The 114996-nt window shown below is 63.0% G+C and carries 100 protein-coding genes and 2 pseudogenes (1 of these 102 only partly in view); 44 read left to right on the top strand and 58 right to left on the bottom strand.

Annotation, left to right across the window (positions count from 1 at the left end; all coding sequences use genetic code 11):
* Positions 1-230: the start of an L-aspartate oxidase gene (gene nadB, locus AK81_RS06605; RefSeq protein WP_043197678.1), read on the bottom strand. The gene continues 1375 nt to the left of window position 1, outside the view; the window shows 230 of its 1605 coding nt (coding positions 1-230); the start codon lies at positions 228-230; its stop codon lies off the left edge, out of view.
* Between the two features lie 445 nt (positions 231-675).
* Between nadB and rpoE the strand changes: the two genes are divergently transcribed.
* The 10 genes from rpoE (at position 676) to pdxJ (ending at position 10649) form a co-directional block, all read left to right on the top strand.
* The gene (gene rpoE, locus AK81_RS06600; RefSeq protein WP_003252049.1) at positions 676-1257 is read left to right on the top strand and encodes an RNA polymerase sigma factor RpoE; all 582 of its coding nucleotides are present in this window, start codon (positions 676-678) and stop codon (positions 1255-1257) included.
* Positions 1258-1288: 31 nt separating this feature from the next.
* The gene (locus tag AK81_RS06595) at positions 1289-1885 is read left to right on the top strand and encodes a sigma-E factor negative regulatory protein (RefSeq protein WP_043197677.1); all 597 of its coding nucleotides are present in this window, start codon (positions 1289-1291) and stop codon (positions 1883-1885) included.
* A gap of 8 nt (positions 1886-1893) precedes the next feature.
* Positions 1894-2859, top strand: coding sequence for a MucB/RseB C-terminal domain-containing protein (locus AK81_RS06590; RefSeq protein WP_043197676.1), 966 nt, complete (start codon positions 1894-1896; stop codon positions 2857-2859).
* Positions 2860-3068: 209 nt separating this feature from the next.
* Positions 3069-4469, top strand: coding sequence for a DegQ family serine endoprotease (locus AK81_RS06585; protein ID WP_430297841.1), 1401 nt, complete (start codon positions 3069-3071; stop codon positions 4467-4469).
* A gap of 182 nt (positions 4470-4651) precedes the next feature.
* A complete protein-coding gene (gene lepA / locus AK81_RS06580; RefSeq protein WP_043197673.1) occupies positions 4652-6451 on the top strand; it encodes a translation elongation factor 4 in 1800 nt (599 codons plus the stop codon).
* 5 nt (positions 6452-6456) lie between these two features.
* Positions 6457-7311 carry a signal peptidase I gene (lepB, locus tag AK81_RS06575; protein WP_043197672.1) on the top strand — a complete coding sequence of 285 codons (855 nt, stop codon included), beginning with the start codon at positions 6457-6459 and terminating at the stop codon, positions 7309-7311.
* A gap of 161 nt (positions 7312-7472) precedes the next feature.
* On the top strand, positions 7473-8162 hold the full coding sequence (rnc, locus tag AK81_RS06570; protein ID WP_043197671.1) for a ribonuclease III: 690 nt from the start codon (positions 7473-7475) through the stop codon (positions 8160-8162).
* The gene (gene era / locus AK81_RS06565) at positions 8155-9057 is read left to right on the top strand and encodes a GTPase Era (protein WP_016498176.1); all 903 of its coding nucleotides are present in this window, start codon (positions 8155-8157) and stop codon (positions 9055-9057) included. Before rnc ends, era begins: the two co-directional genes overlap by 8 nt.
* Before the next feature lie 124 nt (positions 9058-9181).
* The gene (recO, locus tag AK81_RS06560) at positions 9182-9865 is read left to right on the top strand and encodes a DNA repair protein RecO (RefSeq protein ID WP_043197670.1); all 684 of its coding nucleotides are present in this window, start codon (positions 9182-9184) and stop codon (positions 9863-9865) included.
* Between the two features lie 61 nt (positions 9866-9926).
* The gene (gene pdxJ, locus AK81_RS06555; protein WP_430297839.1) at positions 9927-10649 is read left to right on the top strand and encodes a pyridoxine 5'-phosphate synthase; all 723 of its coding nucleotides are present in this window, start codon (positions 9927-9929) and stop codon (positions 10647-10649) included.
* 128 nt (positions 10650-10777) lie between these two features.
* Here pdxJ and AK81_RS06550 read toward each other — a convergent pair whose 3' ends face one another.
* Together AK81_RS06550 and AK81_RS06545 are read right to left on the bottom strand one after the other, a co-directional pair.
* Positions 10778-12160 (bottom strand): heavy metal sensor histidine kinase, encoded by a 1383-nt coding sequence (locus AK81_RS06550; RefSeq protein ID WP_043197667.1) that lies wholly within the window; start codon positions 12158-12160, stop codon positions 10778-10780.
* Complete coding sequence (locus tag AK81_RS06545; RefSeq protein WP_043197666.1) at positions 12157-12831, bottom strand: heavy metal response regulator transcription factor; 675 nt, start codon at positions 12829-12831, stop codon at positions 12157-12159. The genes AK81_RS06550 and AK81_RS06545 overlap by 4 nt, the downstream gene beginning before the upstream one ends.
* A 348-nt stretch (positions 12832-13179) precedes the next feature.
* On the opposite strand from AK81_RS06545, the gene AK81_RS06540 reads away from it, so the two are divergent.
* Positions 13180-13383 carry a hypothetical protein gene (locus AK81_RS06540; protein ID WP_003252072.1) on the top strand — a complete coding sequence of 68 codons (204 nt, stop codon included), beginning with the start codon at positions 13180-13182 and terminating at the stop codon, positions 13381-13383.
* A 69-nt stretch (positions 13384-13452) separates the two neighbouring features.
* Here the strand turns inward: AK81_RS06540 and cmoB are convergent, their stop codons facing one another.
* Together cmoB and cmoA are read right to left on the bottom strand one after the other, a co-directional pair.
* Positions 13453-14409 (bottom strand): tRNA 5-methoxyuridine(34)/uridine 5-oxyacetic acid(34) synthase CmoB, encoded by a 957-nt coding sequence (gene cmoB, locus AK81_RS06535; RefSeq protein WP_043197664.1) that lies wholly within the window; start codon positions 14407-14409, stop codon positions 13453-13455.
* Entirely contained in the window at positions 14406-15149 is a 744-nt protein-coding gene (gene cmoA / locus AK81_RS06530) for a carboxy-S-adenosyl-L-methionine synthase CmoA (protein ID WP_043197663.1), read from the bottom strand. Before cmoA ends, cmoB begins: the two co-directional genes overlap by 4 nt.
* 202 nt (positions 15150-15351) lie before the next feature.
* On the opposite strand from cmoA, the gene AK81_RS06525 reads away from it, so the two are divergent.
* Together AK81_RS06525 and AK81_RS06520 are read left to right on the top strand one after the other, a co-directional pair.
* Complete coding sequence (locus AK81_RS06525; RefSeq protein WP_043197662.1) at positions 15352-16542, top strand: alpha-xenorhabdolysin family binary toxin subunit A; 1191 nt, start codon at positions 15352-15354, stop codon at positions 16540-16542.
* A 1-nt stretch (position 16543) separates the two neighbouring features.
* Positions 16544-17479, top strand: a complete 936-nt coding sequence (locus AK81_RS06520) for an alpha-xenorhabdolysin family binary toxin subunit B (RefSeq protein ID WP_043197660.1) — start codon at positions 16544-16546, stop codon at positions 17477-17479.
* Between the two features lie 6 nt (positions 17480-17485).
* Here the strand turns inward: AK81_RS06520 and AK81_RS06515 are convergent, their stop codons facing one another.
* From AK81_RS06515 to AK81_RS06495, 5 genes are all read right to left on the bottom strand, one after another.
* The gene (locus AK81_RS06515) at positions 17486-17878 is read right to left on the bottom strand and encodes a protease inhibitor I42 family protein (RefSeq protein WP_043197658.1); all 393 of its coding nucleotides are present in this window, start codon (positions 17876-17878) and stop codon (positions 17486-17488) included.
* A 170-nt stretch (positions 17879-18048) separates the two neighbouring features.
* On the bottom strand, positions 18049-20466 hold the full coding sequence (gene lon, locus AK81_RS06510; protein WP_043197656.1) for an endopeptidase La: 2418 nt from the start codon (positions 20464-20466) through the stop codon (positions 18049-18051).
* A 241-nt stretch (positions 20467-20707) separates the two neighbouring features.
* Positions 20708-23119: a glucose/quinate/shikimate family membrane-bound PQQ-dependent dehydrogenase gene (locus AK81_RS06505; RefSeq protein ID WP_043197655.1), complete on the bottom strand. Its 2412-nt coding sequence runs from the start codon at positions 23117-23119 to the stop codon at positions 20708-20710.
* 30 nt (positions 23120-23149) lie between these two features.
* Positions 23150-24484, bottom strand: a complete 1335-nt coding sequence (locus AK81_RS06500) for a carbohydrate porin (RefSeq protein ID WP_043197653.1) — start codon at positions 24482-24484, stop codon at positions 23150-23152.
* 357 nt (positions 24485-24841) lie between these two features.
* Positions 24842-26890, bottom strand: coding sequence for a TonB-dependent receptor (locus AK81_RS06495; protein ID WP_043197651.1), 2049 nt, complete (start codon positions 26888-26890; stop codon positions 24842-24844).
* A gap of 164 nt (positions 26891-27054) precedes the next feature.
* Between AK81_RS06495 and AK81_RS06490 the strand changes: the two genes are divergently transcribed.
* Complete coding sequence (locus tag AK81_RS06490) at positions 27055-27276, top strand: VF530 family DNA-binding protein (protein WP_016498188.1); 222 nt, start codon at positions 27055-27057, stop codon at positions 27274-27276.
* Between the two features lies 1 nt (position 27277).
* On the top strand, positions 27278-27913 hold the full coding sequence (locus AK81_RS06485) for a Pr6Pr family membrane protein (RefSeq protein ID WP_043197649.1): 636 nt from the start codon (positions 27278-27280) through the stop codon (positions 27911-27913).
* Between the two features lie 120 nt (positions 27914-28033).
* Here AK81_RS06485 and AK81_RS06480 read toward each other — a convergent pair whose 3' ends face one another.
* The 3 genes from AK81_RS06480 to AK81_RS06470 form a co-directional block, all read right to left on the bottom strand.
* Positions 28034-28795 carry a siderophore-interacting protein gene (locus AK81_RS06480; RefSeq protein ID WP_043197648.1) on the bottom strand — a complete coding sequence of 254 codons (762 nt, stop codon included), beginning with the start codon at positions 28793-28795 and terminating at the stop codon, positions 28034-28036.
* Positions 28788-29333 carry a PadR family transcriptional regulator gene (locus AK81_RS06475; protein WP_043197646.1) on the bottom strand — a complete coding sequence of 182 codons (546 nt, stop codon included), beginning with the start codon at positions 29331-29333 and terminating at the stop codon, positions 28788-28790. Before AK81_RS06475 ends, AK81_RS06480 begins: the two co-directional genes overlap by 8 nt.
* Positions 29334-29422: 89 nt before the next feature.
* The gene (locus AK81_RS06470; protein ID WP_043197644.1) at positions 29423-32572 is read right to left on the bottom strand and encodes a transglycosylase domain-containing protein; all 3150 of its coding nucleotides are present in this window, start codon (positions 32570-32572) and stop codon (positions 29423-29425) included.
* Between the two features lie 421 nt (positions 32573-32993).
* Between AK81_RS06470 and AK81_RS06465 the strand changes: the two genes are divergently transcribed.
* A complete protein-coding gene (locus AK81_RS06465; RefSeq protein ID WP_043197642.1) occupies positions 32994-34412 on the top strand; it encodes an amino acid permease in 1419 nt (472 codons plus the stop codon).
* 124 nt (positions 34413-34536) lie between these two features.
* Here the strand turns inward: AK81_RS06465 and AK81_RS06460 are convergent, their stop codons facing one another.
* Together AK81_RS06460 and AK81_RS06455 are read right to left on the bottom strand one after the other, a co-directional pair.
* Complete coding sequence (locus tag AK81_RS06460; protein WP_043197640.1) at positions 34537-36156, bottom strand: FMN-binding glutamate synthase family protein; 1620 nt, start codon at positions 36154-36156, stop codon at positions 34537-34539.
* Between the two features lie 272 nt (positions 36157-36428).
* On the bottom strand, positions 36429-40709 hold the full coding sequence (locus AK81_RS06455; protein WP_043197638.1) for a DEAD/DEAH box helicase: 4281 nt from the start codon (positions 40707-40709) through the stop codon (positions 36429-36431).
* A 230-nt stretch (positions 40710-40939) separates the two neighbouring features.
* Here AK81_RS06455 and AK81_RS06450 point away from each other — a divergent pair, with 230 nt between their 5' ends.
* The gene (locus AK81_RS06450; protein ID WP_043197636.1) at positions 40940-41353 is read left to right on the top strand and encodes an NUDIX hydrolase; all 414 of its coding nucleotides are present in this window, start codon (positions 40940-40942) and stop codon (positions 41351-41353) included.
* On the opposite strand, the gene metR is transcribed toward AK81_RS06450, so the two are convergent.
* Positions 41337-42254 (bottom strand): transcriptional regulator MetR, encoded by a 918-nt coding sequence (gene metR / locus AK81_RS06445; protein WP_043197633.1) that lies wholly within the window; start codon positions 42252-42254, stop codon positions 41337-41339. The genes AK81_RS06450 and metR overlap by 17 nt on opposite strands.
* A 196-nt stretch (positions 42255-42450) precedes the next feature.
* Here metR and AK81_RS06440 point away from each other — a divergent pair, with 196 nt between their 5' ends.
* Positions 42451-43446 carry an alpha/beta fold hydrolase gene (locus AK81_RS06440; RefSeq protein WP_043197631.1) on the top strand — a complete coding sequence of 332 codons (996 nt, stop codon included), beginning with the start codon at positions 42451-42453 and terminating at the stop codon, positions 43444-43446.
* Positions 43447-43605: 159 nt separating this feature from the next.
* Here AK81_RS06440 and AK81_RS06435 read toward each other — a convergent pair whose 3' ends face one another.
* The 7 genes from AK81_RS06435 to AK81_RS06405 all read right to left on the bottom strand — a co-directional run bounded on the left by AK81_RS06435 (position 43606) and on the right by AK81_RS06405 (position 50475).
* Positions 43606-43941, bottom strand: a complete 336-nt coding sequence (locus AK81_RS06435; RefSeq protein WP_043197629.1) for a GlpM family protein — start codon at positions 43939-43941, stop codon at positions 43606-43608.
* 25 nt (positions 43942-43966) lie between these two features.
* Positions 43967-45295, bottom strand: coding sequence for a sigma-54-dependent transcriptional regulator (locus AK81_RS06430; RefSeq protein ID WP_043197626.1), 1329 nt, complete (start codon positions 45293-45295; stop codon positions 43967-43969).
* Entirely contained in the window at positions 45292-47196 is a 1905-nt protein-coding gene (locus tag AK81_RS06425) for a sensor histidine kinase (protein WP_043197624.1), read from the bottom strand. The genes AK81_RS06430 and AK81_RS06425 overlap by 4 nt, the downstream gene beginning before the upstream one ends.
* A gap of 69 nt (positions 47197-47265) precedes the next feature.
* Positions 47266-48000, bottom strand: a complete 735-nt coding sequence (locus AK81_RS06420; RefSeq protein WP_043197622.1) for an amino acid ABC transporter ATP-binding protein — start codon at positions 47998-48000, stop codon at positions 47266-47268.
* Positions 47997-48668, bottom strand: coding sequence for an amino acid ABC transporter permease (locus AK81_RS06415; protein ID WP_043197620.1), 672 nt, complete (start codon positions 48666-48668; stop codon positions 47997-47999). The genes AK81_RS06420 and AK81_RS06415 overlap by 4 nt, the downstream gene beginning before the upstream one ends.
* Positions 48669-49415, bottom strand: coding sequence for an amino acid ABC transporter permease (locus AK81_RS06410; protein WP_016488794.1), 747 nt, complete (start codon positions 49413-49415; stop codon positions 48669-48671).
* 142 nt (positions 49416-49557) lie between these two features.
* Positions 49558-50475 carry a glutamate/aspartate ABC transporter substrate-binding protein gene (locus AK81_RS06405; protein WP_043197617.1) on the bottom strand — a complete coding sequence of 306 codons (918 nt, stop codon included), beginning with the start codon at positions 50473-50475 and terminating at the stop codon, positions 49558-49560.
* Between the two features lie 340 nt (positions 50476-50815).
* On the opposite strand from AK81_RS06405, the gene AK81_RS06400 reads away from it, so the two are divergent.
* Positions 50816-54946 (top strand): NEL-type E3 ubiquitin ligase domain-containing protein, encoded by a 4131-nt coding sequence (locus tag AK81_RS06400; RefSeq protein ID WP_043197614.1) that lies wholly within the window; start codon positions 50816-50818, stop codon positions 54944-54946.
* Positions 54947-54979: 33 nt separating this feature from the next.
* Here the strand turns inward: AK81_RS06400 and glpD are convergent, their stop codons facing one another.
* The 4 genes from glpD to AK81_RS06380 all read right to left on the bottom strand — a co-directional run bounded on the left by glpD (position 54980) and on the right by AK81_RS06380 (position 60291).
* Entirely contained in the window at positions 54980-56509 is a 1530-nt protein-coding gene (glpD, locus tag AK81_RS06395; RefSeq protein WP_043197610.1) for a glycerol-3-phosphate dehydrogenase, read from the bottom strand.
* Between the two features lie 174 nt (positions 56510-56683).
* Positions 56684-57439: a DNA-binding transcriptional repressor GlpR gene (glpR, locus tag AK81_RS06390; RefSeq protein ID WP_043197608.1), complete on the bottom strand. Its 756-nt coding sequence runs from the start codon at positions 57437-57439 to the stop codon at positions 56684-56686.
* A 449-nt stretch (positions 57440-57888) separates the two neighbouring features.
* Positions 57889-59388, bottom strand: a complete 1500-nt coding sequence (glpK, locus tag AK81_RS06385) for a glycerol kinase GlpK (RefSeq protein WP_043197607.1) — start codon at positions 59386-59388, stop codon at positions 57889-57891.
* 51 nt (positions 59389-59439) lie between these two features.
* The gene (locus AK81_RS06380; protein WP_016498207.1) at positions 59440-60291 is read right to left on the bottom strand and encodes an MIP/aquaporin family protein; all 852 of its coding nucleotides are present in this window, start codon (positions 60289-60291) and stop codon (positions 59440-59442) included.
* Between the two features lie 303 nt (positions 60292-60594).
* On the opposite strand from AK81_RS06380, the gene ybaK reads away from it, so the two are divergent.
* Positions 60595-61065, top strand: coding sequence for a Cys-tRNA(Pro) deacylase (gene ybaK, locus AK81_RS06375; RefSeq protein WP_012273891.1), 471 nt, complete (start codon positions 60595-60597; stop codon positions 61063-61065).
* 38 nt (positions 61066-61103) lie between these two features.
* Here ybaK and AK81_RS06370 read toward each other — a convergent pair whose 3' ends face one another.
* Together AK81_RS06370 and argF are read right to left on the bottom strand one after the other, a co-directional pair.
* On the bottom strand, positions 61104-62213 hold the full coding sequence (locus AK81_RS06370; protein ID WP_043197605.1) for an ABC transporter ATP-binding protein: 1110 nt from the start codon (positions 62211-62213) through the stop codon (positions 61104-61106).
* On the bottom strand, positions 62210-63130 hold the full coding sequence (gene argF, locus AK81_RS06365; RefSeq protein ID WP_016498209.1) for an ornithine carbamoyltransferase: 921 nt from the start codon (positions 63128-63130) through the stop codon (positions 62210-62212). The genes AK81_RS06370 and argF overlap by 4 nt, the downstream gene beginning before the upstream one ends.
* Before the next feature lie 374 nt (positions 63131-63504).
* On the opposite strand from argF, the gene AK81_RS06360 reads away from it, so the two are divergent.
* Both AK81_RS06360 and grxD read left to right on the top strand, forming a co-directional pair.
* A complete protein-coding gene (locus tag AK81_RS06360) occupies positions 63505-65613 on the top strand; it encodes a molybdopterin-dependent oxidoreductase (protein WP_043197603.1) in 2109 nt (702 codons plus the stop codon).
* 91 nt (positions 65614-65704) lie between these two features.
* Positions 65705-66040 (top strand): Grx4 family monothiol glutaredoxin, encoded by a 336-nt coding sequence (gene grxD / locus AK81_RS06355; RefSeq protein ID WP_012313029.1) that lies wholly within the window; start codon positions 65705-65707, stop codon positions 66038-66040.
* A 57-nt stretch (positions 66041-66097) separates the two neighbouring features.
* On the opposite strand, the gene bfr is transcribed toward grxD, so the two are convergent.
* Both bfr and AK81_RS06345 read right to left on the bottom strand, forming a co-directional pair.
* Complete coding sequence (gene bfr, locus AK81_RS06350; protein ID WP_019096555.1) at positions 66098-66571, bottom strand: bacterioferritin; 474 nt, start codon at positions 66569-66571, stop codon at positions 66098-66100.
* Between the two features lie 200 nt (positions 66572-66771).
* The gene (locus AK81_RS06345; RefSeq protein WP_016488781.1) at positions 66772-66990 is read right to left on the bottom strand and encodes a bacterioferritin-associated ferredoxin; all 219 of its coding nucleotides are present in this window, start codon (positions 66988-66990) and stop codon (positions 66772-66774) included.
* Between the two features lie 223 nt (positions 66991-67213).
* On the opposite strand from AK81_RS06345, the gene AK81_RS06340 reads away from it, so the two are divergent.
* Positions 67214-67816 carry a peroxiredoxin gene (locus AK81_RS06340; protein WP_043197598.1) on the top strand — a complete coding sequence of 201 codons (603 nt, stop codon included), beginning with the start codon at positions 67214-67216 and terminating at the stop codon, positions 67814-67816.
* A 159-nt stretch (positions 67817-67975) separates the two neighbouring features.
* On the opposite strand, the gene rnt is transcribed toward AK81_RS06340, so the two are convergent.
* Entirely contained in the window at positions 67976-68623 is a 648-nt protein-coding gene (rnt, locus tag AK81_RS06335) for a ribonuclease T (protein ID WP_217435874.1), read from the bottom strand.
* Between the two features lie 23 nt (positions 68624-68646).
* Positions 68647-69693: a dihydroorotase gene (gene pyrC / locus AK81_RS06330; RefSeq protein WP_043197596.1), complete on the bottom strand. Its 1047-nt coding sequence runs from the start codon at positions 69691-69693 to the stop codon at positions 68647-68649.
* 130 nt (positions 69694-69823) lie between these two features.
* Here pyrC and AK81_RS06325 point away from each other — a divergent pair, with 130 nt between their 5' ends.
* Positions 69824-70783, top strand: coding sequence for a flagellar protein MotY (locus tag AK81_RS06325; protein ID WP_043197595.1), 960 nt, complete (start codon positions 69824-69826; stop codon positions 70781-70783).
* Between the two features lie 160 nt (positions 70784-70943).
* Entirely contained in the window at positions 70944-72161 is a 1218-nt protein-coding gene (locus AK81_RS06320; RefSeq protein WP_043197593.1) for an argininosuccinate synthase, read from the top strand.
* A gap of 71 nt (positions 72162-72232) precedes the next feature.
* Here AK81_RS06320 and AK81_RS06315 read toward each other — a convergent pair whose 3' ends face one another.
* Positions 72233-72715, bottom strand: coding sequence for a hypothetical protein (locus AK81_RS06315; RefSeq protein ID WP_043197591.1), 483 nt, complete (start codon positions 72713-72715; stop codon positions 72233-72235).
* A gap of 370 nt (positions 72716-73085) precedes the next feature.
* Between AK81_RS06315 and AK81_RS06310 the strand changes: the two genes are divergently transcribed.
* Entirely contained in the window at positions 73086-73709 is a 624-nt protein-coding gene (locus AK81_RS06310) for a response regulator transcription factor (protein ID WP_016488774.1), read from the top strand.
* 55 nt (positions 73710-73764) lie between these two features.
* Here the strand turns inward: AK81_RS06310 and AK81_RS30205 are convergent, their stop codons facing one another.
* The 7 genes from AK81_RS30205 to metG all read right to left on the bottom strand — a co-directional run bounded on the left by AK81_RS30205 (position 73765) and on the right by metG (position 79452).
* Entirely contained in the window at positions 73765-73941 is a 177-nt protein-coding gene (locus AK81_RS30205) for a PA3496 family putative envelope integrity protein (RefSeq protein ID WP_043197588.1), read from the bottom strand.
* A 104-nt stretch (positions 73942-74045) separates the two neighbouring features.
* Entirely contained in the window at positions 74046-74684 is a 639-nt protein-coding gene (gene nth / locus AK81_RS06305) for an endonuclease III (RefSeq protein WP_043197587.1), read from the bottom strand.
* A gap of 4 nt (positions 74685-74688) precedes the next feature.
* A complete protein-coding gene (locus AK81_RS06300; protein WP_043197585.1) occupies positions 74689-75213 on the bottom strand; it encodes a hypothetical protein in 525 nt (174 codons plus the stop codon).
* Positions 75206-75808, bottom strand: a complete 603-nt coding sequence (locus tag AK81_RS06295) for an RnfABCDGE type electron transport complex subunit G (RefSeq protein WP_043197584.1) — start codon at positions 75806-75808, stop codon at positions 75206-75208. Before AK81_RS06295 ends, AK81_RS06300 begins: the two co-directional genes overlap by 8 nt.
* A complete protein-coding gene (locus AK81_RS06290) occupies positions 75805-76779 on the bottom strand; it encodes an RnfABCDGE type electron transport complex subunit D (RefSeq protein WP_043197583.1) in 975 nt (324 codons plus the stop codon). The genes AK81_RS06295 and AK81_RS06290 overlap by 4 nt, the downstream gene beginning before the upstream one ends.
* A complete protein-coding gene (locus tag AK81_RS06285; protein WP_043197581.1) occupies positions 76776-77324 on the bottom strand; it encodes an Rnf-Nqr domain containing protein in 549 nt (182 codons plus the stop codon). The genes AK81_RS06290 and AK81_RS06285 overlap by 4 nt, the downstream gene beginning before the upstream one ends.
* An 88-nt stretch (positions 77325-77412) precedes the next feature.
* On the bottom strand, positions 77413-79452 hold the full coding sequence (gene metG / locus AK81_RS06280) for a methionine--tRNA ligase (protein ID WP_043197579.1): 2040 nt from the start codon (positions 79450-79452) through the stop codon (positions 77413-77415).
* Positions 79453-79610: 158 nt separating this feature from the next.
* Here metG and apbC point away from each other — a divergent pair, with 158 nt between their 5' ends.
* Positions 79611-80705, top strand: a complete 1095-nt coding sequence (gene apbC / locus AK81_RS06275; protein ID WP_043197578.1) for an iron-sulfur cluster carrier protein ApbC — start codon at positions 79611-79613, stop codon at positions 80703-80705.
* A 184-nt stretch (positions 80706-80889) separates the two neighbouring features.
* On the opposite strand, the gene AK81_RS06270 is transcribed toward apbC, so the two are convergent.
* The gene (locus AK81_RS06270; RefSeq protein ID WP_043197576.1) at positions 80890-81099 is read right to left on the bottom strand and encodes a cold-shock protein; all 210 of its coding nucleotides are present in this window, start codon (positions 81097-81099) and stop codon (positions 80890-80892) included.
* 329 nt (positions 81100-81428) lie between these two features.
* Here AK81_RS06270 and dcd point away from each other — a divergent pair, with 329 nt between their 5' ends.
* On the top strand, positions 81429-81995 hold the full coding sequence (gene dcd, locus AK81_RS06265; RefSeq protein WP_003258001.1) for a dCTP deaminase: 567 nt from the start codon (positions 81429-81431) through the stop codon (positions 81993-81995).
* A gap of 94 nt (positions 81996-82089) precedes the next feature.
* On the top strand, positions 82090-82317 hold the full coding sequence (locus tag AK81_RS06260) for a hypothetical protein (RefSeq protein WP_016498226.1): 228 nt from the start codon (positions 82090-82092) through the stop codon (positions 82315-82317).
* Positions 82318-82323: 6 nt separating this feature from the next.
* On the opposite strand, the gene pdeM is transcribed toward AK81_RS06260, so the two are convergent.
* From pdeM to AK81_RS06225, 7 genes are all read right to left on the bottom strand, one after another.
* Positions 82324-82974, bottom strand: a complete 651-nt coding sequence (pdeM, locus tag AK81_RS06255; RefSeq protein ID WP_043197574.1) for a ligase-associated DNA damage response endonuclease PdeM — start codon at positions 82972-82974, stop codon at positions 82324-82326.
* Positions 82971-85424, bottom strand: coding sequence for a ligase-associated DNA damage response DEXH box helicase (locus tag AK81_RS06250; RefSeq protein WP_043197572.1), 2454 nt, complete (start codon positions 85422-85424; stop codon positions 82971-82973). Before AK81_RS06250 ends, pdeM begins: the two co-directional genes overlap by 4 nt.
* 66 nt (positions 85425-85490) lie before the next feature.
* Positions 85491-86606: a succinylglutamate desuccinylase/aspartoacylase family protein gene (locus AK81_RS06245; RefSeq protein WP_043197571.1), complete on the bottom strand. Its 1116-nt coding sequence runs from the start codon at positions 86604-86606 to the stop codon at positions 85491-85493.
* 223 nt (positions 86607-86829) lie between these two features.
* Positions 86830-88488, bottom strand: a complete 1659-nt coding sequence (locus tag AK81_RS06240) for an ATP-dependent DNA ligase (RefSeq protein ID WP_043197569.1) — start codon at positions 88486-88488, stop codon at positions 86830-86832.
* Positions 88485-89501 carry a ligase-associated DNA damage response exonuclease gene (locus AK81_RS06235; protein WP_043197567.1) on the bottom strand — a complete coding sequence of 339 codons (1017 nt, stop codon included), beginning with the start codon at positions 89499-89501 and terminating at the stop codon, positions 88485-88487. Before AK81_RS06235 ends, AK81_RS06240 begins: the two co-directional genes overlap by 4 nt.
* A 215-nt stretch (positions 89502-89716) precedes the next feature.
* Positions 89717-92158, bottom strand: a complete 2442-nt coding sequence (locus AK81_RS06230) for a penicillin acylase family protein (protein WP_043197566.1) — start codon at positions 92156-92158, stop codon at positions 89717-89719.
* Between the two features lie 103 nt (positions 92159-92261).
* Positions 92262-93602 (bottom strand): PLP-dependent aminotransferase family protein, encoded by a 1341-nt coding sequence (locus tag AK81_RS06225; protein ID WP_043197564.1) that lies wholly within the window; start codon positions 93600-93602, stop codon positions 92262-92264.
* A gap of 172 nt (positions 93603-93774) precedes the next feature.
* Here AK81_RS06225 and AK81_RS06220 point away from each other — a divergent pair, with 172 nt between their 5' ends.
* From AK81_RS06220 to AK81_RS06205, 4 genes are read left to right on the top strand one after another with little or no spacing between them, the layout of a single operon-like run.
* On the top strand, positions 93775-94488 hold the full coding sequence (locus AK81_RS06220; RefSeq protein WP_043197562.1) for a serine O-acetyltransferase: 714 nt from the start codon (positions 93775-93777) through the stop codon (positions 94486-94488).
* Positions 94485-95273 carry an alanyl-tRNA editing protein gene (locus tag AK81_RS06215; protein ID WP_043197560.1) on the top strand — a complete coding sequence of 263 codons (789 nt, stop codon included), beginning with the start codon at positions 94485-94487 and terminating at the stop codon, positions 95271-95273. The genes AK81_RS06220 and AK81_RS06215 overlap by 4 nt, the downstream gene beginning before the upstream one ends.
* Positions 95270-96478 carry an MFS transporter gene (locus AK81_RS06210; protein WP_043197558.1) on the top strand — a complete coding sequence of 403 codons (1209 nt, stop codon included), beginning with the start codon at positions 95270-95272 and terminating at the stop codon, positions 96476-96478. The genes AK81_RS06215 and AK81_RS06210 overlap by 4 nt, the downstream gene beginning before the upstream one ends.
* Entirely contained in the window at positions 96475-97377 is a 903-nt protein-coding gene (locus tag AK81_RS06205; protein WP_043197555.1) for a pyridoxal-phosphate dependent enzyme, read from the top strand. The genes AK81_RS06210 and AK81_RS06205 overlap by 4 nt, the downstream gene beginning before the upstream one ends.
* Before the next feature lie 30 nt (positions 97378-97407).
* On the opposite strand, the gene AK81_RS27940 is transcribed toward AK81_RS06205, so the two are convergent.
* From AK81_RS27940 to AK81_RS06190, 4 genes are read right to left on the bottom strand one after another with little or no spacing between them, the layout of a single operon-like run.
* Positions 97408-97611, bottom strand: coding sequence for an SEC-C metal-binding domain-containing protein (locus tag AK81_RS27940; protein ID WP_019471879.1), 204 nt, complete (start codon positions 97609-97611; stop codon positions 97408-97410).
* Positions 97612-97618: 7 nt separating this feature from the next.
* Positions 97619-98095, bottom strand: a complete 477-nt coding sequence (locus tag AK81_RS06200; RefSeq protein ID WP_043197553.1) for an LEA type 2 family protein — start codon at positions 98093-98095, stop codon at positions 97619-97621.
* A 1-nt stretch (position 98096) separates the two neighbouring features.
* Entirely contained in the window at positions 98097-98573 is a 477-nt protein-coding gene (locus AK81_RS06195) for a YchJ family protein (protein ID WP_043197552.1), read from the bottom strand.
* Positions 98574-98575: 2 nt separating this feature from the next.
* On the bottom strand, positions 98576-99070 hold the full coding sequence (locus AK81_RS06190; RefSeq protein WP_012273855.1) for a DUF6231 family protein: 495 nt from the start codon (positions 99068-99070) through the stop codon (positions 98576-98578).
* Between the two features lie 159 nt (positions 99071-99229).
* On the opposite strand from AK81_RS06190, the gene AK81_RS06185 reads away from it, so the two are divergent.
* The 4 genes from AK81_RS06185 (at position 99230) to AK81_RS06170 (ending at position 101855) form a co-directional block, all read left to right on the top strand.
* Positions 99230-99922, top strand: coding sequence for an OmpA family protein (locus AK81_RS06185; RefSeq protein WP_043197549.1), 693 nt, complete (start codon positions 99230-99232; stop codon positions 99920-99922).
* A gap of 88 nt (positions 99923-100010) precedes the next feature.
* Positions 100011-100730: an OmpA family protein gene (locus tag AK81_RS06180; RefSeq protein WP_043197547.1), complete on the top strand. Its 720-nt coding sequence runs from the start codon at positions 100011-100013 to the stop codon at positions 100728-100730.
* A gap of 98 nt (positions 100731-100828) precedes the next feature.
* The gene (locus AK81_RS06175) at positions 100829-101104 is read left to right on the top strand and encodes a DUF1145 domain-containing protein (protein ID WP_043197545.1); all 276 of its coding nucleotides are present in this window, start codon (positions 100829-100831) and stop codon (positions 101102-101104) included.
* On the top strand, positions 101097-101855 hold the full coding sequence (locus tag AK81_RS06170; protein WP_043197543.1) for a hypothetical protein: 759 nt from the start codon (positions 101097-101099) through the stop codon (positions 101853-101855). The genes AK81_RS06175 and AK81_RS06170 overlap by 8 nt, the downstream gene beginning before the upstream one ends.
* A 162-nt stretch (positions 101856-102017) precedes the next feature.
* Here the strand turns inward: AK81_RS06170 and AK81_RS06165 are convergent, their stop codons facing one another.
* Entirely contained in the window at positions 102018-102482 is a 465-nt protein-coding gene (locus AK81_RS06165; RefSeq protein ID WP_043197542.1) for a CopD family protein, read from the bottom strand.
* 97 nt (positions 102483-102579) lie between these two features.
* Between AK81_RS06165 and dinG the strand changes: the two genes are divergently transcribed.
* The 6 genes and pseudogenes from dinG (at position 102580) to AK81_RS30730 (ending at position 110182) form a co-directional block, all read left to right on the top strand.
* On the top strand, positions 102580-104724 hold the full coding sequence (dinG, locus tag AK81_RS06160; RefSeq protein ID WP_043197540.1) for an ATP-dependent DNA helicase DinG: 2145 nt from the start codon (positions 102580-102582) through the stop codon (positions 104722-104724).
* Positions 104725-104804: 80 nt separating this feature from the next.
* Positions 104805-107039: a beta-galactosidase gene (locus AK81_RS06155; protein ID WP_043197538.1), complete on the top strand. Its 2235-nt coding sequence runs from the start codon at positions 104805-104807 to the stop codon at positions 107037-107039.
* Between the two features lie 243 nt (positions 107040-107282).
* Entirely contained in the window at positions 107283-108428 is a 1146-nt protein-coding gene (locus AK81_RS06150) for an EstA family serine hydrolase (RefSeq protein ID WP_043197536.1), read from the top strand.
* Between the two features lie 99 nt (positions 108429-108527).
* Entirely contained in the window at positions 108528-109520 is a 993-nt protein-coding gene (locus tag AK81_RS06145) for an OmpA family protein (RefSeq protein WP_043197535.1), read from the top strand.
* Between the two features lie 18 nt (positions 109521-109538).
* Positions 109539-110057 (top strand): annotated as a pseudogene (gene pdxH / locus AK81_RS06140) (pyridoxamine 5'-phosphate oxidase); the annotation flags it as partial.
* 21 nt (positions 110058-110078) lie between these two features.
* Positions 110079-110182 (top strand): annotated as a pseudogene (locus tag AK81_RS30730) (pyridoxine 5'-phosphate oxidase C-terminal domain-containing protein).
* A gap of 39 nt (positions 110183-110221) precedes the next feature.
* Here the strand turns inward: AK81_RS30730 and AK81_RS06135 are convergent.
* Positions 110222-110455, bottom strand: coding sequence for a hypothetical protein (locus AK81_RS06135; RefSeq protein WP_043197533.1), 234 nt, complete (start codon positions 110453-110455; stop codon positions 110222-110224).
* 147 nt (positions 110456-110602) lie between these two features.
* On the opposite strand from AK81_RS06135, the gene AK81_RS06130 reads away from it, so the two are divergent.
* Positions 110603-111067, top strand: a complete 465-nt coding sequence (locus AK81_RS06130; protein WP_009684613.1) for a glycine zipper 2TM domain-containing protein — start codon at positions 110603-110605, stop codon at positions 111065-111067.
* Positions 111068-111136: 69 nt separating this feature from the next.
* Here the strand turns inward: AK81_RS06130 and nhaA are convergent, their stop codons facing one another.
* From nhaA to AK81_RS06115, 3 genes are all read right to left on the bottom strand, one after another.
* Positions 111137-112312 (bottom strand): Na+/H+ antiporter NhaA, encoded by a 1176-nt coding sequence (nhaA, locus tag AK81_RS06125; protein WP_043197531.1) that lies wholly within the window; start codon positions 112310-112312, stop codon positions 111137-111139.
* A 296-nt stretch (positions 112313-112608) separates the two neighbouring features.
* Complete coding sequence (locus tag AK81_RS06120; protein WP_043197529.1) at positions 112609-114216, bottom strand: NAD(P)/FAD-dependent oxidoreductase; 1608 nt, start codon at positions 114214-114216, stop codon at positions 112609-112611.
* Between the two features lie 103 nt (positions 114217-114319).
* Positions 114320-114994, bottom strand: coding sequence for a COG3650 family protein (locus AK81_RS06115; protein ID WP_043197527.1), 675 nt, complete (start codon positions 114992-114994; stop codon positions 114320-114322).
* Between the last annotated feature and the right edge of the window lie 2 nt (positions 114995-114996).

Raw genomic sequence — 114996 nt, 5'->3', positions numbered from 1 at the left:
TGGCACAGGCCGCCGCCGGCATTGAGGGTGTCCTCGACATGCGACTGCACGGTATCGGTATTGTCCAGCACCGCCGCGACCCCACCCTGGGCCCAGAAGGTCGAGCCGTTGGCCAGGTCGCCCTTGCTGAGCACGGCAACGCGCAGGTGGCTGGGAAGGTTCAGTGCCAGGCTGAGACCGGCGGCACCGCTGCCGATCACCAGGACATCATGTTGGAATTGTTGGCTCATGTCGGGACACTAGTAATCTTTAGAGGGGGCGCGGCACAATAGTCACGCGCAGATGGCATTGTGAAACTATCGTTAAACTTGGCCAGGTTGCCTTTATAGCAGCCCGAGGTGGCCAATTTCCATGCCACTTGGCCACTTACCGAGGCGCGCGACAACCTTTGTGGGAACTTTCCGACATGGCCGGAAATCCTATGAAGGTTGCCCGCACGTCACAATTTGCCGCGGCGACGCAGGGGCGGCACGCCTGACCGGGTTGTCCTTGCGTATTCGAAACCTGATTATCGACGTAGCCGGCCGTGACCGCGCCGCGTCTTCCGTGCAAGCCGACCAAGGGCTGCAGGAAACTTGCTTGGAGGGGAGAACTTTTGCGTAAAGCCCGAGTCTATGGTTGCAAGCCTGATCGATGGGTGTTGCACCGCTCCTTCGAGTTCACTGAGGAGTGTTCATGCTAACCCAGGAAGAGGATCAGCAGCTTGTCGAGCGCGTGCAGCGCGGTGACAGGCGAGCGTTCGATCTGTTGGTGCTGAAGTATCAGCACAAGATTCTCGGGTTGATCGTGCGGTTCGTTCACGATACCCACGAGGCCCAGGACGTAGCACAGGAAGCCTTTATCAAGGCCTACCGTGCGCTTGGCAATTTCCGCGGTGACAGTGCGTTTTATACCTGGCTGTACCGCATCGCCATCAACACGGCGAAGAACTACCTGGTGTCCCGTGGAAGACGGCCGCCAGACAGCGATGTGAGCTCCGAGGATGCGGAGTTTTATGACGGCGATCATGGCCTCAAGGATCTCGAGTCCCCAGAGCGCTCGTTGTTGCGGGATGAAATCGAAGGCACTGTCCATCGCACCATCCAGCAACTGCCCGAAGACCTGCGTACGGCATTGACCCTGCGCGAGTTTGACGGCCTGAGTTACGAAGACATTGCGAGCGTCATGCAATGTCCGGTGGGTACCGTGCGCTCTCGAATCTTCCGCGCTCGGGAGGCCATAGACAAAGCCCTGCAGCCGTTGTTGCAGGAAACCTGAGACAGCGGCGACAGCCAAGAGAGGAACCGCCATGAGTCGTGAAGCTTTGCAGGAATCGCTGTCCGCGGTGATGGATAACGAAGCGGACGAACTGGAACTGCGTCGGGTGCTGAGCGCCGTGGACGACGCCGAAACCCGTGCCACCTGGTCGCGTTACCAGGTAGCCCGTGCAGCCATGCACAAGGAGCTGCTGCTGCCCAACCTGGATATCGCCTCGGCGGTGTCTGCGGCGCTGGCTGACGAAGCCGTGCCAGCCAAGGCCAACAAGGGCCCGTGGCGCAGCGTCGCTCGCCTGGCGGTTGCCGCCTCGGTCACCGTTGCGGTGCTGGCAGGCGTGCGGATGTACAACCAGGACGAAATCACCGGCGCCGAGCTGGCTTCGCAGCAGCCTGCACAACAGGGCCTGAGCATGCCACAAACTCAGGGTCCGGCCGTTTTGGCAGGCTATAGTGAAAGCAGTGAGCAACCGACCGGGCCGATGGCCAACGGCGTGCTGCAAAACCAGGCTGGCTGGGATCAGCGTTTGCCGGGCTACCTGCGTCAGCATGCCCAGGAGTCCGCACTCCAAGGCACTGAGACTGCCCTGCCGTACGCCCGTGCCGCCAGCATGGGAAACCCCGCTAAGTAAGGAGGATCATGCGCGCGCTACCTCTTCTGTCGCTGCTGATTGGCAGCTGCATGACTGTGCCGGCATTGGCAGCAAACTCCTCGCCCCAGGCGAGCGAGTGGCTTAACAAGCTGGCACAAGCCGAGCAAAAGCAGAGTTATCAGGGCTCGTTCGTCTACGAACGCAACGGTAGCTTTTCTTCCCACGATATCTGGCACAGGGTCGAGGACGGCAAGGTCAGCGAGCGGCTGCTGCAGCTCGATGGCGCCGCCCAGGAAATCCTGCGCGTGGATGGCAAGGTGGAGTGCGTCAGTGGGGCTTTGGTCAGCGGTGTGACTACCCCTGCGGATGCTGCTCAGCGTGTGCTTGATCCACTGAAACTGATGGGCTGGTACGATTTGAGCGTGGCGGGCAAGTCACGGGTCGCCGGGCGCGATGCCGTGATCGTGACGCTCACGCCCCGCGACCAGCACCGCTATGCCTTCGAACTGCACCTGGACCGCAACACTGGCCTGCCGCTTCGCTCGTTGATGCTCAACGACAAAGGGCAGTTGCTGGAGCGCTTCCAGATGACTCGCCTCGATACCACCAAGCCGCCCAGTGACGATGACCTGCGCCCCAGTGCTTCCTGCAAGCCGGTGCAGCATGTCGCCCCTGCCAGCAATGACAGTGTCGCCGGCTGGCGCTCGGACTGGCTCCCGCCAGGGTTCGAGCTGGTCAACAGCTCGGTAAGGCGTGACCCCAAGCGTGACAGCACGGTCAGTAGCCTGATGTACGACGATGGCCTGGCGCGCTTCTCGGTGTTTCTTGAGCCCGTGAAGGACGATGCCGGGACCGATGTGCGTACCCAGCTTGGCCCGACCTCGGCGGTTTCGCGGCGCCTGAACACGCCCAAGGGCAAGGTGATCGTCACCGTGGTCGGCGAAATTCCGCTGGGTACGGCAGAACGCGTCGCATTGTCGATGCGCCCACAGGATGCCCAGGCGCGCCAGTAATGGTGCGCTTTTGCGGGCAATGCCGAGGCGAACGGATATACGCCTGAAATGAAATTAAAGCATTGTCATTTGCAATCTACTGGCAAATTTTCTATAGGTCAGGCTTCTTGGAGCCTGGCCTTTCCTGCTTTGTGCAGGGGCCTTTCTAAACTACCGCTCGTTGTGACGGGAGTCGTATGTCAACACCACGCTTGAAATCCTACCTATCGATGTTCGCCGCCGTGCTGATGCTTGGCCAGGTGCTCACCGCCCAGGCCGAGGAAGCCCTGCCCGACTTCACCACGCTGGTAGAGCAGGCCTCGCCGGCAGTGGTCAACATCAGTACCAAGCAGAAGCTGCCGGACCGTCGCGTTGCCGCTGGGCAGATGCCGGACCTGGAAGGCCTGCCGCCGATGTTCCGCGAATTCTTCGAGCGCAACATGCCGCAGCAGCCGCGCTCGCCGCGTGGCGACCGCCAGCGTGAGGCGCAATCGCTGGGTTCGGGCTTCATCATTTCCAGCGATGGTTACGTGCTGACCAACAACCACGTAGTGGCCGATGCCGACGAAATCATCGTCCGCCTGTCGGACCGCAGCGAGCTGCAGGCCAAACTGGTCGGCACCGACCCGCGTACCGACGTGGCCCTCCTCAAGGTCGAAGGCAAGAACCTGCCGATCGTGAAACTGGGTGATTCCGAGAAGCTCAAGGTGGGCGAGTGGGTGCTGGCCATCGGTTCGCCGTTCGGCTTCGACCATTCGGTGACCAAAGGTATCGTCAGCGCCAAGGGCCGCACGCTGCCTAACGAAACCTATGTGCCGTTCATCCAGACCGACGTGGCCATCAACCCGGGTAACTCGGGCGGTCCGCTGTTCAACATGAAGGGCGAAGTGGTGGGTATCAACTCGCAGATCTTCACCCGTTCTGGTGGCTTCATGGGCCTGTCGTTCGCCATCCCGATCGATGTGGCGATCGATGTGTCCAACCAGTTGAAGAAAGACGGCAAGGTCAGCCGCGGCTGGCTGGGCGTGGTGATTCAGGAGGTCAACAAGGACCTGGCCGAATCCTTCGGCCTGGACAAACCGGCAGGTGCGCTGGTGGCCCAGGTACTGGAAAACGGCCCGGCAGCCAAAGGTGGCCTGCAGGTGGGTGACGTGATCCTGAGCATGAACGGCCAGCCGATCGTCATGTCGGCCGACCTGCCGCACCTGGTCGGGAGCCTCAAGGACGGCGAAAAAGCCAAGCTGGAGATCATCCGCAACGGCAAGCGCCAGACCCTGGATGTGGGGGTCGGCGCGATGCCGGATGACGATGCCGACATCGGTGCCGGTGCCGAAGGCAGCGCCGAGCGTAGCAGCAACCGCCTGGGCGTTTCGGTGGCCGACCTGACCGCCGAGCAGAAAAAGTCCCTTGAACTCAAGGGTGGCGTGGTTATCAAGGAAGTGCAGGATGGCCCGGCAGCGATGATCGGCCTGCGCCCGGGTGACGTCATCAGCCACCTGAACAACCAGGCCATCGGTTCGGCCAAGGAATTCACCGAAATCGCCAAGGAACTGCCGAAGAATCGCTCGGTGTCCATGCGCGTGCTGCGTCAGGGGCGTGCCAGCTTCATCACCTTCAAGCTCGCTGAATAAGCGGTTTTGCAGGCAGGGAAGGGCAGCTACGGCTGCCCTTTTTCATGAAAATTCACAATTGCGGGCGCCAAAGCGCGGTACAGCCCGATAGAGGAATCTCCCATATCCCTGCTGCTTGAGGTACAATTCCCGGCTATTTTTCGGCGGGCGTCCCGGCTCGCAGCCTTTTCGAGTGTTGACCCGTGAGTGATTTGAGTCATATCCGCAATTTCTCCATCATCGCCCACATCGACCATGGCAAGTCGACGCTGGCCGACCGTTTCATCCAGATGTGCGGTGGCCTGTCGGCGCGCGAAATGGAAGCCCAGGTGCTTGATTCGATGGACCTGGAGCGCGAACGCGGGATTACCATCAAAGCCCACAGCGTCACGCTTCACTACAAGGCGCAAGACGGCAAGACCTACCAGCTGAACTTCATCGACACCCCCGGCCACGTCGACTTCACCTACGAAGTCTCGCGCTCGCTGGCGGCCTGTGAAGGGGCACTGCTGGTGGTGGACGCCGGTCAGGGCGTTGAAGCCCAGTCCGTGGCCAACTGCTATACCGCCATCGAGCAGGGCCTGGAAGTCATGCCGGTCCTGAACAAGATGGACCTGCCCCAGGCCGACCCGGACCGCGTCAAGGATGAGATCGAGAAGATCATCGGCATCGACGCCACTGACGCCGTGGCCTGTAGCGCCAAGAGCGGCATGGGCGTGGACGAGGTGCTCGAGCGCCTGGTGCAAACCATCCCGGCGCCTGTAGGCGAAATCGACGCGCCCCTGCAGGCGCTGATCATCGACTCCTGGTTCGACAACTACCTGGGCGTGGTCTCGCTGGTGCGTGTGCGCCAGGGCCGCGTCAAGAAGGGCGACAAGATTCTGGTCAAGTCCACCGGCAAGGTGCACCTGGTCGACAGCGTGGGCGTGTTCACCCCGAAACACACCCAGACCGCTGATCTGAAAGCCGGCGAAGTAGGCTTCATCATCGCCAGCATCAAAGACATTCACGGTGCGCCGGTGGGTGACACCCTGACCTTGAACACGACCCCCGAGGTCGAAGTGCTGGCGGGCTTCAAGAAAATCCAGCCACAGGTTTACGCCGGCCTGTTCCCGGTCAGCTCCGACGACTTCGAAGACTTCCGCGACGCCTTGCAGAAGCTCACCCTGAACGACTCGTCGCTGCAGTACATGCCGGAAAGCTCCGACGCCCTGGGCTTTGGCTTCCGTTGCGGTTTCCTCGGCATGCTGCACATGGAGATCATCCAGGAGCGCCTGGAGCGCGAATACGACCTGGACCTGATCACCACCGCACCTAGCGTGATCTACGAGCTCGAGCTCAAGACCGGCGAAACCATCATCGTCGATAACCCGTCAAGACTGCCGGATGTCTCGGCTGTGACCGACTTCCGCGAGCCGATCGTCACCGCGACCATCCTGGTACCGCAGGAACACCTGGGTAACGTCATTACCCTGTGCATCGAGAAGCGTGGCGTGCAGCGTGACATGCAGTTCCTCGGCAGCCAGGTGCAGGTGCGTTACGACATGCCGATGAACGAAGTGGTCCTGGACTTCTTCGACCGTCTCAAGTCCACCAGCCGCGGCTATGCTTCGCTGGATTATCATTTCGATCGCTACCAGTCGGCCAACCTGGTCAAACTGGACGTACTGATCAACGGCGACAAGGTCGATGCCCTGGCATTGATCGTGCACCGCGACAACGCGGCCTACAAAGGCCGTGCGTTGACCGAGAAGATGAAGGAACTGATCCCTCGGCAGATGTTCGACGTGGCGATCCAGGCAGCCATTGGCGGCCAGATCATTGCGCGGACAACCGTCAAGGCGCTCAGAAAGAACGTACTGGCCAAGTGCTACGGTGGTGACGTCAGCCGTAAGAAGAAACTGCTGGAGAAGCAGAAGGCCGGTAAGAAACGCATGAAACAGGTAGGCAACGTGGAAATTCCACAAGAAGCCTTCCTCGCCGTGCTCAGGTTGGATAGCTAGGTCCTATGTCGCTAAATTTCCCGCTGTTGCTAGTCATCGCCGTCTTCGTCTGCGGTCTGCTGGGCTTGATCGACCTGCTGTTCCTGGCCCCGCGCCGGCGTTCGGCTATCGCCAACTATCAGGGCAGCGTCAGCCAGCCCGAGATGGCCGTTGTCGAGCGCCTGAACAAGGAACCGTTGCTGGTCGAGTACGGCAAATCGTTCTTTCCGGTGCTGTTCATCGTGCTGGTGCTGCGTTCATTCCTGGTCGAGCCGTTCCAGATCCCTTCGGGGTCGATGAAACCGACCCTGGAAGTGGGCGATTTCATCCTGGTGAACAAGTTCTCGTACGGTATTCGCCTGCCGGTGATCGACAAGAAGGTCATCGAGGTGGGTGACCCGCAACGCGGTGATGTAATGGTGTTCCGCTATCCGAGCGACCCGAACGTCAATTACATCAAGCGAGTGGTCGGCCTGCCGGGCGATCAGATCCGCTATACCAACGACAAGCGGTTGTTCGTCAACGGCCAGCCGATTGCCGAACAACTGGTGGGCACCGAGCCGGGCACCTTGGGCAGCGCCGAGCTGTACAAGGAAAAGCTCGGCGAGGCCGAACACCTGATCCGCAAGGAAATGAGCCGTTATCGCATGCCGCCGGACCAGCAGTGGACCGTGCCGGCAGGCCATTACTTCATGATGGGCGACAACCGCGACAACTCCAATGACAGCCGTTACTGGGATGATCCGAACATCCCCAAGGAACTGCACGGCATGGTTCCGGACCGGAACATCGTCGGCAAGGCCTTTGCGGTGTGGATGAGCTGGCCAGAGCCCAAGCTCAGCCACCTGCCCAACCTGTCGCGGGTCGGCCTGATCCATTGATACCCATCGGCGCTGTCCAGCAGACAGCGCCGAATGCATTTCTGACATAGGCTGTGTTCTCAGGGATCGGGAGATTCGTCGCATACGGCGGCGGGCCACAGCCAAACAGTCTTTCAGGATGTTGATTTGAACAACGCGTTGAACATCAAGCGGGTGGTTGCATGAGTGCCTCCCTTGCCCATCTGGAGCGAAAGCTCGGTTATACCTTCAAGAATCAGGATCAGATGGTCCTGGCGCTGACCCATCGCAGCTACGCCGGGCGCAATAACGAGCGCCTGGAGTTTCTCGGTGACGCCATTCTCAACTTCGTGGCCGGCGAAGCGCTGTTCGAGCGCTTCCCGCAGGCCCGCGAAGGCCAGCTGTCGCGCCTGCGCGCGCGCTTGGTCAAGGGCGAGACCCTGGCCCGCCTGGCCCGTGGTTTTGACCTGGGCGAATACCTGCGCCTGGGTTCGGGTGAGCTCAAAAGTGGCGGTTTCCGTCGCGAGTCGATCCTGGCCGACGCCCTGGAGGCACTGATTGGTGCCATCTACCTGGACGCCGACATGGACACGGCCCGGGAGCGCGTCCTGGCCTGGCTGGCCGACGAGTTCGAAGGCCTGACCCTGGTCGACACCAACAAGGACCCGAAAACCCGCCTGCAAGAATTCCTGCAATCGCGCAGCTGTGAGCTGCCGCGTTACGAAGTAGTGGATATCCAGGGTGAACCGCACTGCCGTACGTTCTTCGTCGAATGCGAAGTCGTGCTGCTGAACAACAAGAGTCGTGGTCAGGGCGTTAGCCGGCGTATTGCCGAGCAAGTCGCTGCCGCGTCTGCACTGATCGCCCTGGGCGTGGAGAATGGCAATGACTGATAACAACCCGACTCGCTGCGGCTACGTGGCCATCGTCGGCCGCCCCAACGTGGGCAAGTCGACCTTGCTCAACCACATCCTGGGCCAGAAGCTGGCGATCACGTCGCGCAAGCCGCAGACCACCCGCCACAACATGCTCGGTATCAAGACCGAAGGTGATGTGCAGGCGATCTACGTCGACACCCCCGGTATGCACAAGGCCAACGACAAAGCCTTGAACCGCTACATGAACCGCAACGCCTCGGCAGCCCTGAAGGACGTCGACGTGGTGATCTTCGTGGTCGACCGCACCAAGTGGACCGACGAGGACCAACTGGTGCTGGAGCGCGTGCAGTACGTGACCGGCCCGCTGATCATCGCGGTCAACAAAACCGACCGCATGGAAGAGAAGGCCGAGCTGATCCCGCACCTGCAGTGGCTGCAGGAGCAACTGCCAAACGCCGAAGTCATGCCGATTTCTGCGCAGCAGGGGCACAACCTCGAAGCGCTGGAAGCACAGATCGCCAAGCACCTGCCCGAGAACGATCACTTCTTCCCGGAAGACCAGATCACCGACCGCAGCAGCCGCTTCCTGGCCGCCGAACTGGTGCGCGAGAAGATCATGCGCCAACTGGGTGCTGAGCTTCCGTACCAGATCACCGTGGAAATTGAAGAATTCAAGCAGCAGGGCCATGTGCTGCATATTCACGCGCTGATCCTGGTCGAGCGCGACGGCCAGAAAAAAATCATCATTGGCGACAAGGGCGAGCGCATCAAGCGCATCGGTTCCGAGGCGCGCAAGGACATGGAAGTGCTGTTCGACTCCAAGGTCATGCTCAACCTGTGGGTCAAGGTGAAAGGCGGCTGGTCCGACGACGAGCGCGCCCTGCGCTCGCTGGGCTACGGCGACCTGTAAAACTACCTGGCGGCTCAGGTTACTCTGTGGGAGCGGGTTTACCCGCGAATGCGTCAGTGGGGCCACCACCGCATTCGCGGGTAAACCCGCTCCCACAGTTGTTTGGGGCTTCTCGAGATTGTTTATGGAACAACCAGTCGGCCAACCCGCCTACGTGCTGCACAGCCGTGCCTACAAGGAAACCAGCGCGCTGGTGGACTTCTTCACGCCGCAGGGCCGCATGCGCGCCGTACTGCGGCGTGCGCGTGGCAAGGGCGGCAGCCTGGTACGGCCGTTCGTGCCGCTTGAGGTGGAGCTGCGCGGGCGTGGCGAGCTGAAGAATGTCGGGCGGATGGACAGCGCCGGCATCGCCGCCTGGCTGCACGGCGATGCCCTGTTCAGCGGGTTGTACCTCAATGAACTGCTCATGCGCCTGCTGCCCGCCGAAGCGCCGTTCCCGGCCCTGTTCGAGCACTACGCCCTTACCCTGCAGGCCTTGGCCGCCGGGCGCCCACTGGAGCCGCTGCTGCGCTCGTTCGAATGGCGGCTGCTGGACGAACTCGGTTATGCGTTCTCCTTGAACCATGACGTCAACGACCAACCCATCGCGGCCGACGGCCTATATCGCTTGCGTGTGGATGCCGGCCTGGAGCGGGTCGAACTGGTGCAACCCGGCCTGTTCCGCGGCATCGAACTGTTGGCCCTGGCCGACGCCGACTGGGACACCCCAGGCGCTTTGCTCGCGGCCAAGCGTCTGATGCGCCAGGCACTGGCGGTTCACTTGGGCGCAAAACCGTTGGTCAGCCGGGAACTGTTTCGCAAGCGCTGATCACGACGTATGCTGTGGGGCTCAACCTTCAGGAGAGCCTTTCGTGACTCACAGCAACCGCATGCTTCTCGGCGTAAACATCGACCACGTGGCGACCCTGCGCCAAGCCCGGGGCACGCGTTACCCTGACCCTGTCAAGGCTGCCCTGGACGCCGAGGAAGCGGGCGCCGATGGCATCACCGTGCACCTGCGCGAAGACCGTCGGCACATCCAGGAACGCGACGTGGTGCTGCTCAAGGATGTGCTGCAGACGCGCATGAACTTCGAAATGGGCGTCACCGAAGAGATGATGGCTTTTGCCGAAAAGATCCGCCCGGCGCACATCTGCCTGGTGCCTGAAACCCGTCAGGAACTGACCACCGAGGGTGGCCTGGACGTGGCGGGGCAGGAGGCTCGGATCAAGGCAGCAGTGGAGCGGCTGGCCCGCACCGGTGCCGAAGTGTCGTTGTTCATCGATGCTGACGAGCGTCAGATCGAGGCTTCGCGCCGGGTGGGTGCGCCAGCCATCGAGCTGCACACCGGGCGTTACGCCGATGCCGAAACCCCGACCGAAGTGGCCGAGGAGTTGCAGCGTATTGTTGATGGCGTGGTGTTTGGCGTGGGGCAGGGGCTGATCGTCAATGCTGGCCACGGGCTGCATTATCACAACGTCGAAGCGGTGGCGGCGATCAAGGGCATCAATGAACTGAACATTGGCCATGCGCTGGTGGCACATGCCTTGTTCGTTGGCTTCAAGGCTGCTGTGGCTGAGATGAAAGCACTGATCGTGGCGGCTTCGCGCTGATTGATTGCTCGCCTGTCCCGGCCTCTTCGCGGGCTTGCCCGCTCCCACAGGTACCCCACAGGCCTTGAGGTTTGTGTAATCCCTGTGGGAGCGGGCAAGCCCGCGAAAGGGTCGGGTCAGGCAGCCAACTACTCGGCAGGAAACACCAGGGTGAAGCGGGTAGGCCCCAAAGGGCTGCTGTTCACTTCGACCCGCCCGCCATGCAGTTGCATGATCGACCTCACGATCGCCAACCCCAACCCGGTGCCGCCCTCCAGCCGCGAGCGCCCCGAGCCCACCCGGTAAAACCGTTCGAACAAGCGCGACTGGTGTTCTGTTGCAATGCCAGGCCCCTGGTTATCCACCGAAAGCCATACTTCGCTGCCAGAACGTTCAATCCTCAGATCGACGCGCTCACCCTCAGGGCTGTGCCGGATGGCATTGCTCAACAGGTTCGACAATGCCCGCTGAAACATCAGCCGATCACCCAATGCCGTCCCCCAGCCCTGCACACGCAGCTCCACCGCTTTCAGCTCGGCACTGAAGGCAAACAGCTCGACAACCCGCGCTGCTTCGTCAGCCAGCGCCAAGGGTTTCAATGCAACCTGCGTTTGCGGCTGGCTGACCTGGGCGAGGAACAGCATGTCATTGATGATGCGGTTGAGCCGGGTCAGCTCCTCAATACTGTCTTCCAGCACTTCCCGGTAGTTGGCATTGTCCCGCTCACGGGCCAGGGTCACCTGCGCCTTGCCCATCAGGTTGCTCAACGGGGTGCGCAGTTCATGGGCCAGGTCGTCGGAGAACTGCGACAACTGGCTCACGCCCTGATCGAGACGGTCGAGCATCACGTTGATGCTGCTGGCCAGTTCCGCCAGTTCTTGCGGCAGGCCGGTAGCTGGCAGGCGATGCTGCAGGTCCTGGGCCGACACTTGCCCGGCAATGCGCCGGAAGCGCCGCAGCGGTTTCAGGCCGCGCTGCATCAGCCACCAGGCGCCTGCCCCAATCAGTACCAGCAGCAGTGGCAAGGCGAGCATGGTCGAATGCAGGTAGGCCTGCAGCAGGGCGTTGTCGTCGGCGCGGTTGAGCGACATCATCACCTTCACCGGCGTGTTGTCGCGCAGGCGCATCAGCCGGGTCACCGTGAGGATCTGGTTGCCGCTGCTGTCGCGCCATGCGTGAAAGGCCAGGCGGGCATCGGTGTGCAACTCGCTCACCCGCGACTCCAGGGCCGGGCCCAGGCTGAGCAGGTGCGGGTGGCGGCCGTCCAGGGCCAGTACGCTGAGGCTGAGGTTGTCATGCCCCATCACCAGGTCGAGCAGTGGATGGGCGCGGCTGCCCAGGTCCTCGCTGCGCAGATCGACGCGCAGATTGTGCTCGACCTGCAGCATCTTGCGCGCCAGATCCTTGCGTGCGCGGCTGTCCAGCTCGTGATCCAGGGCGAACACGGCCAGGCAGGCCAGCAGCAGCACCAGTGCGGCGCCCATCAGTGTCACACTCAGGCCCAGGCGCAGCGACAGGCTGGCGTTTTTCAAACGCGGGCCTCCATTACATAGCCTACGCCGCGCAGGGTATGGATCAGCTTGTTGTCGAAAGGGTCGTCGATCTTCGCCCGCAGGCGACGGATCGACACCTCGACCACGTTGGTGTCGCAGTCGAAATTCATGTCCCATACCAACGAGATGATCTGGGTGCGCGAAAGCACTTCACCGGTCTGGCGCATCAGCAGGTGCAGCAGGGCGAACTCCTTGGCGGTCAGGTCGATACGCTGCCCGGCGCGGTAGGCGCGGTGGCGGCCTGGGTCCAGCTCCAGGTCGGCGACGCGCAGGGTGCTGGGCTGCAGTTGCTGGTCGTTGCGGCGCAGCAGGCTGCGGATGCGGGCCAGCAGTTCAGGGAACTCGAAGGGCTTGAGCAGGTAGTCGTCGGCACCCAGGTCCAGGCCTTTGACCCGGTCGGCCAGGCGGCCGTGGGCGGTCAGCATCATGATGCGCGTGGCCGACTCGGCGCGCAGCCGCTGCAGCACGGTCCAGCCATCGAGTTCTGGCAGGTTGACGTCGAGGATGACCAGGTCATAAGGCTGCTGGCGGGCCAGGTGCAGGCCGTCGGTGCCGGTGTGGGCGCAGTCGACCAGGTAGCCGTTTTCGCGCAGGCCCTGTTGCAGGTAATCGGCGGTACGCAGTTCGTCCTCGATGATCAGTAGGCGCATGGGGAGCTCGGTGTGATGAAAGGGGGCGATTCTCGACCCTGTAGTGACATCAGGGTCAAGGAGCCGAATGTTACGGCATGCTTATGGGGCTGCGGCGCAGATAACGGATTTGTAATCCTGGTGTTATCTGGCTGTCTGTTCTGGCGCTTTCGCGGGTAAACCCGCTCCCACAGATACGACAAAGCGTTGAGATTTGTGCGCATCCTGTAGGAGCAGCCTTGTGCTGCGAAGAGGCCCTGACAGGCAACACAAGGCCACATTGCAGGACTGTAATCCCCGCCTCACCTTGCTGTTAGCTGCGCCTCGCTAGGATGGCCCTGTCTGATCGGTTATCACGAGGCAACCACGATGAACCTGACCAAATACCTGCTGTTGGCCACACTTGCCCTGGGCAGTGCCAGTGTTTATGCCGAGGGCGGCGCGGAGCGCTCGAAGCAGTTCTGGCAAGCATTCCGCGAAGACCAGCAGCGCCTGCACGGCGACAAGCAACAGGCCGTTGCAGAACGTGAGCGCAAAGCGCAGGAGAAGGCCCGCGAGGTGGCCAAGGACTGAAGTAACAGCACCTGCGACGCGACAGCTCCTCGCCGCAGGTGTATTCAGGCGCCCAGCCGGGCGCCTTTTTTATTTGCGCGCCAGCAGGGTGGCGCGGCGTGGGGCCGGGAGGCCTTCGATGGTCTTGCTGTGGTCGTTCGGGTCGAGGAAGTCGCCCAGCGACTGGTAGCGCATCCACTCGGTGCTGCGCTGCTCCTCGATGCTGGTCACGCTCACATCGACGCAACGCACATCGCTGAAGCCTGCACGGCGCAACCAGCGCGCCAGGGCCGGTACCGACGGCAGGTACCAGACGTTGCGCATCTGTGCGTAGCGGTCCTCAGGTACCAGCACCTGGTTTTCGTCGCCCTCGATCACCAGGGTTTCCAGAACCAGCTCGCCCCCTTTGACCAGGCAGTCCTTGAGCGCCAGCAGATGCTCGATGGGGGAACGGCGGTGATAGAACACGCCCATGGAAAACACCGTGTCGAAGCCTTCCAGGTTGGCAGGCAGCTCTTCAAGGGCGAAGGGCAGGTGCCAGGCCGGCAGCTCCGGCAGGTACTGCTGCACGGCCTGGAACTGGCAGAAGAACAGCCAGTTGGGGTCGACACCGATCACCATGTCGGCGCCGGCGCCGAGCATGCGCCACTGGTAGTAGCCGTTGCCACAGCCGACGTCGAGCACGCGTTTGCCCTTGAGGTCCAGGTGCGGGCCTACCCGCGACCATTTCCAGTCCGAATGCCATTCGGTGTCTACGTGTACGCCAAACAGATCGAAAGGCCCTTTTCGCCAGGGCGACAGGCCCATCAGTGCCTGGCGCATCTGCGCGCGGGTTGCGTCGTCGCAATCGCAGTCCAGGCGCAGCCCGTTGACCAGGTCGATTTCACTGGGTTGCAGTGCAGGCAGGGCATCGAGCGCACCGCGCCAGCGGTCGAGGTCACCGTGGCCTTTCTCCAGCTTGGCTTCCAGTTGCGCTTGCAGGCCTTGCGACCAGGAAGCCAGGGGCGTGCCCGCCAGGCGGCGGACGAGGGGGGACAGATCGATCATGGCAGGGCTATCAACGAGGCGAAGTTAAGGCATTGGAACCAGGGCACCACTTTGGAGAAGCCGGCGGCGCGCAGGCGTTCCTGATGGGCTTCTAGCGTATCGGGGCGCATCACGTTTTCGATGGCGCTGCGCTTCTGGGCGATTTCCAGTTCGCTGTAGCCATTGGCCCGCTTGAAATCCAGGTGCAGTTCATTGAGCAGGTCCTGCGCTTGCTCATCGGCGAAGCGCAGCTTCTCCGAAAGGATCAGCGCACCCCCCGGCAGCAGTGCCTGGCGGATGCGCGCCAGCAATTCCAGACGTTGGTCGGGAGCGATGAATTGCAGGGTGAAGTTCATCGCCACCACCGAGGCGGGCTCGAAGGGCAGGGCAAGGATATCGCCTTCCAACACTTGCACCGGCAGTAGCTCCTGGAACATCGAGTCCTGGGCGGTGAGGTACTGGCGGCAGCGCTCGACCATCGCCGCAGAGTTGTCCACCGCGATCACCCGGCAACCGTCACTGCGCACGTGGCGGCGCAGCGACTGGGTGACTGCACCCAGCGACGCGCCCAGGTCGTACAGCGCGGTGTGCGGCTGGGCGAAGCGGGCGGCCAGCACGCCGAGGTTTTCGACGATGGTTGGGTAACCGGGTACCGAGCGCTTGATCATGTCCGGGAACACGCGCACCACGTCTTCGTTGAAGACGAAGTCGGGCACCTGCTCCAGGGGTTGGGAGAAAAGGCGGTCGGGTTGTTTGCTCACGGCAGGCTCGATACAGGGTGAAACGGGGGCGCATTTTATCCAAAGGCCACGCATCTTGCCATGGCAATGCTTCAGGGTCGGAGCGTTCATGCCGGAAGCAGTGAACTTTCCCACAAGTTTAAGTTATCCCGGCGAATGTATTCAGTGTAGGACGGGTGGGCACTTCAACTGCCTTTACTTTATTGGATTCATGGGTTGAAAGATGAATAGCGCAACTGCGAAGGAAGAACTATCCGTAGACGAGCTGGACCCGGTGTCCAGGGTGAAAATGTTGCCAGAGCGCTACTTTTCATTCATAGAAAGCCGGCTGGGCGGCGCTCAGCAAATTGGCAGTTTGCTGACGGCTGATAATTTGAAAGTCATCAAGCAGTACGTCAATACCGTAAACCATTTACCCCGCTCGCTGGTAGAAATCGAGCGGGAGGTCGATTATGCCGCCCTGGGTATTGAGGCGTCGATGGTCTACGACCTTTATGTGGCGCTGCACCGGCATGCCTATGAATGGGACATACTGGAACGCAGCATCAAGCAGTTGGGGCCTGAAATTGAATTGTTCGCCGACAGCCTGGTACAGCGTGGCAGTAGCCTGTTGGAAAACCTTGAGAACAGCGACGTTTTCATGGCGATCAAGAAACGCAAGGCCGAGCAGGGCGACGATGTTTATACCGCAGAGCTGAGTGAAGAAGAGCAAGCGCAGATCGCCAGTGTGCTGACACTCGGCATTTCCGAGCTGGTCAGGGGGATCGAAGCCACCCGGCGGCGTATCGATGAGGTCGACGCCCGCGCCAACTGGTTCAACAATGAAATCAAGCGTGAGCTCAAACCGCGCATGGGACGCTTGTTAAAGCACTTCGAAGAGAAGGTTTCCCATGAGGAAACCTTGGAAAAACGCAGGCAGCTCGACCAGTGGGACGAGCAGATCGACCAGTTGAAGTCCGAGTACGATGCCAATGTGGGTTATGCGTTCACCGGTATCTTGCTGGGGCCGATTGGCCTGGTGATAACCGGCGGTGTGTTCGGTCACAAGGCAGAAAACATCAGGGCCACGAAGAATGTGCTGATTGAAAGGCGCGACGAGCTGGCGCGTGCGCTGGGCAAGTTGGCGCCTGCCTTGAACGACTTCGAGCGCGTTTCGACGTTGGTCAGAGACTTGCAGTTCAGGTGCAAGGACCTCTCGGCGGCGACCAAGCGGTTGGCCGATGTGTGGTTGTTCCTCGCCTCATATGCCAATAACTCTGTCAATGAAGCCAAAGAGCTGAGCACGATCTCCCAGCTTGAATCCTTTGTTCATGATTTTTCAGAGGTTATCAAACCGTGGACAAAGATAGGCAGTATCTGCCACCTGCTGTCCGAGTTATTCAATGAGCTGATTGAAGAGTATGAGGAAGCCTGACATGGATGTTGCCAATATTCAAAACGTCACACCCGATTTTGTACAGATGCAAAATATACAGGAGCACATATTCCAGCTTATGGAAAGCTGGGAGATGAAAGTGCTTCCAGCGGCGCGCGAGCAACTGGATGAACTGCGCACACTGTTGCTGGCTGTCGAGCGAGCGTTCAAGGAGAGCCTGATAGGCGGTATTGCGTTGCTGGACGAGCGGGACTTCATGCCGGGCAAGGAAGGGGCCGATACGCATCACCGGCTTGCCAGTGTACTGGAACGCTTGAGCCAGCATCATGCGCGCCTGGCCAGGAAAAACCTGCGGCTGGAGCTGTTTTCGCTATCGGCCCTTGTCGACTCAGTGGCGGCGTTGGCAGCACGAACAGCCGGCCTTCAAGAACAGGCGGTCGCGTTCGATCAACGATTGGTGCAGCTGCAAGCGCAGCGGGCAGATATTGCCCAGGCTATCGAGTTGTTCGAAAGGCCTTCGGTTGCCAGCGCACTGAAGGGCCTTATCCCGAGCGATGACGAAATCGATCACATGATGGGATTGATCACCGACCCGAAACTCGACGCCGGTCTGCTCAAGGCCATGACGCAAAAACTCGCCAGCCACGCTGATGCGCTGGATGGGGCCAGGACATTCAGCGACCTGGGCAAAGCCCGTGCCCGGCTTGATGCAAAGATAGAGGAGTCATTGGGCGACCAGCGGCAGGTGCAGCGAACCTTGCAAGCGGCGCGGGATGAGCTGGCGGCGGTGGAGGCTTTGTCGGGCCTTGTGCCACTCAAGAATGAGTGGCTACACGAGCTTCGCAAGGTGGAGTTGGAGTGGCTGGCCCAGGCCGAGAAACTCGATGCGACGATGGACCTGGACGCCGCCACGGTCGCGCTGAAGGGCCTCTGCGAATACCTGGAGGTGGTACAGCTGATGTATGACCGCAGTTGATCGCCCTCAGCGGACGATAACCTTGCAGTCGAAGGTTTGCACTGGGGCGACGTCTGCGGCCCATGGCTGCTGGTAGACCAGTACCAGTTTGGCATCCCCGGTGCTGCTGGCCTGGAAGCGCCAGGTGGAGACACCGGCGCTGCCGACGACGTCTTCCTCTTCGGGGGCGCTGTATACCTCCTGGCCGAGGCTACGCAACACGCTTGAGGCGGGGTTTTCGACACGCCAGCGATAGCCGGTGGACGGGTTGCTGGGCAAGCTCAGGGTCAGTGCCTGGCCTACCTGCAGCCGCGTTGGGCATTCACTTTCGGCGTCCAGTTCGACGGGCTCTGTGGGTTGTTGCGCGCAGGCAGAAAGCAGGGCGAAGCTCAGGGGAACGAGCAGACGAGGGGCGGTCATGTTGGCTCCGGAGGCTGGCAATGGCCTGAGGATAACCGATGCTGGTGGGATTTTGTGTTGTCAGTACCGGCCTCTTCGCGGCTAAAGCCGCTCCCACAGGGATACCACTGGCTTCAAGGGCAGTGATATTCCTGTGGGAGCGGCTTTAGCCGCGAGGAGGCCGGTGCAGGTTAGAACAGCACCTTGGCCACGTCGGCAAAGCGCTTGGCGAAATGCACTGTCAGGCCTTCGCGCAGGTAGTCCGGCAGTTCTTCGAAGTCGCCGCGGTTGGGCTCCGGCAGGATCAGTTCAAAGATCTTCTGCCGGCGCGCCGCAATCACCTTCTCGCGCACACCGCCAATTGGCAGCACCTGGCCGGTGAGGGTCAGCTCGCCAGTCATGGCCACGCCTTTCTTCGGTGCCTGGTCGCGGGCGAGCGACAACAGGGCACTGGCCATGGTGACGCCGGCGCTCGGGCCGTCCTTGGGCGTGGCGCCTTCGGGAACGTGCAAGTGGATGAACGCGTCGTTGAAGAAGCCAGGGTCACCGCCAAACTGCTTGAGGTTGGAACTGACGTAGCTGTAGGCAATTTCGGCCGACTCCTTCATCACGTCACCCAGCTTGCCGGTCAGCTTGAAGCCGCGGTTGAGGGTGTGGATGCGGGTTGCCTCGATCGGCAGCGTGGCGCCGCCCATGCTGGTCCAGGCCAGGCCGGTGATCACGCCTTTGCCAGCCAGTACCTGCTCACTGCGGAACACCGGCATGCCAAGTGCGGCTTCCAGGTCCTTGGTGCCGATCTTCAGCTTGGCCGCGGGGTTTTCCAGCAGCTTGACCACGGCCTTGCGCACCAGCTTGCCCAGTTGTTTCTCCAACTGGCGTACGCCGGCCTCGCGGGCATAGCCTTCGATCACCAGGCGTAGGGCGCTGTCGCTGATGCTCAGGCTGGTTTTGGAAACGCCAGCCTTTTCCAGCTGCTTGGGCCACAGGTGGCGCTTGGCGATGGCCAGTTTTTCTTCGGTGATGTAGCCGGACAGGCGGATCACTTCCATGCGGTCGAGCAACGGCCCGGGGATCGAGTCGAGGGTGTTGGCGGTGCACACGAACAGCACCTTGGACAGATCCAGGCGCAGGTCGAGGTAGTGGTCGAGGAAGTCGACGTTCTGCTCCGGGTCGAGGGTTTCCAGCAATGCGGAAGCCGGGTCACCCTGGTAGCTCTGGCCCATCTTGTCGATCTCGTCGAGCATGATCACCGGGTTCATCACTTCGACGTCTTTCAGGGCCTGTACCAGCTTGCCGGGCTGGGCGCCGATGTAGGTGCGGCGGTGGCCCTTGATTTCGGCCTCGTCACGCATGCCGCCAACGCTGAAACGATAGAACGGCCGGCCAAGCGACTCGGCGATGGACTTGCCGATACTGGTCTTGCCCACCCCGGGCGGGCCCACCAGCAGCACGATCGAGCCGCTGATTTCGCCTTTCCAGGCACCCACGGCGAGGAATTCGAGGATGCGTTCCTTGATGTCGTCGAGGCCGGCATGGTGCTGGTCGAGGACTTTGCGTGCATGCTTGAGGTCGAGCTTGTCCTTGCCGTAGACGCCCCACGGCAAGGCGGTGGCCCAGTCGAGGTAGTTGCGGGTGACGGCGTACTCGGGCGAGCCGGTTTCGAGAATGGCCAGTTTGCCCATCTCTTCATCAAGGCGCTTGCGCGCCTGGGGCGGCAAGGTCTTGCCTTCCAGGCGCTGCTCGAACTGTTCGAGGTCGGCGCTGCGGTCGTCCTTGGTAAGGCCCAGCTCCTGCTGGATGACCTTGAGTTGCTCCTTGAGGAAGAACTCGCGCTGGTGTTCGCCGATCTGCCGGTTCACCTCGGCCGAGATCTCGTTCTGCAGGCGTGCGACTTCCACCTCTTTGCGCAGCATCGGCAGGACCTTTTCCATGCGCTTGAGCATGGGCACGCAGTCGAGCACTTCCTGCAACTGGTTACCGGTGGCCGAGGTCAGCGCGGCGGCGAAGTCGGTGAGCGGTGACGGGTCGTTGGGGCTGAAGCGGTTGAGGTAGTTCTTCAGCTCTTCGCTGTACAGCGGGTTGAGCGGCAGCAGCTCCTTGATCGCGTTGATCAGCGCCATGCCGTAGGCCTTGACCTCGTCGGTCGGCTCGGCGGACTGGCGCGGGTATTCGACTTCGACCAGGTAGGGCGGGCGGTGGTGCTTGAGCCAGTTGCGGATGCGTACCCGGGTCAGGCCCTGGGCAACGAACTGCAGTTTGCCGTTTTCACGGCTGGCATGGTGCACCTTGACCAGCGTGCCGTACTGCGGCAGGGCCGAGGTGTCGAAATGGCGGTGGTCTTCTGGCGGGGTGTCCATGAAGAACAGCGCCAGGCAGTGGTCCGGTGACTTGGCCACCAGGTCGAGGGTTTCTGCCCAAGGTTCTTCATTGACGATGACCGGCAGTACCTGGGCCGGGAAGAACGGGCGATTGTGGATCGGGATCACGTAGACCTTGTCCGGCAGCTGCTGGCCGGGCAGGGCGAGGGCGTGGCCGGTTTCGGCCTGGGTGGTGTGCTCGACTTCGCTGTGTTCGTCGGGGTGTTCCGGGAAATCCTGCTGGTCGCTCATGGGGCACCTGCGTGAATGGCTATGGTGCTTAGATGGGGCGCAGGGGAATGGGTTTCAATGGTAGATGAAAGCAGCAGGCAGGGCTTTCATCTTTGCTTGCCTGTACCGGCCTCATCGCCGGCAAGCCAGCTCCCACAGGTACACCACAGCTTTCAAGGCCTGTGGTGTACCTGTGGGAGCTGGCTTGCCGGCGATGAGGCCGGTACAGGTGGATGAGCCCCTGAGGAGGGGCTCGGTAGCTTTATTCCGCGAGTTTGTAAGCGATGATGTAATCGCCCATCTTGGTACCCAGCGAGCCATGGCCGCCAGCAGTCACCAGCACATACTGTTTGCCATCCTTGCCGGTGTAGCTCATCGGCGTGGCCTGGCCACCCGCTGGCAGGCGGGCACTCCACAGTTCCTTGCCGTTGTTCACGTCATAGGCGCGCAGGTACTGGTCGAGGGTGCCGCTGAGGAAGCCGACGCCGCCTGCGGTAACGATCGAACCGCCCATGCTTGGCACGCCAACCGGCAGGCCGATCGGTACCGGGGTGCTGTCGCGGGTGGTGCCGTTCTTGTGCTTCCACACCACCTTGTTGGTGAACAGGTCGATGGCGGCGACATAGCCCCAGGCCGGGGCCTGGCACGGTACGCCCAGCGGCGACATGAACGGGTGCATGGTCACCGCGTACGGCGCGCCGGTATTGGGCTGCACGCCGCTGGTCTCGCTTTCGCGCTTGCTGCCTTCGGCCACCTGCTCGCGCGGCACCATCTTCGACACGAAGGCCATGTAGTTGGGCGAGGTGAACAGCAGCTGGCGCACCGGGTCGACCGACACGCTGCCCCAGTTGAATACACCCACGTTGCCCGGGTAGATCAGCGAACCCTGCTCGGATGGCGGGGTGTACTGGCCTTCGTAGCGCAGTTCGCGGAACTGGATGCGGCACAGCATCTGGTCGAACGGCGTGGCGCCCCACATGGCCTGTTCGGTCAGCTCAGGGCCGAGCAGGTTGAGGTCGGAGCGGGCCTGGGTCGGCGAGGTGTGGTCGCCCTTCACAGCGCCTTGCGGGGTGGGGATTTCGCGGATCGGCACGATCGGCGTACCGTCGCGGCGGTCGAGCACGTACAGGCTGCCTTGCTTGGTCGGCACGATGATCGCAGGTTTCACGCCATCGTCGGTCTTCAGGTGGACCAGGGTCGGCTGGCTGCCGACGTCCATGTCCCACAGGTCGTGGTGGGTGAACTGGTAGTTCCAGCGGGCCTTGCCGGTGGCCAGGTCAAGGGCGACCACGCCGGCGCTGTACTTCTCGGCGCCCGGGGTGCGGTCAGCGCCCCACTGGTCCGGGGTCTGGTTGCCCAGCGGCAGGTAGATCATGCCAAGGTCTTCGTCGACGCTGGCGATCGACCACATGTTGGCCGAGTTGCGGCTGTACATCTTGCCGGCAGCCAATGGTTTGGTGTCTTCCGGGTTGTTGCTGTCCCAGTTCCACACCAGGTGGCCGTCGTGCACGTCGTAGGCGCGGATCACGCCCGACGGCTCGTTGGTCGACTCGTTGTCGGTGACGTGGCCACCGATGATCACCAGGTCACGGGTGACAGCGGCAGGCGAGGTGGAATAGTAGCCGCCGGCGGTGAATGGGCCGATGCCGGTGGTGAGGTCGATCACGCCCTGGTTGGCGAAGCCTTCGCACACCTTGCCATTGTCGGCGTTGATGGCAATCAGGCGGGCATCTGCGGTAGGCAGGTACAGGCGGCGCGGGCAGGCCTGGGCCACGGCCTGGCCGGCGTCGGTAATTTTCGGCGCCGGGCTGCCGTCGCGGCTGACATAGCGGTTTTCGTCATAGTACGAAACGCCACGGCAGGTCATGTGGGCAAAGCCTTTGAAGGTGCCGACCGGGCTCTTGACCTGCGGGTCGTAGCGCCAGATTTCCGCGCCGGTGTCCGGGTCCAGGGCCAGCACGCGGCTGTGCGCGGTGCAGGCGTAGAGCATGCCATTGACCTTCAGCGGGGTGTTCTGGTTGGTCAGCTCCACCGGGTCGTTTTCGGTCGGCAGGTCACCGGTGCGGATACGCCAGGCTTCTTCCAGGCGGTAGGCATTCTGCGGGGTGATCTGGCGCAGCGGCGAATAGCGGTCGCCATGCTCGGTGCGGCCATAGGCCTGCCATTCGCCGTCAGGCATGGCCGGGGCGGCGCTGGCCATTTCGCTGCTTTCGCGGCCCAGTTCGCCGAACACTTCGCCCGGGTGGGTGAACTGGCTGCCCAGGGCGCAGGCGCCCGAAGCCACCACTGCAACGCCGAGCAGTGCCGTGTTGGCTTTGCTGGCCGGGCCGATCAACGGGCGACGTGCCCACGGCAGCAGCAACACCACACCGATGGCAAACCAGATGGCCAGGCGTGGGACCAGTTGCCACCAGTCCAGGCCCACTTCAAGCAGGGCCCATACGGTGCTGCCCAGCAGCACCAGGCCGTACAGGCCCAGGGCAATGCGGCGCTGGGCCAGCAGCAGGATGCCCGACAGGGCAAAGCCGATACCGGCGATCAGGTAGTACAGCGATCCGCCCAGCTGGCTCAGCTTGATACCGCCTGCCAGCAGGGCCAGGCCCATCAGCAATAGCAGCGCGCCGATCAGGCGAGGTAGCCAGCGGCTTCCTTGGTTGGCACCTTCAGTGCTCATCGTAGGTTCTCCGTCAGGTCAAAAAGGGGGTTAGAAACTGCTCTGGATCTTCAGGCCACCGACCAGGGCGCCATCCACCTGCGATACCCCGCCCGGGTGGCGGATGTACTGCAGGTTGGGGCGTACCGTGAGCCAGTCGGCCAAATGAATGCCGTAGTACAGCTCGGCGCTGTACTCGGTGTCCTGCACAGGCAGGAAGCCGGGGTTGTCGTAGTCGTAGAGGCCAGCGGCCTGGTTGGCCAGGCGGGCGTTCTTGCGGTAGGCAGGGTTGACGTGCACGCGAGCCAGGGCGAAACCGATGTCGTCCTTGGCGCGGGCGTCGAAAGGCCCTTTGTATACCAGCCCTGCCTGTACATAGTTATCGATGGCATTGGTCTTCTTGTCATGCACCGTGGCGTTGGCGAACAGGCTCAGGCCACGCGACTGGTCGGAGGCCAGCGAAGTCACCTGCTGCTGGGCGCCGAGCCACATGCCGTGCTTGCTCGAACTGCTGCGGTAGGCGGCGCCGCTGAGGGCGGCCGGCTGGCCGTTGCTGTCCTTGAGAACATCCTGTGCCTTGGCATTACTGTAGTAGTAGCCGGCGCGATATTCCCCTTTCAGGCCTTGGATGCGTGGGGTCCATACCAGTTCGATCGGCATTACCGCGCCCTGGGTGCCGCTGCCGCTGAGCTTGAAGCCGTTGCCCGATTCCAGATTGGAGGGGTTCTGCTCGAACACGCCGACCTGGGTGTAAAGCGCGTCGCTGAGGTTGTAGCGTACGCGCAGCGCCCACTGGCTGACCGGCCAGTTGTACCAGATGCCACCTACCCAGTTGCCCACCTGCGAGCCGCAGAAGGCCAGGTTCTGGAAGTCGCAAGGGAAGCTGTTGAAGTCTTCGCCTTCACCGAAGCGGCCGAATTTCACGTCCAGCGCACCATCGAAGTACTTCTGCTTGATCCACATCTGCGTCAGCCGCCAGGTTTCGCCACGGCCCCAGACTTCCTGGGCCGAGGTGAAGCCGCCAACGCGGGGGTCGTTGATGCGGTCGTTGCTGATGTTGTCGCCGTGGCGCTCGGTGATGGTCAGCTGGAATTCGGTGTCGTGCCAGCCGAGGATCTTGTCCAGGTCCAGGTGGCTGCCAAAGGTGAACTGGTCGCTGTAGCGGGCGGCATGGTCGTGGTCGTAGCCGCCGTGCAGGTTGCTGCCCATCTCGCCGGTGTAGCCAAGGGTGAAGTCGTAGCCTTTTTCCAGCAATTCGCTGCGGGTACCGCCCCAGTCGCCGAGCATCCATGGGGAGTCGCTGGCAAACATTTCGCTGGCGCCGGCGGGTGTCGCCAAGGCGCTGAGGGCAAGGCCGATGTAACAGGTTTTGGGCAGTTGGAGCATGAGATAGCGCTATCTTTTGATTATTGAAAAAAACGGCAAGCGCATCGAAGGGCGGGCCTTCAATGGATATGGCGACAAGATGGTTTCAGTGAAGCGATTCAGCTTCAGGCGGGGAGGATATAGCGGAAGTTGTAAGAAAAAAAGACAAATTGTCGCAGTTGATTGTTGCTGATCTGGCAATAGTCCATGCGGGCGCAGGGGAGCGCACAGGAGTAGAAGGCACTATCTTGGGCAAATCTTAAAGTTTGCCAAATCCTTGTGGGAGCGGGCGTGCCCGCGAACACCGGCAGAGCCGGTGCCATGCACCGCGCTGGATTCTTCGCGGGCACGCCCGCTCCCACAGAGGCTCATTTGCAATCAGAAGGTGGTACGCAGGCCCACTTCCACGCTACGCCCCGGCGCCGGCGCGATGTCGCGCAGGATCGAGCTGGCATAGCGCACGGTCTGGTCGGTCAGGTTTTCGCCGCGCACAAACGCCAACCACTGGCTCTGGCCAACCTCGAAGCGGTAGCCAACGCTTGCACCCAGTGTGGTGTAGCCATCGGTGCTGGTTTCGTTGGCCGGTTTGCGGTGCTGCGACGCGGCATGCTGCACATCGACCCGCGCCTGCCAGCGGTCCAGTTCCCAGACCAGGCCGCTGTTCAGGCGTAGCGGGGCGATACGTGGCAGCGGTTCGCCACTGTCGAGGTTCTTGGCCCGGGTGTAGTCACCGGACAGTTCCAGCGCGAAGCTGCCGTAACGGTTCTCGACCAGCTGCCAGCGGTCCTGGGCCTCGATGCCGTAGAAGCGCGCCCGCACGCCTTGGTACTGGTATTCCGGGAAACCTTCGTGGTCATGATCGTGGTCGTGGTCATCCTCGCCATGGTCGTGGTCATGCCCGCCCTCGCGCAGGTTGCCGGTGCCGATCAGCCCGATGTAGTTGCGAAAGTGGCTGTAGAACACCCCGACACTGCCTTTGTGGGTGCCATTGTCGAAGCGCAGTGCCAGGTCGGCGGAAATGGCCTTTTCCTTGTTCAGGCTGGCGTCACCCACTTCAAAGGCCCCGGTGGCCACGTGCGCGCCATTGGCATACAGCTCGTAGAAGGTCGGGGCGCGCTCGGTGTAGCCGAGGTTGGCGGCCAGCGACCAGACCGGGTCGAGCTGGTACACCGCACCGGAGGACAGGCTGAAGGCGTTGAAGCTGCTGGCGCTGTCGGCATCGACGAAGTTTTCGTCGCCTTTGGCGTCCGGGTCTACCCGGGTGTGCTCCAGGCGTGCGCCCAGGCTCAGGTTCAGCCGTTCCGTGGCCTGCCATTGCTCCAGCATGAACAGCGCCAGGCTGTCGGTATTGGTGTGTGGGACAAAGGCTTCCTCGCCCAGGGCGGAGAATTCATTGCGACTGACCTGCGCACCGATCACCCCCTCCACCGGCCCGAGCGGTTGGTGGCGGGCTTCGATACGTGCTTCGTAGCCCTTGTTCTTGAAGGTGGTGTGCACCTCGCCTTCTTCGATTTCGCTGTGTTCGTAGTCGGTATAGCCAGCATCGACCTTGACGGAGCTGAACGGGCCGTCCAGGTCGCGCAGCTCGGAGGCGAAGGCGTAGTGGTCCTGCTTCATGTCCAGGCGCACACCAGATTCGGCCACCGAGCCGTAATTGCTGTCGTAGCGGCTGTACGACAGGCCGGCGTAACCGTGATCCCAGTGATAGGCACCACCGACTGCACCGCCGTCCTGGCGGCCGTCGCTGTTTTCCAGGCGGTGTTTGCTGCCGGGCTCGTCGGCGTCACGCACCTTGGAACTGCGGGCGTAGCCGGGGATGCGCAGGTCGTTGAACTGGCGGCTGTTGGCATCCAGGTGCAGGGCGAAGGCACCGTTACCCGCCTCCAGCTTGCCGGCGCTGCTGCGGGTGGTGTCGGCGCCGCCGTAGCGCAACTCACCGGCACCGTGGATGCCTTCGATCGGTGCATCCGGGATGCGGTTGTCGAACGTGTTGACCACGCCACCGATGGCGTTGCCGCCGTAGAGCAGGGCGGCCGGGCCACGGACGATCTCGACGCGGTCGACGGTGACCGGGTCCAGCGGCACGGCATGGTCATAGGACAGTGACGAGGCATCCAGGGCGCCGACGCCATTGCGCAGGATGCGAATGCGGTCGCCGTCCAGGCCGCGGATCACCGGGCGGCTGGCGCCAGGGCCGAACCAGGTAGAGGCAACACCGGGCTGCTTGTTCAGGGTTTCACCGAGGCTGCCGTGCTGTTGTTGCAGCAGGTCGTCGCCTTCGAGCACGGTGCTGGGGGCGGCCAGCTGGCGGTTGCCCAGCGGGTTGGCGGTGATGACCTGGGGTTCGAGTTCCACGGCCTGGCTGGGCGACGCAGCCAGCCAGAGCGCGACGGCAAGAGGGGAGAGGCGAAGCGGTGCGTACAACATGGGGATGGGGCGTTCCTTGGCAGATGCTTTTATAGTGTTACAACATAACATAACTATTTCAGCACAGAGGTTTTGCCCCTGGCCAGCATTTTTTCTGTCGACCTGACTCACCCCACCCGCCACTACACTCGTGTAAGGTGCGCATCTTTCCTACGGAGCACAGCATGAGCACGGCCCAACACAACGCGCTGCACGGCAAAACCCTTGAACAGATCCTCACCGAGCTGGTGGCGCATTACCAATGGCAGGGCCTGGCCGAGCGCATCGATGTGCGTTGCTTCAAGAGCAACCCCAGCATCAAGTCGAGCCTGGCTTTTTTGCGCAAGACGCCGTGGGCGCGGGAAAAGGTCGAGCAGCTGTACGTGAAGCTGCAGCGCAAGGCCTGACATGCCGCGCCACCCCTGGCTGACCGGCATCGCCTTGCTGGGCTGGTTCGGCCTGACCGTGCAGGTGTACCTGGTGCTGCTGGCGCGCTGGCAGGAACAGGCCAGCCTGATTGGCGGCCTGATCAATGTGTTCGGCTATTTCACCGTGCTGACCAACACCTTGGTGGCGACGGTGCTCAGTTATGCGGCGTTCGGTCGTGAAGGCCGAGCCAAGCGTTTTTTCCTGTCGCCTTCGGTGAGTGCTGCTGTGGCAGCCAGCATCGTGCTGGTGGCGCTGGCCTACAGCGTGTTGCTGCGTCACTTGTGGCAACCGCAGGGCTGGCAGTGGCTGGCGGACGAGTTGCTGCACGACGTGATGCCGGTGCTGTATGCCTTGTATTGGTGGTGCCAGGTGCCCAAAGGCAGCCTGCGGCTATGGCACCTGGCGGTGTGGGCGATGTACCCGGCGGTGTACTTCGCCTATGCGCTGTGGCGGGGGAGCGAGATTGGCGTGTATGCCTACCCGTTCATCGATGTGGCGAGCCTGGGGTATGGGCAGGTGATGCTCAATGCCATGGGGGTGCTGGCGGGGTTCTGGGGGATTGGGCTGGTATTGCTGGGGCTGGATCGGTGGCGCGGGGTGCGGAAATTTGTTTAGCCCGTGCAGGCCTCTTCGCGGGTAAACCCGCTCCCACAAGTACTGCACCAACCCTTGAGGGCAGTGGAGTACTTGTGGGAGCGGGCTTGCCCGCGAAAGGGCCGGAACAGGCGATAACAATCACTCGTCGTCCGCAGTCCCGTCGGCACGCCAGTAGGCCGCAGCCTTCAGCGCATCTTCAGGCACGCCTTTCTCCAGCAGCAATGCCTTGGCCTGGCGGGTCAGGGCTTTTTCCAGCGCCACCCAGCCATACACCCGGCCTTGCGGCAAGGTCAGGTTCTTCACCAATTCCAGTAAATCTTCCTGTTGGCGGCGCACCCAGATGACTTCGACTTGTGCCTTGCTCGGCAGCGGCTGGCGCTCCTGCTCGTCTTCGATCTGGATCACCGCCAGTACCTGGCGGCCAGCCGGCAGTTCGTCCAGGCGCCGACCAATCGCCGGAATGGCAGTTTCGTCACCGATCAGCAGGTAGCTGTCGAACATATCCGGCACCACCAGCGAGGCCCGTGGCCCGGCGATGTCCAGGGTTTGCCCCGGGGTGGCCTGGGCGGCCCAGGTGGAGGCAGGGCCGTCACCGTGCAGCACGAAGTCGATGTCCAGTTCATTGGCCACCAGGTCGATGCGCCGTGGCGTGTATTCGCGCATGGTTGGGCGGGCGCCACCGTCCCGGCCCGTATTACGGGCCTCGATGGCCTGCTGTTGCTGCGGCGTTTCGGCGAACAGCAGCTTGATATGGTCGTCGCTGCCGACGCTGGTGAAACCTTGCAGTTCGGCACCGCCGAGGGTGATGCGGCGCATGCGTGGGGTCAGCTCGGTGACCCGCAGTACCTGCAGGCGGCGTTGGCGGATCTCGTGGTTGACGCGGTGGATGGTGTCACTCATGGGAAGTCTCCCTGACAGTTTCGGCCGGCCCGGAGGCGATGGCCTTGGCGGTGTGGTTGAGCAAGTCGCGGACCCGTTGGATTTCTTCCGGTGTCCAGCGGCCGCTGTGCATGTGCAGTGCGTGGCGCAGGTTGCCGACCGCTTCATGGATCTCTGGCGGTCGGTCGTGGCCGCGCAGGGCGCGTTTGCTGACTTCGATGCGCATGCGCACGCCGTCCAGGGCGACAGCCTGCTCGGCCAGGGCGCTGCGGCCGGCATCGGTGATGGCATAGAGGCGTTTGCTGCCCTGCACCTGGCCGCTGATCAGCTCGGCCTCTTCGAGAAAATTCAGCGTGGGGTAGATCACCCCGGGGCTTGGGCTGTAGCTGCCGTCGAACAGGTTTTCGATCTGGCGGATCAGGTCGTAACCGTGGCCGGGTTGCTCGGCCAACAGGTCCAGCATCAGCAGCTTGAGGTCACCGGGGGCGAAGACGCGTGGGCCGCGCTCGCCGCGGCCGGGGCGCCGCTCGAAGGGATCATGGGGGGGGTGTTCGCGCATGGGGACAGGGCTCCGTCGTTTGCGATATATCGTAAGATATTACTCAAGATATATCTAAAGACAAGCCCTTTAATGCAGATGATTATCATCTAGTTGTTCGATACGTCCCCTGCTGTTGATGGTGTGTGCACGGCAAGCTGCGGTGCTTTGCATTCATTCGGGTTGCCCGGTTGCAGGTACGGCATGAGGATCGGGGCCATGCCCTTGAGCACCTGCACCGGCAGCGCCGAGGTGAATTTGAACGCTTCTGCCGAGCGTCCCGGGACGAAGGCGGTGAGGGTGCCGAAGTGGTTGTCGCCCAGGAAGAACACGAAAGTGGCGGTACGGTTCAGCGAGCGTGAGCCTATCAGCCGACCACCGGCACCAAAGCTTTCGATGCGGTTGTCACCGGTACCGGTCTTGCCGCCCATCACCAGTGGTGTGCCGTCCTGCAGCTTGAAACTGCCGGAAATACGCCGCGCGGTACCTGCATCGACCACTTGCGACATGGCGCCTTTGAGCGCGCGCGCCACTTCAACCGGCAGAATCCGCACGCCCCGGTCCGGGTCGGTGATCAACTTGGTTTCATAAGGTGTGTTGGCTGCAAAGTGCAGGGTGTCGATGCGCAGGGTGGGTAGGCGAATGCCGTCGTTCTGGATGATGCCAACCAGTTCGGAGAGGGCGGCAGGGCGGTCGCCCGAGCTGCCGATGGCCGTGGCCAGCGAGGGTACCAGGTGGTCGAACGGATAGCCCACGCGTTTCCAGCGCTGGTGGATGTCGAGGAAGGCTTCGATCTCGACCATGGTGCGGATGCGGCTGTCGCGGGCGCCCTGGTGGCGGCTCTTGAACAGCCAGCTGTATACCTCCTGGCGCTCGAAGTGGCTGGCGTTGACCATTTCGGTCAAGGTCGAGTTCGGTTTCTTCAGCAGGTAGCCAAGCAGCCACAGGTCCAGCGGGTGGACCTTGGCGATGTAGCCTTGGTCGGGCAGGTCGTACTTGCCCGGGCCATAGGCATCGTACATCTCTGACAGGCGGCCGTCGGTCAGCTTGCCCAAGGTGATCTTGTCGCCCTTGAGGTGGGCACGTACGAAGGCATTGAAGGTTTCCTGCCCTGCTTCGGGGAACAGGTAGCGATGCACAGCCGCCAGCCGCTGCGGGGTTACGCGCATGCTGTCCAGGAAGGTATCCAGGCGCTGTTGCGAGGTCTTGCGCTGGTATTTCTTCCAGAAGCGCATCAGGTAGTTGGTGCCTTCCTTGTCGGCGAAGCGGGCCAGGTATTCCTGGCGGCGAGGGTCGGCGTCGTCCTTGAGCAGCGGCACGCGGTTGTACGGCTGCTGGTAGGTCACGTAGCGCACCAGGTCGCGCATCAGGCGGATGAACGGCAGGTTGATCGATTCGCGCAGCGCATCCTTGAGCGTCGGGTTGCGGCTGTTGTCTTCCTTGCGGAAGTTGTTGAACACGTGCATGCCGCCGCCTGTGAAGAACGCTTCACCGGTATTGGCGGAGTATTTGCGCTCCAGCGCGGCGTCGAGCATGGCGTCCAGGCTCTGGTTCTTGCTGTTCTGCGCCAGCCATTCCAGCGACCATTGAGTGATGCGGTCGAGTTCGGCGACGTCGACCTTCTTCAGCTCGGCAGCGGGCTTGCCGGCGTACTTGTCGTGCAGTTCGGCGATGATCTCCAGGTACGTGGTGAGCACCCGCAACTTGGCGGTGGAGCCCAGTTCCAGCTTGCTGCCTTCGTTGATGTCGAAGGGCTGGTTGGTGCTGTCGGTCTGCACCCGTACCCGCGAGCCGTCCGCGGTACGCTCGAACAGGGTGAAGCTGTAGCTCACCTGGTCGGTGGTCTTGGTGGTGAGCAGGCGCTCGCCGATCAGCCCCATCTGCGCGGCAAACTCCGGGTCGGCCAGGTTTTTCAAGTACTGGCTGACCTGCAGCTGCAGGTCGGCCTGCAGGGTACTGGTGGCCGATACATCGAGGCGGTCGAGGTCGTACAGCGGGCGGTTGAGCATGGCAGCCAGGCGGTTGCGCGCCAGGCTGATGCCCTTGTTGGTGACGATCGGCACGATGGTCGGCTGCGCTACCCAGTCGCGGTAGACCGCCTTGCTGGCCAGTGCTGCATCGGCCAGCGGCTGCTCGATCACACTGTTGGCGGCGAGCACACGGATGTGTGAATCGGTGAGTTCGGCCAACTCGACCCGGCCCTTGGACAGGTAGTGCGACGGGCGGCGCTGGGCAATCATCAGCGACATCACCTGGCGCAGGGCAAGGCCGCGTGTGGCCATGCTTTCGGCGTCAGTGGCGGTGGAATTCAGCGCCTGGTTGACCTGGTCGAAGTCGGCGCCGTACCACACCCGCAAGCCTTCGGCCATGCCGTGCACTTCGCCGTGCCCCGGCACAGCCGACAGCGGCACACTGTTGAGGTAGTCGCGCACGATGCGCTGACGTGCCTCGGTGGTATCCGGGCCGCCTTGGTAGGCGCGCACGCTGGCAGAGATCATCTGGCGGATTTTCTCGGCACCCGACACGGTCAGGCCGTCCGGTGAGTGGCGGTACTTTTCCAGCTGTGTGGCCAAGGTGCTGCCGCCCGCGGACTGGCCGGGCAAGGCCAGGTACTTGGCCACCTGGCTGTAGGCGGCCTTGGCGAAGCGCGGCCAGTCCACCGCCGGGTTGTTGCGCGGGTCCTGGGTATCGAGCAGGTCGCGGTTCTCGATGAACAGCAGGCTGTTGACCATCACCGGCGGGATCGCGGCAAAGTCCGGGTACAGGTGCTGTGGGTAGTTGTACTGGTACAGCGTGTCACCGCGGCAGTCGGTGATCGACAGGCCGGCCTGGATCTTCTCGATATAGGGTGCGAACAGCCCATGATCGACGTAGTTCATCAGCGCGGGTGAGAACTTCACCTGCTCTGTGATCAGGTAGTCGCGCTTGAGCAGGCGTGGCAGGAATTCGCCCAGGGCACTGTAGCCCAGGCGCCTGTCGAACGGCCCTTCACCGGGGTAGATGATTGCATCGCTAGGCCCGGGCTCCAGCGAGTAGGTCAGGGTACCGGCCAGTTTGCTGAACTCGCGCGATTGCAGTTCGGAGGTGCGGAATTCGTCATACGCAGCGAAGCCGATGGCCACCAGCGCCACCAGCAGGATGAGGATGATCAGCCGCCACCATAGCCGACGCTGACGGGGGGACTTGGGTTGTGGCGTCTCGGCCGGAGGTATCTCGGGTGCTTCCGTTCTGCTTGGTTCCGATTGCCACAGTGCGCCCATAGTCTTCAATCCGGCCAGGTGTTTTCGTCTTGCTTGTCTGAAGCTTAGACGTTGAGAGGATGAGGTGAAAAATTTGTAGGAGGTGGAGAAATCCGGCGTAGGGCTATGCGGCTTTGGTGTGGGTTTCTTCATAAGGCGATGTTGCTATGGTGCCTCGGCGATTTTCCGAGCCGCTGCGCGCCGCATCGCAGGCAAGCCAGCGCCCACAGGCCCGAGAAAACTCGCTGATTATTCCTGTATATACAGCGAAAATCCCTGCAACGGTATTCCTATACTGCTCGGCCCCTTCGCCCTGCCGGGCGCTCTACTCCGGCACACGGGCCGGCCCACGAGGCCAGCCTGGCAAGCCAACGTCACGCCTATCGGCATGACCGGTGCTGCACGAAGGTCAAATCCAATAACAAAATGAGGTTGTATTGCTATGCCAGTCGGCAACCACTCTGCCCATGGCCAGGCCAATGAAGGCGGCCCGCTCAAGCGTGAACTGGGCGAACGGCACATCCGCCTGATGGCGCTGGGCGCCTGTATCGGTGTCGGTCTTTTCCTCGGTTCGGCCAAAGCCATCGAAATGGCCGGCCCTGCCATCATGCTGTCCTACATCATCGGTGGCCTGGCCATTTTGGTGATCATGCGCGCGCTGGGCGAAATGGCCGTGCATAACCCGGTCGCCGGGTCGTTCAGCCGCTATGCCCAGGACTACCTCGGCCCGCTGGCGGGCTTCCTCACCGGCTGGAACTACTGGTTTCTGTGGCTGGTGACCTGCGTTGCCGAAATTACCGCGGTGGCCATCTACATGGGTATCTGGTTCCCCGACGTCCCCCGCTGGATCTGGGCCCTGGCGGCCTTGGGCAGCATGGGCGCGGTCAACCTGGTGGCGGTGAAGGCCTTTGGCGAATTCGAGTTCTGGTTCGCCCTGATCAAGATCGTCACCATCATCGCCATGGTCCTTGGCGGCATCGGCGTCATTGCCTTCGGCTTCGGCAATGACGGTGTGGCGCTGGGTATCTCCAATCTGTGGAGCAACGGCGGTTTCATGCCCAATGGCGTGACCGGCGTGCTGATGTCGCTGCAGATGGTGATGTTCGCCTACCTGGGTGTGGAAATGATCGGTTTGACCGCCGGCGAAGCACGCAACCCGCAAAAGACCATCCCGCAGGCCATCGGCTCGGTGTTCTGGCGCATCCTGCTGTTCTACGTCGGTGCGTTGTTCGTGATCCTGTCGATCTACCCGTGGAACGAAATCGGCAGCCAGGGCAGCCCGTTCGTCATGACCTTCGAGCGCCTCGGCATCAAGACTGCCGCCGGCATCATCAACTTCGTGGTCATCACCGCGGCGCTGTCTTCGTGCAACGGCGGCATCTTCAGCACCGGGCGCATGCTCTACAGCCTGGCGCAGAATGGCCAGGCCCCTGCGGCCTTCGCCCGTACCTCGAAAAACGGCGTACCGCGCAATGCGCTGCTGCTGTCGATCGGCGCGCTGCTGCTGGGCGTGCTGGCCAACTACCTGGTGCCGGAAAAGGTCTTTGTCTGGGTCACGTCGATCGCTACCTTCGGTGCGATCTGGACCTGGGTGATGATCCTGCTGGCGCAGCTCAAGTTCCGCGCAGGCCTGACTACCGCCGAGCGCAAGGCGCTGAAGTACCGCATGTGGCTGTGGCCGCTCAGCTCCTACCTGGCGTTGGGCTTCCTGGTGCTGGTGGTTGGCTTGATGGCGTACTTCGAGGATACCCGTGTGGCCCTGTACATCGGCCCGGCGTTCCTGGTGCTGCTGACCGTGCTGTACTACGCGTTCCGCCTGGCGCCGAAAGAAGTACAAGGTGTAGCCAGTACCGCTTCCTGATCTGAAATAGCCGGGGCCGCTTTGCGGCCCTTTCGCGACGCAAGGCCGCTCCTACAGGAAATTGCGTATCCCTGTAGGAGCGGCCTTGCGTCGCGATGGGCTGCGCAGCAGCCCCATGGCCCTATCAGGCCGCCACTTCGCTGTGCGGTTCAAAGCTGTCGGCCCGGGCCAGTTGCCACATGCGCGAATAGAACTGCCCGTTCACCTCGCCGGTCAGCAACTCCCCCGGTTTCAAGAACACATGCATCTGCGAGAACAGCTTGATCTCGGTGGCCGAGACGCGCCGCACCAGGTGCTTGGCCTCCAGCTGCGCCGGGTGCTCCAAACCTGCCGCTGCGAGCATTTCGGCCAGGGCACGCAAGGTGTTGTGGTGGAAGTTCAGCACCCGTTGGGCCTTGTCTGGCACCACCAGTGCGCGTTGGCGCAGCGGGTCTTGCGTGGCCACGCCGGTCGGGCACTTGTTGGTGTGGCAGCTTTGCGACTGAATGCAGCCGATGGCGAACATGAAGCCGCGCGCCGAGTTTGCCCAGTCAGCACCAATGGCCAGCACGCTGGCAATGTCGAAGGCGCTGACGATCTTGCCGCTGGCCCCGAGCTTGATCTTGTCGCGCAGGTTCAGGCCAACCAGGGTGTTGTGCACGAACAGCAGGCCTTCGCGTAGCGGTACACCGATATGGTCGGTGAACTCCACAGGTGCCGCGCCGGTACCGCCTTCCTTGCCATCGACGACGATGAAGTCGGGGAGGATGCCGGTTTCCAGCATGGCCTTGGCGATGCCCATGAACTCCCACGGGTGGCCCAGGCAAAATTTGAAGCCGACCGGTTTGCCGCCGGACAACTCACGCAGCTGGGCAATGAACTGCATCATCTCGATTGGTGTGGAGAACGCGCTGTGGCGCGACGGCGAGATGCAGTCTTCGCCCATCAGCACGCCACGGGTCTCGGCGATTTCCTGGGTCACCTTGTGTTTGGGCAGGATGCCGCCGTGGCCCGGCTTGGCGCCCTGGCTCATCTTGATTTCGATCATCCGCACCTGCGGGCTGCGCGCCTGGGTGGCGAAGCGCTCGGGGTCGAAGCGCCCGTCCGGCGTGCGGCAACCGAAGTAGCCGCTGCCCAGTTCCCACACCAGGTCGCCACCATGCTCGCGGTGGTAAGGGCTGATGCTGCCCTCGCCGGTGTCATGGTGGAAGTTGCCCAGCTTGGCGCCCTGGTTGAGGGCGCGGATGGCATTGGCGCTGAGCGAGCCGAAGCTCATCGCCGAAATGTTGAAGATCGAGGCCGAGTACGGCTGGCTGCACTGCGGTCCTCCGACAATGACACGGAAGCTCGACGGGTCGGCCAGCGGCGCCGGTCGCATGGAATGGCCGATGAACTCGAAGCCGGACTCGTACACGTCGATCAGGGTGCCGAACGGTTTGTCCGAGGCTTCGTTCTTCGCCCGCGCATACACCAGCGAGCGCTGGGCGCGGGAGAATGGCAGGGCGTCGCTGTCGGACTCCAGCAGGTACTGGCGGATTTCCGGGCGAATGGCCTCGACCAGATAGCGGATGTTGCCCAGAATCGGGTAGTTGCGGCGCACGGCATGGCGTTGCTGCAGCAGGTCGAACAGGCCGATCAGGCTGAGGATGCCCGTGGTCAGGGTGAACGGCCACAACCATTCGTGGTGGATGAAGGGCAAGCTCGCCAAGGTGAACAGCACACAGGCTGCGAAGAAGGCGTAGCGACTGAGAAGTGACAGGCTCATACAGGGTCCTTGCGATGGCGCGGTCAGGCTCAGGGCCTGGGGGCAAACCCCGACCATAGCCAAGTTGCAGGGCCCTGCAAATTAAAATCGGGGTAGCGAAAATCATTCTCGAATCGGGCATGGCCTGCGCCGTGGCACTTATCCTGTAGGAGCAGCCTTGTGCTGCGAAGAGGCCATTGCAGCCAAAGATAATCCTTAGCCTTACCGGCCTCTTCGCAGCACAAGGCTGCTCCTACAGGTTTATGCGGTAGCCTGAGTGAGGGTGCTGCCTTTCAAAGCGTGTTGCGCACCAGCTTCTGCCGCCAGGCCTCCTGCACCTGTGCCGGCGCCTCGACCAGATACAAGTAACGCCCGGCCACCCTTACCGCCACGGGTACCCCGTCGCGATACAACAAGCGGTTACCACTCACCGCCGGCACTTTCGCCCCGGGCAGCAACGAGCCGATCAGGTTCAGCGGGTCACTGGCACTTACGACCAGCAACGCCCCGTCCGGCTCGCGACGGCGCACCTGCCGCAGCAACCCCACCGCCTCCGGCAAGGCGAACTGTTCACCCGCCAGCCCGGCAATGAAGCGCCCGCCTCGGATTTCGCCACGCGCCTCCAGCCGGTGATAGCAGCGCAGCAGTTCACGCCAGGGCGGCAGCACATCACTCTCGCGCTCCAGCAGCCGCCAGCAGATCACCCCATAACGGCGCAGCAGGGTACGGGCAATGTCCTGAAGGCGCTGGTCGTGATCCGGCGGCGTATCGCTGCGGCGTAGCAGTGCCCAGCGCCCGGCATGCGCCATGCTGCTGGAAAGCGGCGGGTGACCTCGGCGGCTGTTACGTGAATTGCGCTTGGTCGCAGGCGTGATCAGGCTACGCAAACCGGTGAAACTGTCAGCGCCGACCAGGCCCGAACCCACCAGCTCCTGCAGCGCCGTTTCCAATTCGCTGGGCAGCAGGTGCGCCTCCTGCGCCAGTTCATCGAAGAACAGCGCGCCCTGGGTTTTCAGCGCTTCGTGTACACGTTGCGCACGTAGGCCAAGGGCCTCGACAGCAGGTGCGGGCGCCAGGCTGCGCCAGGTGTTCAACTGGTCCCGCGGCAGCAGCACCAGTGGCGTGCTGGACAGGGTACTGCTCGCCACCGTTGCCGCCAGGCGGCTCCAGGCAAACTGCCCGCTGCGGCAGCTATCGTCGAGCCAATGCGGGCTGTAGTCCTTGATGCGCGCGGGCAGCAGTTCTGCCTCCCAGGCCCCGGCGGCGCTGGGGAACCCCTGCAACTGGCCCAGCACTTCGGCCACCGCCTGCGGGCCACGCAGGCGCTCGTCGGGCGCCAGGCGCTGCCAGTCGAACAGAAAACGCATGAAGTCCTGCAGGCTGACCGGTTCGATCTCGCGGCGCAGGCGCTTGACCGTGTAGCGGTGGATGCGCGCCAGCAAATGGCGTTCGCACCATTGCAGGTCGGTGGCACCAGGGCTGAAGTGCCCGCGTAGCACATAGCCTTCGGCTTCCAGGTGGGCCAGCGCCTGCTCGATGGCTTGCAACGGCTTGCCAAGCGGTGCCGCAATCTGCGGCGCGGTCCTCGGGCCATGGCCACTCAGGCGGGCACGTAACAGTTCGCTCAGGGCAAGGTCCGGGTCGATCGCCTGTTCAAAGCCTGGTAGCACCTGCAAGGCAGGCTCAAGCGCTGCGTCTGGATACAGCACCTGCAGCAAGCCCAGTCGCTCACGTGCCAACCACAGCTTTTCGTCCGCCAGGCGCAAGGCCCGCCCATTCTTGGCCAGTTGCCTGAGCAGCAGGTCCCAACTGGTATTGCCTTGCACTTCAGCTTGGCTGATGACGCCCAGGCCCATCAGCGCCTCGTGCATTTCGTCGGCATTGCCCGGCTGCGGCCAGGCCTCGGCCGCGACGGCGGCAATGGCTTCAGCGTCCAGCGCGGCCAGGTCGTCGCCACTGTGCACGTCGCTCCAGCGTCGGTTGAGTACGGCCTGGGTGCGCCGTTCTTCCAGCGGCGCATCGTCGAGGAAGGCGTACGGCCTGGCGTTGAGAATGGCCGATGCCAGTGGCGAAGGGGCGGGCAGGTCGCGGCACAGCAGGCGTACCGCCCCGCTTTCCATGCGCCGCAGCAGGGCCAGCCAGCCTTCGCTGTCCATCGCCTCGTGCAGGCAGTCGTCGAGGGTTTGTTCGACCAATGGGTGATCGGGAATCTGCCGTTCGCCGGCAATGTTCTCCAGGCAGGCGATCTGGTCAGGGAACACGGCGGCAACCAGGTCTTCGCTCTTCATGCGCTGTATCTGCGGTGCCACCTTGCGCCCGCCGACGAAGCGCGGCAGCGCCATGGCCACCCCAGCGTTCCAGCGCCAGCGCACGCCAAACAGCGGCGCGTCCAGCAGGGCCTGGACCAGGATCGGCTCGGCGCTGCGGCTGTTCAGGTAACGCCACACCTCGTCCAGCTCGAAGCTGTGGCTGGTCGACAGTGAAAGTACGATGGCATCTTCGCTGGCGGCAGCCTGCAGCTCGAAGTTGAAGGTGCGACAGAAGCGCTTGCGCAGGGCCAGGCCCCACGCGCGGTTGATGCGGCTGCCGTAGGGCGAATGGATGATCAGCTGGGTCCCGCCCGACTCATCGAAAAAGCGCTCCATCACCAGCGTGTCCTGCGAGGGCAGGGCGCCAAGCACCTCGCGGGTGCGGGCCAGGTAGTCGAGCAACTGGCTGGCGCTGTCTTCGCCCAGTTCGAAGGTCGCCAGTAACCAGGCCAGCACCTCGGCCATGTCGCCGCCAGCCTGCGCCAGTTGCTGGTCGATTCGCGCCTGCAGGCGGGCCACGGCGGCAGACAGCTCGTCACTGCGCCCCGGCGCTTCACCCAGCCAGAACGGAATGGTCGGCGGCAGGCCATGGGCATCTTCCACCCGTACACGGCCTGGCTCGACGCGCAGGATGCGATAGGAGGCGTTGCCCAGCTGGAAGATATCGCCGGCAATGCTTTCTACGGCAAAGTCTTCGTTGACGCTGCCGATGTTCAGCGCCTGCGGCTCCAGCAGCACGGCGTAGTCGGCGTTGTCAGGGATGGTGCCGCCGCTGGTCAGCGCCGTCAGCTGGCTGCCACGCCGGCCGCGCAGGGTGCCGCTGACTGCATCGCGGTGCAGGTAGGCGCTGCGAATGCCCTGGCGGCCGTTATAGCCCTCGGCGAGCATGCTGAGCAGCGCCTGGTAGTGACGCTGGTCGAGCTCTGCGTAGGGCGTGGCCTGGCGCAGGCAGTCGAACAGGGCTTGTTCGTGCCAGTCCTGGTTGCTGGCCTCGGCCACAATCTGCTGGGCCAGCACGTCCAGCGGTGCCCGGGGGATGTGCAGTTCGTCCAGTTCGCCTTGGCGCACGCAGTCCAGCAGGGCGACGCATTCGATCAGATCGTCGCGGGAGGTGGGGAACAGGCGCCCCTTGGGCACGCCGTCGACCTGGTGGCCGGCGCGGCCAACCCGTTGCAGGAAGGCGGCAATCGAACCCGGCGAAGCAATCTGGCACACCAGGTCGATATCGCCGATATCGATGCCTAGCTCCAGTGACGCGGTGGCCACCAGCACTTGCAGCTGGCCGTTTTTCAAGCGTTGTTCAGCACCCAGGCGCAGCTCCTTGGACAGGCTGCCATGGTGCGCGGCGACCGCCTCCTTGCCCAGCCGGTCGCTGAGGTGACGGGTGATGCGCTCGGCAAGGCGCCGGGTGTTGACGAATACCAGCGTGGTGCGGTGTTCCCGGGCCAGGGTGGCCAAGCGGTCGTAGACCAGGCCCCAGACATCGTTGGCCATCACTGCGCCAAGTGGCACTGGCGGCACTTCGATGGCCAGATCGCGTTGGCGCGCATGGCCGACATCGACAATGGCACACGGGCGCCCGCTACCGGCCAGAAACCGTGCCACCCGCTCGACCGGGCGTTGCGTGGCGGACAGGCCGATACGCCGCAGTGGCCGTTTGCACAAGGCCTGCAGGCGTTCCAGGGTCAGCGCCAGGTGGGCGCCACGCTTGTTGCCGGCCAGGGCGTGGATTTCGTCGACGATTACCGTATGCACGTTGCCCAGGCCTTCACGGCCTGAAGCAGAGCCCATCAACACGTACAGCGATTCGGGGGTTGTCACCAGAATATGCGGGGCCAGCTTGCGCATGGCGGCACGTTCCTTTTGCGGCGTGTCGCCGGTGCGCACGGCCGTGGTGATGCGTGGGGCGTTCAGGCCCTGGTCTGCGAGGGCCTGGCTGATGCCTTCGAGCGGGGCTTGCAGGTTCAGGCGTATGTCGTTGGACAAGGCCTTCAGCGGTGAAACGTAGATCACCTGGGTTTGTGCGGGCAGTTCGCCCTGGTGCTCCAGCCCTTGGCGGAACAGGTCGTCGAGTACGGCCAGAAAAGCGCTTAGCGTCTTGCCCGAGCCGGTCGGGGCGGCCAGCAGCATCGACTGGCCCGCATGGATCAGCGGCCAGGCCTGTGCCTGGGCTTCGGTGACCGTGGCGAAATGGCGACGGAACCAGGTGCGCACGGCAGGGTGGAACAGCTCGAGCACCGGGTGGTGTTTGGCGGGCAGGTTCATGTGTTGGTTATGGCGGGTGTGGGGCGGGTTGGCAAGGGGCCATTCGTCTGGCAGGCCAGCTGTAACCTGTGCCGGCCTCTGCGCAGCGCAAGGCTGCTCCTACAGGAGAATGCATAACCCTTGTAGGAGCAGCCTTGCGCTGCGAAGAGGCCGGTATAGAACTGACCGGCCTTGTCAGGCTACTGACCCCCATGGGATTCTCCCCGACCATTTTCCCTGCGAGCCCACCCATGCCCAATATCATCCGCATCGCCGCCGCCCTGCTGATCGACCCCCAGGGCCGCACCCTGCTGGTGCGCAAACGCGGCACCGAGGCTTTCATGCAGCCAGGCGGCAAGATCGATGCCGGTGAAACGCCGGTGCAGGCACTGGTGCGCGAGTTGCAAGAAGAGCTGGGCTTGCACATCGACCCGGCCCAGGCCGTGCACCTGGGCCAGTTCAGTGCCCCGGCCGCCAACGAGCCGGGCTTCGAAGTGCAGGCCGAACTGTTCCGTGTCGACAGCGCCGCAGCCGTGGTACCGGCTGCGGAGATCGAAGAGGTGGTCTGGCTGGCCGCTGACCAGGCGCCCGTCATGCAACTGGCGCCGCTGACCCGCGACCTGATCCTACCGCTGTACCGCCAGGTGCTCAACGCACCGCGCTGACACCATCGAGGGTGGCGAACGAGGTGTCTTTGGCGGTCAGCAAAAAGTCGCGCATGTAGGGCGCATCGAGCATGTCGGTGCGCACGGCGGCATAAAGGGTGGCGAACAGGCCTTTCTCACCCAGGCGCTTGCCCTTCACATAGCCGCGCGAGCTGTACTCGTGCAGTGCCCAGTGCGGCATGCCGCACACCCCACGGCCGCTGGCCACCAGCTGCATCATCATTACCGTCAGCTCCGAAGTACGCACGGCGGCCGGCTCGATGTCGGCCGGCTCCAGGAAGCGGGTGAAGATGTCCAGGCGGTCACGCTCCACCGGGTAGGTGATCAGCGTCTGGTCGAGCAGGTCTTGCGGCACCATGTAAGGCTTGCTGGCCAGCGGGTGCTGGTTGGCCACCGCCAGCATCGCCTCGTAGGTGAACAGCGGCACGTAGGTGATGCCCGACAGGTCCACCGGGTCGGAGGTTACCACCAGGTCCAGGTCGCCGCGGGCCAGGGCCGGCAGCGGGGCAAAGGCAAAGCCGGAGGCCAGGTCCAGCTCCACTTCCGGCCAGGCATCGCGGAACTGGTCGATGGTTGGCATCAGCCACTGGAAGCAGCTGTGGCATTCGATGGCCATGTGCAGGCGCCCGGCAGTGCCACCGGCCAGGCGCGCGATGTCACGCTCGGCGCCGCGCAGCAGCGGCAGGGTGGCATCGGCCAGTTGCAGCAGGCGCAGCCCAGCGCTGGTGAAGCGGATCGGTTTGGTCTTGCGCACGAAAATGGGCAGGCCCAGGCGCTCTTCCAGCTCTTTGAACTGGTGCGACAGCGCCGACTGGGTCAGGTGAAGGCGCTCGGCGGCCTCCACCAGGCTGTCGGCTTCGCGCAGGGCATGAAGGGTTTTCAGGTGACGGATCTCCAGCACTGCTGACTCCGGGGTGTAGGTTTGAAGAAACAGGGAATGAGTTGAGTTTCCCTCATGTTGGCGCGGCTGTCGACTGGGCGTTCGGCCGCACCGCCTGGCGGGAGTCATGAAACTGTCACCGAACTGTGGCAGCGCGCTCGAACAGAATTCATCAGACTCGCGCTCTACTGGGGATCTGCATTCTGGTGTTTCTTCCATGCGGGCTTTTTGGCTTTTTCTTTTCTTCCTATTCAGCGTACCTGCGAGTTTCGCCGAACAGCGTTGTGACGCCCACGTGCCGGTGCAGCGTGCCGAGCTGGGTGCGGTCAGCCTGGTGTACCAGAGCGTGGGGGCGCCTCGTGACCCTGCCTTGCTGCTGGTCATGGGCCTGGGTGGGCAACTGATCCATTGGCCGGACGATGTGGTCGAGGCCTTGTGCCGCCAAGGCTTTCGGGTGATCCGTTATGACAACCGCGATGTCGGCCTGTCACGCTGGAACCAGATGCCACCGTCGGCCAACCTTACGGTCGAGCTGTTGCGCTACAAGCTGGGCCTGCAGGTGGCGGCGCCCTATACGCTGACGGACATGGCCGATGACGGCTTGCGCCTGATGGATGCGCTGGGTGTGCGCCAGTTTCACGTGCTGGGCGTGAGCATGGGCGGCATGATCGCTCAGCACCTGGCGGCCATGGCACCCGAGCGCGTGCGCAGCCTGACGTTGGTCATGTCCAGTTCAGGGGCGGCGGGGCTGCCGGCGCCGGACCCGGCGCTGGTGCAGTTGTTGGCCCGGCGCAGTGCGCCAAACCGCGAAGTGGCCATCGAACAGCAGGCTGACCTGCTGGCGGCCCTGGGCAGCCCCGAGGTGCGGGACGACCGCGCGGTGTTGCTGCACCAGGCGGCGGTCGCCTATGACCGGGCGTTCAACCCTGACGGGGCCAAGCGCCAGATCATGGCGATACTCGCTGAGCCGAGCCGGGTTGAATTGCTCAACCAGCTTCGTGTGCCGACCCTGGTGGTACACGGCACGGCCGACCCGTTGTTGCCGGTGATGCACGGCGTGCACCTGGCGGCGCATATTCAAGGCAGCCAGCTGCGGCTGATACCGGGGCTGGCGCATCGCTTTCAGGAACCGTTCAAGGCGCCGCTGCTGGGGGCGGTGTTGCCCTACCTGCAGGCGCATCGGCAAGACGTCACGCACATCGCAGGGCTGTGAACCAATGGCAGACACGGTCCATTGTGGGAGCGGCCTTGCGTCGCGATTGGGCCGCGCAGCGGCCCCGGCATTTTTGCAGGGTGCCTTGAATCCTGGGGGCGCTGCGCGCTCCTTTCGCGACGCAAGGCCGCTCCCACAGGGTTAGCGTGCGCCTTCAGGCTAGTGCATCCGTACCCACAAGGTCACCAGCACGGTCGCGGCCATCAGCCAGGCGACCGTGGCCAGCGCCATCGACGCCTCCAGGCGCAGGCGGTCGACCAGCACATACAGGGTTGCCAGGTACACGAAATACGGAATGATCGACCACATGCCGAACAGGATGGTGGTCTTCAAGTCGGCAATGCTGCGCCCTTTGCCAACGATGTAGTGGGCAATCAGGGCAAAGGTGGGGAACAGTGGCACCAGCCCGGCGATGTAGTAGTTGCGCGTCTTCGACAGCACCGCCAGCAGCAGCACCACGCCAGCGCCCAAGGCAGCTTTGAATACCAGATCCACGTTGTCTTTCCAGTTTGGGTTGAGGTCAGCCGAGGCCGTACTTTTTCACTTTGTCGAACAGCGTGGTCTTGGCCATGCCCAGCTCCTGACTGGCCTGGCTCAGGTTGCCACCCGTGCGTTGCAGGGCATCGCTGAGCAGGTTGCGTTCGAACGCCTCCACCGCCTCGGCAAAGCCCAGGCCCTGGCTGGCGCCGCCGCTGGGGCCTTTCTTGAACGCTGGCAGGCCAAGGGCATGGCGTTCGGCCACGTTGCGCAACTCGCGCACGTTGCCCGGCCAGTCGTGGGCCATCAGGCGTGACAGGATCTGGCTGTCCAGCGCCGGTGCTTCGCGGTCGAAGCGCAGTGCGGACTGCTGGAGGAAGTGCTCGAACAGCTGCGTGATGTCTTCACGGCGCTCGCGCAGGGGTGGCAGCTCCAGGGTCACCACGTTCAGGCGGTAGTACAGGTCGCTGCGGAACTGGCCGCTCTGGCCCATGCTGTCGAGGTCGGCCTTGGTCGCGGCGATTACCCGGCAGTCCACCGGGATGCTCTGGTTCGAACCTAGCCGCTCCAGCGTGCGTTCCTGCAGTACGCGCAGCAGCTTGATCTGCAGGTTGATCGGCATGCTTTCCACTTCATCGAGGAACAGCGTGCCACCGTTGGCGTGTTCGATCTTGCCGATGCGGCGTTTGCCGGCGCCGGTGAAGGCATTGGCCTCGTGGCCGAAAATCTCGCTCTCGAACAGGTTCTCCGGCAGGCCGCCACAGTTCAGCGCCACAAAGGGTTGGCCCTGGCGGCGGCTGAAATCGTGCAGGCAGCGGGCGACCAGTTCCTTGCCGGTGCCGGTCTCACCTTCGATCAGCACGTTGGCCGAGGTGTCGGCGACGTTGGCAATCAGTTCGCGCAAATGTTCCATGGCTGGCGAACGGCCGATGATGCGCCCCTCCAGGCTGCTCTGCTCGGCCAGTTGGCGGCGCAGGGCCACCACCTCGCGTGACAGCCCGCGATGTTCGAGGGCGCGGCGCACCACGTCGACCAGGCGCTCGGGGGAGAACGGTTTTTCCATGAAGTCGTAGGCGCCATTGCGCATGGCGCCGACCGCCATGTCGATATCACCGTGACCGGTGATCAACACCACAGGCAGGCTGCGGTCACGGGCCTTCAGGCGGTTCAGCAGCTCCAGGCCATCGATACCCGGCAGGCGGATATCGCTGACGACGATACCGGCGAAGTCGTCGCCGATGCGCTCCAGCGCTTGTTCGGCGCTGCCCACGCCCTCGCAGGCGATGTCTTCCAGGGCCAGGGCCTGCTGGCAGCCGAGCAGCACATGCGGGTCGTCTTCGACGATCAGGACGGTAAGAGGCGCTTGGTTCATGGGTGCTCTGCCGATTCGCTAGGGGGGGAGACCAAGGGCAGGGCCAGGACGAAGGCCGTGCCGCCAGTGGCGGGGTGCTCGACGTTGAGGCTGCCCTTGGCGGCGGCGGCAAGGCTCGCCGACAGGGTCAGGCCCAGGCCCAGGCCATGTTCGCCCGGTTTGGTGGTGAAGAAAGGTTCGAACAGGTGCTTGCGTGCCTCGGCATCGATGCCGTGGCCGTTGTCGCGCACCTGCAAGCGGTATTTGTCGCCCTGCAGCTCGCCTTCCAGCCACAGCTCGGGCAACGGTTGCGCGGCCATGGCATCCAGGGCGTTGCCGATCAGGTTGACCAGAATCTGCTCCAGGCGGGTCTGGTCGATGGCCAGTTGCTGGTCCTCGAACTGGTGGTGCAACTGCAAATGGCAGGCGCTGATGCGGTTGGCCAGCACCTGCAGGGTAGCCTCCACCGCCTTGGCAAGCGAGGCCTGGCCGCTGTCGTCACCACGCCGGGCGAACGAGCGCAGGCTGGCGGTGATGCGGCCCATGCGGTCGATCAGGTCGTTCATGGTGCGCAGGTTGGTGCTGGCGGTTTCCAGTGCCCCGCGTTCGAGGAAGCGCACGGTGTTACCCGACAACGTACGCAGCGCGGCCAGTGGCTGGTTCAGCTCGTGGGCAATGCTGGTGGACATCTGCCCGATGGCGGCCAGCTTGCCAGCCTGCACCAGCTCATCCTGGGCGTGGCGCAAGGTCTGCTCGGCATGCCGGCGCTCGCGAATCTGGCCTTTCAGGCGTTCGTTGCTGGCGCGCAGGTCTGCCGTGCGTTCGGCAATGCGCCGCTCCAGCTGGCTGTTGGCTTCCTCAAGGGCTTCGCGTGCCGCCAGGCGGGTGGCGATGACTTTGCGCCGCTCGTTCCAGGCGATGCCGAGGATTGCCAGCAAGGCAAAGGCTACGCCCACCAGGATGCCCTGCACCATGGATTCGCGGCGCAAGTCCTGCAGCGGGGTCAGCAGGGTGAAGTGCCAGGGCGTGTCGGCCAGGCGGCGGGTCTGGGCCAGGTAAGCGACTTCGTGCTGCTTGCCCTGGGCCGTTTCGCTGTTGGCCGGGAAGGTCAGTTTTTCCACGCCATCGGCCAGGGTTTCCCGGGCCAGTGGCTGCAGTTCGTTGAGCGGCCACCAGTAGTATTGCAGGCTGCGCGCCAGGCGCTCCTTGATTTGCGGGGTCAGCGGGCGCACCGACTTCAGGCGCCGGGCCGGGTCACTGGAAAGGATGATGATGCCGTTCTCGTCGCTGACGAACGCCTCCAGGCGGGCACGCTGCCAGCGCTCTTCGAGGGTGTCCAGGCGCACCTTGATCACCGCCACGCCAATGATCTTGCCGTGCTCTTCAAGCCCATGGGCCAGGTAATAGCCGGCCTCCCCAGTGGTGCTGCCGATGCCGTAGAAACGCCCGGGCTCGCCGCGCACGGCCGTCTGGAAGTAAGCGCGGAACGACAGGTCTTCACCCAGGAACGAGTCGGCGTCGCGCCAGTTGCTGGTGGCCTGTACCCGGCCGTTGGTATCGAGGACGAAAATTGCGCGGCTGCGGCTGCGCCTGTTCAGGCCCTCGAGGTATTCGTTGACCACCTGGCGCGAGCCGCCGTCCGGGTCGGTGAGCAGGTGCGAGACGCTGTCTTCCAGCTCCAGCAGGCTCGGCAGGTAGGTGTACTTGCTGATTTCGCTTTCGACCGTGCGCGCGTGCAGCTCCAGCTGGCGCTCGCCGTTTTCGCTGAGGGCGCGGATGCCATTGCTCTCGCTGATCAGGTAGCCAGCCATTCCCAGGCCGACCATCAGCAGGATGATCAGGGGCGGTAACAGCAATTGGCGGATCAGACGGGAATTCACGGCAGGCTTGGCAGGCAGAAGTAGCGAGGGGTCGCATTTCATCACAGTGGCCTTGTCAGGACCAGCATCCGCTGCCCGGAGGGTCCCGTGGCAGCGGATGCTGTGGCCGGCTTAGTGCTGCAGGATCTTGCTGAGGAAGTGCTGAGTGCGCTGGTCACGGGCGCTTTGGTCGCCGAAGAACTCTTCCTTGGTGCAGTCTTCGATGATGCTGCCCTTGTCCATGAAGATGACCCGGTTGGCGACCTTGCGGGCAAAGCCCATTTCGTGGGTCACGCACATCATGGTCATGCCTTCGTGGGCCAGTTGCACCATGACGTCCAGTACCTCGCTGACCATTTCCGGGTCCAGTGCCGAGGTGGGTTCGTCGAACAGCATGACGATCGGGTCCATCGACAGCGCGCGGGCGATGGCCACTCGCTGCTGCTGGCCGCCGGAAAGCTGGCCAGGGTGCTTGTGCGCATGCGCCGACAAGCCAACCCGCTCAAGCAGGGCGAGGCCCTTCTTGGTGGCTTCTTCCTTGCTCCGGCCCAGTACCTTGATCTGCGCGATGGTCAGGTTCTCGGTGATGGTCAGGTGCGGGAACAGCTCGAAGTGCTGGAACACCATGCCCACCCGCGAACGCAGCTTCGGCAGGTTGGTCTTCGAGTCGGAGATCGAGGTGCCATCCACCACGATGTCGCCCTTCTGGAACGGCTCCAGTGCGTTGACGCACTTGATCAGGGTGGACTTGCCCGAGCCCGACGGGCCGCAGACCACCACCACCTCACCTTTCTTGACGTCGGTGCTGCAGTCGGTCAGTACCTGGAAGTCGCCGTACCACTTGTTGACGTTCTTGATGGAAATCATACGGTGATCCTTTTTTGCAGGCGCTTGACCAGCCACGAAGCGGAGAAGCTGATGAGGAAGTACACGACGCCGGCGAAGATCAGGAACTCATGGGAGCGCCCGATAATGTCGCCGTTGGAACGTGCCGAGTTGAGGAAGTCCACCAGGCCCACGGTGTACACCAGCGAGGTGTCCTGGAACAGGATGATGCTCTGCTGCAGCAGCAGCGGGGTCATCTTGCGGAAGGCCTGGGGCAGGATGATCAGGCGCATGGTTTGCGCGTAGTTCATGCCCAGCGCTTGCGCGGCGCCCATCTGGCCTTTGGAAATCGACTGCACGCCGGCACGCACGATCTCGCAGAAGTACGCGGCCTCGAACATCATGAAGGCCACCACGCAGGAGGTGAACGCACCCACTGGCGTGTCTTCGCCGGTAATCCAGCGCAGCACGAACGGTACCGCCAGGTAGAACCAGGTAATGACAAGCAGCAGCGGGATCGAGCGGAAGTAGTTGACGTATGCACCTGCCACACGTGACAGCAGCTTGCTCGACGACAGGCGCATCAGCGCCAGGATGGTGCCCAGGGCAATACCACCGACCACGCCCATGACCATCAGCTGCAGGGTCATGACCATGCCTTCCCACAGGGCAGGCAGGGCCGGGATGATTTCGCTGAAATCCATGTCCATTTACTTGCCTCCCACGGAAATCAGGCCAGGCACGGCGACTTTCTTCTCGACCATGCGCATCAGCAGCATCAGGCCCATGTTCAGGGTGAAGTAGATCAGCGTGGCCAGGGTGAACGCTTCGAACAGGTTGGCGGAGAACTCGGCGGTCTGCTTGGTCTGCGCCAGCAGCTCCATCAGGCCGATCAGCGACGCTACCGAGGAGTTCTTGAAGACGTTGAGGAACTCGGAGGTGAGCGGCGGAATGATGATCCGGTAAGCCTGCGGCAGCAGCACGTTGTTATAGATTTGCGGGAGGCTGAAGCCCATGGCGCGGGCAGCGGCTTCCTGGCCTTTGGGCAGCGCCTGGATACCGGTACGCACCTGTTCGCAGACGCGGGCGGCGGTGAACAGGCCCAGGCATACGACAACGCTGATTAGCGCCGAGGTGGTCGGGTTGAGGTCCTGCTTGAACCATTCCTGCAAGCCTTCCGGCAGCAGGTCCGGTACCAGGAAGTACCAGATAAACAGCTGCACCAGCAGTGGCACGTTGCGGAACAGTTCCACGTAGGCGGTAGCGATGCCCGATACCAGGCGGTTCGGCACGGTCCGCATGACACCGAGGAGTGACCCCAGCAGCAGCGCAATGATCCAGGCGGTGATGGCGATGGCGATGGTCCAGCCCAGGCCGGTGATGTACCAGTCCAGATAGGTTTCGCTGCCCACGCCGGTGGACTTGAAGAACACGCCCCAGTCCCAGTTGTAATTCATCGGGATTTCCCCTCAGACGGTTGTTTCACGGGCACCTTCGAGCATCCGGGGGCGCTTGGCGCCCTCGGATGAAAGGTTAGACACTAATGAGTGGCCTGCAGAATTGATTCGTGCTGTTGAGCACCAGGCCACTATCTGAGGATCAGGACTTCTTCTCGTCCGCAGCCTTGTCGGTCGGCTCGGCGATCAGCTTTTTCAGCTCGTCGCTCATCTGGAACTGCAGGTTCAGGCCTTTAGGCGGGATCGGCTGCATGAACCACTTGTCGTAGCTCTTGTTGACTTCGCCCGACTTGAAGTAGCCCACGATGGCGTCGTCGACCGCTTTCTTGAACGCAGCGTCTTCCTTGCGCACCATGCAGCCGTAGATTTCGTACGATTGCGGGGTACCGGTGATGACCCAGTCGGCTGGCTTGCGCGCCTTGGCCATTTCACCGGCCAGCAGCGCGTCGTCCATCATGAAGGCCACGGCGCGGCCGCTTTCGAGCATGTTGAAGGCTTCACCGTGGTCCTTGGCGGAAATCACGTTCATCTTCATCTGCTTGTCGGCGTTCATCGCCTTGAGGATGCGCTCGGAGGTGGTACCGGCGGTGGTCACCACGTTCTTGCCGGCCAGGTCCGGGAAGTCTTTGTATGCAGGCGCACCGTCCTTGACCTTGGTCAACAGGCGGGTACCGACTTCGAAGATGCCGACCGAGAAGCCGACTTGCTGCTGGCGCTCGACGTTGTTGGTGGTGGAGCCGCACTCAAGGTCGACGGTGCCGTTCTGCACCAGCGGGATGCGGGTCTGGGAGGTAACCAGGTTGTACTTGACCTTGATGTCTGTACCCAGTTGCTTCTTCAGGGCGTCGACGACAGCCAGCTGGATGTCATGCGAGTAGCCCACGGGCTCGGGTTTGCCGGCCAGGTAGGAAAACGGGATGGAGGAGTCGCGGTGGCCCAGGGTGATGGTGCCCGATTCCTTGATCTTCTTCAGGGTGCCAGTCAGTTCTTCGGCCATGGCCGGCGAAGCGATCACAGCGGCCGCGATGGCGGCGCCCAGCAATTGACGAACGATACGCATCAAATTTTCCTCGACGTGTTTGTTTTTTTTATGGAGCCGTTGGCGGACTCTTTCGTTCAACGAATACAACAAGAAGCGAGTGCATTCGGCTACCAAGTGTAGAGCATGAGTCGTGCCAAGCCCTGCCAATGATCATAACCCCGCGCAAAGCCTGGGCATGAACCCTGTATGAAGGTTTTTGAACATTCTTCAGCTGTCGGATCACCGAACGAGGGGTGGTTTTTCGTTCGGCTATCCGAACGAGTGTGGGTGCTCTGAATGGGGTGCCCCAGCATTAAGTAACACCAGGCGCGCAAGGCAAACTGTTGAGCTTGCTGCTTCATCTTCTGGAGCTCCTGCCGTGTCCGTGATCCCGATTCCTTCCGATTCCGTCGACGCCTTCATTGCCCGCCAGATGGCGAATTGGTTGAAAACGGCCGATGTCGATCAACTGTTGACCTTTCACCGCGCGCTGCGCAATCAGCAGGCTGTGGCCGAAAAAGTCAGGAACAAGCTGGGCGGTATTCCCAGTTTGGAGGCCTTTGCCGAGCCGTTGCTCAAGGACGCCTTGAAGCCATTGGGGCTACCCAATGCTGACGTGCGTGGTATGCAGGTGTACCTCAAGGAGGAAGTACCGATGCCTAGTGCCGCGCCGCGCCTGCATACGCCGATGCGCCCACTGATTAGCAAACAGCTGTTGCTGACAGCTGCACTGCACAATTTTCATGAGGCCGAGACGGTGCCATCGCTGCACCGGCGTGGGCACCTGCTGGATGCCGACGGGGTCAAGCTGCCCATCAAGTTTGAGGCGTTCGCCCGCTGCTGCAGGGACCTGGATATCGGCGGGCAGTACCAAGAGTTGTTACGTGCACAACTGTTTCCGAAAAGCCGCCCGCCTGCGTCGCCGGATTTCGCTGAAATAGCGGTAAAGCGCATGCTCGAAGAGTCGCTGCGAGCCAAGATGGAAGTCGCGGTGCGCATGGCCCGCATCAAGTCCGAGCTGGACGAAGTCGACTACCTGCGCTTGTTGCCTGTGGTCGCTGCCAAACCTGTCGTGCCTGCCATCAGTGGTGTTGTCACACCGCGTCAGCTTTATCTGCTGGGCAAGCGTGTCCATGGGATGGTCACGCTTGAGGTGCGCGAGCACGCCGACGGGCCGCTGGAGGGGATCATCAGCTGGATACCACAGGACCCGCAGCGGCCGGTGACCAAGCACGTTTCCTGGGAGGCTTTGTACCAATGGTTGGCCAGGCGCATGCGTGCGCCCCACTACCGTTCGTTTTTCAGCCGCTTCATCAGTGAACGCGACCGGCCGACGTTCACGGCATCCCTGGAGCGCCTGATCGAAGCCAGCAGTGTGCGAGTACCTGCTGTGCTGGATGGGCGCAATTTCGCCATCGATACACCGCTGTTTGCCTACCTGCGTGGCTTGCAGGTGGACAAGATGCTGGATGATGCAAGAGTCCTCGCGGTCCCCACCGCCGACGAGACCGCTATCGAGCGCCATCAGCGGCTGGAGGTGCTCAAGAGTGCAGGCCTCGATACGTTGAACCTGGCAGCACTGTTCATTCCGATATTGGGGGAGGTGATGCTCGCCGTGGCGGCCGTAGATGTGGTCAGCGAGGTCTACAAGGGTTATGAGGATTGGCGCATAGGCGATCGCCAGGGGGCGCTGGATCACCTCATGGGCGTAGCGCAGAACCTGGCAGCCGGCGCCGTGGTCGGTGCCGTACACGTGGGCATAAGCCGTGCACTCGAACGGGTGTCGTTTGTCGATGCGCTGACGCCCGTGCACGAGGGTGAGGGCCGGGCCAGGCTGGCGCACTGGCCGCCTTCTGCTCATCACCTGGATGGCGGCGGGCCGCTTTTACGCAGGTTTGACGGTGTCTTCGCCGAAACCTCTGACCAAAGCGCTGAAACACTTCTTCGCATCACCGGGTTTGAAGAGGCCCACGTGCGCCATATTCACCTTGATGGGGGAAAGAGCCCTGCTCGGCTGCGTGATGCCCATGAACGCTACGAACTCCATACGTTAGAGCCCCAATTATGGGGGCGCGCGTTCGAACGTGAACTGGCCGCTGGGCATGGAGCGCCTTCGGTTGCTGGTGCCTTGCTGATCAAGGTATTCCCAGGCCTGTCGGTGCGTGGCGCCGAAGAAATCCTCGCGTCGGCCAGTGGTGCGCAGATCAAGGCCCTGCTGGACACCGGCCGGGTGCCGCTGGCCATGGCTGAGCGGGCCCGCTGGTTCTTGCGCGAGAGCCGTGTGGACCGTGCCCTGATGGGGTTCGAGCACGAAGGTGCAGTCAATGCCGATACCCAGCGACTGGTGCTGGAATGGATCGCTCACCAGGCACCTTGGCCAGATTCGGTGCGGATCGAACTTCGCCTCGGGGAGCCAGGCGGGCGCGTGTTGGCAGCCAAGGGGGCCGCCAGTGCTACCGAGATCAAAACCATCATCCACACCGAGCAGGGGTACCAATTGGCCGATGGCCAGCCGCCAGTGCTTGGCCAAGGCCTGTTGCCATGCCTGATCCACACCCTTGACGAGGGCCAGAAGGCCAGTTTTGGAGGAAGTCAGCTCACCGCCCGCGAACTCGGTGAGCAGCTTGCGCGCCTGGCTAGCTCGGATCGAGCAAGCACAGCGAAGTTGATGGGGCTGGCGCCTGTCGCAGAACGCTATCGCCCGCCGCTGCGAATCGCCGAGGGCCGGATCGGTTACGCCTTGAGTGGAGGGGGCGAAAGCAGCCGACGGGCACTGCGTCGCGGCATACATGACATATTCCCGACGTTGACCGATGCACAGCTCGACGCCTACCTTCGCGACCTGGCGGACCGCAGGGTCGGCCTGTGGGCACACCTCAGCCAGCTTCAATGGCAGATGCAAAGCCTGCGTGACGCGCTTGACAGCTGGCAGCGACAGCGCGTCAGTTTCATGGACGGGCTGCGCCGGCAACGCGTGGCCAACCAGATTCGTCGCGCCTGGCGGCGCAAGACGGCTGGTCTGGCCGGTGACGACTTTGTGCTGCACATAGATGGCGAACAGGTGGGCAGCCTGCCGAGGTTGCCGGAGGGCATAGAGTTCGGCCATGTTCGGCGCCTGGCTCTGCGCAACATGAGCCTTGAACAGGTCGATGAGGATTTCCTGCGCAGGTTCACCCACCTTCGCGAACTTGACCTGCGCAATAACCAATTGACCAGCTTGCCCGCTGGCCTGGAGCGTTTTACCGAACTGCGCAGCCTGCATCTGGCGGGTAACCAGATTAGTGTCGATGCCCAAGGCAGCCAAAGGCTGGCCAGCCTCTCGATGCTCCAGGTGCTCGATCTCAACTACAACCCGTTGGGCCAGGTGCCTGATCTTTCGGGGCTGCGCCACTTGCGTGAGGTATCGCTGCGCGCAACCGAGCTGCAAACCTTGCCGGGCGACGATGTGATGCCATGGCGGGGCCTGGTGGACATCCGTGATAACCAGATTCGCCAGGTGAACGGGCATCTGCGCGCGCTGGGCGCGCGACTGAGACGCCTGTCGCTGCATGACAACCCGCTGGACGAAGCGAGCGAGGCGTCGCTGGCCGATAGCCTCGGCGATTCGCCTGTCAACCGTAGCCACTCCTACCATCACGCTATTGCCGATGCTGGCTTGCAGGACCAATGGCTGGGTAGCGCCACCGAGCCTGTCAGGGCGCGGCGCGTGCAGATCTGGAACCAGCTGGCCGAGGAGCCGCAGTCGGCAGACCTGTTTCGTTTTCTGGCAGATTTCGCCAGTTCCGACGATTTTCTCGACCACCCGACCTACTACCGGGCAAGGGTGTGGCGGATTCTGGAACTGTGCACGGACAACACCGACGTGCGCGAAGCCATGTTCTGGCAGGCGCAAGGGCGCCGCACCTGTGAGGACCGGCTGCTGCTGATCCTCAGCCAACTGGAGGTCAGGGCCCACATTGCCCTGCATTCGCCTGGTGAGGGTGCTCCCATGCAGGCCGAACAGACTTTATTGCGTTTGGGGCGTTCGCTGTATCGCCTGGATCAGGTGGACAGCATTGCCGCCCGGCATATTCAGGAACTGCGCAGGGACCCTTATGCTGCCGTGGATGATATCGAGGTCTACCTCGCCTACCGCGTCAATTTGGCTGACCGGCTCGACCTGCCAGCGCAACCGCGGTCCATGAATTACCCCGAACACAGCCGTGTAACCGCCACTGACGCAAGGCGCGCGGGTGCTCAGGTGCTCGCTGGCGAAAACCGCGAGGTGCTGAGCCAGGCGCTGGCGCAGCGCGAGTTCTGGCAAGGGTATGTGCGTAATCGTTATGCCGAGCGTTTCGAAGCCCTGGCCGAACCGTTTCATGAGCAGTTGGAGCAAGCCGAGGGTGAGGTTGGTGAGGCGGGGGAGCAGCACTACCTGGAGCGTGCTGCAGCCTTGATGGAGGCGCTCAATGATCAGGAGCAGGCGTTGTACCTGGAACTGGCGAGGGAGGCGTACGGGCGGGAAGCCTAAGGGGGCAACCGCACAGCGGTCGCCCCAGCCGGATCAGGCGGCGTTGCTGCGCGCCTCGCTTTGCGCCAGGTAATCAGCCAGGGCCTGCTGCTCGCTGGCGCTGGTGAACAGGCCGAGCTTGCTGCGCCGCCACAGGATGTCCTGGGCGTTGACAGCCCATTCGCAATCACGCAGGTAGTCGACTTCACGGGTGAACAAGCCGCCGCCGATTACCTGGCCCAGGTCTTGCGGACCGTGCACGCCGTCCAGCAGTTGCCAGGTGCGGCTGCCATAGCTCACCGCCCAGCGTTTGGCGATGTCCACTGCCAGCCATTGATGCCGTGCCAGCAGCGCTTCGACCAATGCCTGCGGCGTGCTCATGTCTTCACCGCCGGGCAAGGGGGCATCGGCAGTCCAGCTTTTGCCCATCTGGCTGAAGAACGGCTTGAGTTCGCTCATGGCCGACTCTGCCAGCTTGCGGTAGGTGGTCAGCTTGCCGCCAAACACCGACAGCAATGGCGCTTCGCCAGACGCTGCGCTAAGCGCGAGGGTATAGTCACGGGTGACGGCAGACGGGTTGTCCGACTCGTCGTTGCACAGCGGGCGCACGCCGGAATAGGTGTGCAGGATATCGCCGTGGCTCAGCTGATGATTGAAGTGCGCGTTGACCACCTTCAACAGGTAGTCGGTTTCCTGTTCGGTAATCGCTACCTTGGCAGGGTCGCCGCTGTACTCGCGGTCAGTGGTGCCGATCAGGGTGAAGCGGTCCAGGTACGGGATGCAGAACACGATGCGCTGGTCTTCGTTCTGCAGAATGTAGGCATGCTCACCTTCGTACAGCCGCGGCACGATGAGGTGGCTGCCCTGGATCAGGCGAATGCCATAAGGCGCATCGAGCTTGAGGTCGTCCTTGATGAAGCTGGCGACCCAGGGACCGGCGGCATTGACCAGGGCGCGGGCGCGGATGCTCTGCAGGCTGCCATCGGCATGCTGCAGTTCAACTTGCCACAGGCCATCGACCCGTTCGGCGCGCAGGCAGCGGGTGCGGGTGTGAATGTGCGCGCCATGTTCACGGGCGGCCATGGCATTGAGTACGACCAGGCGGGCGTCATCCACGGCGCAGTCGGCGTATTCGAAACCGCGGGTGATCGCAGGCTTGAGCGGGTAACCCGGGCCAAAGCGCAGGCTGCGCGATGCGCCCAGGCGCTTGCGTTTGCCCAGGTGGTCATACAGGAACAGGCCGGCGCGGATCATCCAGGCCGGGCGCAGGTGCGGGCGGTGCGGCAGCACGAAACGCATGGGTTTGACGATGTGCGGGGCCTTGGCCAACAGCACTTCACGCTCGGCCAATGCTTCGCGTACCAGGCGGAACTCGTAGTGCTCCAGGTAGCGCAGGCCACCGTGGATCAGCTTGCTGCTGGCCGACGAGGTGTGCTGGGCAAGGTCATCCTTTTCGCAAAGGAACACCTTCAGGCCACGGCCAGCGGCGTCGGCAGCGATGCCCACGCCATTTATGCCACCGCCGATCACGGCGAGGTCATAGCAGTCGGCGAGTGGTGGCTGGGACGAAACGGGCTGGGACACGGGCAAGGCCTCCTGGGGCTGTTCACATCGAATATGAACATTGATGTTCGTTTCCGAAAATACTAGCGCAACAGAAAGCCTATCGCCAGTCAGTCTTTATAGAAAAAACTGATCAGATGACAATAAAGTGAACATTTTCGAAAATGTCGGGCCGCAGGGCGGCCCGCTTGCGGCTCAAACTACGTCGAGGCGAATCTTGTACTGGTTGAGCAACTGGGAGAGGGCGGGGGTTGGCGCCTGGTCGGTCACCAGGCAGTCGACCAGGCTGATCGAACCCAGGCGCACCATGGCATTGCGCCCGAACTTGCTGGAGTCGGCGGCGAGGATCACTTGCCGGGCATTGGCGATGATCGCCTGGGAAACCCGCACTTCCTGGTAGTCGAAGTCGAGCAGGCTGCCGTCCTCGTCGATACCGCTGATGCCCACCAGGGCGAAATCGACCTTGAACTGGTTGATGAAGTCGACGCTGGCCTGGCCGACCACACCGCCGTCGCGGCGCACCGTGCCACCGGCCACCAGCACTTCGAAATCGTCCTTGGCGGCCAGGATCGCCGCCACGTGCAAGTTGTTGGTGATGACCTTCAGGTGGTTGTGGTTGAGCAGTGCGCGGGCGATGGACTCGGTGGTGGTGCCGATGTTGATGAACACCGAGGCATGGTCGGGAATCTGCAGGGCCACGGCGTCGGCGATGCGCTGCTTTTCATCGCGCATCTGGTCGGCACGCATGGCGTAGGCCGTGTTCTCGATGCTCGAGTCATACGCCGCGCCACCGTGGTAACGGCGAAGCAGGTTGAGTTCGGCAAGCTGGTTGATATCTCGACGGATGGTCTGCGGTGTCACGACGAACAGCTGCGCCATTTCTTCGATACTGACGTAACCGCGCTCGCGCACCAGTTCGAGGATTTGTTGTTGGCGGGGGGGCAGATTCATGGGCGGTCCTTTGGGGCAGCCGGACAAATTCTGCAATGATGCCGTAGGAAGGGGGTGACGGCCAGTGGACCATGGCGCATTGGCGCATGGTCGTTGTGGGTGCGGGTTCACCCGCGAAGCATCCAGCGCGGTGGATGGCACCGGCTTCGCCGGTGTTCGCGGCTAAAGCCGCTCCTACAGGTACTGCACAAGCCTGAAGCCTGCGCGGTCCCTGTGGGAGCGGGCATGCCCGCGAAGAACCCTGCGCGGTGGATGGCACCGGCTTCGCCGGTGTTCGCGGCTGAAGCCGCTCCTACAGGTACTGCATCAGCCTGAGGCCTGCGCAGTCCTTGTGGGAGCGGGTTTACCCGCGAAGAATCCAGCGCGGTGGATGGCACCGGTTTCGCCGGTGTTCGCGGGCCTGCCCGCTCCCACAGTGATTTGAGCTGCGCCCCAAAACTTAGAAGGCTTTACGCCTCGTGATCTTCCCAGTCACGGGTACGTTCGACGGCCTTCTTCCAGCCGGCATACAGCTTCTCTTTTTGCGCTTCATCCAGTTGCGGGCTGAACTCGCGCTCGATGATTGCCTTGTCGCGCAATTCCTCCAGGCCGCTCCAGAAGCCGCAAGCCAGGCCGGCCAGGTAGGCGGCGCCCAGGGCCGTGGTTTCGCGCATTTGCGGGCGTTCTACGCAGGTACCGAGGATGTCGGCCTGGAACTGCATGAGGAAGTTGTTGGCTACCGCACCACCGTCCACACGTAGCTCGGACAGGCGCTGGCCGCAGTCCTGCTGCATGGCATCGAGCACGTCGCGGGTCTGGTAGGCGATCGACTCCAGCGCGGCGCGGATGATGTGGTCCACCTTCACGCCACGGGTCAGGCCGAACAGCGCGCCACGGGCATAGGGGTCCCAGTAGGGGGCACCCAGGCCGGTGAAAGCCGGCACCAGGTAGACGCCGTTGCTGTCCTTGACCTTGCTGGCGAAATATTCGGTATCCAGGGCATCGTTGACGATTTTCAGCTCGTCACGCAGCCACTGCACGGTGGATCCACCGTTGAACACCGCGCCTTCCAGCGCATAGGCCACCTCGCCACGCGGGCCGCAGGCGATGGTGGTGAGCAGGCCGTGGGACGACTTTACCGCCTGCTCGCCGGTGTTCATCAGCAAGAAGCAGCCGGTGCCGTAGGTGTTCTTGGCCTGGCCGGGCTCGACGCACATCTGGCCGAACAGTGCCGACTGTTGGTCCCCCGCGATCCCGGCGATGGCAATGCCGCTCTTGGTCTGGCCGTACACTTCTGAAGAGGAACGAACCTCGGGCAGCATCTGCCGCGGGATGCCGAGGATTTCCAGCAGCTTGTCGTCCCACTCCAGGCTATGGATGTTGAACATCAGTGTGCGCGAGGCATTGGTGTAGTCGGTGACGTGCACCTTGCCGCCCGAGAACTTCCAGATCAGCCAGGTATCGATGGTGCCGAACAACAGTTCGCCACGCTCGGCGCGTTCGCGCGCGCCGTCGACGTTGTCGAGGATCCACTTCAGCTTGGTGCCGGAGAAGTACGGGTCGGTGACCAGGCCGGTGGTGTCGCGAATGTAGTCTTCATGGCCGTCGCGCTTGAGCTGCGCGCAGATCTCGGTGCTGCGGCGGCACTGCCAGACGATGGCGTTGTAAACCGGGCGGCCGGTTTCCTTGTCCCACACTACGGTGGTTTCGCGTTGGTTGGTGATGCCGATTGCGGCTACCTGGGCATGGCTGATGCCTGCCTGGGCCAAGGCCTCGACCATGGTCGCGCTCTGCGTGGCGAAGATTTCCATCGGGTCGTGCTCGACCCAGCCCGCCTGCGGGTAGTGCTGGGCGAACTCGCGCTGGGAGGTGCCCACCACGTTAGCGTCGCGGTCGAAAATGATGGCACGCGAACTGGTGGTGCCCTGGTCCAGGGCGATGATGTAGTTCTTGTCCTGGGTGTCTGTCATGGTCGTAGGCCTTGCGAGAATAGGAGGTCAGGGCTGGGCGTGTTGCCGGCATCAATTGGCTTGAGTATCGCCCTGGCGATTGTCATTTGTCTCAGGGTTCGCGGCAGCTGCCATTGGCAAGTTGCGGGCAATCAGGCCGCGATAAGTCGCGGCACCCAGGCAAGCGCCAAGGATCGGTGCGAACACCGGAACCAGGAAATACGGTATGTCCCGTCCGCCAGTGAAGGCGATTTCGCCCCAACCGGCCAGGAACGTCATGAGTTTTGGCCCGAAATCGCGGGCAGGGTTCATGGCAAAGCCGGTCAGCGGGCCCATGGCGCTGCCGATCACGGCGATCAGCAGGCCGATCAGCAGCGGGGCCATGGCGCCGCGTGGCAGGCCATTGTTGTCGTCGGTCAGCGCCATGATCACGGCCATCAGGATCGCCGTGATGACGACTTCAACCAGGAACGCCTGGCCGGTGGACAGCGACGGGTGTGGGTAGGTGGAGAACACCGAGGCCAGCTCCAGGCTGGCTTCGCTACCGCGCAACATGGCGTGGGCCTGTTCGAAATCGAAGAACAGGTTGCTGTACAGGGTGTAGACCAGCGCCGCGCCACAGAACGCGCCGCATACCTGGGCCAGCATGTAGAAGGGCAGCTTGCGCTTGTCGAAACCGGCGAACAGGGTGAGGGCGATGCTCACTGCCGGGTTCAGGTGCGCGCCGGAAATGCCGGCGGTGAGGTAGATCGCCATGCTCACGCCGACGCCCCAGATGATGCTGATTTCCCACAGGCCGAAGCTGGCGCCGGCGACCTTGAGCGCGGCAACGCAGCCGGTACCGAAGAAAATGAGCAGGGCAGTGCCGAGAAACTCGGCCAGGCATTGGCTGGACAGCGTGGGTTGGCGTAGAGCAGTCGTCATGTATGACCTCGTTTTTTTTGTTGTGAGGCGCGTGGCGCTCGACAGCAAAGCCCGGTGTCGATCCCCATTGACCCCGGGCAAATACAGGAAACGCACCTTAAAAGTGCGCCATTTGTTCAGAAGCGAAAAAATATAGACAAGAAACGCTGATGTCAAAGGTCGAAAGTGAACGACCAGTCACGAAATGGTCGCTAAAATCGGCTTCGGATCCCCGTACTAGAGGTGCGCGATTGCGGTGCGCTGGCTGCGCTGTGGGAATTGTCCTAAAGTAGCCGCCGAGCCGTCCCAGACCGGAGCCCTTGCATGACCCCCGCCCTAGACCTGTTGAAGAAGCATCGCGCCGAGCACCGTGTGCACAGTTATGAGCATGACCCCAAGTCGGCGTCTTACGGTCTGGAGGCGGCGGAAAAGCTAGGGCTCGACCCGCAGCAGGTGTTCAAGACCTTGCTGGCGAGCAGCGAGAAAGGGGAGTTGCTGGTGGCGGTGGTGCCTGTGGTGGGGACTCTGGACCTCAAGGCCCTGGCCCATGCTGCCGGGGTAAAGAAATGCGAGATGGCAGACCCTGCTGCGGCGCAGCGGGCCACAGGTTATCTGGTAGGTGGGATCAGCCCATTGGGGCAGAAGAAGCGCCTGCGTACGTTCATTGACGAATCAGCGCAGAATTTTGCAACCATCCATGTCAGCGCTGGACGGCGTGGGTTGGAAGTGGAATTGGCGGCGGCGGTGCTGGCCGAGCATACCCAGGGCAAGTTTGCCGGGATCGGCAGAGGCTGAGATTGTTGGGGCCGCATAGCGGCCCCAAGGATGTTGAATCAGGTCGCCGAACTGTACCGACGGACGCCGTTCTCCTGCCGCGGCAACTGCGCCGCCACACTGCCCGGTACCGGGAACAGCACCAGGTGATCGGCCTTCACTGCAATCCCCACGCTCTCACCGACCTGATGGTCGTTATGGCTAGGGAAGATCGCTTCCAGCTGGCTGCCGGTCGGAAGTTGCAGGCGGTACAGGGTCGACGCCCCCAGGAAGCTCTTGCCGACGACGTTCGCCTGCAGCGCGCTGCCCGGTGCGTGCACGATATCGTCGGGCCGCAACAGCACGTCCACCGAACTGCCCGGGGCCATGATGTAGGCACGGTTGCCGCGCAGTTCACCCAGCTCGGTATTGACGGCCTCGTGGCTGCTCATCTGCCCACGGATGAAGTACCCCTGGCCAATGAAACTGGCCACGAACGGCGTCTGTGGTTCGTGGTAAAGGTTGTAGGGCGTGTCCCACTGCTCCAGCCGCCCTTCCTTGAACACACCGACCTGATCGCTGACGGCAAAGGCTTCTTCCTGGTCATGGGTAACCAGGATGGCGCTGGTGCCACGGCTCTTGAGGATATCGCGAACCTCGTGGCTCAGGCGCCGGCGCAACTCCACGTCAAGGTTGGAGAACGGCTCGTCGAGCAGCAGCAACTGCGGCTCAGGCGCCAGCGCGCGGGCCAGGGCGACCCGTTGCTGCTGGCCGCCAGACAGCTCATGCGGGTAACGCCCGCCCAGGCCGCCCAGCTTGACCAGTTCGAGCATCTCTTCGATGACGGCGGCCTGGCGTGGGTGCTTGGCGATGCCAAAGGCAATGTTCTGCGCCACGGTCAGGTGCGGGAACAGCGCGTAGTCCTGGAACACCATGCCGATGCGGCGCTTTTCCGGGGCCAGGGTGAAGCCGGCGCGGGAAATGACCTCGCCAGCCAGCTGGATCTCGCCTTCGTGTACCGGTTCGAAACCGGCAATGGCGCGCAGGGTGGTGGTTTTCCCGCAACCGGATGAACCCAGCAGGCAACCGATGTCGCCGGCGTTCAGGTGCAGGTTGAGGTTCTGGACGATGCGCTGGTCGCCGTAGCCGCAGGCGAGGTTGCGCAGGTTGAGCAGTAGGGGTTGACTCATGCGTGGTGGTAAGCCGGTTCTACAAGGAATTCGAGAAGCGCCTTCTGTGCATGCAGGCGGTTTTCAGCCTCGTCCCAGGCGACCGAACGGGGGTCGTCGAGCAGGTCCTGGCTGATTTCCTCGCCACGGTGGGCGGGCAGGCAGTGCATGAAGAGGACATCGGGTGCCGCCAGGTCGAGCAGTTCGCGGGTGACCTGGTAAGGCGCGAAATGCGCCAGGCGCCGTGCAGTTTCCTCCTCCTGACCCATGGAAGTCCAGACATCGGTGACCACAAGGTGTGCGTCACGCACGGCTTCCTTGGCATCACGGATGATCTGCACGCGGTCACCGCCCAGCGCCATGAAGCGCTGATCCGGCTCGTAGCCTTCGGGGCAGGCGATGCGCAGCTGGAAATCGAACTGCCTGGCGGCCTCGATATAGGAGTTGCACATGTTGAAGCCGTCGCCGATCCAGGTCACGGTCTTGCCCTGGATCGAGCCGCGGTGCTCGAGGAAGGTCTGCATGTCGGCCAGCAGTTGGCACGGGTGCGACTCGTCGGACAGGCCGTTGATCACCGGCACGCGCGATTTGGCGGCGAACTCGGTCAGGGTGCTGTGGGCGTGGGTACGAATCATCACCACATCGACCATGCTCGACAGCACGATGGCGCTGTCACCGATTGGCTCGCCACGCCCCAGCTGGGTGTCGCGCGGCGACAGGAAGATGGCCTGGCCACCGAGCTGGATCATGCCAGCCTCGAACGACACGCGGGTGCGGGTCGAGGATTTCTCGAAGATCATGCCCAGCACGCGGTTCTTCAGGGGCTCGAACAACACGCCTCGTTTGCGCAGGTCCTTCAGCTCGATGCCGCGGCGGATCACCCCGAGCAATTCGTCGGTGGTGAAGTCCAGCAGGGAGAGAAAGTGCCTAGCGCTCATGATTGACTACCTTATCTGCAACGGTATGCAGGTCGACCGTATGGTTTTTTTTGACAACGGGAGTGACCTGCGGCGTAAGCCGCACGGGGCGGACGAAAATAGGGAAAGGCGCAATACTATAAGTAAATGTCGCCTGAAGCCAAGGGGGAAACAGCGGTCTGATTGCAAAGGGTGTTGCAAAGGGTGTCTTCACCCGTCGGCCTGTGCTGTTTTTTATTTGCTACACGAGTTGTACAGGGCTTGCTGGCAATTTGGCAAATGGCTGTCGCAAATCGTGTGCCTGATGTCGGTGGATTCACGCGGCGAAGGGCACTGGCCGCGGGCTGGGGCCGGGCGCATAGTCACTGTTCGACAACAACAAGGCAGAGGCGGCCATGACCAAGACCCTGCATCACCGTGCCTGTCACCTGTGCGAAGCCATCTGCGGGCTGAACATCGAAGTCAGCCATGAGGACGACGGGCGGGCGCTGATCAGTTCGATCAAGGGCGACCCCCAGGACCCGTTCAGCCGAGGCCACGTCTGCCCCAAGGCCGTGGCCCTGCAAGACATCCAGAACGACCCTGACCGCCTGCGCCAGCCCCACAAGCGGGTAGGTGAGCGCTGGCAGGCCATCGGCTGGGACGAGGCCTTTGCCCTGGCCGCCGAAAAGCTGTGGGCTGTCCAGCAGGCTCACGGGCGCAATGCCGTGGCGGTGTACCAGGGCAACCCGAGCGTGCACAACTACGGCTTGATGACCCACAGCAACTACTTCCTCGGCCTGCTCAAGACACGCAACCGTTTCTCGGCCACCTCGGTGGACCAGCTGCCGCAGCACCTGGTCAGCCACCTGATGTATGGCCATGGCCTGCTGTTGCCGATTCCTGACATCGACCAGACCGACTTCATGCTGATTCTTGGCGGCAACCCGCTGGCCTCCAACGGCAGCATCATGACCGTGCCAGATGTGGAAAAGCGCCTGAAGGCCCTGCGTGGCCGGGGCGGGCGCCTGGTGGTAGTGGACCCTCGGCGCAGCGAAACGGCTGCCATGGCCGACACCCATTTGTTCATCCGCCCGGGTGGGGATGCGGCCTTGTTGTGCGGCTTGCTCAACACTTTGTTCGAGGAGGGGCTGGCGCAGGGTTCGCACTTGCCGGTCAACGGCCTGCAGCAGGTGCGCGAAGCGCTTGCACCGCTCAACGCCGAAGCCATGAGCACGCACTGCGGTATTGCCGCACCGCAGATCCGCCAGCTGGCGCGAGACTTCGCCGCAGCAGGCAGGGCCGTGTGCTATGGCCGCATGGGCGTTTCCACCCAAGCCTTCGGTACCCTCTGCCACTGGCTGGTGCAACTGATCAACCTGGTAACCGGCAACCTCGACCGTGAAGGTGGCGCGTTGTGCACCGAGCCTGCTGTCGACCTGGTGGCCACCACCTCCGGCGGCCATTTCAACGCCTGGCAGAGCCGGGTGTCGGGCTTGCCCGAGTACGGCGGGGAGCTGCCCGTGGTGGCCCTGGCCGAAGAGATGCTGACACCTGGCGAAGGGCAGGTACGCGCCTTGGTGACAGTGGCCGGCAACCCGGTGCTGTCCACGCCTAACGGTCGCCAGCTGGATGCGGCACTGGAAGGCCTGGCGTTCATGCTCAGCATCGACCTCTACATCAATGAAACCACCCGGCATGCCGACCTGATCCTGCCTTCCACCACAGCGCTGGAAAACGACCACTACGACAGCACCTTCAACTTGCTGGCCGTGCGCAACGTCACCCGCTTCAACCGGGCGATCCTGGCCAAGCCGGATGGGGCGCTGCACGACTGGGAAATCTTCGTCGGCCTGGCCCAGGCGTTTGCCAGGCGTGCCGAGCTTGAATTGAAACCGACCTGGACACCTGCGCAGATGATCGATCTGGCCTTGCGCAAGGGGCGCTATGGCGAAGCAACGCCCTGGCGGCTTTGCGTGGCAACACTGGACGATCATCCGCACGGCCTTGACCTCGGGCCTTTACGCAGCAACCTCACTGCGCGCCTGGCGACTGCCAGCAAGGCTGTCGAAGCGGCACCCCAGGTGTTGCTGGACGACCTTCACCGCCTGACGCAACTGGCACCGCCCGTGCCGGGTGAGCTGCTGCTGATCGGTCGCCGCCATGTGCGCAGCAACAACTCATGGATGCACAATTTCCACCGCCTGGTGAAAGGCAAGCCTCGCCATCAGCTGTTGATGCACCCGCAAGACTTGCAACAGCGACAATTGCAGGACGGCCAGCGGGTGCGTATCCGCTCGCGCACGGGGGACCTCGAAGTCGAGGTGCAAGCCTGCGAGGACATGATGCCCGGTGTGGTCAGCCTGCCCCATGGCTTCGGTCACGGTCGTCAGGGCGTGCACATGCAGATCGCCCACGCGCAGCCCGGGGTGAGCGCCAATGACCTGACCGACGAGCGCTTGCGGGACCAGGTTTCCGGCAACGCTGCGCTCAATGGCGTACCCGTGCAGGTGGAGGCCGCGTAAGGAACAGCAAGGCCGAGCACGCTGCTCGGCTTTCCGTTACAATGCGCCACCGTGCCGACAACAGCGTCGCAAAGTTAAGCCGAGGTGCTACATGGATATCATCGAAACGATCAAAGAGCAGATTGCCAACAACACCATTCTGCTTTACATGAAAGGCTCGCCGAATGCCCCGCAATGCGGGTTCTCGGCCAAGGCATCGCAAGCTGTGATGGGTTGTGGCGAGAAGTTCGCCTACGTCGACATCCTGCAGAACCCGGAAATCCGTGCCAACCTGCCAAAATATGCCAACTGGCCGACCTTCCCGCAGCTGTGGGTAGCCGGTGAGTTGGTTGGCGGTAGCGATATCATGCTGGAAATGTTCGAAAACGGCGAGCTGCAGACCCTGATCAAGGACGCTGCTGCCAAAGCCAAGGCTTCCGAAGCCTGAGCTTCCGGCAAGCATAAAAAAACCCGCTGATCGCGGGTTTTTTTATGTGGCGAATAATTACTCTTCGCCCATCTGCGACTGCAGGTAGTTTTCGATAGTGATCTTGTCGATCAGCCCCAGTTGGGTTTCCAGCCAGTCGATGTGCTCTTCCTCGGACTCGAGGATGTCTTCGAGCATGTCACGCGAGCCGAAGTCGCCAGCGGTTTCGCAATGAGCGATGGCTGCCTTCAGGTCCACCAGGCCTTTCTTTTCGAGCTTCAGGTCGCACTCGAGCATTTCCTTGGTGTGCTCGCCGATCATCAGCTTGCCCAGGTCCTGAACGTTAGGGATGCCTTCGAGGAAGAGAATACGCTTGATCAGCTTGTCAGCGTGCTTCATCTCGTCGATGGATTCCTTGTACTCGTGCTTGCCGAGTTTGTTCAGGCCCCAATCTTCGTACATGCGTGCGTGCAGGAAGTACTGGTTGATCGCGACCAGCTCGTTTCCGAGGATCTTGTTGAGATGCTGGATGACGCTTACGTCGCCTTTCATTACGGGTTCCTGCCCTGTAGAAGTGTGCCAATACAGTGAAGTTTGAGCCCGATACTTAGGAGTGTCAAACCTAAGTTGTTGAATAATAAGTGAAAATTAATAGGAATAAGAATGTTTGTGAACCGCGTTGGAGCGCTAACTTATTGAATTTAAGGCATAAAAAAACCGGACACAGGTCCGGTTCTTTGAAATATGGGCTTTCAGGCAGCTGTAAATTCCACGGGGTAGGGCAGGGCGGCCTGGCTGACCTGAAGCTCGGTCAGGGTCTCACGGACCACTTCCTTGGCCAGACAGGCGCATTTGCCACACTGGCTTGCGACATTGGTCGCGGCTCGCACTTCCTTGTAACTGCAGCATCCTTCATAGATCGCATCGCGGATCTGTCCGTCGGTGACGCCGACACAAAGACACACATACATAAGGGCTGACCATCGCGGGTTGAGTCGATGGATTGGAGCTTAATGTTAATGAGAATGCTTGTCAAAGTGCTTTCTGAAAAGGCTGTGCTTGAGCGACCGGTGGTTGCCTGCTGATGGATTCGGCCTGTCATCAGAAGCCGTGTATGATGGTCGGCCTTTGTTGGATGTCGGGCAAGCCCGTCTGGCCCGGCAAACGGTTTTTCACCCTCATCAGGAGATTACAATGAGCGTACTCGTTGGTAAGAAAGCCCCCGATTTCACCGTTCCTGCCGTGCTGGGCAATGGCGAGATCGTCGACAGCTTCAACCTGGCTTCGGCCATCAAGGGCAAGTACGGCCTGGTGTTCTTCTACCCGCTGGACTTCACCTTCGTCTGCCCGTCCGAGCTGATCGCCCTGGACAACCGCATCCCGGACTTCCAGTCGCGCAACGTGGAAGTGATCGGCGTGTCGATCGACTCGCACTTCACCCACAACGCCTGGCGTAACACCCCGGTGAACAACGGTGGCATCGGTCAGGTCAAGTACACCCTGGCTGCCGACATCACCCACGAAATCTGCAAAGCCTACGACGTCGAGTCCGAAGGCGGCGTGGCCTTCCGTGGCGCCTTCCTGATCGACACCAACGGTGTTGTCCGTTCGCAGATCGTCAACGACCTGCCACTGGGCCGTAACATGGACGAGCTGCTGCGCCTGGTTGACGCCCTGCAGTTCCACGAAGAGCACGGCGAAGTCTGCCCTGCCAACTGGAAAAAAGGCGACAAAGGCATGAACGCTTCGCCAGAAGGCGTTGCTGCCTACCTGAGCGAGAACGCCGGCAAGCTGTAAATTGCCGCTCGCATAAAAAAACCGGCCTTCATGGCCGGTTTTTTTGTGCCGTTCTGTGCCGGCCTCTTCGCGGGCCCGCCCGCTCCCACAGGTTCTCTGCATGCCTGAAGGCAAAGGTGAACGTGTGGGAGCGGGCATGCCCGCGAATACTTTTGCAGATCAATCGTTGAAATCGCGCCAGCCGCCCATCTCTTTCCAGCGGTTGACGATGCCGCAGAACAGCTCGGCCGTCTTCTCGGTGTCATAACGCGCCGAATGTGCCTCACGCCCGTCGAAGTCGATGTCTGCGCTCTGGCAGGCACGCGCAAGCACGGTCTGGCCATACGCCAGGCCCGCGAGGGTCGCGGTGTCGAAGCTCGAGAACGGGTGGAACGGGTTGCGCTTCAGGTCGTTGCGCGCCACCGCCGCATTGAGGAAGCCCAGGTCGAAGCTGCTGTTGTGGCCGACCAGGATCGCCCGCTTGCAGCCATTGGCCTTGAGTGCCTTGCGTACGCCGCGGAAGATGTCGGTCAGCGCGCTTTCCTCGCTCACGGCCATGCGCAGCGGGTGGTCCAGCTTGATGCCGGTGAACTCCAGCGCGGCGGCTTCGATATTGGCGCCCTCGAACGGCTCCACCCGATGGAAGTAGGTGTGCTCGGGGAACAGGAAACCTTTCTCGTCCATGCCGATCGTGACGGCGGCAATTTCCAGCAGGGCATCGGTGGCACTGTTGAAACCACCTGTCTCGACATCCACCACTACCGGCAGGTAGCCGCGGAAGCGTTCGGCCATCGGGTGGCGCGAACCGCTGCTGCCCTGGGTGTCCATGTCGTCTTCGTAGAGTTCTTCGCTCACGCGTTTTCCTCCAGCAGGCGCCAGCGCAGTTTTTCACCGGCGCGCAGCGGAATTACGGTCTGCTCGCCAAACGGCAGGCTGTCAGGGGCGGTCCATTCTTCACGCACCAGGGTAATGGTGTCGGTGTTCGCCGGCAGGCCGTAGAAGGCCGGACCGTGCAGGCTGGCAAAGCCTTCCAGCTTGTCCAGTGCGTTACGCTGCTCGAACGCCTCGGCGTACATCTCGATGGCCGCATAGGCGGTGTAGCAACCGGCGCACCCGCAGGCGTTTTCCTTGGCGTGACGGGCGTGCGGCGCCGAGTCGGTGCCCAGGAAGAACTTCGGGTTACCGCTGGTGGCCGCGTCCAGCAGCGCCACCTGGTGGGTGTTGCGCTTGAGGATCGGCAGGCAGTAGAAGTGCGGGCGAATGCCGCCAACCAGCATGTGGTTGCGGTTGTACAGCAGGTGCTGCGCGGTGATGGTCGCGCCGACGTTGGCCGAAGCCTCGGTGACGAACTGCGCGGCATCGCTGGTGGTGATGTGCTCGAACACCACTTTCAACGTCGGGAACCGCTCGACCAGGCGACGCATGTGCTCGTCGATGAAGCGCTTCTCGCGGTCGAACACGTCGATCTCGCTACGGGTCACTTCGCCGTGCACCAGCAGTGGCAGGCCGACGTCCGCCAGCGCCTCGATGGCCGGGAAGATGTTGTCGATGCTGGTCACGCCTGAATCGGAGTTGGTGGTGGCGCCAGCCGGGTACAGTTTGGCGGCGTACACGATACCGCTGGCCTTGGCCGCGCGAATGTCTTCGGGGCTGGTGCGGTCGGTGAGGTACAGCACCATCAGCGGCTCGAAGCGGCTGCCGGCAGGGCGGGCGGCCAGGATACGCTCACGGTAGGCGCTGGCCTCGTCGGCATTACGCACCGGAGGAACCAGGTTGGGCATGATGATGGCACGGGCAAAGGTGCGCGCCACGTCGCCCACGGTGTGGGGCAGGACGGCACCATCGCGCAGATGGATGTGCCAGTCGTCGGGGCGCAGGAGGGTCAGGCGATCGGACATTGGGGATTCCAGGCGGGTCGAACTCAAGCCCCAATGCTACCGGAAAACCCTGGGGCGAGCACGGCTATCAAGTTTTCCGGCAGGCGTCCGATAGCCTGCAGGTAAGCCGTCAGAATTTGTGGAGCCGCCCGTGCGCCAGCGTTACCTAACCCTGTTGACCCTGTTCGCCAGCCTGCCGGCCGGCGCACTGACTTTCCAGACGCGCATGGAGAACATTGCCTGGAAGGTCGAGGGTGACCAGTTCGAGTGTCGTCTGATCCAGCCAATAGAAGGTTTTGGCAGCGGCGAGTTCGTGCGCCGGGCAGGTGAGCAGCCGGTGTTCCAGCTGCGTTCGGACAGCAACGTACTGGGTGCAGGTACAGCCAGCCTGCTGGCGGCAGCGGCGCCGTGGCAGCCTGGGCGGGGTGATATCAACCTGGGCAGCGTGCGCATGGCCCGCACCGGTGTGCTGTTCAGTTCCTCCCAAGGCCAGGCCAGCCGCCTGATCAACGGCTTGCTCGACGGGCGCAGCACCGTGGTACGCAACTACACCGGTGAGGCCGGCAGGCCGATGGAAGTGCGCGTGCTGCCGGTCAGCTTCGCCAAGGCCTACGGCGACTACCAGGCCTGTGCCAGCAAGCTGCTGCCGATGAATTACGATCAGGTGCGACAGACCCAGGTGGGCTTCCCGGGGGGCGGCACCGATCTGGACGCGTCGGCGCGTGCACGGCTGGATGTGATCCTCGATTACATGAAGGCCGACCCGACGGTGAACCACATCGAGCTCGACGGCCACTCCGACAACAGTGGCAACCGCCTGACCAATCGTGACCTGTCGCGTCGTCGCGCGCTGGCGGTGGCTGACTACTTCAAGGCCCATGGCGTGGCGGAAGACCAGATCATCGTGCGCTTCCATGGTGAGCAGTATCCGCTAGTGAAGAACAACAGTGCTGCCAACCGGGCGCGTAATCGGCGGGTGAATATCGAGCTGGACCAGATTACGGTGGTTGTGAAACCGGTGGAAAAACCGGTTGAGCCAGCGGCGCCTGCCGCTCCGGCCCCAGCCCCCGCCAGCCCGGCTGCTGCCGCGCCGGGGGCGAAGGCGCCCTGAGATCCGTGTGGCCCTGGGTGCTAAAAATGTTGAGGCATGTACCCGTCGCCCTTCCGACAGTTCCTGTCGCTTTGTCGTCAGAAGCTGTCGCCCCACTGTAAATTTATCCGCAAGGCCGTTAGAATCGATGCCTTTCCGTACAACCCCGTGGAGTGATGGCATGGCGGACGTAAAAAAGGTCGTACTGGCGTATTCCGGCGGCCTTGATACTTCGGTGATTCTCAAGTGGCTGCAGGATACCTACAACTGCGAAGTGGTGACCTTCACCGCTGACCTGGGTCAGGGCGAAGAGGTCGAGCCGGCCCGTGCCAAGGCCCAGGCAATGGGTGTTAAAGAGATCTACATCGACGACCTGCGCGAAGAATTCGTGCGTGATTTCGTGTTCCCGATGTTCCGCGCCAACACCGTCTACGAAGGCGAGTACCTGCTGGGTACTTCCATCGCCCGCCCGCTGATCGCCAAGCGCCTGATCGAAATCGCCAACGAAACCGGCGCTGACGCCATTTCCCATGGCGCCACCGGCAAAGGCAACGACCAGGTGCGTTTCGAGCTGGGTGCCTACGCCCTGAAACCAGGCGTCAAAGTCATCGCCCCGTGGCGTGAGTGGGACCTGCTGTCCCGCGAAAAACTGATGGACTACGCCGAGCAGCACGGCATCCCGATCGAGCGCCACGGCAAGAAGAAGTCGCCGTACTCGATGGACGCCAACCTGCTGCACATTTCCTACGAAGGCGGTGTCCTGGAAGATACCTGGACCGAGCACGAAGAAGACATGTGGAAATGGAGCGTCTCGCCTGAGAACGCCCCGGACCAGGCGACCTACATCGAGCTGACCTACCGTAACGGTGACATCGTTGCCATCGACGGCGTCGACAAGACTCCGGCCACCGTCCTGGCCGACCTGAACCGTATCGGCGGTGCCAACGGCATCGGCCGCCTGGACATCGTCGAGAACCGTTACGTCGGCATGAAGTCGCGTGGCTGCTACGAAACCCCAGGCGGCACCATCATGCTCAAGGCCCACCGTGCCATCGAGTCGATCACCCTGGACCGCGAAGTCGCTCACCTGAAGGATGAGCTGATGCCGAAGTACGCCAGCCTGATCTACACCGGCTACTGGTGGAGCCCGGAGCGTCTGATGCTGCAACAGATGATCGACGCCTCGCAGGTCAACGTGAATGGTGTGGTCCGCCTGAAGCTGTACAAGGGCAACGTGACCGTGGTCGGCCGCCAGTCGGACGACTCGCTGTTCGATGCCAACATCGCCACCTTCGAGGAAGATGGCGGCGCCTACAACCAGGCAGACGCGGCCGGCTTCATCAAGCTGAACGCACTGCGCATGCGCATTGCTGCCAACAAGGGCCGTTCGCTGCTCTGATTGCTGGCACGTGTCGTAGAAACCCCGGCTCAGGCCGGGGTTTTTTTATGGGCGCAGAAAAGTCCGGGTGTTCAGCGCTCGTCGTTCACTACGTTGTCCTCAAGTGCGCTGATCGACAGCTGCGCACATTGACGCCTGTCCAGATTGCAAAAGCGCCAGGTGCGCGCTGGCTTGGGGGGGTGGGCAAGTGCTGACAGGAGTTGCTGTTCCAGCATGCGGTTGGCGTCGGGGCCGGAAAACATGAATGTGACTGGCTCACCTTTGGCCGTTTCGCGGGCATCGTTGGTCATGGCAGGAGTGGTCACGTTGTTCGGTATCGGCGTGTTGTCATCCGCCGTTCTGCCAGGTGATGGGCCGTAGAACGACTTGTAGTTGAAATTAAGCGTGAGGAAGAACAGTGCGGTGAGAAAGAACGGGAAGCCCACCAGAAACCAGGTGTAGAGTTTTTGGCTGGATTCGCTGAGAAACGGAAGTGTCGCAAGGGCGGAGGCTTCGATAATCCCCGCGAAGATGGCAATGATCGTCAGCGGGGCGATAGGTTGTGCTTGAGTCATTTGGGCCGTCTCCAGCGGTTTTGCCCATCTATACCTGAGCGTTGGGCTCAACTAAAGACTGGACTGATTTCCTGGCGAGGAATAATCGGCAGATAGCCTGGCCACCTTGATTTTTCACGTTGTTTGAATTGGATCTTTCCTCAAGTGGGTGTCAGTTTTCAACTGGTGTGAACTTGCAGTCGGGTGATACCGTCAGTTTGGTAATAAAGAAGTTAGTTGTTACAACTGCAGCAGTTATTTGTAGGAAATTTCTGTAAGTACTGTAAGTTTCATCTGCTCATGAGTTTCGCTGGCAATTCGCCGCGCCATCGGGCGCCCTGTCGGTTATCGTGGCGTGCCAAAGCAAAAATAATGAATCAATGGATATCGCATGAATAAAGTGCTTATCGTGGATGATCATCCGGTCATACGCCTGGCCGTGCGCATGCTGATGGAGCGGCATGGGTATGACGTGGTGGCGGAAACCGACAACGGGGTGGCTGCACTGCAACTCACACGGCAACACCTGCCGGATATCGTGGTGCTCGATATTGGCATCCCCAGGCTTGATGGCCTGGAGGTGATCGCGCGCATGGCGACGTTCAGCCCAGGCAGCAAAGTGCTGGTGCTGACGTCGCAGGCCCCCGGCAACTTCTCGATGCGCTGCATGCAGGCGGGGGCATCGGGTTACGTGTGCAAGCAGCAGGAACTGACCGAGCTGCTGAGCGCCATCAAGGCCGTGTTGTCAGGATACAGCTACTTCCCCAACCAGGCCTTGCATGCGTCGCGCGGTAGGGGAGGGGGTAGCGAGACGGATATGGTCAACCGTCTTTCGGCGCGCGAGATGACCGTGTTGCAGCAGCTGGCGCGGGGGCGCTCGAACAAGGAAATTGCCGACAGCATGTTCCTCAGCAACAAGACGGTCAGTACCTACAAGTCCCGGCTATTGCTCAAGCTCAATGCGCGGTCGCTGGTTGACCTGATCGAACTGGCGCAGCGGCAAGGTCTGAACTGACTGCCAGGCCGCAAAGCCTCCCGTCAGGAGGCTTTGCCAGGGCTCCAGAGCAGCGCTACAGGTCGTAGTCGAAATCGGCCAGCTGCTTTTGCAGGCGCCGTTCTTCCAGCATGTTGTCGATGGTGCGGCGTTTGCTCAGGTTGGTCTTTGCGGTTTCCACCTGTGGTTCCGCTTCATCTTCTGTGGCAACAAAATCATCTTCGATCGACAGGTCGTCTTTATCGGTGCTCATGAGTCGCTCCAAGCCAAGGGGCCATTGGCCGTCCTTATAACCAGAAAGCAGACGCTGGTAAAAAAGATTTTTTCAATCGCCGCCAGTGGTTTTGAGCTATCGGCTCAATCGTCGCTGGTCTTGTGCTTGTATTCGCACAAGTCTTCGATGCGGCAACTGCCACACCTTGGCTTGCGTGCCTGGCACACATAGCGCCCGTGCAGGATCAACCAGTGATGGGCGTCGAGCAGGTAATCCTTGGGCACGAACTTGACCAGCTTCTTCTCCACCTCCAGCACCGTCTTGCCTGGCGCAATGCCCGTGCGGTTGCTGACCCGGAAGATATGGGTATCCACCGCCATGGTCGGTTGGCGGAATGCAGTGTTAAGCACCACGTTGGCAGTCTTGCGGCCCACGCCGGGCAGTGCCTCCAGCGCTTCGCGGGTTTGCGGTACCTGGCTGCCGTGCTGCTCTATGAGCAGCCGGCAGGCTTCGATGACGTTCTTGGCCTTGCTGTTGTAAAGCCCGATGGTCTTGATGTATTCGCTCAGGCCTGCAACGCCCAGGGCATGGATGGCCTCGGGGGTGTTGGCGACGGGGAACAGGCGGGCGGTGGCCTTGTTGACGCCGACGTCGGTGGATTGCGCAGACAACGTCACGGCGACCAGCAGTTCGAACGGGGTGGTGTAGGCCAGTTCTGTCTTGGGGTCGGGGTTGTCTTCGTGCAGCCTGCGAAAGATCTCCAGGCGTTTGGCGGCATTCATGAAATCAGAGCTTTCCTTGACGACGTGGGTGGGCGGGGCCCGGACGCAGACGATTGTACAAGGCCAGCAGCAGTCCGAGCAGTAGCAGCGCGCCGGGGGCCAGGCTGGCCAGGTGCAGGCCGGTCAGCTCGGCCAACCCTTGGCGACTGGCGCCGAGCAGCAGGCAGACGGCAAGCACAGCGCCAAGGTGCCTGGCGAGCAGGCGCCAGCGGCCCTGGCGGGGAAGCAGGTGGTCGTAAGCCAGGCATGGCAGGCACAGCAGTGCGGGATAGTGGCCCAGGGCAATGGCCAGTGGCAGCAGCCACGCACGCAGGGCCAGCTGCAGGCAGCTTGCCAGGGCGGCCAACAGCAGCAGGCTTGCCAGCACGTATGCCCAGCTGGCCAGCCGCTGGCGCAAGGGTGCCAGCAACACCTGGTGCAGGCTGCTCATCACGATCGCGCACACGCCGATGGCGGCGCCCTCGCGCAGCGTCCCGGTGGCGCCCAGTACGGGCACGAGGCTTGCTGCCAGCCAGTAGACGCTATTCATGCGGGGTCCCCTCCAGCAGCATGCCGCGCTGCTCATCGAAGTAGCTCAGGGCCTCCTGCAATGCTGTGATCACCGCCCGTGAGGTCACGGTTGCGCCGGCCAGTTGGTCAAAGTCGCCCTGGTCCCGCTTCAGCGCCCAGTGGTCGCCCAGCCGACGGTTGGCAAACTGCCCCAACCAGTGCACCTGCGGGTCTCCCAGGCGTGCGCCCAACCCCGGGCTTTCCTGTTGCTCGACCACTTGGCTGCCGATCAGCCGGCCGTCTGTAGCGATGGCAATGCTCAGCACGATCGGCCCGGCATAGCCTTGGGCCTGGGTGATCAGGATGATTGCGGTTGGCTCACCTGCCTGCGTGGCCCGGTAAGCCGCCAGGATACGACTGTTTGGCCGCTGGGCGGCGGGCCTTGGCAAGGGGGTGTCCAGTGGCTGGTTGTCGTAACTGTCTTCAGGCAGCACCGCCAGTCGCTGTCGGCTTTGCAGTTGCTTCTCGGCGCTGGCAATGGCAGTACTGGTCCATTGTCGCCATGTCAGCGTGGCAGACACAGCCAGTGCCCCGGTCAGCAACAGCAGGCCTGCATCACGCGCCAGGCGGTTCATCGGGTGGCCTGCTGACGCTGCTGGGCCAGGCGCTCAAGGCTCGGTGCCACGAGGTTCATCAGCAGGATGGCGAATGCCGTGCCATCCGGGTAGCTGCCCCAGGTGCGAATCAGGTAGATCAGCAGCCCGGCTCCCAGGCCGAAGCACAGCCTGGCCCACTCATTTTTGGGGCCGGAGACGGGCTCGGTGGCAATGAAGAACGCCGCCAGCATGGTCGACCCGGAGAACAGGTGCAGCAAGGGTGAACCGTTGGAATCCGACCCCGAACCGTTCCAGCCCAACAGGCTGAAAACGAATAGCCCTGCCAGCAAGCCCGCAGGCGCATGCCAGCTGATCACCTTGCGCTGCAGCAGGAACAGGCCGCCAAGCAGGAACGCCAGGTTGGCCCATTCGCTGCCCCTGCCGCCAATACTGCCGAACCCCGGGTGACTGGCGAACAGCTCGTCAATGGTGAGGCTGCGGTTGTGGCGCAGGCCGTCCAGCAGCGTAGGCCGGGCCCAGGCATCGATGTGTTCGCCACCCGCAAACACCTGCTGCAGGCTGTCCAGCAGGCCAGGTGCAGGCCCTGGCCAATGGTTCATCTGCAACGGAAAGCTCAGCAATACGAAGGCATAGCCGACCATCGCCGGGTTGAACAGGTTGCGTCCGACACCGCCAAAGGCCTGCTTGCCGATGCCGATGGCAACGCTGGTGGCGACCACAGGCAACCACCAGGGGGCCAGGGTGGGCAGGGCACATGCCAGCAAGACGGCGGTGACCAGTGCGCTGCCATCGCTCAGCGCCGGCTTCGGCGGTTGCCCGCGCATCACCAGCAGCAGGGTTTCGCCCAGCAAGGCGGCACTGGCGCAGAGCAACAGGTTCACCAGCAACCCCCAGCCGTGCAGCCACAGCAGTGTCAGCAGGCCAGGTATGCAGGCCAGCAAGACCAGGCCCATGCTGGTACGTAGCCGCGGGTCGGGGCTGGTATTCATTGTGCAAACAATCCATTGAAACCGGAAAACGCCATGGCCATTACCCCGGCACCGATCAGTTCGATGGGCAGGCCGCGCAGCACGCCGGGGATATCGGCATGGGCACTGCGCTGGCGCAGGTCGGCGAACAAGACCAGCGCCAGCCAGAAGCCTACACCGGCCAGCAAGGCTTGCAGCAGCGTGGCTGGCCAGGTGCTGTCGTCGCTGGCCTGCTGAAGCGCCAGCCCCAGCGCTGCGGCATTGCTCAAGAGCAGGGCTGGCAAGCCCGTTACGGGCCAGGCGGGGCGCCATTTGGCCAGCAGCCACGGCACACCCCAGGCAAGCAATGCCAGCCAGGGCAATAGCACGAACAGGGCAAGGTCGTGGCTGTGCAACGGGGTAAGCACCCCTCGCATCACCATCTGGGCACCGACCACGCCCAGCGCAATGCACAGCGCGCAGGCCAGTCCGTGCACATGCAGGTGCAACCTGGGGGCTGACGGTTGTAGCAGGCACAGGTGATTGACCAGCGCGGCGCTGATCAGGACCAGGATGTAGTCGCTCATGAGATGACGATAGCCGGGAATCAGGGTGATTGTCCGGCAAGCAAGGCGCAGAAGGAACTGCCCCGGCACGAGGGCCGGGGCAGGGGCGTTACTTGATGCGCTGGCCTGGCTTGGCGCCGCTGTCCGGGCTCAGCAGGTAGATTTCTTCACCGCCAGGGCCGGCGGCCATGACCATGCCCTCGGACACGCCAAAGCGCATCTTCCGTGGCTTGAGGTTGGCAACCATCATGGTCAGGCGGCCTTCCAGCTTGGACGGGTCGGGGTAAGCCGACTTGATGCCGGAGAACACGTTGCGGCGCTCGTCACCGATATCCAGGGTCAGTTGCAGTAGTTTGTCTGCACCCGCTACGGCTTCGGCCTTGACGATCAGTGCCACGCGCAGGTCAACGGCAGCAAAGGTGTCGAACTCGATTTCTGCCGACAGCGGGTCCTTGGTCAGCTCGCCGTTGCCGGCCGGGGCCTTGGCTTCGGCGGCCAGCAGGTCTTCCTTGCTGGCTGCGACCATGGCTTCGACCTTGGCCGGCTCGATGCGGCTCATCAGTGCCTTGAACGGGTTCAACTGGTGGTTTTCCAGGCGCGACTGGTGGTCGTGCCAGGCCAGCGGGGCAACGTTGAGGAACGCCTCGGCGTCGGCAGCCAGCACGGGCAGCACGGGCTTGAGGAAGATCACCAACTGACGGAACAGGTTGATGCCCTGGGCGCAGATGGCCTGCACTTCATCCTGCTTGCCTTCCTGCTTGGCCAGCGACCACGGTGCCTTGTCGGCGATCCAGGCGTTGGCGCGGTCGGCCAGCCCCATGATCTCGCGCATGGCACGGCCGAAGTCGCGGCCTTCGTAGGCTTCGGCAATCGACGGGGCAGCGGCCAGGAAGGCCTCGGTCAGCTCTGGGGCGGCATCGCCTGCCACCATCACGCCTTCATTGCCTTTGTGGATGAACCCGGCGCAGCGGCTGGCGATGTTGACCACCTTGCCCACCAGGTCGGAGTTGACCTTCTGCACGAAGTCTTCCAGGTTCAGGTCCAGGTCGTCGACGCCACGGCCCAGCTTGGCCGCGTAGTAGTAACGCAGGTATTCCGGCTGCAGGTGGTCAAGGTAGGTGCGGGCCTTGATGAAGGTGCCGCGCGACTTGGACATCTTGGCGCCGTTGACGGTCAGGTAGCCGTGCACGTTGACCGCGGTCGGCTTACGGAAGCCGGCGCCTTCGAGCATGGCGGGCCAGAACAGGGCGTGGAAGTTGACGATGTCCTTGCCGATGAAGTGGTACAGCTCGGCCTTGGAGTCTTGCTTCCAGAAGGCGTCGAAGTCCAGCTCCGGGCGGCGTGCGCACAGGTTCTTGAAGCTGGCCATGTAGCCGATTGGCGCGTCCAGCCACACGTAGAAGTACTTGCCCGGTTCGCCCGGGATCTCGAAGCCGAAGTATGGAGCGTCTCGGGAGATATCCCACTCCTGCAGGCCGGAATCCAGCCATTCGGCCAGCTTGTTGGCCACCGCGTCCTGCAGGGTGCCGCTGCGGGTCCACTGCTGCAGCATGGCCTGGAAGTCTGGCAGCTTGAAGAAGAAGTGCTGCGAATCACGCAGTACCGGGGTGGCACCGGAAATCGCCGACTTTGGGTTCTTCAGCTCGGTGGGCGCGTAGGTGGCGCCGCATTTTTCACAGTTGTCGCCGTACTGGTCTTCGGCCGCGCACTTGGGGCAGGTGCCCTTGATGAAGCGGTCGGCCAGGAACATGCCCTTTTCCGGGTCGAAGTACTGGGTCACCGAACGGGTGGCGATGTGCCCGGCTTCACGCAGGCGCGTGTAGATCATGCTCGACAGTTCGCGGTTTTCTTCGCTGTGGGTGGAGTGGAAGTTGTCGAACTCCACCAGGAAGTCGGCGAAGTCGCCGCTGTGCTCGGCCTGGACGTTGGCGATCAGCTGTTCCGGCGTGATGCCTTCCTTTTCGGCACGCAGCATGATGGCCGAGCCGTGGGCGTCGTCGGCGCAGACGTAGATGCACTGGTTGCCGCGCATTTTCTGGAAGCGAACCCACATGTCTGTCTGGATGTACTCGAGCATATGGCCTAGATGGATCGATCCATTGGCATATGGCAGGGCGCTGGTGACGAGAATCTGACGTGGCTCGGACATGGTGGCTCGGCTACTTATCTGGCTACGGGGTAAAAATGAGGGTGATCGGCCACTATAAAGGGCTGGCGAAGATATTTCACCCTGCAAGCGTATCTGCTGACGATTGACGGGTTAGGATAGGCGCCTGTTTTACATTAAGTTTGCCAATGGGAGTCTCCATGAGTGCCGTCACCCGTGCCGCCGTCGAAGGCGTGCTTCGCCAGTACACCGACCCCTACCTGAACCAGGACCCGGTCAGCGCCGGTTGCGTGCGCACCATCGATATCCAGGGCGGTCAGGTCAGCGTGCAGCTGCAGTTGGGCTATGCCGCCGGGCTGTTCAAGAACGGCTGGGCCCAGGTGCTGCAGACCGCCATCGGCAACCTCGAAGGCGTCAGCAGCGCCCAGGTGTCGATCGATTGCCAGGTGGCCGCGCACAAGGCCCAGGCCCAGGTGCCGGCCATGGCCAACGTCAAGAACATCATCGCCGTGGCCTCGGGCAAGGGTGGGGTGGGCAAGTCGACCACCGCGGCCAACCTGGCCTTGGCCCTGGCCCGCGAAGGCGCGCGGGTGGGTATTCTCGATGCCGACATCTACGGCCCAAGCCAGGGTGTGATGTTTGGTATCGCTGAAGGCACCCGCCCTCAGATTCGTGAGCAGAAGTGGTTTGTGCCGATCAAGGCCCATGGTGTGGAAGTCATGTCCATGGCGTTCCTCACCGACGACAATACGCCGATGGTCTGGCGTGGCCCGATGGTCTCCGGTGCGCTGCTGCAACTGGTGACCCAGACCGCATGGGACGACCTGGATTACCTGGTGATCGACATGCCGCCGGGCACCGGTGATATCCAGCTGACGCTGGCGCAGAAAGTGCCGGTGGCCGGGTCTGTGATCGTCACCACCCCGCAGGACCTGGCGTTGCTGGATGCCAAGAAAGGCGTGGAGATGTTCCGCAAGGTCAACATCCCGGTGCTTGGCGTGGTCGAGAACATGGCCGTGCATATCTGTTCGAACTGCGGCCATGCCGAGCACCTGTTCGGTGAAGGCGGTGGCGAGAAGCTGGCGAGCCAGTATGGCGTCGACCTGCTGGCGTCGCTGCCGTTGTCGATGCTGATCCGCGAGCAGGCCGACAGCGGCAAGCCCACGGCGATTGCCGAGCCGGAAAGCCAGATTGCCATGGTCTACCAGGAACTGGCCCGCCAGGTGGGTGCGCGGATCGTACTGCAGGAAGCAGCGGCACCGGCGATGCCGAGCATTACCATCAGCGAAGACTGATCCGAGACCGAGTCGCCTGCTTCGCGGGCTTGCCCGCGCCCACAGGGACTGCACAGCACTTGAGGCCTGTGCAGGCCTTGTGGGAGCGGGCAGGCCCGCGAAGAGGCCAGCACCGACTTTCGGTCAGGCATAAAAAAACCCGCCAGAAGGCGGGTTTTTTTGAAAGCTAGGAAGTCAAAACGCCTTAGGCGAGTTGAACTTCTTCAGCCTGCATGCCTTTCTGGCCGCGGGTAGCGACGAAAGTAACAGCTTGGCCTTCTTTCAGGGTTTTGAAGCCGTCAGCTTGGATGGCTTTGAAGTGCACGAACAGATCGTCGCCCGACTGAGGGGTGATGAAGCCGTAGCCTTTCTCATCGTTGAACCACTTAACGGTACCGGATTGACGGTTGGACATTTTTCTGTCTCCTTGGACAAAGTAGATAACGGTCAGGAAAAACCCTGGCCGGGACTGAGTGCAAAGAGAGCAGAAAATTCAGCGATGGTGCGATCAGGATCGTGCATCAAACTAGAGATTCTCGGTGTCACGTGCAGCACAGTGGCGTCACCTTAACCCACTTTCCGCAACCTGCCAATGGTCTGAAGGTGCTTTAGGTAAATTCGGATCGACGGCGGCTGCAGCCGCCGCCCGGCGCGGGATGCGGCATAGAACTTTAACCTGGGCGCCGGGACCGGTAAGATGCGGATCACGATTTTTACCACGCAACTCTTCAGGACATCCCCGCCATGAGCATCAAATCGGACAAGTGGATTCGCCGCATGGCGCAGGAACACGGCATGATCGAACCGTTCGTCGAGCGCCAGGTGCGCGGCGAGCAGGACAGCCGGGTCATTTCCTTCGGTGTCTCCAGCTACGGCTACGACGTGCGCTGCGCCGACGAATTCAAGGTTTTCACCAATATCAACTCGGCCACCGTCGACCCCAAGAACTTCGATGCCGGCAGCTTCGTCGATATCAAGAGCGACGTGTGCATCATCCCGCCGAACTCCTTCGCCCTGGCCCGCACCGTCGAGTACTTCCGCATTCCGCGTGACGTGCTGACCATCTGCCTGGGCAAGAGCACCTACGCCCGTTGCGGCATCATCGTCAACGTCACCCCGCTCGAGCCCGAGTGGGAAGGCCATGTGACGCTGGAGTTCTCCAACACCACCACGCTGCCGGCGAAGATCTACGCCAACGAAGGCGTGGCGCAGATGCTGTTCCTGCAGTCTGACGAAGAGTGCGAAGTGTCCTACAAGGACCGTGGCGGCAAATACCAGGGCCAACGCGGCGTTACCCTGCCACGTACCTGAGCCGACAAGCGCGGGGAATTCCCCGTGCCTTTGGCACTCCAACGTAGTAATGCCGGTGCGCATGATGTGCATCGGCCTTCGTCAGGAGCCGCCAATGAAACTCCATCCCGCAATCAGTGCCAAGCTGGCAGGCCTGCAGCCCAACCACATCGGGTTGTTGCCCTGGTCACTGCTGGCGCACCCGCTGCCGATGCAGGCGGGGGGCGTGCCCCACCAGCCTGATCCCGATACGCCACAGCCACCGGAACCGGGGGAAACACAACCCATGGAGCCGGGTGAGCCGACGTTGCCGGACGAGCCGCCTCCAGCACCTGTAGCCTGAGCGCCGTTACAGCGGCCAGACGCGCCCTGCACCGGCCAGGTATACCCGGCCGGTGCCGCCTGGCGCGATTGTCCAGCCGCCGGTGAACTCTCCAAATGCCGGTAGCAGGCTGACGCCCTTGTCGACCAGGAAGCATGGCAGGCGCAGGCGCTGACGGGCCTTGCCGCGCAGGACGAAAACCGGGTGTACATGGCCTGCCAGCACCGGGTGCGTCGGGTGGGGCTGGGGTTCGTGCTGCAGCGCGAACGGCTCCAGTATCCAGGGTTCGTCCTGCACTTCAATGCACAGCGAGGAGGGTGGATCGCCAGCGTTGCGGTCATGATTTCCGCGAATCAGCACTATGTGCAGATTTTCATGCCTGTCCCGCCAGCGCTGCACTTTGGCCAGCGTTGCCGGTGCACGGGCCGTTCGGGCATGAAGAAAGTCACCCAGGATGATCAGTAGCTCACAGTCATAAGAGGCCAGCAAGGTCTCAAGCCGGGCGAGTGTGGCCTCAGTGGTTCCGCGTGGTACCGGTTGATGCAGGGCGCGATAGCTGGCCGCTTTGCCGATATGCACATCTGCCACCAGCAGGGCGCGGCGAGCGGGCCAATAGATAGCCTTGTCGGCGAGCAGCCAGAGCGTCTGGCCGCAGTGCTCGATGGGCTGATGGGTCATCCTGGCACGCCTGCCGCGCGTTCAAGCTCTGCGACCATCCGCGCAATCCGGTCCGCCAGTTTTTCGGTGCTCAGCGTCTCGCGCATGCCTTCCACCAACAAGGCAAACGCCAAAGGCCCTGGCCGCTTCAACATACGCAGGTCCAGCTTCAGGTGGCCCATTTTCAGCAATTGCCGATGCAGCCGTTCGATTTCCAGTTCCTCGCTCAGCACCTCATCCCGGGCTTGGCCAAGCAGTAGATTCCCGGCGTCATGCTTGCGAAAAACCTCGTAGAACAGCCCGCTGGATGCCTGGATCTGCCGGGTGCTTTTCTGCGCCGCCGGATACCCGCCAAACACCAGCCCGGCAATCTGGGCTATCTCACGAAAGCGCCGCAACGCCATTTCTCCCGCATTCAGGCTGGCCAGCACATCCTCCAGCAGGTGCTCGGTTGCAAGCGCCTGCGGCAAGTGCGCCGCCCAGTCCACGTTGCCGGGGCTGAGCAGCTCGAACCCGTAATCGTTGACGGCAATGGACACCGACAGTGGCTGCTCGCGGCTGACCCGCCAGGCAATCAGGTTGGCCAGGCCCAGGTTGGCCATGCGCCCGGCGAACGGGTACAGGAACAAGTGCCAGCCCTGGCGGGATTTGAAAGTCTCGGCCAGCAGCGTGCCTGTGGTGGGCAACGCCGACCATTGAGCCTGTAGCGCCAACAGCGGGCGCACCGCACGCATCTCCGGGCCGTCGAAGCGGTCATGGGCGGCGGCATCGAGTTGTTCGACCAGCGCGTCGGCCAGTTCGCTCGAGAGCGGCATGCGCCCGCCATTCCAGCGCGCCACCGCCGCCTTGCGCGCAGTGCTGCGACGCACATAGGCCGTCATGTTTTCCACGCGCACCAGCTCCAGCACTCGCCCGGCAAACACCAGCGTATCGCCGGGCCGCAGGCGGGAGATGAACGCTTCTTCGACACTGCCCAACGTCTTGCCCCCGCCGCCCTTGGCCCAGTACTTCAGTTGCAGGTTGGCATCGCTGACAATGGTGCCGATGCTCATGCGATGGCGCCGCGCCAGGCGTTCGCTGGTCACCCGGTACCTGCCATCGGCCTGGCGTTCGACGCGCTGGTAGTCCGGGTAGGCGCTGAGTGAGCCGCCGCCGTGGCAGACGAAGTCCAGGGCCCATTGCCACTGGCTGTCGCGCAACCCGGCGAACGCCCAGGTGCTGCGCACTTCGGTCAGCAGCTTTTCGGCGCAAAAGCCACTGCCCAGGGCCATGCTGACCAGGTGCTGCACAAGCACGTCCATGCACAGCCGCGGCGAGAACCGCGCTTCGATGTGCCCGGCTGCCAGTGCCTGGCGCGCCGCCGCGGCTTCCACCAGTTCCAGGCTGTGAGTGGGCACCAGGGTTATCCGCGAGTGCCGCCCCGGTGCATGGCCGGAGCGACCGGCCCGTTGCATCAGGCGGGCAATGCCCTTGGCCGAGCCGATTTGCAGCACCCGCTCCACCGGCAGGAAGTCCACGCCCAGGTCCAGGCTGGACGTACAGACCACTGCCTTCAGGCTACCTTGCTTGAGGCTGCGTTCGACCCAGTCACGGGTTTCCCGGGCCAGCGAGGCATGGTGCAAGGCAATCAGCCCGGCCCAGTCGGGGCGGGCTTCAAGCAGTGCCTGGTACCAGAGTTCGGCCTGGGCACGGGTGTTGGTGAACACCAGGCAGCTGGTACTGACGTCGATCTCCTGGCTGACCTGGTCGAGCATCTTCAGGCCCATGTGCCCGGCCCAGGGGAAGCGTTCGATCGCCGCCGGCAGCAGGGTATCGACCTGCAGCGCCTTGTCCTGGCGGCCCTGTACCAGCAGGCCGCCTTGCGGCAGCAGTACCTCCAGCGCGTGTTGCAGGTTGCCGAGCGTGGCAGAGAGGCCCCAGGTGGGCAGCTCGGGGTGCCACTGGCGCAGGTGGGCCAGGGCCAGTTGCAGTTGTACCCCGCGCTTGTTGCCCAGCAGTTCGTGCCATTCATCCACCACCACCAGGCGCAGCGTTGCGAAATCTTCGCGGGCCTGTGCCCGGGTCAGCAGCAATGTCAGGCTTTCGGGGGTGGTGACCAGCACGCTGGGCAAACGCCGGGCTTGCCGGGCGCGTTCGGCGCTGCCGGTGTCGCCGCTGCGCACCCCCACGCGCCAGGGCAGTTCAAGCTCATCCAGCGGCGCCTGCAGGGCGCGAGCAGTGTCGGCGGCCAAGGCCCGCATGGGCGTGACCCATACCACCTGCAATGGCACAGGTTGGCTGCCCTGGGGCTGGGCCTTGAAAGCGCGAAGCGCGGCGAGCCACACGGCATAGGTCTTGCCGGCGCCGGTACTGGCGTGTAACAGGCCAGACTCGCCGCGCTCGACGGCTGCCCAGACGCGTCGCTGGAAAGCGAACGGCTTCCACCCTCGTTTGGCGAACCAGGCATTGGCAAGGTCGGTGGCGGCGGGCATGAGGCAGTGGTCCGTCGAAGGGTGTGCTTCTACAGACCACCGACCAGGGGCAATGGTTTTACCGAATCAGTTGCCCAGCAGATAGCCGCTGCGGCACACCTGCTCGCCGGCCACGTGGGCGATGACCATGCCAGCCGTTGCCATGCGCCGCACGCTGCGGGCGTACAACAGGCCCGGCTGGCTGTTACGCACCGCGGTCACCCGGTCGTTGAGCGGGTCGATGATTTCTGCGATCAACTGGCCGGCTTCCAGGTGTTGTCCTGGTTTGGCGTGATACACCAGCAAACCGCCCAGTGGTGTCGACACAGGTTCCACAGCGGCCAGCGGCGTGGCGGGGTGTAGCAAGGCCGGCAGGGAGGGGCTGGCGCCCTCGATTACACCCGCGTGGGTCAGGAAGTCGATTATCGCCTGGCAATCCTTGCTGGCCAGGTCATGGCTGACATCGGCCTGGCCGCGCAACTCGACGGTCACCGAGCAGCAGCCCAGCGGGATCGGGAAGCGCTTGCCGAAGCGTTGTTGCAACTGCCACCAGACCAGGCTGAAGCATTCGTCGAACGACTGCCCGCCCGAGTCGGTGGCCAGCAGGCTGGCCTGGGCGCCCAGGTAGCGGGCCAGCGGCTCGATCTGCGGCCAGGCGTCTGGTGTGGTGTACAGGTGCTCGACGGCCTCGAAATCGCAGTGCAGGTCCAGCACCAGGTCGGCGTCGCAGGCCAGCCGCTGCAGAATCAGGCGTTGGGCCTGCAGGGGCGTGCGCGCCGGGTGCGCGTCCAGCCCACGGCGCAGGTATTCGCGGATAAGTGCGATGTTGTGGGCTGGGTCCTGGGTCAGGTGTTCTTCGATCTGGTCGCCGATGCTGTCCGACAGGTCAACGAAGTTGCGGTTGAAGTTCTCGCCGCTTTGCAGTTCAAAGCGCCCCAGTGGCGCATCCAGCAGCACTTGCTCCAGGCCGACCGGGTTGGCCACCGGCACCAGGATGATTTCACGCTGCAGGCGGCCCTGCTGTTCAAGTTCTATCAAGCGGCGCTTGAGGTGCCAGGCCACCAGCATGCCTGGCAGCTCGTCGGCGTGCAGTGAGGCCTGGATATACACTTTGCCACCACCGCGGGGGCCGAAGTGAAAACTGTGCAGTTGGCGGGTAATGCCCGGAACGGGTGAGAGCAGGTCGTGTGTTGAATGGTGCATGGTGGTCCTGAATGCTTGGCGAATACGGTCTGCGACACGGGTCGGCTCAAAGATAGAAGCATAGTTTTTGGCCTTGCGCCTCCATCGCTTGCGCTTCGATCACCGCGTTGGCCTCTTCGCGGGCATGCCCGCTCCCACAGGTACTGAGCCAGACCCGGATCTTGCGAGGTACCTGTGGGAGCGGGCGCGCCCGCGAAAAGGCCATCCGGGGGCCGAAACTGTCTCAGGCCAGCAATGCCTGCAGGGTTGCCAGGTCATCCGCCTCTTCCACCGGTTTGTCCAGCCGCCAGCGCAGCATGCGCGGGAAGCGCACGGCGATGCCGCTCTTGTGGCGTTTCGATAATGCGATGCCCTCGAAGCCCAGTTCGAACACCAGCGTCGGCGTCACGCTGCGCACCGGGCCGAAGGTTTCCACCGTGGTCTTGCGGATGATGGCGTCGACCTTGCGCATTTCTTCGTCACTGAGGCCGGAGTAGGCCTTGGCAAAGGGCACCAGTGCGCGCCCCGGGGTGCCGGCCGGTGCGTCCCATACGGCAAAGGTGTAGTCGCTGTACAGGCTGGCCCGCCGGCCGTGGCCGCGCTGGGCGTAGATCAGCACGGCATCGACGCTGAACGGGTCGATCTTCCACTTCCACCAGGTGCCCATGTCCTTGGTGCGCCCAACGCCGTACAGGGCTTCACGCTGCTTGAGCATCAGGCCCTCGACACCCAGGCTGCGTGATTGCTCGCGCTGGCGGGCGAGGTCGGCCCAGTCCGGGCCATCAAGCAGGGGCGACAGCAGCACCGGGGCCAGCGGGTGGTCTTCCACCAACCGTTCCAGTTGTCGGCGGCGCTCGTGCTGCGGCCGGTTACGCCAGTCCTCGCCTTGCCACTCCAGCAGGTCGTAGGCTTGCAGTACCACGGGTGCATCGCTCAGCAGCTTTTTGCCCAGCGTCTTGCGCCCGATGCGCTGCTGTAACAAGGCAAATGGCTGTACGGCCAGCTCCGCAGGGGTATCACCTGGCTTCCATACCAGTATTTCACCATCCAGCACGACGCCATCGGGCAACGTCTGCGCCAGGCTGTGCAGCTCGGGGAAGCGGTCGGTAACCAGCTCTTCGCCACGCGACCAGACCCACAGTTGGCCTTCGCGCTTGACCACCTGGGCGCGAATACCGTCCCATTTCCACTCGATCTGCCAGGCGCTTGGCGGCCCGAGCAGTGTGTCGAACTGTTCGGTTGGCGCTTGCAGTGGGTGCGCCAGGAAGAACGGGTAGGGCTGGCCGCCGCGCTGGCGGTGTTCATCGGCCGACTCGGCGGCGATCAGCATCTGGTAGCTGGCCGCCGTGGGGCGGTGGCTGATATCGGTGTAGCCGACCATCCGCTGGGCTACGCGTTTGGCGTCCAGCCCGGCCAGTTGCGCCAGGGCGCGGGTGACCAGTAGCTTGGACACGCCCACGCGAAAACTGCCTGTGATCAGCTTCAGGCATAGCATCAGGCTGGGGCGGTCCAGCTGCGCCCAGAGCGGCTGCAGGCGCTGCTGAATTTGCTCAGGCGGCAGCCCGCGCAGCGGCAGCAAATGCTGTTCTACCCAGGTGGCAAGGCCTTCATCGCTGCCATCGGCGTGTACGGGCACCAACAGCGAAATGGTTTCGGCCAGATCACCCACTGCCTGGTAGCTTTCTTCGAACAGCCAGTCCGGCAACCCGGCCTGTGCCGTTGCCTGTTCGCGCAACACGCGCGTGGGCACCAGCTGGCGCGGGCGCCCGCCGGCCAGAAAGTACACGGCCCAGGCCGCATCCTCGGCGGGGGCCGTGGCGAAATAGTCGCGCAGAGCCTCAAGCTTGGCGTTGCTGGAAGTGGTCGCATCCAGGCGCAGGTACAACGTGGCGAAGGCTTTCATGGTGTGGGTTCGGTAGGGGCAACGTCGTCCTCGTCGCCGTATTCGGTGACGAAGCCGCGGGCATCCAGGCCTTGTTCATTGAGGTAGCGCACCAGCACGTTGACCGAGCCGTGGGTGACCATCACCCGTTCGGCGCCGGTCTGGCCGATTGCCCACAGCAGGCCGGGCCAGTCGGCATGGTCCGAGAGCACGAAGCCTCGGTCCACACCGCGCCGCCGGCGGGTGCCGCGCAGCAGCATCCAGCCACTGGCGAAGGCGTCGCTGTACTCGCCGAAGCGGCGCATCCAGCTGCTGCCACCGGCCGAGGGTGGTGCCAGGACCAGCGCCTGGCGTAGCAAAGGGTCGTTGCGCGGGATATCGCCGGCATAGCGGGTGTCCGGCAGGTGTATGCCGGCGTCCCGGTACACCCGGTTCAGCGGCTCGACGGCGCCATGCACGAGGATCGGGCCGATGCTGGGGTCCAGCCCGTGCAGAATCCGCTGGGCCTTGCCGAAGGCATAGCAGAACAGCACGCTGGCCTTGCCCTGTTCGCTGTTGGCCCGCCACCAGGCATTGATGCCGGCGAAGACCTCGCTTTGACTCGGCCAGCGGTAAATCGGCAGGCCGAAGGTCGATTCGGTAATGAAGGTGTGGCACGGCACCGGTTCGAAGGGTGTACAGGTGCCATCGGGCTCAACCTTGTAGTCACCGGAGGCGACCCAGACTTCACCCTGATACTCCAGGCGCACCTGCGCCGAGCCCAGCACATGCCCGGCCGGGTGCAGGCTCAGGGTCACGCCATGGTGTACCAGGCGCTCGCCGTAGGGCAGGGTCTGCAAGTTGATGCCCTGGCCGAGGCGGCTGCGCAGGATGGCGGCGCCGGGGCTGGCGGTCAGGTAATGGCCATTGCCGGTGCGTGCGTGGTCACCATGGCCATGGGTGATCACGGCGCGGTCCACGGGCCGCCAAGGGTCGATATAGAAATCACCGGGCGGGCAGTAGAGGCCTTCGGGGCGGGCGATGACAAGGTCCATGGCATGGGCGCCGGTTTGGAGTTACCAGTTAGGAGCCATGGTGGAGAAAGGAAGTTCGACTGGAAATGGCTGGGGCCGCTTCGCGCCCCATCGCCGGCAAGCCAGCTCCCACAGGGATCGTGCAAGCTTGTAGAGGTATGAGGCCGACGCTGGCAGAGTGGGAGCTGGCTTGCCGGCGATGGGCTGCAAAGCAGCCCCAAGACTGGCGGCGCCGTTTATTTGCCGGGCACCAACGTAAGCCGCTGGTTGCCATACGCCCTGCCAAAGTTTTGCGGCTGCAGCGGCAGGCTCATGAAGCGCCCTTTGAACCAGGCATCCAGCCCGTCACTGTGATGCGCGCTGGCCGGGTTGCCGGACTGACCGCTGCTGGTCAGCACCTGCAAAGGTTCGGCTTGGCCGAAGTCGACGATCAGCCGCGCCGAGGCTGGCAGGCGGGTGTCGAAGTCGCTGCCCCAAGCGTACGGCGTGAGGGCCAGGGTTGTGAAATCGCCACCTGCGGCCAGCGGCGAACGGCGGGTGGCATCGCCCAGGCCATGATAGGCCGGTGCCGGCCAGCGGTACTGGTGCAGCTTGCCCCACTGCCAGGCGCGGCGGTCGGCACCCAGTTGCGCGGTGCCGGCATCCACTGCGCCAGCCAGGCTGCGGGCGAGGATGGCTGGCTTGTCTTCTTTCTGCGGGGTGCTGCGGTCATCCCAGAACGGGCTGTCGTCGCGGCCCAGCAGGTGATCGGCCTGCGCCGAGAATGACAAGCGCGCATTGCTGACAAACGCCTGCCACGCCGGGCCGGACGCCGGGCCAAGGTCGTCGAGGAACGTTTGGCGTGCAACTTCCTGGAGGAACAGCTCGTACAGCGCTGCATCAGCCGACACCGGGCTCAGGCGGCCGTCGAAAGCCTTGAGCCGGGCCAACGCGTCTTTGGCCTTGTCGCGCTGTGCGGCGGGCAGGGTGTCGATCGCCTGTTGCAGTGGCTGGGCCATGCCAGGGGCATCGAACATCTGCTTGAGCTTGCCGGCCAGCAGGGTCACCTGGTCGTTTTGCAGGGCCATCAGGCTGCGGCTGTCGTGGCGGCCATTGCCGGCCAGCTGGGCCAGGCGCTCGGCGCGTTCCGGGTAGTACCAGGTGCTGGACAGCTGCATGCCATAGCCACGTGGCAGGCTGCGCTGGTTGGCGTGGCCGATCCAGCCGGCGGGCGGGTCCTGGTCGTAGGGGTGCAGCATCGGGTCGGCATAGCCGTCCCAGTCATAGCGCCCGTCCCAGCCCGGCGAGGGCAGCAAGCCCTGGCCTTCGCGGCGGTTGGGGTAACGGCCGCTGACCTGCCAGCCAATATGGTCGGGCTCGGCGAAGACGAAATTGAGGGCGGCGGCGGTCACTTCACGGGTGCTGTCGAAGGCGCGCTCCACATTCTTGGCCCGGGTCAGGTCAAACAGTGCATCCAGGCTGCGGTCGGCCTTGAACTGCGGCAGGTTCAGCGCCAGGCCCAGGCTGGCGTTGTCGGGTTGGGCCAGCAAGGTGCCGTGGCGGGTGTCGTACATCACCTCGCGCAGCGGGCGCTGGCCACGGACGAAGAAGGTTTCGCTACGGGCGCGGGCCGGCAGCCATTTGCCATCGGCCAGGTAGGTCAGCTGGCTGCCCTGGCGACGCAGTTGCTCCAGGTACAGGTCCTGGTTGTCGGCCATCACTGCGCTGCTGCTCCAGGCCAGCTTGCCGTTGTAGCCAGCCAGCACGATCGGCAGGCCGGGCAACGACAGGCCGGCAACCTGGTACTTGCCCGTGTGGATTTGGACCGGGCTCAGGGCCCAGGCGGCGCGGCTGTCGCTGGCCAGCAGGCTCTTGCCACTGCGGCTGCGCTGCGGGCCCAGGGCCAGGTTGGCCGAGCCCGGGCTGCCGAGCAGGTCAAGGTCGGCCAGTTTCTGGCTGGCGGCCGCCAGCGCTGGCAGGCCCGGCAACTGGCTGGCCAGGTTCAGGCCCTTGAGCTTGTCCACTTCCGTGTCGGCCAACGGCTCATCCGGGGCACCGGGCAGCAGCCAGGCCAGCTTGTCGCTGCCGGCTTTCTGCGCCAGGGTCAGGGCGCTCAGTTCTTCCTGCAGGTTCACAGACTGGCTGAACGCGTACAGGCAGAAGATCAGCGCCGAGTCTTCGGGCTTCCAGTATTCGGGGCGGTAGCCGCTGTTGGCCAGGTCGGCCGGCAGCTTGTCGCGGTAGCGGAACAGGTAGGCGTTGACCCCGCGTGCATACACTTCGAAGAAGCGCTTGAGCCGTGGCGATGCTTCGGCGTATTGCTGGGCCGCGCTCTGCTTGAGGTTGGCAGCGCGCATCAGGCGGTCGATGTCCAGCGCTTCACTGCCGGCCAGTTCGGCCAGGCGGCCCTGCGCGAGCAGGCGCATGGCGACCATCTGTTCGATGCGGTCGCCGGCGTGCACGTAGCCCAGGCTGAACAGCGCATCATGGAAGCTGCTGCTTTCGATCAATGGCGCGCCCATGGCGTTGCGGCGTACCGAGACGTTCTGCGCCAGGCCTTTGAGCGGCTGCACACCGCTGGTTGGTGGCACGCTGTCCTGGTGGCCGCCCGTCTGGCAGCCGGCCAGCCCGAGCATGCCGAGCAGCGTGGCGGCGGTTGCAAACCGCAGGCGGAAGGGAGGAAAGGCGGGGGCGGCCATGACAAGGGCTCCTGCAAGGCGAGGCGGGTTTCGAAAGGCGCTAAGGTAGTAAGCGCGCAGGCGCCGTGCAAGGTCCTGTGTCGGTTTATTTACCTGCGCGGGCTCAAACGTTGAAATGGTCTGCCAGCGTGTCGGAAAAATGCGTGCAATTGATGCGCGCATAGCGTCGGTAGTCACGGGTGACCGCGAACGCAGACCCGGGCATCAGCAGGATCTTGTGCTGCTCCAGTTTGCGCACCAGCGGTTGCAGGTCGGGCAGGTCCGGGTGGTAGACCCAGAGAAACATGCCCCCTTGCGGCGCGATCTCGAACTGCCAGCCGCGTTCGAGCAACAAGCGTTGGGTCTGGACTTGCTGCCTGATCAGGCGCTGCTGCACATCCTTCATGTGCCGGGCATAGGTGCCGTCCGACAATATGGTGTTGACGAACCGCTCGCAAAACGCAGGCACGGCTACGCAGGTCAGCAGCTTCAGGCGGGTCAGCGGTTCTATCAGGTCTTGCGAGCAGGCGATGAAGCCCACGCGCAACGAGGCGGACAGGCATTTGGAAAAACTGCCGATGTAGATGACCCGGTCAAGGTTGTCCAGCTCGGCGAAGGTCTGGCGCACGGCAGGGCTGAAGTCGCCATACACATCATCCTCGACCACGTAGAACTCGTGCTCTACCGCCAGGCGCAGCACGCTGAAGGCGTTGTGCGGGCTGATGTTGCTGCCGGTCGGGTTGTGGAAGGTGCTGTTGCAGAAGAACGCTCTGACCTTGTGCATGGCCAGGTAGCGCCTCATTTCCTCCACATCCGGCCCGTCCTGGGTCCGCCGGATGCCGACGACGTGCCCGCCAGCCAGCTGGATCAGCTTGATCAGGTTGCCGTTGCCCGGTTCGTCGACGAACACGTGGTCGCCTGGCTTGATCAACAACCGGGCAACCAGGTCCAGGCCCTGCGTGGCGCCCAGCGTGGTCAGCAACTGGTTGGGGCGGGCTTCGACACGGGTCAGCCGTTTCATGTGCACGCACAGCTGTTTGCGCATGGGCAGGTAACCCTGGATGTCGCCGTACTCTGCCAGTGAGCTTTGCTCCAGCCGCGCCGTGCGCCGAATCGCCTTGGCCAGCAGCTCGGTGTCGCGCCAGGCTGGGGGCAACCAGCCACTGCCCAGTTTGGTGTAGTGCTGGCCGCCCTGCAGCAGCCGGAACAGCGGATCGCCAGCCATGCACTCGGGTTCGTGGATCACGCTCGTTTGCCGGCTGCGGTTGGCGACGAAGTAGCCGCGGCCGGGCGAGGCGGTCAATACACCTTCGCTGACCAGCTGGGCATAGGCCGATACCACGTCGTGGTAACTGAAATCGACGGCGGCCGTGAGTTTGCGAATGGAGGGCATGCGTTGCCCTGGCGACCACTCGCCTGCATCCAGGCGCTGTTTCAACAGGTGATGAAGGCTGGAGGGGTTCATGGCAGGTCCAAAACCGTTAGAAAAAAAAGCCTAACAGTTAACGGAAATGCTTGTCGACTGTTCGTTTGCAAATGGCCAGTACCTGCCACTATCCCCTTGTCGGAACTTTCGGCTGCCAGCAAAGGCGGCACTTTTAGCGTCTGTGCAGACCAGACAACTGGATATCAAGCCCATGCATACTATGGACATGCAATCAGCCGTCATTGCCAGGCTCCCTTTGCCTGACGAACTGGCGTCATTCAAAGTAGTAAAGAATCTTGTGACCTCGGCGTTATTGGAATGCTGTTCAATCGACGAGTTCGAGGCGCTGAAAGAAACACTGATTATTGAAAGTGTTTCCGAGCAGGCCCATGCCGACTTGCAGGCCTTTGCCCAGAAAGATCCAGCGGCTGGCCGCGACCTGGTATTTATTGCAAGAACTTACACCTCCTATTCTGCGGTTCTGCATTATCGGCTTGCCCACTGGGTCTACACCAATACTGCTTCTACCTATGGCGCAGGCGGCCAATGCCTGGCCGCCATGATTTCCAGGCGCGGAAAAATGCTCTCGGGGGCGGAGATTCATTTCCGTAGCCGTATCGGTGCGCGCTTCATCATCGATCACGGCATGGGCACCGTCATTGGTGAAACATCGACCATTGGTGACGATTGCTACGTGCTTGGCGGCGTCACCCTGGGCGCCCGCGGTATCAGTGACAACCCTTCGAGCCCCAGGCACCCGACCCTGGGCAACCGGGTACAGATCGGCGCTTTCGCCAGTGTGCTGGGCGCTATCCATGTGGGCGACGGCGCCTTCATCGGGCCGGGCTGCATTATTACCAAAGACGTCCCTGCTGCTGCCCGGGTACAGGTTAAAACATCATTGCAGGTGGTACTGGAACCATGAATTCTCTGAATTATGAAGTGTTGCGCAATACCGAGAAACTTTATTACAAAGACCAATACCTGGCGGGCGCAAATACTCAAGTAACGCGTGTGCACAGCGACGGTATAGAATTGCAGAGTACGGTGGCCTATCCCGAAGGTGGCGGCCAGGAAGCTGATTTCGGCACGATTGAACTACCGATAGGCACTGTGCGCTTTGTCTGGGTTAAAAAACTCTACGGTAGCCCTATTCGCCTGGAAGGTTTCAAAGGCGGAAAACTGGGCGGCATCATTATTCACAGCCTGCACCCTGATGACTTGCACCTGCTGGATGAAGTCACCGTTGGCATGCCGGCCCGCGTCACAATTGATACTGAACGGCGCGAACGGTTGACGCTGTCTCACAGTGCCAGTCATTTCCTGTATGCCGCCGCCATCAGCCTGCGTGAAGAACTGAAACAGTGGACCATCGGCTGCCATATCAAGGAAGACTCGGCGCGTTTCGACTTTCTGGTTGAAGACGCATTCACTGCCGAAGACGTGGTGGAGATAGAACGGCGTGCAAATGACCTGATCGCCTGCGATGCGCCCATCGAACACTACGCGGTGCAGGGCCTGGAAGACGCGCGCCTGTGGACCTACAACGGCATCGAAATCCCGTGTGGCGGCACACACCTTGAGTCGCCTCGGCGCATCGGGCGCGTGTCCGTGCGCCGCAAACGCCTGGGCAAAGGCAAAGAGCGGCTGATCTGCGTATTTCCCGATGCCGACATCGATGTGTCCACCTATCACGAGCCTGCGCTATGAACAGCACACTTCCGCGGCGTACCTACCTGTACTTCACCGCACAGTCGATCAACCTGACGACCGCTGTCATGTCCGTGACCATGGCCGCTATCGTCGGGGCCGCATTGGCGCCGGCTGCTGCGTGGTCCACCGTGCCCTATGGGTTCCAGTTTCTTTGCCTGATGCTGGCGACGTACCCGGTCTCCAGGTTGATGAGCCGTATCGGTCGCAAGAAGGCCTTCATGCTGGGCTCGATCCCCTTGGCGGCTTCTGGTATCAGCGGTTATCTGGCGGTGGAGTACCAGCATTTCCAGCTACTGGTATTGAGCCATTCGGCGTTGGGCGTTTACATCGCCTTCGCCAACTTCAACCGCTTCGCAGCCACTGACAACCTGGCCCAGAGCCTCAAGCCCAAAGCCCTTTCACTGGTGGTGGCGGGGGGCGTGATTGCAGCCGTGGTGGGGCCGACACTGACCGAGTGGCTCAGAGACGTGGGCGGGTACCCGCTGTTTTCGCTGTGTTATGCCTCGTTCGTTGCCCTTGCGCTGATGTCGCTGTTGATTGCTGCTTGCCTGCCCGACGATGCCGGCATCGCCAAAGCTGGTCAGCACGCGGAAAAATCGGCCACTCCCCGCGAACCGTTCAGCCCGTCGGTGAAAGTTGCCATGGCGGTTGCGGCGCTGAGCTACGGGATCATGAACCTGCTCATGATTCAGGCGTCGATGCACATGAAACACATGCACGAGGACTTCTCTGACGTGCGCCTGGCCATCCAGTGGCATGTGGTTGCCATGTTTGCACCGTCATTCTTCACCGGCGCAATCATCCAGAAGCTGGGCATCAAGACCACCATCTGTGCCGGGCTGGCGCTGTTGATCGGTTGCTCGGCGCTGAATATCTGGTCGCACAGCTACGCCATGATGACTCTGGCACTGATTGCCCTCGGGCTGGGCTGGAACCTGACGTATGTCGGCGGCGGCGCACTGCTGGCCCAGGCGCTGCAGAACAGCCCGGCAGCGATGCAGATGCAGGGCAAGAACGACCTGGCCATTGCCATTTTGGCAACCATTGGTGCGTTCAGCCCTTCGCTGTTGCTGAGTACGGTTGGCTGGGATGGCACCAACGCCATCTGCATGGCCCTTTGCATCGGTTTGCTCTTTGCCACTGCTGGCCTGCTGCAGAACAAGGCCTGTCTGCACACTTCAATGGAAGGTAGCCGCAAATGAGCGAGCTCATCAGCGTCAGCGAACGCATCTACACCAAACTGGAAATGAACAATCCGGGCGGCAGCCACAAGTACCGGGCAGCCCGGCACATCGTCGAGCATGCACTGCGCAACGGCGACATTATCCCGGGTGTGACCACGGTCATTGAAAAAACCGGTGGCAGTTTTGGTTTCGGCTTGCTGGCGGCCTGTCACAAGTATCAGGTTGCCGTGGAGCTGGCAGTAGGGCTTGGCTTCAGCCAGACCAAACGGGATTTGCTGGAGTGTTTCGGGGCCAGGCTGATCGGCAAGGAGATGCTGGTGGCTGGCGCCACGCCCAAGGATGTCGTGATGCATCACCTGGATAACCAGGCCGCACTGGGCAAGTCCTATTTCTACACCGACCAATTCAACAACCCGGTGGGCATTGAAGCCCATCGTTACCAGACGGCCAGCGAACTTGCCGTGCAATTGACCAACGTCGGGGCCGGGCGGGAAATCCTGTTTGTCGGCTGCGCCGGCACTGGCGCAAGTTTCACAGGCATTACCCTGGGGCTGAAGGACCACGGTTTCGAGGTGTCGACGGTGTTGGTCGACCCCAGCGGTTGTGACTCAAGGGCGGGGGTGTTCACGGACCATCGCTTTGAAGGCATGGCGGTGGGTGTTTGCCCGCCCTTCATGGACTGGTCGCTGGTGGACGAACGGGCCCAGGTGCAGCACGCCGAAATGCTGGCTGCGCAGCGCTGGTTCTACATGCAAAGTGGCATTTTCGTGGGGAATACCGCCGCAGCCTGCCTCGCCGTTGCCCAGCGCATGGCACAGCACCCGCGCTATGCCGCAACCACCCTGGTCACCATCGCCTATGACGCCGGCCTCTGGTACCAGGACTTGCTGGGGGCGACCCGGCGAAAGGCCGCCTAGGCGAGCGCCCACAGCAGGTGTCTGATCAGCTCAGGCGCCGTGGCACTTCTTGAACTTCTTCTCGCTACCGCAAGGGCATGGGTCGTTACGGCCAACGTCCTTCAGGGCGTTGCGTACTGGCTCCTGGTGGCCGTGGTTGCAGTGCGGGCCGTGTACATGGCCATGATCGTGGTGGTGGTCATGATCATGGTCGTGGTTGCAGTCAGGGCCATGAACGTGAGGTTGTTGGGACATTGCAGGGTTACTCCGGGATGTGATCGCCGGGGATTATCTCACCACTGCGCGATAAGTGCAGGTCTCGATGGATGAGCAACCCGGTCGCCAGTTCGCCCTGCAGGGTGTAATGCAACGGTTGCTGGCTTCTGAGCAGCTTGGCGAGGGGCTTGAGGTGCTGCCACAGGTTGGTTCGCGCGGTGATCTTGAAGGTGCGCCGGGCGTGCCCGCCCACGCTGCGCCATACGCTGGTCTCATCCTGCACCAGCAGCAGGTCGTTGAGGCGGATTGCATACGAGAGGTTGCGGATGAACAGGCGGCTGTCATTGGGGTTGTCGACCCGCAGGTGCAACACGAACTCCTGCTCCAGCAACCTGGCCTTGACCGTTTCGACCTCGACCAGGTGCACCTCGGGTTCGCGCCAGTCGTCACCCCCCCAACTGGCACAGCCCGCCAGCCATGCCATCAGCGTACCGAGCAGCAGCAGACGGGCATGGGCGGTCATATCAGCTCCCTACGTAACTGGCGCAGCATTTCTTGAACTTCTGCCCGCTGGCGCAGGGGCAGGGGTCGTTGCGCCCGGCCTTCAACCCGACCGTAGGGTCGATGAAGTACCACCGCCCCGCATGCTGGACGAATGCCGAACGTTCACGGTGCTGGTGATCGCCATCCTGGTCGTGCCAGCGCGCGGTGAAGGTGACAAACCCGTGCTCCGGCTGGCCGCCCAGCACTTCGGCACCTTCCACTTCCAGGCCCAGCCAGGTGCTCTGGGCGCTCCAGGCAGACATGGCGGCCTGGTCCAGGTCAGCTTGCTGGGCCGGCAGGGTGGTGGCCACCAGATAGTCGACCAGCCCAAGCACGTAGGCACTGTAGCGTGAGCGCATCAGCGCCTGGGCATCCGGTGCCGGCGTACCGGCATGGTAATGCCCGCAGCAGGCGTCGAGCAGGTTGCCACTGCCACAAGGGCAGACCGAGACACTCATCATCACCACCAGTACTTGCCGAAGTTTTCAGGGTTGGCCCAGAACCTGGCGTTGAGCCAGTCCGGGACCTGCTTGTAGTCATGTAGATCATAGGTGAACAGGCTCAATACCTGCTGGTCACGGCAGAATTTCTCGCTGGCCGACAGGGCCAGGGCAAAGAAGTCGGTGTCTTGCCAGCCACAGGCGGCCAGGTCGGCCAGTACCGCTACCCGGCTGGCATTGAGGTTGCGAATGCCGCCGAGCAGTTCCAGGCCGGTGCGCTTTGGCAGGTGTTCCAGGCAGTCCACCAGCACCGCCAGGTCAAAACGCTGGGCCGCCAGTTCGGCCGGCAGCGGGCCCGGGGCAGCAGTGGCGATAGTCACCTGTGGGTGCGCCTGGGCAAAGGCGTCCAGCGCCGGAAAACGCGTGCCGACCAGCAGCAGGCGTTGCGGGGTGAAGCGTTCGAGCAAAGCCGCCAGGGCCTGCTGCGGGGTGCGTTGGGAAAAACCGTCGGTCATTGCCAATCCTCGTTCAAGTCGTCCAAGACTAGCGGGCCGCAGCGTGCGGGCAAAGAGGCTTGTGACCACGTCGTGGCTTATTGCTGGCAGGGTTGGAATGCGCGGTCTTTACTCCCAGAGATCGGCCTTATGCCGATTCCCCCTAGGAGAAGCAATGAAATGAGCATAGTACGCACAGCGTTACCCCTGGTACTGCTCACCAGTGTGTTGACTGGTTGTGCAGGTTTGCAAAAAACCGACTGGCCGAAGTGTGCCGCCGTCGGGGGTGTAGGCGGCGCCGCTTTGGGCGCTATTGAAAGTTCCAGCTGGGCTGGCTGGGGTGCGTTGCTGGGCGGTGGCCTGGCGGCGGGTTATTGCTGGGCCCATGGCGATGGCGACGAGGATGGCGACGGCGTGCCGGACAGCCGTGACAAGTGCCCGGGCACCCCGCGTGGTGTACAGGTCGATGCCAACGGATGCCCGCCTGAGCCGGTAGCAGTGGTCGAGGAAGTGGTGGTGCAGAAGGAAGAAGTCATCGTCATCCGCGACGTGCACTTCGAGTTCGATTCTGCGCGCCTGACCGCCGCTGACAAAGAGCGCCTCAATACCATTTCCACGCGTCTGAAGCAGGAAGCGCCATCCGCTCGCCTGAGCGTCAGCGGCCATACCGACAGCGTTGGCTCCGACAGCTACAACCAGAAACTGTCCGAGCGCCGCGCCCACTCGGTGACCGATTACCTGGTCGAGAGCGGCGTACCGCGCAGCAGCTTCGTTTCGGTGGTGGGTGCTGGTGAAACCCAGCCGGTGGCGGACAATGCCACGGCCGAAGGGCGTGCCATGAACCGCCGTACCGAAATCAAGATCCAGCGGTAGACGGTGTGCGCCCGTGCCTTGAGCAGTGGCGCGGGCGCGTCTTCATGCCAGTCAGCCGTTCGTGGCCAATGACAGAGGAGCATTCAGCATGAGTGTGACGTCGAAGGCGGCATTGCCGCTGTTGGTGGCTGCCAGCCTGCTCGCGGGGTGTGCAACCCACAGCGATGGTAGCGCGCCGCTCAACCAAAGGACCTGGCCCATCTGCAGCCTGCTGGGCGGCCTGGTCGGTGGCGGCCTGGGCGCTATTGAAAGTTCTACCTGGGCCGCAGGTGGCGGTGCCCTGGGCGTCATCGCCGGTGGGCTGATCTGTTACGCCCAGGATGGTGACGAAGATGGCGACGGTATTTTCGACCGCCGCGATCATTGCCCCGATACCCCCACCAATACCGCAGTCGACCACATGGGTTGCCCGCTGAAGGAGTACCCGGCAGCGCCGCCTGCCTCTGCACCTGAGCCCTCGCCAGAGGTAATCATCCTCGATGACAACGGTGCGGTGATGTTTGCCTTCGATTCCGCAGACCTGACCCCGGCGGCGCAGCAACGCCTGCAAGGCCTGGTGGCGAAACTCGACTCGCCGACGATAGCCAAGGTGAGTGTGATCGGGCATACCGACAACGTGGGTTCCGACAGCTACAACCAGGCACTTTCCGAGCGCCGTGCCAGCAGCGTTGCCGAGTACCTTATCAGCCAGGGCCTGGAGCCGGGCAAGGTCACCAGCCAGGGCCGCGGGGAAAGCCAGCCGATCACCGATAACGAAAGCGAGGAGGGGCGCGCGCGCAACCGACGGGTGGAGCTGCACCTCAACTGAGCGGTGCTGGCGCCTGCCTTGGCATTGCAGTTAATGTTGGTCGCACGGCCCGCTCGAACGGGCCGTCTGGACCTAACAACACTCTATAGGGGCGGGGTATGAAGTTCATCCTGGGCCTGGGCAAGGTCCTGACGGTCGCTTTCTGGGGCGTGGTGTTGTTCAATCAGCTGATGCCACAACCTGTGCCTTTCAATCTGTTGATCAATGCCGCTGGCATCGTCCTGTTCGGCTTGCACCTGCTCGAGGTGCTGTTCTTCAATGGCAGCCTGCGTGGGCGCAGCCACCGCTGGTTCGACCGTTTGCAGATCCTGCTGACAGGTATCTTCCATGTCATGTCCATTCCCCGTGCGCAGGAGGCGCCGCGAAATGCGTAATCTGATGTTGCTGGCCATGTTGGCCGCTCCCCTGGCCCAGGCTGAAAGCCTGGATGTCGCCGCCAATTCCATGCTGCGCCTGCCCGACAAGTCGGCCAGCGTGCACTTCACGCACCTGCGTGTCGCGGATGCGGCAACCCTGCTGCTGCCTGCCTCGCTTGCGCAATTGACGGTCGACCAGCTGGAACTGGGGCGTGATGCGCGCATCGCCATCGCACCCTCCGATAGCCCCCTGCTGATCGAGGCGCGTAGCGCGAAGTTGGGTGAGGGCAGTGAATTCAGTGCCCCCGGGGCGGCGGGTAGTTATCAGCGGGCAGCTCGCCCGGGCCGCAGCCTGGACCTGAAACTGGCTGAAGTGGATGCCGAACGGGTGGCGATCGATGCCCGTGGTGGTGCGGGTGCGCCGGGTTATGTGGGGCTCGATGGTGGCAGCGGCCAGGCGGGTGGTTGCACCTGGGGCCAGGCCAGCCGCGGTGCCAATGGCGATGACGGCGGCAACGGGCACGATGGCGCGCCGGGTGGGCGCATTCGCCTGAGCGTGCCGCAGGGCTTCGCGCAAGAGCGCGTTGTCGTGCGCCTGGATGGCGGCGCCCCAGGCAAGCCAGGGGCGGCCGGCAAGGCCGGTAAAGGTGGGGCTAGCAAGGGTTGCCTGGTGTACAGCACCGATGCTGGCGCCAATGGCCGGCCAGGGCAGCCGGGGCAGCCCGGCCTGGCAGGCGCCGCAGGTGAGCTGATCCTGCAGCACCTCTGAGCAGTGTGGGAGCGGCCTTGTGTCGCGATTGGGCCGCGAAGCGGCCCCAGAATTTCACTAGCGATGCTCAGATCGGGGGGCTGCTTCGCAGCCCAATCGCGACACAAGGCCGCTCCCACAGGGATCGCGCAATTTTTCAGATAATAAGCAAGGCCATAGCTGTCAGAACATCAGGCGCGAACTGGCCACAGCGACCACCGCCAAGCCCAGCAGCAGGTTGATCCCCACCATCCGCCGAATCCGCCCCAGCACCGCCGCCCCTGTCGGCCAGTCCTCGGCCTGCACCGCCGTCTTCAGTTCCGGCAGCAGCAACGCCTGAATGCGCATGAACAAGGCAAACATGGCGATGCCCCCTCCGATCATTACCTGCACGTACTTCGGCGCAGTCTCCAAGCCGCTGAAACGCATGTGCAACATGCCGATACCACTTATCGCCAAGATCGCCACCGCCAGCCAGACCCAGCCGAAGAAGCGTCGGAAAACTTCCACCCACAGGCGCAGTCGAGCCGGCCCCTCAAGGGCCGCAACCGTTGCCGGGCGCAGCACCAGCCAGGCGAAGAACATGCCGCCGACCCATACCAGGGCAGCCAGAACATGCAGTGTGTAGGGCAGGGCAAAGGCGAGCATCCGGATCTCCATGCGGCATAAAGGGCAATAGCGGGGTATGATAGCCGCCCATGCGAAACACTGAAAATATATCCAGCCCTACGGGCGCCTGCAGACCATGATCAGCAACGAACTCAAAGCCACCATCCAGGGCGCCTACTCGCGTTTTCTCGAAGCCAAGAGCCTCAAGCCTCGCTATGGCCAGCGCCTGATGATCGCCGAAGTGGCCAAGGTGCTCGGCGACATTGCCTGCGACGATGAAGGCCGCCGCGCCGGCGAGCCTGCCGTTGTGGCCGTGGAAGCCGGTACCGGTACCGGCAAGACGGTGGCCTACAGCCTGGCCGCCATCCCGGCCGCCAAGGCCGCTGGCAAGCGCCTGGTCATCGCCACCGCCACCGTGGCGCTGCAGGAGCAGATCGTCTTCAAGGACCTGCCCGACCTGATGCGCAACAGCGGGCTCAACTTCAGCTTCGCCCTGGCCAAAGGCCGTGGCCGCTACCTGTGCCTGTCCAAGCTCGACATCCTGCTGCAGGAGGGCCACGCCCAGTCGGCCACTGCCCAGTTGTTCGAGGAAGAAGGCTTCCGCATCGAGGTCGACGAGCGCAGCCAGAAGCTGTTCAACAGCATGATCGAGAAGCTTGCCGGCAATCGCTGGGACGGTGACCGTGACAGCTGGTCAGAAGCCCTCGAAGATCAGGACTGGGCACGCCTGACCACCGACCATAGCCAGTGCACCGGCCGCCACTGCCCGAATTTCCAGCAGTGCGTGTTCTACAAGGCCCGTGAAGGCATGGGCAAGGTCGACGTGATCGTTACCAACCACGACATGGTGCTGGCCGACCTGGCCCTGGGCGGCGGTGCAGTGTTGCCCGACCCGCGCGACACCATGTACGTGTTCGACGAAGGCCACCACCTGCCAGACAAGGCCATCGGCCACTTCGCTCATTATTCGCGCCTGCGCTCCACCGCAGACTGGCTGGAACAGACCGCCAAGAACCTGACCAAGCTGCTGGCCCAGCACCCGCTGCCCGGCGACCTGGGCAAGTACATCGAGCAGGTGCCAGAGCTGGCGCGGGAAGTGCGCACCCAGCAGCAGTTCATGTTCACCCTGTGCGAGCAGGTTGCCGACTTCCGCCCCAGTGAAGACACCGAGGGCCGTGAGCGCCCGCGCTATCGCTTCGAAGGCGGCGTCGTGCCGGAACAGATGCGCGAAGTGGGCATCGAGCTGAAAAAGGGCTTTGCCCGCCTCAACGACCTGTTCACCCGCCTGGCCGACCTGCTCAAGGAAGGCATGGACGGCGAGGTCAACATCGGCATCGCCAGCCACCAGGCCGAGGAGTGGTACCCGCTGTTCGGCAGCCTGGTCACCCGTGCCCAGGGCAACTGGGAACTGTGGACGGCCTTCACCGCCGAAGACCCGGAAGACAGCCCGCCCATGGCGCGCTGGCTGACGCTGGCCGAGAGCGGTGCGATGTTCGACATCGAAGTCAACGCCAGCCCCATCCTTGCCGCGGAAATGCTTCGCCGCAGCCTGTGGAGTGTTGCCCACGGTGCGCTGGTGACGTCGGCGACATTGACCGCGCTGGGCAAGTTCGACCGCTTCCGCATGCGCTCGGGTTTACCGCGTGATGCGATGACCTGTGTGGTGCCCAGCCCGTTCGTGCACGGCGACGCTGGTCTGTTGCGGGTGCCCGACCTCAAGGCCGACCCACGCGACGCGGCGGCACACACTGCGGCAATCATCCGCGAGCTGCCGAACATCGTCGAAGATGCCCGTGGCGCGCTGGTGCTGTTCTCCTCGCGCAAGCAGATGCAGGACGTGTTCGATGGCCTGGACCGTGACTGGCGCAAGCTGGTGCTGATCCAGGGCAACCTGTCCAAACAGGAAACCCTGAACAAGCACAAAGCGCGGGTAGATGATGGCCAGCACAGTGTGCTGTTCGGCCTGGCAAGCTTTGCCGAGGGTGTCGACCTGCCAGGCGCCTATTGCGAGCATGTGGTGATTGCCAAGATTCCATTTGCCGTGCCCGATGACCCGGTCGAAGCCGCACTGGCGGAGTGGATCGAGGCCCGCGGCGGCAACCCGTTCATGGAAATTGCCGTACCCGACGCCTCGCTGAAACTGATCCAGGCCTGCGGTCGCCTACTGCGTACCGAGCAGGATCGCGGTGTCATCACCTTGCTTGATCGGCGCCTGGTCACCCAGCGCTACGGCAAGGCTATTCTCAATGCGCTGCCGCCGTTCCGGCGGGAGATTTCCTGACCGCCGGAGCACTTGCTCCGGCGCGTTGTCCATTACTCAGTCTTGGGCCCGTAAGGGGCCTGAAGGAGAGCCCCAGCCTTATGGTCCGCCTCACCCTGCCCGCCGTTTTCGCCCTGTTGTTCAGCTCGCCCTTGCTGGCTGGGCAGCAGACGCTGTTCAGCTTCGTGCGCCCGGCCTCGGTGGTCAATGTGGCGACCGAGGATGCCGGCATGCCGCAGTACAACGCGGAGCAAACGGCCGAGGGCGAGGTGTTGCGGCGTGTGGTGTTCAACCCGGTCGAGCGGCCGACTCTGCGCCTGAGCCCGCAAGGCGGGGCGTGGGACTGGTCCGCCGGGCAGTTCCTCACATTGCGCATGCAAAGTGCCATGGACTGGGCGCTGACGGTGGATGTCACGGTGCAAGGCAGCGATGGGCGCACATTGACCAGCCGTATCGACTTGCCGGCTGGCCCCGCGCAAACCGTGATGGTGCCGCTGACGGCCAGCTCGCCGCTAAGCCAGGGCATGCGCGCCGGCCCGCCCATGCCGTGGACCCACGGCGGCCAGCGCTTGCTGCTGACCAGCAGCGCCGGTGCGGTAGACCTCAAGCAGGTGGCCTCGGTCAGCCTGAGCATCCCCAACCCCAAGGTGGCGCAGAACCTGCTGATCGAGCGGGTGGGCATCCAGGATGATGATCTTGCCTACAAGGCGGCGTACCAGGGCCTGATCGATGCCTATGGCCAGTCCACTCGCGGCAATTGGCCAGAGAAGGTTGCCAATGACGAGCAGCTCAAGGCCGCCGATACGCGTGAACAGCAGCAGCTCAAGGGCTGGCTGGCTGAGCGTGGCAAGCAGCAACTGGACGGCTACGGCGGGCTGCTGGGCGGGGCTGCGTTCGAGGCCAAGGGTTTCTTTCGCACCGAAAAGCGTGATGGCCGCTGGTACCTGGTAACACCAGAGGGGCACCCGTTCTATTCCCTGGGGGTGAACGCCGTTGCTGCAGACGGCGGGCGTACATACGTCGCCGGCCGTGAAGGCATGTTCAAGGCGTTGCCGGGCGAGGGCGATGCCCTGGCCGCATTCTACGGCGAAGGCAACAACGACGATGGCAATGCCTCGTCGCAAGGGCGCAACTTCAAGCAAGGGCGCTGGTTCGACTTTTATGCCGCCAACGTGCAGCGTACCTATGGCAAACCCTGCCCGCCTGCCGTGGAAGGGCAGCCAGCCAACTGCCCGCCACTGGCACTGGACGCTGCCCGCTGGCAGGCGCATGCGCTCGACCGCATGCAGGCCTGGGGTTTCAACACGGTCGGCAACTGGAGCGAGCCCGGCCTGGGCCTGGCCAAACGGATGCCCTACACCTTGCCGCTGTCGATCGTGGGTGATTACGCCAGCATCAGCACCGGCATGGACTGGTGGGGCAGCATGCCCGACCCATTCGACCCGCGTTTTGCCATGGCCACCGAGCGCGCAGTGGCCATTGCCGCCCGTGATCACCGTGACGACCCTTGGCTGATCGGCTACTTTGCCGACAACGAGCTGGCCTGGGCTGCCCCGGGCAGCGACCCCAAGGCCCGTTATGGCATCGCCTACGGTACCTTGCGCCTGACCACCGACGTACCGGCCAAGCGCGCCTTCCTCAAGCAGTTGCGCGACAAGTACCGTAACCAGGAAGGGCTGTCCAAGGCCTGGGGCATCGAACTGACCGCCTGGGAGCTGATGGAAGACCCGGGCTTCGAGGCGCCGTTGCCCGACCCGGAACACCCGGAAATCGAGCGTGACTACCAGCACTTCCAGCAGGTGTTCGCCGAGACCTACTTCAAGACCATTGCCGATTCATTGAAGTGGCATGCCCCCAATCACCTGCTGCTCGGTGGCCGCTATGCGGTGAGCACGCCGGAGGCGGTCAAGGCCTGTGCCGAGTTCTGTGATGTGCTCAGTTTCAATTTCTATACCCTCAAGCCGCAGGACGGCTACGACTTCGCCCGCCTGGCCGAGCTGGACAAACCGGTGCTGGTGTCTGAATTCCAGTTCGGTTCGCGTGATCGCGGGCCGTTCTGGCCGGGGCCGTTGGAGCTGGCGCGGGAAGAAGACCGCGGTCCGGCCTACGGCAACTTCCTCAAGGCGGCCCTGGCGCAACCGATGATCGTTGGCGCGCACTGGTTCCAGTACCTCGACCAGCCGGCCAGCGGCCGCCTGCTTGACGGCGAGAACGGCCACCTTGGGCTGGTGGCGATTACCGATGTGCCGTACCCGGGGTTTGTCGACGCCGTGCGCAAGAGCAACCTGCAGGCCATGGGCCAATTGCGCACCGAGCTGGAAAAACCGACTCCCTGACAAGAGCCTGACTCTTGTGGGAGCGGGCGTGCCCGCGAATCAGGCGACGCGGTGGATGGCACCGGCTATGCCGGTGTTCGCGGGCACGCCCGCTCCCACAGGGATTTCACCCGGTGTCGGATTTTGGGTGAGTGAGCTTGGATACCGTTCGTCGCGACCATTTGGCCCAAGCCAGTTTGCAAAACACCCAACTACTGAAACAATGCACACCTTTTTTGGACATGGTCCTACGGAGTACAGCGGGTGCAGATCCAGGGTCACTATGAGCTGAAGTTCGAAGCCGTGCGCGAAGCCTTTGCCGCGCTGTTCGAAGATCCCCAGGAGCGTGGCGCTGCGCTGTGCATCCAGGTCGGGGGCGAAACCGTCGTCGACCTGTGGGCCGGCAGTGCCGACAAGGATGGCCAGCAGGCTTGGCACAGCGACACCATCGCCAACCTGTTCTCCTGTACCAAGACCTTCACCGCCGTCACCGCCCTGCAACTGGTAGGTGAGGGCAAGTTGGCCCTCGATGCCCCAGTGGCCAACTACTGGCCCGAGTTCGCCCAGGCCGGTAAACAGTCGATCACCTTGCGCCAGCTACTCAGCCACCGCGCCGGCTTGCCGGCCATCCGTGAATTGCTGCCAGCCGAAGCGCTGTATGATTGGCAGGCCATGGTCAATGCCCTGGCGGCTGAAACACCATGGTGGACACCCGGTAGCGAACACGGTTATGCCGCCATCACCTACGGCTGGTTGATCGGCGAGCTGATTCGCCGCGCCGATGGCCGTGGCCCTGGCGACTCGATCGTGGCCCGCACCGCCCGCCCGTTGGGTTTGGACTTCCATGTTGGCCTGGCCGACGAAGAGTTCTACCGCGTGGCGCACATCGCCCGTGGCAAAGGCAACCCCGGGGATGCCGCCGCGCAGCGCTTGCTGCAGGTGACCATGCGCGAACCCGAGGCGCTGTCGACCCGTGCCTTCACCAACCCGCCGGCGATCCTGACCAGCACCAACAAGCCTGAATGGCGACGCATGCAACAGCCAGCGGCCAATGGCCATGGCAATGCCCGCAGCCTGGCGGGCTTCTATGCCGGGTTGCTGGACGGCAGCCTGCTCGAATCCGAATTGCTTGATGAGCTGACCCGCGAGCACAGCCTCGGGCAGGACCGCACCTTGCTCACCCAGACCCGCTTTGGCCTGGGCTGCATGCTCGACCAGCCCGATGTGGCCAATGCCACCTTTGGCCTCGGCGCCCGTGCCTTCGGCCACCCGGGGGCTGGGGGCTCGGTCGGTTTTGCCGACCCGGAGCACGACGTGGCCTTCGGTTTCGTGGTCAATACCCTTGGCCCTTACGTGCTCATGGACCCACGAGCCCAGAAACTGGTCCGGGTTCTTGCCAGTTGCCTTTGATCGGGTAATGCGGGTATTGCCCCACCCCTTTGACTATCCTCAATGTCAACGCTTCAAGTGCGTTGGCAAAATTTCTTTCTTTTTCATGGTGTATCGCTGATGTCTTCACATAAAACCTTAGCACTCGCCCTGTGCCTGACCGCCGTTACCGGCTGCGCCAGTCATTCTCCGGACGGCTCCAAGGAAGGTGGCTCCAGCTGGTGGCCTTTCGGTTCCGACAAGGTCGCCGAGCAGGAAGTGAAGGCAGCCGTCACTGAAAAAGTGGCCAAGGCCGATGCCAAATCCGAAAGCGCCAGCCGTTGGTGGTGGCCGTTCGGCGGCGATGACAAGCAAGCCAAAGGGCCGGTCGTGCCGAAGATCGACCAGAAGGCCACCCAGGCCTGGCTGGACGAGTACGAGCCCAAACTGCGCGAAGCCATCAAGGACAGCAAGCTGGAGCTGGAGCGCCGCGACAATGTGCTGGCGGTCACCCTGCCGGTGGACAGCTCGTACAACCCTGATCGCCCGAACATGCTGCTGCCAGCGACCCTCGGCCCGATCACCCGTGTGGCCAAGACGGTCGAAGGCGACCCCAAGACTGCCGTGCTGGTTCTGGGCCATGCCGACAGCAGCGGCGTTGCCGCTGCCAACCAGAAGCTCAGCCTGGAGCGCGCCGCTTCGGTATCGGCGATCTTCCGCCTCAGCGGCCTGCAGCGTGACCGCCTGACCCTCAAGGGCATGGGCTCGGTCATGCCACGCGCCGCCAACGACAGCGTCGAGGGCCGTGGCCTGAACCGCCGCGTGGAAATGCTGCTGACCCCGCAAAACACCATGGTCGCACTGTTGGCCAAGTACCAGCAGGCCGCCCCGGCACCTGCGCCGGCCTCGATGGTTGCGGTGCAGGATGCCAAGGCACCTGCAGCCAAGGCCGTCGACAGCAAGCCGGCAGCGAAGAAGCCTGCGGCGAAGAAACCAGTCGCCAAGGCCAAGGCCCCTGCCAAGACCACGGCCAAGAAAACAGCCGCGCCGGCCAAGGCAGCCGCCAAGCCTGCCGCCAAGAAAGCTACCGCTGACAAGAAAGTAGCTGCCAACAGCCCTGCGAAGACCAACTGATCGTCAAGGAACGCAGCAATGACCCAATCCCTGGCCGATATGCGCCGCGACTACACCCGTGATGGCCTGGCCGAAGCCCAGGCCCCGGGGGAGCCGTTCGCTTTGTTCCACCAGTGGTTTGCCGATGCGGTGAAGACCGAGCAGGTACCGGTGGAAGCCAATGCCATGACCCTGGCGACTGTGGACGGCGAAGGCCGCCCGCATTGCCGTGTATTGCTGCTGAAGGGGCTCGATGAGCAGGGTTTCACCTTCTTCACCAACTACGACAGCGCCAAGGGCCAGCAACTGCAGGCCAACCCTTTTGCGGCCATGACCTTCTTCTGGCCGGCGCTGGAGCGCCAGGTGCGCATTGAAGGGCGGGTGGAAAAGGTCACGGCCAAGGAGTCGGACGACTACTACCAGGTGCGCCCGCTGGGCAGCCGCCTGGGGGCCTGGGCTTCGCCGCAGAGCCGGGTGATTGCCGGTCGTGAAGAGCTGGAGGGCCTGGTCAAGGCCACCGAAGCCCGCTTCTCCGACACCCAGCCGCACTGCCCGGAGCACTGGGGTGGTTATCGTCTGTTGCCTGAGCGCATCGAGTTCTGGCAGGGGCGGGCGAGCTGCATGACCGGTTGAATTACCGGTTTGTGGATGGGCAATGGCAGCGGGAGCGGCTGGCACCCTGAGAATTTGGGGCCGCAACGCGGCCCCGCCGATCGATCAGGCTACCTCGTATAACCCGCCGCCTCCCGCTCCAACCACCCCGCCAGTTGCTTACGCCCCACCTTCTCCTGCCGCGCCTGCGCCAACCTTTCCAGCATGAACGCGCGCTTCTCAGGGTCAGCCCCCGCCAGCGACAACGCCAGGTCACGGTCCATCCAGCGGCGCATGCGTACATACAGCCACCCGTGGAAATACAGCCCGGCAACGGTGGTGACCACGACGATGAAGTAATCCATGGCTATCCTTGGTCTCAATTGATGAGCCTATGGCACAACCGCACCGGCTGTACCCCGGCTGAATGAAAACAATTTTATTACGTTTGTACCGTGACAGCCGTCAACGTGCAGCGTCTAATGAGCACCTGACTTATGGAGACTTTACCCATGCGTAAATCCGCTTTGCTGGTGGCGACCTTTACCACCATGTCGCTGCTGCTGGGGGGCTGTGCCTCGAGCCTGACCGGTGACAGCTACTCCCGTGATGAAGCCCGCCGCGTGCAAACCGTGCGCATGGGCACCATCGAATCCCTGCGCCCGGTCAAGATCGAAGGTACCAAGACCCCGATCGGCGGTGGCGCTGGCGCCATCGTCGGTGGTGTAGCCGGCAGCGCCGTGGGCGGTGGCCGTGGCAGCATTGTTGCAGCTGTGATCGGTGCCGTGGCCGGGGGCCTGGCCGGTTCCGCTGCAGAGGAAGGCCTGACCCGCACCCAAGGCGTCGAAATCACCGTGCGTGAGGACGATGGCAGCATGCGTGCCTACGTGCAGGCCGTGCAGGAGAACGAAATCTTCCGCGTCGGCGACCGCGTGCGCATCATGACGGTTGACGGTACCAGCCGCGTTTCGCACTGACCGTAGCGCAGTAAAACAAAACCCCGACATGGCTGCTGCCAGTCGGGGTTTTTTCATGCTTCAGCCACGTTAGCCAACACTGTTTTTGCGGCTGGCCATGGCGATGACGGCGTAGCCGATCACTGCGGCGAAGAACGAACCGGTAAGAATACCCATGCGGTCCATGCCGGCGTAATCACTGCTACCCGGTGCGAAGGCGAGCGAGCCAACGAACAGGCTCATGGTGAAGCCAATGCCGCAGAGTATCGCCACCCCCAGTATTTGCCCCCAGCCGGCACCCTCAGGCAGCGCGGCCAGGCGCAGCTTGACTGCCAGCCAGGACAGGCCGAAAACGCCCACGGTCTTGCCCAGCAGCAGGCCAACCGCGATGCCCATCGGCACCGGGTGGGTGAAGCTTTCCACGGTCATGCCTGCCAGAGAGACGCCGGCATTGGCGAAGGCGAAAATCGGCAAAATGGCATAGGCCACCCAAGGATGAAGGGCATGCTCCAGGGACAGCAGCGGAGAAGTCTCGGCGTTGCGTGTACGCAGCGGGATGCACAGTGCCAGGGCGACGCCCGCCAATGTGGCATGCACGCCGCTCTTGAGCACGCAGACCCACAGGATCAGGCCGACGATCATGTAAGGCCCGAGCTTGACCACGCCAAGCCGGTTCATCGCTATCAGCGCCACCAGGCAGGCCGCAGCCAGTAGCAGCGATACGCTCGACAGGGTGCCGGAGTAGAACAGCGCGATGACTATGATCGCACCCAGGTCGTCGATGATCGCCAGGGTCATCAGGAACAGCTTCAGCGATACCGGTACGCGTTTGCCCAGCAGGGCCAGCACGCCGAGGGCGAAGGCGATGTCGGTGGCGGTGGGGATCGCCCAGCCGGCCACGGCCGCCGGGTTGTCACGGTTGATGAACCAGTAGATCAGTGCTGGCACCACCATGCCGCCCACGGCAGCAGTGGCAGGCAGGATCACCTGGGCAGGTTTGGACAGGTGGCCGTCGACCACCTCGCGCTTGACCTCAAGGCCGATGAGCAGGAAGAACAGGGCCATGAGGCCGTCATTGATCCACAGCAACAAAGGCTTGGCGATATTCAGCGCGCCGACCTGGACGGCGACGGGCACATCGAGCAGCCCGCTGTACAGGTAGGACAGTGGCGAGTTGTTGATGATCAGGGCCAGAACGGCGGCGGCGATCAGCAGCAGGCCGCTGGCGGCTTCAAGCTGGAAGAAACGGGTAAACAGGCTACGCACGGGCTATAGGCTCTCCATGAGCAGTTTACGAATGGAACGGGCGTACACCCTAGCCTGTGACGATATGCTTTAAAACAAAAACTATATTCGTTTTTGTTATATGGTGTTGCCCGCTGGGCTGTGTGAAGCCTAGATGCAGATGGGGGAGGGCGGGAGAGGGAAAGTCTGATGTTCGAGTTGGATGTTTCTGATTCCTGTCAGGGCCTCTTCGCGGGTGAACCCGCTCCTACGGGGAGTCGATTGTCCGGTGTAGGAGCGGGCGTGCCCGCGAAGAGGCCCTGACAGGCGATACAAAATTACAGACCGAGCATATCCCGCGCTACCGCTTCGGCAATGCGGATCCCGTCCACGCCCGCCGACAGAATCCCGCCCGCATAGCCAGCCCCTTCACCTGCCGGGAACAGGCCTTTCAGGTTCAGGCTCTGGTAATCCTCACCTCGGGTAATCCGCAGTGGCGACGAGGTCCGCGTCTCGATCCCGGTCAACACCGCATCATGCAGGTTGTAACCCTTGATCTGCCGGTCGAACGCCGGCAGGGCTTCACGGATTGCCTCGATGGCGAAGTCCGGCAGGCTCGGCGCCAGATCGCCTAATGTCACGCCAGGCTTGTAGGACGGCTCGACACTGCCCAGCGCGGTCGACGGCCGGCCTGCAACGAAGTCACCCACCAGCTGCGCCGGGGCCTGGTAGTTGCTGCCCCCCATTTCATAAGCGAGGGTTTCCAGGCGCTCCTGCAGTTCGATACCGGCCAGCGGGCCGCCCGGGTAGTCACGCTCAGGGTCGATGCCGACGACGATACCGGAGTTGGCGTTACGCTCGTTTCGCGAGTACTGGCTCATGCCGTTGGTGACGACTCGGCCCGGCTCGCTTGTAGCCGCGACCACGGTGCCACCCGGGCACATGCAGAAGCTGTATACCGAGCGGCCGTTCTTGGCGTGGTACACCAGCTTGTAGTCGGCGGCGCCAAGTTTCGGGTGGCCGGCGTACTTGCCCAGCCGCGCCTTGTCGATCAGCGTTTGCGGGTGCTCGATACGGAAGCCGACCGAGAACGGCTTGGCTTCCATGTACACGCCCTTGGCGTGCAGCATGCGGAAGGTGTCGCGGGCACTGTGGCCTAGTGCCAGAACCACATGGCGCGAGTGCAGCTGTTCGCCACTCTCCAGCACCACGCCGGTCAGCTGGCCGTCTTCGACCAGCAGGTCGGTGACCTTTTCCTGGAAGCGCACTTCTGCGCCGAGGGCGATCATGTCCTGGCGCATCTGCTCGACCATGCCGGTGAGGCGGAAGGTGCCGATGTGCGGTTTGTTGATGTACAGGATCTCGTCCGGCGCACCGGCCTTGACGAACTCTTCCAGCACTTTGCGGCCGTGGTGCTGCGGGTCCTTGATCTGGCTGTACAGCTTGCCATCGGAGAAGGTACCGGCGCCGCCTTCGCCGAACTGCACATTGGACTCTGGGTTGAGCACGCTCTTGCGCCACAGGCCCCAGGTGTCCTTGGTGCGCTGGCGCACTTCCTTGCCACGTTCGAGGATGATCGGCTTGAAGCCCATCTGTGCCAGCAGCAGGCCGGCGAAGATGCCGCACGGGCCGAAGCCGACCACGATCGGGCGTTCCTGCACGTCGGCCGGGGCGTGGCCGACGTACTTGTAGGTAACGTCCGGTGCCGGGCCGATGTTGTGATCGTCGGCGAACTTGCTGAGCAGCTCGGCTTCGTTGCTGGCTTCGAGGTCGATGGTGTAGATGAACAGCAACTCGCTGTTCTTCTTGCGCGCATCGTAGCTGCGCTTGAACAGGTTGAAGCTGAGCAGTTGCTCGTCGCGGATGCCCAGGCGCTGGACGATGGCTTCACGCAGCGCTTCGTCGGGATGGTCCAGGGGCAGCTTGAGTTCGGTGATTCGTAGCATGGCAGGGTCCAGTATCCCGGCCATGGGCGGCCGGCGGCTTTACACAAACCGCCAAGTATAAGCTGTTAGCCGCCCCGACTGGCAGGATAAAAGCACCCGGCGATCAGTTGTCGCGCGCGCCGCCGTAGTAACCGCAGCCCTGCACGGTCTTGCCGTCGATGCGCAGCTCGGCACGCAGGTGGTGGATGGCGCCAGTGGCGCTGTCTACGCAGCGCTGCGGCGCGACCCACAGTTCTACGTGCTGGCCGTTGGCTTCGCTGGTGAGGGTCAGGCCACCACCGGGTACTTCTTCTTCCAGAAACGGCAGGGGCAGAGGCTGCTGGCCGACGCGATTGAGCACCATGCCCTTGCCGCTGGCCTTGATGTCCCATTCTGGTTCGTGACCATTGGCGCGCAGGGTCAGCTGCTTGAAGTTAGGGTCTTCGCAGGCACGCGTGGAGGGTTCCAGGCGGTACAGGCGGCGCACTTCCAGCTGGCCGTCGTTATTGGCCTGCTTACTGCCGGTGAGGCGGCCACGGACGTCGGCGAACAGTTTGTCGTTGGCGTCCTTGGCGAGGTTGGCGGCCTCCTGCAGGATGCCGGTGGCGCCGACGTCGTTGATCACGAAGGTGCGGTTTTCGCTGCACGGCTTGAACAGCAGCTGGCCACCGGCGGCACGCAGTTCGCCCTGCATGCGCGTGGTGCCGATGTTCGGGTCGCTTGGGGCATCAGCCATGAGCTGGCAGCCGGCGAACAGGGGCAGCAGGGCGGTGAGCAGCAGGGTGGGGGTGAGGCGCATGG

It is taken from the genome of Pseudomonas putida W15Oct28, assembly GCF_000708715.2.
GTDB lineage: Bacteria > Pseudomonadota > Gammaproteobacteria > Pseudomonadales > Pseudomonadaceae > Aquipseudomonas > Aquipseudomonas putida_R.
This window is presented reverse-complemented; position numbering and strand designations above follow the sequence as displayed.

Bases quoted from the DNA above. Each gene is read 5' to 3' on its own strand.
- AK81_RS06585 (WP_430297841.1), top strand. From the start codon at position 3,069: ATGTTCGCCGCCGTGCTGATGCTTGGCCAGGTGCTCACCGCCCAGGCC.
- AK81_RS06215 (WP_043197560.1), top strand. From the start codon at position 94,485: ATGAATTCTCTGAATTATGAAGTGTTGCGCAATACCGAGAAACTTTAT.
- AK81_RS06590 (WP_043197676.1), top strand. From the start codon at position 1,894: ATGCGCGCGCTACCTCTTCTGTCGCTGCTGATTGGCAGCTGCATGACT.
- rnc (WP_043197671.1), top strand. From the start codon at position 7,473: ATGAGTGCCTCCCTTGCCCATCTGGAGCGAAAGCTCGGTTATACCTTC.
- lepB (WP_043197672.1), top strand. From the start codon at position 6,457: ATGTCGCTAAATTTCCCGCTGTTGCTAGTCATCGCCGTCTTCGTCTGC.
- AK81_RS06540 (WP_003252072.1), top strand. From the start codon at position 13,180: ATGAACCTGACCAAATACCTGCTGTTGGCCACACTTGCCCTGGGCAGT.
- AK81_RS27940 (WP_019471879.1), bottom strand. From the start codon at position 97,611: ATGTCCCAACAACCTCACGTTCATGGCCCTGACTGCAACCACGACCAT.
- AK81_RS06135 (WP_043197533.1), bottom strand. From the start codon at position 110,455: ATGGATTACTTCATCGTCGTGGTCACCACCGTTGCCGGGCTGTATTTC.
- dinG (WP_043197540.1), top strand. From the start codon at position 102,580: ATGATCAGCAACGAACTCAAAGCCACCATCCAGGGCGCCTACTCGCGT.
- AK81_RS06115 (WP_043197527.1), bottom strand. From the start codon at position 114,994: ATGCGCCTCACCCCCACCCTGCTGCTCACCGCCCTGCTGCCCCTGTTC.
- glpK (WP_043197607.1), bottom strand. From the start codon at position 59,388: ATGACAGACACCCAGGACAAGAACTACATCATCGCCCTGGACCAGGGC.
- cmoB (WP_043197664.1), bottom strand. From the start codon at position 14,409: ATGATCGATCTGTCCCCCCTCGTCCGCCGCCTGGCGGGCACGCCCCTG.
- AK81_RS06485 (WP_043197649.1), top strand. From the start codon at position 27,278: ATGCCGCGCCACCCCTGGCTGACCGGCATCGCCTTGCTGGGCTGGTTC.
- AK81_RS06405 (WP_043197617.1), bottom strand. From the start codon at position 50,475: ATGCGTATCGTTCGTCAATTGCTGGGCGCCGCCATCGCGGCCGCTGTG.
- AK81_RS06225 (WP_043197564.1), bottom strand. From the start codon at position 93,602: ATGAACCCCTCCAGCCTTCATCACCTGTTGAAACAGCGCCTGGATGCA.
- AK81_RS06380 (WP_016498207.1), bottom strand. From the start codon at position 60,291: ATGACGACTGCTCTACGCCAACCCACGCTGTCCAGCCAATGCCTGGCC.
- bfr (WP_019096555.1), bottom strand. From the start codon at position 66,571: ATGAAAGGCGACGTAAGCGTCATCCAGCATCTCAACAAGATCCTCGGA.
- rpoE (WP_003252049.1), top strand. From the start codon at position 676: ATGCTAACCCAGGAAGAGGATCAGCAGCTTGTCGAGCGCGTGCAGCGC.
- AK81_RS06515 (WP_043197658.1), bottom strand. From the start codon at position 17,878: ATGACCGCCCCTCGTCTGCTCGTTCCCCTGAGCTTCGCCCTGCTTTCT.
- AK81_RS06210 (WP_043197558.1), top strand. From the start codon at position 95,270: ATGAACAGCACACTTCCGCGGCGTACCTACCTGTACTTCACCGCACAG.
- AK81_RS06480 (WP_043197648.1), bottom strand. From the start codon at position 28,795: ATGAGTGACACCATCCACCGCGTCAACCACGAGATCCGCCAACGCCGC.
- AK81_RS06230 (WP_043197566.1), bottom strand. From the start codon at position 92,158: ATGGCCGCCCCCGCCTTTCCTCCCTTCCGCCTGCGGTTTGCAACCGCC.
- AK81_RS06450 (WP_043197636.1), top strand. From the start codon at position 40,940: ATGCCCAATATCATCCGCATCGCCGCCGCCCTGCTGATCGACCCCCAG.
- AK81_RS06470 (WP_043197644.1), bottom strand. From the start codon at position 32,572: ATGGGCGCACTGTGGCAATCGGAACCAAGCAGAACGGAAGCACCCGAG.
- pdeM (WP_043197574.1), bottom strand. From the start codon at position 82,974: ATGACCCATCAGCCCATCGAGCACTGCGGCCAGACGCTCTGGCTGCTC.
- AK81_RS06340 (WP_043197598.1), top strand. From the start codon at position 67,214: ATGAGCGTACTCGTTGGTAAGAAAGCCCCCGATTTCACCGTTCCTGCC.
- AK81_RS06410 (WP_016488794.1), bottom strand. From the start codon at position 49,415: ATGAATTACAACTGGGACTGGGGCGTGTTCTTCAAGTCCACCGGCGTG.
- glpR (WP_043197608.1), bottom strand. From the start codon at position 57,439: ATGAATCTGCCCCCCCGCCAACAACAAATCCTCGAACTGGTGCGCGAG.
- AK81_RS06205 (WP_043197555.1), top strand. From the start codon at position 96,475: ATGAGCGAGCTCATCAGCGTCAGCGAACGCATCTACACCAAACTGGAA.
- AK81_RS06315 (WP_043197591.1), bottom strand. From the start codon at position 72,715: ATGACTCAAGCACAACCTATCGCCCCGCTGACGATCATTGCCATCTTC.
- AK81_RS06345 (WP_016488781.1), bottom strand. From the start codon at position 66,990: ATGTATGTGTGTCTTTGTGTCGGCGTCACCGACGGACAGATCCGCGAT.
- AK81_RS06180 (WP_043197547.1), top strand. From the start codon at position 100,011: ATGAGTGTGACGTCGAAGGCGGCATTGCCGCTGTTGGTGGCTGCCAGC.
- AK81_RS06465 (WP_043197642.1), top strand. From the start codon at position 32,994: ATGCCAGTCGGCAACCACTCTGCCCATGGCCAGGCCAATGAAGGCGGC.
- AK81_RS06145 (WP_043197535.1), top strand. From the start codon at position 108,528: ATGTCTTCACATAAAACCTTAGCACTCGCCCTGTGCCTGACCGCCGTT.
- AK81_RS06155 (WP_043197538.1), top strand. From the start codon at position 104,805: ATGGTCCGCCTCACCCTGCCCGCCGTTTTCGCCCTGTTGTTCAGCTCG.
- AK81_RS06500 (WP_043197653.1), bottom strand. From the start codon at position 24,484: ATGCTCCAACTGCCCAAAACCTGTTACATCGGCCTTGCCCTCAGCGCC.
- AK81_RS06310 (WP_016488774.1), top strand. From the start codon at position 73,086: ATGAATAAAGTGCTTATCGTGGATGATCATCCGGTCATACGCCTGGCC.
- AK81_RS06320 (WP_043197593.1), top strand. From the start codon at position 70,944: ATGGCGGACGTAAAAAAGGTCGTACTGGCGTATTCCGGCGGCCTTGAT.
- AK81_RS06240 (WP_043197569.1), bottom strand. From the start codon at position 88,488: ATGAAAGCCTTCGCCACGTTGTACCTGCGCCTGGATGCGACCACTTCC.
- AK81_RS06545 (WP_043197666.1), bottom strand. From the start codon at position 12,831: ATGCGCCTACTGATCATCGAGGACGAACTGCGTACCGCCGATTACCTG.
- AK81_RS06430 (WP_043197626.1), bottom strand. From the start codon at position 45,295: ATGAACCAAGCGCCTCTTACCGTCCTGATCGTCGAAGACGACCCGCAT.
- argF (WP_016498209.1), bottom strand. From the start codon at position 63,130: ATGAGCGCTAGGCACTTTCTCTCCCTGCTGGACTTCACCACCGACGAA.
- AK81_RS06120 (WP_043197529.1), bottom strand. From the start codon at position 114,216: ATGCTACGAATCACCGAACTCAAGCTGCCCCTGGACCATCCCGACGAA.
- dcd (WP_003258001.1), top strand. From the start codon at position 81,429: ATGAGCATCAAATCGGACAAGTGGATTCGCCGCATGGCGCAGGAACAC.
- rnt (WP_217435874.1), bottom strand. From the start codon at position 68,623: ATGGACACCCAGGGCAGCAGCGGTTCGCGCCACCCGATGGCCGAACGC.
- AK81_RS06185 (WP_043197549.1), top strand. From the start codon at position 99,230: ATGAGCATAGTACGCACAGCGTTACCCCTGGTACTGCTCACCAGTGTG.
- AK81_RS06360 (WP_043197603.1), top strand. From the start codon at position 63,505: ATGACCAAGACCCTGCATCACCGTGCCTGTCACCTGTGCGAAGCCATC.
- AK81_RS06250 (WP_043197572.1), bottom strand. From the start codon at position 85,424: ATGCCCGCCGCCACCGACCTTGCCAATGCCTGGTTCGCCAAACGAGGG.
- apbC (WP_043197578.1), top strand. From the start codon at position 79,611: ATGAGTGCCGTCACCCGTGCCGCCGTCGAAGGCGTGCTTCGCCAGTAC.
- AK81_RS06170 (WP_043197543.1), top strand. From the start codon at position 101,097: ATGCGTAATCTGATGTTGCTGGCCATGTTGGCCGCTCCCCTGGCCCAG.
- AK81_RS06195 (WP_043197552.1), bottom strand. From the start codon at position 98,573: ATGAGTGTCTCGGTCTGCCCTTGTGGCAGTGGCAACCTGCTCGACGCC.
- AK81_RS06165 (WP_043197542.1), bottom strand. From the start codon at position 102,482: ATGCTCGCCTTTGCCCTGCCCTACACACTGCATGTTCTGGCTGCCCTG.
- AK81_RS06175 (WP_043197545.1), top strand. From the start codon at position 100,829: ATGAAGTTCATCCTGGGCCTGGGCAAGGTCCTGACGGTCGCTTTCTGG.
- AK81_RS06455 (WP_043197638.1), bottom strand. From the start codon at position 40,709: ATGAACCTGCCCGCCAAACACCACCCGGTGCTCGAGCTGTTCCACCCT.
- AK81_RS06490 (WP_016498188.1), top strand. From the start codon at position 27,055: ATGAGCACGGCCCAACACAACGCGCTGCACGGCAAAACCCTTGAACAG.
- AK81_RS06220 (WP_043197562.1), top strand. From the start codon at position 93,775: ATGCATACTATGGACATGCAATCAGCCGTCATTGCCAGGCTCCCTTTG.
- AK81_RS06235 (WP_043197567.1), bottom strand. From the start codon at position 89,501: ATGGACCTTGTCATCGCCCGCCCCGAAGGCCTCTACTGCCCGCCCGGT.
- AK81_RS06420 (WP_043197622.1), bottom strand. From the start codon at position 48,000: ATGATTTCCATCAAGAACGTCAACAAGTGGTACGGCGACTTCCAGGTA.
- lon (WP_043197656.1), bottom strand. From the start codon at position 20,466: ATGAGCGACCAGCAGGATTTCCCGGAACACCCCGACGAACACAGCGAA.
- pyrC (WP_043197596.1), bottom strand. From the start codon at position 69,693: ATGTCCGATCGCCTGACCCTCCTGCGCCCCGACGACTGGCACATCCAT.
- AK81_RS06425 (WP_043197624.1), bottom strand. From the start codon at position 47,196: ATGAAATGCGACCCCTCGCTACTTCTGCCTGCCAAGCCTGCCGTGAAT.
- AK81_RS06495 (WP_043197651.1), bottom strand. From the start codon at position 26,890: ATGTTGTACGCACCGCTTCGCCTCTCCCCTCTTGCCGTCGCGCTCTGG.
- AK81_RS06520 (WP_043197660.1), top strand. From the start codon at position 16,544: ATGGATGTTGCCAATATTCAAAACGTCACACCCGATTTTGTACAGATG.
- AK81_RS06460 (WP_043197640.1), bottom strand. From the start codon at position 36,156: ATGAGCCTGTCACTTCTCAGTCGCTACGCCTTCTTCGCAGCCTGTGTG.
- AK81_RS06295 (WP_043197584.1), bottom strand. From the start codon at position 75,808: ATGAACCGCCTGGCGCGTGATGCAGGCCTGCTGTTGCTGACCGGGGCA.
- AK81_RS06525 (WP_043197662.1), top strand. From the start codon at position 15,352: ATGAATAGCGCAACTGCGAAGGAAGAACTATCCGTAGACGAGCTGGAC.
- pdxJ (WP_430297839.1), top strand. From the start codon at position 9,927: ATGCTTCTCGGCGTAAACATCGACCACGTGGCGACCCTGCGCCAAGCC.
- AK81_RS06190 (WP_012273855.1), bottom strand. From the start codon at position 99,070: ATGACCGACGGTTTTTCCCAACGCACCCCGCAGCAGGCCCTGGCGGCT.
- grxD (WP_012313029.1), top strand. From the start codon at position 65,705: ATGGATATCATCGAAACGATCAAAGAGCAGATTGCCAACAACACCATT.
- AK81_RS06300 (WP_043197585.1), bottom strand. From the start codon at position 75,213: ATGAATAGCGTCTACTGGCTGGCAGCAAGCCTCGTGCCCGTACTGGGC.
- era (WP_016498176.1), top strand. From the start codon at position 8,155: ATGACTGATAACAACCCGACTCGCTGCGGCTACGTGGCCATCGTCGGC.
- AK81_RS06130 (WP_009684613.1), top strand. From the start codon at position 110,603: ATGCGTAAATCCGCTTTGCTGGTGGCGACCTTTACCACCATGTCGCTG.
- AK81_RS06285 (WP_043197581.1), bottom strand. From the start codon at position 77,324: ATGAGCGACTACATCCTGGTCCTGATCAGCGCCGCGCTGGTCAATCAC.
- AK81_RS06415 (WP_043197620.1), bottom strand. From the start codon at position 48,668: ATGGACATGGATTTCAGCGAAATCATCCCGGCCCTGCCTGCCCTGTGG.
- AK81_RS06370 (WP_043197605.1), bottom strand. From the start codon at position 62,213: ATGAGTCAACCCCTACTGCTCAACCTGCGCAACCTCGCCTGCGGCTAC.
- AK81_RS30205 (WP_043197588.1), bottom strand. From the start codon at position 73,941: ATGAGCACCGATAAAGACGACCTGTCGATCGAAGATGATTTTGTTGCC.
- AK81_RS06505 (WP_043197655.1), bottom strand. From the start codon at position 23,119: ATGAGCACTGAAGGTGCCAACCAAGGAAGCCGCTGGCTACCTCGCCTG.
- AK81_RS06475 (WP_043197646.1), bottom strand. From the start codon at position 29,333: ATGCGCGAACACCCCCCCCATGATCCCTTCGAGCGGCGCCCCGGCCGC.
- metG (WP_043197579.1), bottom strand. From the start codon at position 79,452: ATGTCCGAGCCACGTCAGATTCTCGTCACCAGCGCCCTGCCATATGCC.
- recO (WP_043197670.1), top strand. From the start codon at position 9,182: ATGGAACAACCAGTCGGCCAACCCGCCTACGTGCTGCACAGCCGTGCC.
- AK81_RS06200 (WP_043197553.1), bottom strand. From the start codon at position 98,095: ATGACCGCCCATGCCCGTCTGCTGCTGCTCGGTACGCTGATGGCATGG.
- nth (WP_043197587.1), bottom strand. From the start codon at position 74,684: ATGAATGCCGCCAAACGCCTGGAGATCTTTCGCAGGCTGCACGAAGAC.
- AK81_RS06290 (WP_043197583.1), bottom strand. From the start codon at position 76,779: ATGAATACCAGCCCCGACCCGCGGCTACGTACCAGCATGGGCCTGGTC.
- ybaK (WP_012273891.1), top strand. From the start codon at position 60,595: ATGACCCCCGCCCTAGACCTGTTGAAGAAGCATCGCGCCGAGCACCGT.
- AK81_RS06260 (WP_016498226.1), top strand. From the start codon at position 82,090: ATGAAACTCCATCCCGCAATCAGTGCCAAGCTGGCAGGCCTGCAGCCC.
- AK81_RS06245 (WP_043197571.1), bottom strand. From the start codon at position 86,606: ATGCACCATTCAACACACGACCTGCTCTCACCCGTTCCGGGCATTACC.
- AK81_RS06595 (WP_043197677.1), top strand. From the start codon at position 1,289: ATGAGTCGTGAAGCTTTGCAGGAATCGCTGTCCGCGGTGATGGATAAC.
- AK81_RS06270 (WP_043197576.1), bottom strand. From the start codon at position 81,099: ATGTCCAACCGTCAATCCGGTACCGTTAAGTGGTTCAACGATGAGAAA.
- AK81_RS06440 (WP_043197631.1), top strand. From the start codon at position 42,451: ATGCGGGCTTTTTGGCTTTTTCTTTTCTTCCTATTCAGCGTACCTGCG.